This is a genomic window from Neorhizobium alkalisoli (assembly GCF_007829835.1).
Lineage (GTDB): Bacteria > Pseudomonadota > Alphaproteobacteria > Rhizobiales > Rhizobiaceae > Neorhizobium.
This window is the reverse complement of the sequence record NZ_VIWP01000005.1, coordinates 230687-342832: the sequence shown is the minus strand read 5'-3', so window position 1 is coordinate 342832 and position 112146 is coordinate 230687. Positions and strand designations below refer to the sequence as shown.

Genomic DNA, 112146 nt, shown 5'->3' with positions numbered 1-112146 from the left:
CGGCCCGAAGGATTTTGAAGACCTGCTTCTCACCCCCGGCGTCGGCGCCCGCACGGTGAGCGCGCTTGCCATGGTGGCCGAGGTGGTGCACGGCGCGCCCTGCCGCTTTTCCGACCCCGCGCGCTTCTCGCTCGCCCATGGCGGCAAGGACCGGCATCCGTTTCCGGTGCCGCTAAAAGTCTATGACGAGACGATCCGGGTGATGAAATCGGCCGTGGGCAAGGCGCGGCTCGGGCGAGATGAGGAATTGCAGGCGCTACGGCGGCTGGACGATCAGGCGCGGCAGCTGGAAAAATATGTGACCGGGCCGGATCTGAAGGAGATCGTGGCGGGGGAGTTTTTGCGGTCGCATGAATGGGGAGGGCGGAGTGTTTTTGGATGGGAGCCGGAGGTTGGGGATTTGGGGGAGAGGGGGCGGAGGCGTTAAGGTTGCCTTGCTCTATAAGGAATTTGGGAGTGCCGACGGCTGCTTTGCGCCAAGAGCGGACATTGTGACCGATATTAAGTTCTGCAATGCTGGGTCGGGGCATGAAGTGGGGAGATTGGATTCGGCATGGCCAGAAGGCGACAGTTCAAAGGGATTTGCCGGGACGTGCTCAATAACTTCGCCAGCAGGTATAACGATCTTAACGGCTACTGGGCAGTCGGCCAATTTGCGCAAATCGCTCATCTCGGTTCACACAATCTGAAATTCCAACTTCGTGAAGGGGTAACAGTGCCTCCGTATCCGGAGTTCACCCCAACTTCGTCCTATTACTGGCGTACCGTGCTTAGGTTGATGACCGCGAACAAGATGTCTGAAGGATGGCTTTCCCACGCAACCATTGTCTTCTCGATGGTGGGGCCCACCATCGCCTCGTGTTACATCGAGATCACGACCGATCTTGGCAAAATTTACAGTGACACGAAGACAATTGCGGTTAGGCCACATGACCAAATGAAAGAACACCGAAGGCTGGATCGGTTCGGGCCGTCAAATCAGAAAGGCATATAGCTTTTTCGTCCGCTTCGGGCCGGAAGCCATCTTCTGCTTTGCCCCATAAGCGGGTCTCAGCGCATTTTGACTTTTGGATATCTGGCCTTGAGATCCTCTTTCGTTCCCACGCCGGACAGGAAATCTGTAAATGTTTTGCCGACGAGAGCGACCTCGTCCCAACCATATCCTGACGTGCCGAAGGTCTTCTTTTTTAGGTCTCTTATAAAGTAGATCTGTCCGAAGCTTTCGTCGCGCAGATCAATCAGGAAGGTGCGATAGTTATCGATATTTGTCGCAATCATCCTTTCGGGTATGCGAGGTCCGACATTCTCGAGGGTCTTGTGCGGTTTCGAGAGAATTTTTGTGCTTTTGATTGTGTGTCGCGCACCGGAGACGAGGCCAAAATCGGCATCGATGGCTTCCTTGCCGGGATATTGGCAGTGGAAATAGCGCACCCCGGTTTCCACTGAGCCGCTGATATCGCCGTATTCAAGCAGGAAATCCTTGTAGTCCTGCGGAAGCCTCCCGCCCGCCAAGACCTCCAACTCCTGTACCGCGGCAGGATCCGGCCGCTCGTGAAACTCAGGCGGGGCGTCCTTGATGAGCAACCAGTTTTCGAAGAGACCCGGATTGACGGCTTTTAGATCGAACATGATACCTCAAAAACTCTGCCTTTTCGATTGAGCGATGCTATGTGGACGGAACTCTCCACGAATGCCAGCGACCCGTCATTGGCCCGGACCGGCCCGGCCCCTTTAAATTAGCAACTCGTCTGCGAGTGCGTCGGATATCGTGAGGCTCTTAGTCTCTCAAACTGTCGCCCCAACCGTTCCAGTCTGATGGATCTCGATCAGCGACGGTCCATCATGCCCGCGAAACGCCATAAGAGCCACCGCCAGCTCATCCACATGCGCCAGCCTTTTCGCCGGCAACCCGAACGCCTCCGCCACTTTCAAAAAATCCGGCGCCGAAGGCTTCACCCCCTCCGGCTCGATCCCGTTCTCGACCATATAGGTCTCGATTTCCTGATAACCGTCATTGTTCCAGACGAGGAAGATGACATTGGCGCCTACATCCTTGGCAGCCCCGATTTCGGCCAGCGTGAACTGAAAGCCGCCATCGCCGGTGATGCAGATGACGGGCGCATCCGGTTCGGCGATCGCCGCGCCGATGGCGGCCGGGGGGCCGTAGCCGAGGGCGCCGTAGCCGGTCGCGGCGTTGAACCAGCCATACGGGCGGCCGGCTTCGTAATAGAGATTGCCGGCATAGACCGCCTGGGTGGAATCGCCGACGATGATGGCGCCGGGAAGCGTGTCGCGGATTTTTTCGATTATGCCGATCTCGACCTGCATTTTGGGCGTCAGTTCCGCCCAGGCTGCCTGTCGTGTCGTTTCGGCCCGCTCCGCGCCGGAGGTCTGTGGCCGGTTGCCGGCGCCGGTGGCAGCCAGAAGATCGGTCACGGCGTTTTCGGCCGAGGAGAGGATCGATAGCGCCGCGTCGGGGCCGCGGGCGAGCTGGGCCGGGTCGATGTCGATGCGGATCAGGTTTTTCAGCGCCGGAAAGCCGTTATCGGCATACATGTCGTAATCGGTCTGGCCCATCTGGGTGCCGAAGGCGAGAACGAGGTCGGAAGCGGCGATCAGCTCTCTCACGGATTTCAAGCTGGGGCTGGCCGGCACGGAAAGCGGGCTTTTGGAAAAGGCGCCGCGGGCATTGGTGGTGGTCACCAGCGGCGCATCCAGCCTTTCGGCAAGCGCCAGGATTTTTTCGGACGCGTCGACTGCACCGCCGCCGACAAGGATGACCGGTTTTTGCGCGGCAAGGCAGCGGGTGGCGGCCTTTTCGATGGTATCGGCATCGGCGCGCGGGCGGGTTTTGGCGGCGGGTTTGAGATGCGGGGCGGAAATCTTCATCGCCATCACGTCGGTCGGGATTTCGATATGCACCGGGCCGGGGCGGCCGGAGCCGAGGATGGCGAAGGCGCGGTCCATGACGGCGGGGAGGTCTTCCGGGTTGTGCAGCGTGTGGCTCATCAGCGCCAGTGTCGCCATCATGCCGCGCTGGTCCGGCAGCTCATGCAGGCGGCCGCGGCCATGGCCGAGCGTTGCGCGGGCGTTGACGCCCGAAATCACCAGCATCGGCACGGAATCCTGAAAGGCCTGCGCCATCGGCGTGATGATATTGGTAAGGCCCGGTCCGGTGATGACGAGGCAGACGCCCGGTTTGCCGCTGACGCGGGCATAGCCGTCAGCCATGAAACCCGCGCCCTGTTCGTGGCGCGGGGTGATGTGGCGAATGTTCGAGCCGGCAAGGCCGCGATAAAGCTCCACAGTATGGACGCCGGGAATGCCGAACACGACCTCGACGCCGTTCGCTTCCAGCAGGTCGATCAGCGTCTCGCCGACGGTTTTTCGGCTGTCTGGCTTTTGGCTATCTGACATGCGGCGGCGCCTCCTCGCGCGACACGATGCGGCCGGCGAGATTGGCGATGCGGTTCATCGCGGTCTCGATCACGTCGTCCGGCATGGTCAGCGAAACGCGCAGGAAACCTGCCGCCTGGTCGCCGAAGGATGTGCCGGGCATGACGGCCACCTTCTCCTCGCGCAAAAGTTCCCAGGCGAATTCCTCGCCGCCGAGGCCGGTCGCCGTCACGTCTAGCAGGATGAACATGCCGCCTTCCGGCGGCATAGGCCGCACCAGATTGTTGCCGGCAAATGCCTTTTCGACGATTGCGGCGCGGCGGCGATAGTTGGCGCGCATCACGTCGGCGGTGTCGAAATCCTTGGAGAGCGCCATTGCCGTCATGTCGGAGATGAAGGGCTGGACGCCGAACAGCATGGTTTCGGAAACGGGGAGAAGCTTTTCGCAGAATTCTTCCGGACCTGCGGCCCAGCCGGAGCGGAAACCGGGTGCCGCATGGGATTTGGAAATCGAGGAGACGACGATCGTGCGCTCCGCCAGTTCGGCCATGTCGAAGGGCGAGGCGAATTTGGTGCCGTCGAAGATCAGCTGTTCATAAACCTCGTCGCAGACGATCCAGAGATCGTGGCGGCGGCAGATTTTTCCGATGGCCGCGATCTCGTCGGCGGTCAGCACGGCGCCAGTCGGGTTATGCGGCGTGTTGAGAAGCAACACACGTGCTTCCGGGGTGACGGCGCGTTCCAGATCCTCGGCCTGGAGGTGGAATTTCTTTTCCGGCCGAAGCGGCACGGGGATCATATGGGCGCCGGTCGAGGCGATGACGCCTTCATAGGTCGCATAAAGCGGATCGCCGACCAGAACGCCGTCTCCCGCCTCGACCAGGCCGGTCATGACGCCGTAAAGCGCCGTCTGGGTGCCGGGGAAGCAGAGGAAATTGCGTTCGGTCACACCGGGGCGGCGCTTTGCATATTTGTCGACCAGGGCCTTCAGGACCTGCGGCTCGCCGCGGCCGTTGGAATAACGGGTACGGCCGGCATACATCGCACGCGACGCCTCGTCGAGAAGCGCCTTGTCGGGGGCGATATCCGGCTCGCCGATCGTCAGCTCGATGATCTCCTCGCCCTCGGCCTTCATGCGCCTTGCGGTCAGGTGAAGCGCCCAGCGGCCGGAACCGAGATGGGCGAGGCGGTCGGTGATCGTGGCGTAACGCATGGCATTTCCTTTTATTGTCAGTCTGTTTGTTTCTGCCTTCACTCTCTTTGGTTCAGGCAGAAAGGTATCCCGGGTCGAGGCGGAGCAGCGCTTCCACGGAGGCGAGCGCGGTTTCCGCCAGTTCCTGTTCGCCGAACATGTCGTCGGCGAGCGTGCCTTCCAGCCACAGCCCGTCGACAAGCGCGTTCAGCGCAATCGCAAAGCTGCGGCATTGCGCCTTGCTGAGCGTGCGTTTTTCTTCGGAAAAGAAGTCGGTCAGCAGGCCTTCGAGCGCTTCCAGAAAGGCGACATAGTTGTCGCGATGGATGGCGGCGAATGTGGGGTCGGTCTGGATATGGCTGATGAAGGCCGCCCAGAGGGAAAGCGTGCGCGGATCGGTGACCGGCGGCGTGACATTGGCGATGACGAAACGGCGCAACCGCTCCTTCGCCGTCTGTCCTTCCGCCGCGGCGGCGACGGCCGTTTCCGTCATGCCGGTCATTACCTTGCGATAGGCGGCCTCCAGCATCTGGTCCTTGCCGGCGAAATAATGGCGGATCAGCCCGCCCGTCACCCCGGCGCGGGTGGCGATCTGGCGAACGGTGGCGCCCTGGATGCCGAATTCGGCAATACAGTCGAGCGTCGCGAGGATCAGATCCTCGCGACGCTCGGCTTCGGAGGCCCGCGTATAGGTGCGGCGGTTCGCGGTCATGGTTTTACGGTCATCGTCTCAGCATTGGGCGCGTCAGGCAGGTCGGGCCGCCTTCGCAGGCGATGCAGAGCGCATCCGCCTCAAAGGTCTCGACGGTGCAGCCATGCGCTTCCATCACCTCGCGGGTCACCGGAAAACCGTCGACCATGATGACATGGCCATGGGCGACCGGCAGGACATTGAGGTTGAGGCCATTGCTGGCGGCGAATTCCTGTTCCGGCGCGTGGATCAGCGTGTAATCGCGCTCCTTCAGCATCATGTAGAAGGCGGCGGGCATAAGCGGTGCGTGCACCAGCGCCAGCTTGTCGGCGAGCGGGCTGATGACGGACATCAGGTGCAGGCAGGCATCCGCGCCCTGCCAGAGCGGCAGGTCGAAACCGTGCACGGTGACGCCGATCGGTTTCAGGATGTCCGCCAGCTGCTCGATGCCGGCCTGGTTGGTGCGCACGCCGCGTCCGACCGCCAGCGTATGCTGGTCCACCCAGACGCAATCGCCGCCTTCGACCGTGCCGGGCGCTTCGATGCGGCCAAGAACCGGAATGCCGACCGAGGCATAGGCCTTTTCATGCAGGTCCGGCTCGGCCGAACGGAGCGGCTTGCCCATGCGCAGCAGAACCGCGCCGTGATCGGTCATCAGCGAGGGATCGTGGGTGAACATGGCATCGGCCAGACCATCGCCGTCATCCTCAAGCCAGAGGATTTCGGCGCCGGATTTTTCCACCAGCGCTACGAAACCGGCATGCTGGTCGATCGCCTTGTGGGCATCGAAACCGGGGCCGTAATGCCAGTCGTCGGCATTGGCTTCGCGCAGGCTGTTGCCCGGTTTGCGCATCAGCACGCGCAGCAGAGGCGCGGACATGGCCTGGGAACCATAAGCGTTCATGCGGACCCCCTGAAACGGAACAGGGCGCACCCCTGCGCCCCTCGAAACCGGTTGTTATTATACGCTTGAATAATTCGCGCACAAGTGCAAGACTTGATTGCAATGGGCCGCGAAAGCCAGCATCGCGAGCCTTAAAATCAAAGCTGGGGGAACAGTGCAATCAGCGGATCGGCCTGGCGACAGGCCGGCAGTGAAGGCGTGCATGGCGGATTCGGCGCAAGCCATCGAAGTCTCCAATCTCCACAAGCGTTTCGGCCCTCTTGAAGTGCTGAAAGGTGTTTCACTGACCGCCCGGCAGGGCGATGTCGTCGCCATTATCGGCGGCAGCGGCTCGGGAAAATCGACATTCCTGCGCTGCATCAACATGCTCGAACTTCCGACGGCGGGAACGGTCACCATTCATGGCGAGGAGATTGCCATGAAGAAGGATGGCCATGGCGGGCTGATGCCAGCCGACCGGCGGCAGGTGCAGCGGCTGCGTTCACAGCTCGGCATGGTGTTCCAAAGCTTTAATCTCTGGCAGCACATGACGGTTTTGCAGAACGTCATCGAAGTGCCGGTGCATGTGCTGAAAATCCCGAAAGACAAGGCGATCGCGACGGCCGAGACGCTGCTGAAGCGGGTTGGCCTATTCGAGAAACGCGATGCCTATCCGGCTTTTCTCTCCGGCGGCCAGCAGCAGCGGGCGGCGATTGCCCGGGCGCTTGCCATCCAGCCGCTGGTCATGCTGTTCGACGAGCCGACCTCGGCGCTCGACCCGGAACTGGTCGGCGAGGTCTTGTCCGTCATCGGCGATCTGGCGCGCGAAAAGCGCACGATGATCCTCGTCACCCACGAGATGAAGTTTGCCCGCGAAGTCTCCAATCACGTCGTCTTTCTGCATAACGGCATGATCGAGGAACAGGGCCCACCGGAGGCAATCTTCGGGGCGCCGAAATCCGAGCGGCTGAAGAAATTCATCAGCTCGATTCACTGACGAAAACGAAAACAGAAAAGGGGAAATCCATGAAGACCATTGCCCAGACAATTGGAAAGACTATTGCCCTTGCCTTTGTTATCGGGGCTGCCGCCTTCGGCGCGGCGAGCGCCCAGGAAATCAAGGTTGGCCTTGCCGCCGAGCCTTATCCGCCCTTCGCCTCGCCGGATGCGAACGGCAAATGGGTCGGCTGGGAGGTCGATTTCATGGAGGCGGTCTGCGCCGAGGCAAAGCTGAAATGCGTCATTACCCCGGTCGCCTGGGACGGTATCATCCCGGCGCTGACCACGAAGAAGATCGACGCCATCATCGCCTCGATGTCGATCACCGAAGAGCGGATGAAGACGATCGATTTCTCCGACAAGTATTACAACACGCCGACCGGTGTGATCGGTCCGAAGTCCGAAAAGTTCACCGCCACGCCGGAAGGTCTCAAGGGCAAGGTGATCGGTGTGCAGGTGTCGACCGTGCACCAGGAATATGTCACCAAATATTTCGCGCCCGTCGCCTCCGAGGTCAAGGAATACCAGACGCAGGACGAAGCCAACCAGGATCTGGCGGCCGGCCGTCTCGATGCCGTGCAGGCGGATTCGATTGCGCTTGATGCCTTCCTCACCTCCGATGCCGGCAAGTGCTGCGATCTCAAGGGTTATGTAAAGGACGATGTCGCGATTCTCGGACCGGGCGTCGGTGTCGGCCTGCGCAAGGACGAGACCGAGCTCAAGACCAAGATCAACGCCGCCATCAAGGCGATCCGCGCCAACGGCACCTATGACAAGTTCTCCAAGAAGTATTTCGCCTTCGACATCTATGGCGGCTGATTGATCACTCCGCCCGCAGCATCCTTCCCAAATCGGAATCGGTTTTGGGGTGGATGCTGCAGATTCGAAGAGCTAGCGCGTCCTCTGTGCGCCCTTCTGGACGCATGGCGCGCTAGCGGTCAGACCCGGCGTTTGGGGGCACCGGGTCTGACCTTCCACGTCGTTTCCGGATAGGCTTGATGGACGGATTGTTTCCCACTCTTCAGCTTTTGTCGCTGACGCCACCCGGTTGGGGCGGAGCGCTCATTGCAGGGCTTGTCGCCTCTCTGGAACTCGCCGTCGGGGGATATGTCCTCGGACTGGTGATCGGCATTGCCGCGGCCTTCGGCAAGCTTTACGGCGGGCCGATCCTGCGTGATCTGATGGAGATCTATACGACGCTTGTCAGGGCGGTGCCGGAACTGGTGCTGATCCTGCTCCTCTATTATGCGGGCACCGATGCGGTGAACCAGCTGCTCGCGCTCCTTTCCATGCCGGCAGTCGATATCAGCGGGCTTGCCGCCGGCATCTTCGTCATTGGCGTGGTGCAGGGCGCCTATTCGACGGAAGTTTTGCGCGGCGCCATTCTGGCCGTCTCTCCCGGTCAGATCGAGGCGGCGCGCGCCTATGGCATGTCGCCGTTTCAGGTGATGCGGCGTGTCACACTGCCGGCCATGCTGCCCCATGCCCTGCCGGGTCTTGCCAATCTCTGGATGATCGCCACCAAGGATACGGCACTTCTGGCCGTCGTCGGTTTCAGCGAGCTGACGCTGACCACCCGTCAGGCGGCCGGTACCACCAAGGCCTACATGACCTTCTATCTCGCCGCCGGTGTGCTTTATCTCGCCGTGACGCTTGTCTCCAATCTGGTGATCGCTGTGATCGAGCGCCGCGCCAAGCGCGGCACGCCGCCGCTCGGAGCCACGTCATGACCGGCGGCGGAGTGGACCTCAAGCCCGCCCAGGCGGATGCCGAAGGCGGATCTCTGATCCTCGGCGATGAGGCCCTGATCCTGCCGGCCTATGTGCCGCCGAAGGCGCGCAGCCTGCTTGAGCCGCACCGGCTGTTCCTGATGGCGGTGTTCGCGCTTCTCGTGTTCTGCGCCATCTGGTTTATGCGCTGGGACTGGCTGCCGAAATATGCGCTGCGGCTTGTCGCGGGTATCTGGCAGACGCTTCTTATGTTGTTTTCGACGGCAATCGTCGGTTTTCTGTTCGCCGTGCCGATCGGGCTGGTGCAGGTCACCGGGCCGCGGCTGCTTGCTTGGCCTGCGAAGATCTTTTGCACCGTCATCCGCGGTACGCCGCTGCTCCTGCAGCTCTGGCTTCTCTATTACGGGCTCGGTTCCATCTTCGCCCAATATCCGGAAATCCGTTCCTCGTTTTTATGGCCTTATCTGCGGCAAGCGTGGCCTTATGGTTTTGCGGCGCTGACGATCTCCTTTGCCGCCTATGAGGCGGAGGTGATGCGGGGCGCCTTTGCCGGCGTGCCGCGTGGCGAACTGGAGGCAGCGCGCGCCTTTGGCATGGGCCGTTTCACGATGTTCCGGCGTATCTGGCTGCCACGCGCCATCCATCGGGCGCTGCCGACGCTGAATGGCGAAACGGTGCTGCAGTTGAAATCGACGCCGCTGGTCGCGACGATTACCGTGATCGACGTCTATGCCGTCGTCTCGCGGATCCGGCAGGATACCTATCTCACCTACGAGCCGCTGTTATTGCTGGCGCTGATCTATATCTGCCTGACGGGGGGGCTCGTGGCCGCCTTCCGCTTTTTCGAGCGCCGCATCCCGACCCGCCGCGCCTGACGGCCGGCGGGTTTGCCGCTATCAGTTCTGGGGCACACGCTTAACCCTTCCTATACCCTGTTACCTCAAAATCTGAGTCATAAACATGTTTTGCGTGGGGAACGGCGGGGGCCAATGTCTCAGGTGGAAGATCATAGAGATCTGCAAAAGCGGCTGGATTTCATCGGCATTGACGGGGATGTGCGCACGACATTGCGCAGCCTCGCGCCGTCTCTCGGCCCCAAGCTCGACGCGGCGCTGACGGCCTTTTATGCCAAGCTCAAGGCGACGCCCGAGACGGCAAAGTTCTTCGCTAATGATGCGCATATGGCCACGGCCAAGCAGCGCCAGATGAGCCATTGGGCGGTTCTGGCCGAGGCCAGTTTCGACGCACAGTATGTCGAAAAGGTCCGCGCCGTCGGCACCACGCATGCGCGTATCGGGCTTGATCCGCAGCTTTATATCGGCGGTTATGCGCTGGTGATGGAGCATCTCATCCATGCCATCATCACCGAAAAGTCCTCGCGCTTCGGCACCAAAAAGCCGGCAGCGCTTGCCAAGGAAATCGGCTCGCTGGTCAAGGCGGCGATGCTCGACATGGATTATTCGATCTCCGTCTATCTGACGATCATGGAGGACGAGCGCCGTCGCGTCGAAGCCGAGAAACTGGCCGCCGAAGCCCAACAGCATGATGCGCTCGAGGCGCTGGACGATGTCCTGAAGGGGCTTGCCTCGGGCGATTTCGAAGCACGGCTTTCCGCCGACCTGCCGGCGAATTTCACCCGCATGGTGGAAGACTATAATGACAGCGCCGAAAAGCTGCGCGGCAAGCTTGCGACCGTGCGCAATGCCGGCGAGGGCATTCTCGTTACCACCAATGCCATCACCCAGGCGTCGCAGGATCTTGCCCGCCGCACGGAAGACCAGGCACAAGGGCTGGAGGAGAGCTCGGCAACCCTGCATCAGCTGACCGCCAGCGTTTCAGGCACGGCCGAGGGCGCTAGCCGGGCGGCATCAGCCGTCGAGGTGGCGCTTTCGGAAGCGCATGCGTCTCGTCCCGTGGTCAGCCAAGCCGTGGCGGCAATGGGCGAGATCGAGAAGTCTTCGACGGAAATTTCCAAGATCATCGGCGTGATCGACGAGATCGCCTTCCAGACCAATCTTCTGGCGCTCAATGCCGGCGTCGAGGCGGCAAGGGCAGGCGAGGCGGGGCGCGGTTTTGCCGTCGTGGCGCAGGAAGTGCGCGCGCTCGCCCAGCGTTGCGCCAGTGCGGCGCGTGAGATCAAGGACCTGATTTCCGCGAGCTCGCGTCAGGTTCAGTCCGGTGCCGATCTCGTCAACAATGCCGGTGTGGCGATCGGCCAGATCACCCAGCGTATCGACGATATCAACGAGATCGTCACGACGATCGCAACCGATGCGGCGAGCCAGTCAAGCGGCCTGACCGAGGTCAGCGGTGCGCTGGCAAGGCTCGATGCGATCACGCAGCAGAATTCCTCGATGGTGCAGGAAACCTCGACGCAGACGACAGAGCTGCGCGATGCCGTCGAGCGGCTGGTAACGGCACTTCGCGGTTTCAGGACCCGTAGCGCCGAACGGCTTGAAAAGGATCGGCTGGCGCGACTGGCCGGAACTGCATCGAAGGCAGCCTGATCCCCCAGGCTGCCTTCGATGAAAAATCAGCGGCGCCCTTGCGCCAGCTTCTGAGCCTGCGGTCGCCGCCGCAGGCTCAGCATTGCCCAGGTACCGAAGGCGGGGCCGATGGCGAGAATGGTAAAACTCCAGCGCCAGCCGCCGAGAAAAGCGGCCAGATGTGGCATCAGCCAGATCATCAGGATCGTCAGCGCAAAGCCGAGCCCCATCTGCAGCGACAGGGCCGTGCCGACATAGTTGCGGTCGGCCAGTTCGGTGACGGCGGCGGAAAACTGGGCAGAATCGCCGATGATCGATATGCCCCAGAGGATGATGACGCAGGCGAGTAGCCAGGTCGGCCCGTGGAAGACAAAGCCGATCGATAGCGCGCAGAGGGCCGAGACAATCATCATGCCCGCCGTCGTCGCGGTGCGCCCGAAACGATCCGACAGAAGTCCGCCGATGAAACAGCCGGCGACACCGGAGATGACGGCGAGAAAGGTCAGTGTCGAGGCGGTGGCGCTGACGGTCGGACCACCCTTGTCGAGAGCGGCCGAAAGATAGGCGAGCAGCCAGGCCCACATGGCATAGAGCTCCCACATATGCCCGAAATAGCCTGCATTGACGAGCAAGAGGTCGCGATCCTTCAGCACCTGGCCGATCTGGCGCGGGTTGAAGATCGCCCGGCCGAAAGGGTAGGGGCCTTCGCGGGTAAACAGAGCGAAGCCGAGAGCGGCGATCAGGCTGGCCGCGCTCGAGAGAAGGATGACGTTTTCCCAGGCGAAGGACGAGGACAGGCCGCGGAAGAGATGCGGCAGGGAGGAACCCGCCGTGATCGCGCCGATGACGCCGGCCAGCGCCAGCCCGCGGCGGGCCATGAACCATGTCGAGACGAGCTTTAGCGCGGGCGGATAAACGCCGGCCAGCGCAAAGCCGGTGATGCCGCGGGCAATCACCGCTGCGACCGGGCCGGGTTCGAGGAGCAGTATCGCATTCGAGATCGCAGCCAGCACTGCGGAGGCGGCCATCAGCCGGTTCATGCGGATGATGTCCGGCAGGTTGAGAAAGCTTGCGGCGATGGCGCCAATGACGAAGCCGATCTGCACGCCGTTTGTCAGCCAGCCGGCCGTGCTTTCGCTCAGGGCCCAGGCACGTCTGAGTTCGGGTGCGATAGCGGCGGCGGAAAACCAGGTGGAGAAGGAGAGGACGACGGCGAGGCAGAGCAGGGCGAGCATGGTCCAGCGGCCGGTGGGTGCGGATGGGCTGTCATTGACGTCAGTGCTCATGTTTTCTCCCCCATTTGTCCGTATTGTTGCTTCGTGCCCGAGACACCCCCCTCTGCCCTGCCGGGCATCTCCCCCACAAGGGGGGAGATCCAATAGTGGCGGCCTCTCGCCTCTCTCAGCGGTTAAGGTCTGGGCGATATGATGGCGCCCAGCCGATCTCCCCACCTGTGGGGGAGATGCCCGGCAGGGCAGAGGGGGGCGCACAGGCACAATGCCGATAATTTACCCCGCAACCCGATACCGTCCCCCGACATGCCGCGCGCTCAACCTCGGCTCCCCGAACAGCTTTTGCCGCAATGGCCCCTCAGCATAACTCGTCTTATACACCCCGCGCTCCTGCAGGATCGGGATCACCAGTTCTATCACGTCGTCAAAACATTCCGGCACCACCGTCCGCGACAGGTTGAACCCGTCGACATCCGCCTGCTCCACCCATTGCTGCAACCGGTCGGCAATCTCCTCGGCCGAAACGACCATCGGCGCCTGGCGGCTGCCGAGCACCATCTGTTCCAAAAGTTTGCGTTTCGTCCATTGCGGCCCGGCCGAGCGGGTAATGGCTTCGACATTGGAGACGATCGCCGCACTCTTGCCGGTCTGGATCGGTTCGTCGAGATCGTATTTCGAAAAGTCGATGCCGAGTGAAGCCGCCGCATGTACCAGCGCCCCTTCGGAACTGGCATAAGCACGATAATCCTCTAATTTTTCCCGCGCTTCCTTCTCCGTCCGGCCGGTGACGATCGTGGCGCCGACGAACACTTTTATATCGTCACGGTGCCGCCCCTGTGCCTCGGCGCGGTTACGGATGTCGTCGACGATATCACGAACGCCGTCGATCTTCTGGCCGTTGACGAAGACACATTCGGCATGGGTGGCGGCGAACTGGCGGCCGCGGGTCGAGGATCCGGCCTGATAGAGGACCGGCGTGCGCTGCGGCGAGGGTTCGCAGAGATGGATGGCGTCGAGCCGGTATTGTTTTCCGGCATGGTGGATGGTGTGGACTTTTGCGGGGTCGGCATAGATGCCGGCCTTGCGGTCGAAGACGACGGCATCGTCCTGCCAGCTTTCCTCGAACAGCCGGTACATGATTTCCATATATTCGTCAGCCAGATCATAACGGTCGTCATGGGCGGTCTGGCCGTCGAGGCCGATCGCTTTGGCGGCGCTGTCGAGATAACCGGTGACGATGTTCCAGCCGATCCTGCCGCCGGTCAGGTGATCGAGCGTCGACATGCGGCGGGCAAACAGGAAAGGCGGCTCATAGGTCAGGTTGGCAGTGATGCCGAAGCCGAGATGCTCCGTTACCGCGGCCATGGCCGGCACGAGCAGCATCGGATCGTTGACCGGGACCTGCACGGCGCCTTTCAGCGCTGCCGCATTGCTGCCGCCATAGACGTCGTTGACACCGACGACATCGGCCAGGAAGATGCCGTCGAACAGGCCGGCCTCCAGCCGTTTCGCGTAATCCGTCCAGTAGCGCAGCTCGGCGTAACGGTGCGACTGGTCGCGCGGATGGGTCCACAGGCCTTGCTGGATATGGCCGACGCAGTTCATGTCGAAAGCATTGAAACGGATTTCGCGCGCCAAAATCTGATCCTTACGGTTGCGGAAAAGGGTCGTCTCTTATAGGCTGATAATGTCCACTATAAGAGACGATTGCGGAAAGGCAAGCAGGTTGCAAAAAGACCCCGGCGGCGCGATCTCCCGGCGCATCAGGATCGAACGAGAAAGCCGCGGCTGGTCGCTGAGCGATCTTGCCGAACAATCCGGCGTGTCGAAGGCGATGATCAGCAAGATCGAGCGGGCCGAGGCAAGCCCGACCGCAACCGTGCTCGGCCGTCTCTCCGGTGCTTTCGGCCTGCCGCTGTCGGTGCTCCTGGCGTTGGCGGAGCGCGAGGAGGAGTGCTTAAGTCTTCACGACGCCCAGCCGCTCTGGGCCGATCCGGAAACGGGGTATACGCGCCGCGCCGTTTCGCCGCCCGGCGCCAAGGTGGAACTGATCGAGGTGTTTTTGCCGGCCGGCGTCCGGATCCCTTATCCTGCGGCGGCCTTCGCCTTCCAGCACCAGCAGATCTGGGTAATTTCTGGCGCACTCGATTTCACCGAGGGCTCGACACTGCATCAGTTGCAGGAGGGTGATTGCCTGATGCTCGGCCCGCCGGCCGATTGCGTCTTTTCCAACCCGCATAACGCAGCCGCCCGTTATCTCGTGGCGCTGACACGTCGATAAGGGCGGCCCCCGAAAAAAGAACGGCGCTTCCATGAGGAAGCGCCAGTCGGGGAAGGTTCTTATGTCAATGCCGGCCGCCTGGAGGTCAATCGGCCGGCGGCAGAGGAACACGTGACGCGGGCAATTGTTCCCGGTCTGCTTGCATTGCAGCATCATTCTTTCCTGCAGGGCGAAGGAACCATTTTCGCGCGCGGCAGTTGCGACCGGAGCACTATGCGCTTGGGAGGGCGTCATGACACAGCAAAACCCGGAATTTGCCGATCGTTCCGCGGCTGGCCGCCAGCTGGCGGAGGTCCTGCAGGACAGGCTGCTGTCGGAGCCGCTCATCGTGGCCCTGCCGCGTGGCGGTGTGCCGGTCGCTTTCGAAATGGCGCAGCGCCTCGGCCTGCCGCTTGATCTGCTCATCGTCCGCAAGATCGGTGCGCCCGGTCATCCGGAATTCGGCATCGGCGCCGTTGCCGACGGGCCGGAGCCGCATGTGGTGATCGACGAGAAGGCGGCGCGGCGGTTTCCCTTGCCGCCCGGTTATCTCGATACGGAAATGCGCCACCAGCTGGCCGAGGTCGAGCGCCGCCATCGCATGTATTTTGGCGAGGATCAGGCGGAGGACCATGATTTTCGTGGGCGCGATATCATTCTCGTCGATGATGGCATTGCCAATGGCGGTTCGATCTTTGCCGGCATTCAGGCGCTGAAACATATGGGGGCAGGGCGGATCGTCGTTGCCGTTCCCGTTGCAAGCCGTCTGCTGGTCGAAGAGTTGCGCCATGCGGTGGCTGAGGTCATATGCCTTTCCGCGCCGGAAAACCTGCAGGCCGTCAGTCTGCATTACGGCGATTTTGCCCAGACCACGGATCAGGAAGTCGTCGCACTTCTGAAACAGGCGAAGAACCTCGATCGCCGGCTTCACTAAAATCTAGAATTCGATCGTCACCACCAGCGGCAGGTGATCGGAAGCGGCGCGCGTCAGCGGTGTCGAGACGACCGCGGCATCGATCACCTTGACCGTTTCGGACACAAAAACATGGTCGAGCCGCAGCAGCGGAAAACGGGATGGGAAGGTCGCGCGTGCCCTGCCGCCGAGCGCCAGCTGAGAATCGCGCAGCAGGCCGGCCGCGGTCTTGTAGGTGCGGGTCATCGGCGTCGAATTGAGGTCGCCAATCAGGATACGCGGCGCATGGCGGTAATCGGGCGCGCCGAGCCAGTCCGGGCCGAGCAGGATGGCCATCTGCGCCATGCGGTCGATGCCGCGCAGGCCGAGATGGGTGTTGAAGACCTGCAATGTCTGCCCGCCGATCTCGATCTCCACCCAGAGCGCGCCGCGCTGTTCGCCGACCGAGGGCAGGGTGCCGGCCTTGACCATACGGGTCGGCAAGGCGGTCAGGATGGCGTCGCCATACCGCTCTTCCTCGACATGAAGTGCCGCGTGAAAGTGATATTCCATGGCCAGGAACGAGGCGATCGTATGGGCCTGGTCGGTGCCGCCGGTGCGCCGTCTTCCGACATCCAGCTCCTGCAGGCCGATAATGTCCGGCTTCAATACGGAGATCACTTCGGCGATGCGTTCCGGATCGAGCCGCCGGTCGGTGCCGATGCAGCTATGGACATTGTAGGTCAGGATTTTCAGCCGCTGCGGCGGCATGTCGGGAAGGCGATCATTCATAGCGCGGGGAACACGCGAGGCTGTCTTTTCGTTCCACCATGACAGCAGGCATGGAGAGAAAATGAATATCAGGCGGCACCTTGTGAAAATCCTGATCGGTGCGGCACTCATTTTCGCCGCCGTGCTCGTCTATAACAGCTTTCGGCGTTACACCTGGGGCGAGATCGAGCAGTCGGTTTTCTCGATCCAGGGCTTTCGGCTGATCGCCGCCTTCGGCTTCGTCATCCTCTCCTATGTCTGTCTCAGCCTGTTCGATACGCTGGCCGTGCGTTATGCCGGCAAGCCGCTCGCCTATCGCCGCACGGCGCTCGCTTCCTTCACCAGCCTGTCGATAGGCCACAATATCGGCATGGCGGCGCTCAGCAGCGGCACGGTGCGGTATCGTTTCTACTCCCGCTGGGGGCTGACGGGCGAGGATGTCGCCAAGGTCATCCTGTTTTGCGGCGTCACGGTGGGCTTGGGCCTCGCGACTCTCGGCGGGCTGGCTCTGCTTCTCGATCTGCGCGGCGGAGACGATCTTCTCGGTCTGGATCAGGGCCAGCGCATGACGATCGGCATCGTCTGCCTCGGCGTGCCGATTTTTTATCTCGGCCTCTGCGCTTTCGTGCGGCGGCCGCTGCCGATCCGGTCCTGGCGTTTCGTGCCGCCGTCACTGCCGCTGGCGGCCGGCCAGATCGCGGTCGGGACGCTGAACTTCGTCTGTGTTTCCGCCGCGCTTTACGAGCTTCTGGCGGCTTTCACGGAAGCGGGCTTTCTCGACGTCGCGACCGCTTATGTCACGGCCAATCTCGGCGCGCTGATCAGCCATGTCCCGGGCGGTCTCGGCGTGCTGGAGGCCGTCATGCTGAACGTTCTGCCGGTCGCGGACAATGTTTCGGGTATGGATAGTGTTGCCGCAACCGGCACTGCGGCCATCGGTGCGCTGATCGCGTTTCGTGTCCTCTATTTCCTGATCCCGCTGGCGATCGGCCTGCCGACGCTTCTGGTCAGCGAGGCCTATTACCGCCGCCGTCGCCAGCTGCGGGATTTTTCAGGACATGCGACGGGATGACAGGCGGGCGATGATGCGCCGGCCAAAGCCGACGATTTCCGGGATCGGCCAGAATGGCTGTTTCGGGTCGATGATGCCGGTGCCGACCAAAGAGCCGATTTCGCCGCGATGGATATCGACATCGAAGGTTCTGAGACCCCGCGGCTTGGTGTTGAGCGCATCGATCGTCTTCAGCATCGAACCAGTCTCGGCGATCATGCGTGCGACATCGGCCGGTTCGGCGTCGAGATGTTCGGCGATCAGGTCGTTGCGCAGGGCAATGATCGATTGACGCGCATCTGCATCGTCCGTCTCGACGGCAAGGTCACATTCGGTATCGAGACCCTCGGAACGGTTGTTGAGGTTGGAGGAACCGACCCGCACCATCCGGTCATCGACGATGATCAGCTTGGAATGGACGATGATTTCCCGGTCCTTGCCTTCTGCATCCGGCGTTACCGCGTAATAGACCCTCAGCCTGTTGTGCCTGTCCGCCCGCTTCAGGCGCCGGATCAGGCGCGTGCGATTGTTGCCCATCATCAGTTTTTCGAGAAAGCCGTGGGATTCGCGGGTGACGATGATGACGATTTCCGGTCCGTCCGCCTTGCGCAGCTGCCGCGTCAAGGTGCGGCCGACACCGAAGGAGGCGAGATACTGGGTCTCGACATAGAGATGGCGTTCGGCGGCTTTCAGCGCATCGTGTGTCAGGCGGATCGCCTCGCGGTGGCCGCGGCGTCCCTTCCATTTCCAGGGTTCGGTGAGGGCAAGGCCTGCTCTGACCCCGGCAAGATTCGGCTCGAGCGCTGCCGGCCATGGATTGGCACCGGGCACAGAAACCGGCTCCAGCTTTTCGCCCGTCGCCTTTTTCCAGCGCCTGCGGACGACGTCGCCAAGCATCTGCGCCGCCTCGCCGGAGACGATCGTCTGCATGTCGTGAACCGGGCCATAGGTCGTGCCGTCGGGTGAACGGCGGTCGGGGTTTTCCGCCAGATGCCGGCGGTCGTCCCAGCGTCGCGCGGTCAGGTCTATGCCGCCGACGAAAGCGGTCTTGTCGTCGACGACCACGACCTTCTGGTGGTGGCTGGCGCGCAGCGGATGGCGGAAATCGAGCTGGAGGTTGATGCGTGGATGGTCGTTCCACTGCATCTTGCCGAACATGCGAAAGCTTTTGCCAGAGTAGACCGGGCCCATGCCCCAGACGAGGAGGCGCACCTCAAGCTCGGGGCGTTCCTCGACGAGCGAACGCAGGATCTCGCCGATGGTGCGGCTGGATGGATCGCGCGGGCGCAGCCTGATATCGGGGTTGAAATCCCAGCCGAGAATGAGGATCGACCGGCGGGCCTGGAGAAGAACCTCTTCCAGATGCCGGTAATAATCCTCGCCGTCGATCAGGAAGCCGAGCTTTTCCGCATTGGCGCTGCGCCAGAGATTGCGCCCCGGCTTCAGGATCAGGTTCCTTTGCGCCGCCGCATATGGTCCGGAGAAATTCGTAACGTCCACCTGTCTGCCCCTGACTCTAGTCCTCGGGCGGGTGAACGTGTCAATTCGGGTATTTGTTCCGGCGCTTGCTTTTCAGGCATCTGGCCCGGTCGGACGAGCCGGCCGAGCCTTATGCGAAAGCGGCATTCCGCCGGATCAGTGGGTGGTTGCGTGCGGGGCAGGCAGCAGCGTTACGCCGCCCTGTTCCGTATCTTCGAAGACTTCCATGACAACCACCAGCATGACCAGGATCACTGCGGCAGCGGCAAGCAACTTCCAGAGGCCTGGATTGCACGGGCGTTCTTGGGTGTTGCTGCTGTCGAGATTAGCGTGGTTTGCCTGGATATTGGTTCTGCTCACCATGTTCACCTTATGAGGTTACGCTGGTCTTGTTACACTGTCTCGCTTGCGCGAAGCGCTTCTTCCGGGGCCTGTCTCGGCTGTCCGGATTTATGGGCGCTTGCGCTACCCTATCCCTTACCCGCTCGTCAAGCATCTGACATATTCGACCTTAGGCGGAACGGCACAGGGTGCAAGAGACCTGCGTTGCACCAATATATAGGGATAATGGAAACAAGTTCCAAATGTTCCGGCACCTTGGCTCAACTTCTTCTACGCGTATCGGAACCTCGTCCTGCCGTCAGGGGTTGAGAGCCTTGCATATCTCTTATGTGCCGACGAAGGATCTGGAGGCGAGCCGATGACCCATGCGAGAGACAATTTCATCGCCTGGCTGCGCAATGCCCATGCCATGGAAGAGCAGGCGGTGACGACGCTTTCCGCGCAGGCGCGGCGGATCGAGAGTTATCCCGATCTCAGGGAGCGCATCAGCGCACATCTGGAGGAGACCAGAAACCATGCCGAGGAACTGAAGCTGCTTCTGGACCGGCTGTCCGGCGGCACGCCCGTGCTGAAGGATATCACCGCCAAAATTGCCGCCACCGCGCAGGGTGTCGGCGGCATGCTGACCAGCGACGAGGTGATCAAGGGAATGGTGGCGAGCTATGCTTTCGAGCATACGGAAATCGCCACCTATCGGGTGCTGATCGCCGCCGCCGATGAACTCGGTGAGACCGAGGCGGCGGTGCTGTTCGAGCGAATTCTCGCCGAAGAAGTGGCGATGGCCGAATGGCTCGGCGACAATCTGGACGGCATTACCCGCGTCTTCCTGATGCGTGACGAACGCGATCTGCTGGCGAAGCGATAAGAAGCAGGCGGAAGGCCTCAGTTGCGGCCGAGCATGTTCTTCTGCAGTTTGGTCTGCAGGTCCTTTTCGTCCCGCACGCCGTTCTGGTAAAGCGCGATGATCTCGGCGGCGAGATTGCTTGCCGCCGTGCTGCCATCCGACAGACCGCGCTCGGCGCAGGCGGCATGGAAAAACTGCTGCAGAAATGCGAGATCCCGCGGCTCAAGGGTATTCGTGTTCAACGGATTCATGTCTTTTCCCCCATGGGGGCGAAAGCGCTTTGTCTCCCAGTCGTCGGCGCCCTGTTTCATAACCGACGATGGCTGGAGACTACGCCCTCCCACCCTGTTTGCAAAGGCGGGAGAGCATTACAATGCGGTAATGCCGGCGTAGATGACACGATTGTCAACGCCGCCGGTCAGGCCGTGAACGCGGTGCCGGTCAGTCCAGATGGTTGGCCTGATGGTCGTGGAACTGCTCGGTCTTCACCGCCTTGCCATCCAGCCCCCGCTCACGCGAATGCTGGGCCTTGTCACGGTTGGACAGGACCATGTTTTCGGGGATTTTCTGCTTGTCGATGTCGGTCATCGCGCCATTGCCGCTGCTCTTGCCATGGGACCCTGCACCCATATGCTTCGAATTGGCTTTGGCCATGACTGCCTCCTTCAAGGTGGTTGCTCCTTAAGGCAAAACCCTCAAAGGCGGTTTTTGATCCGCAATCGCTGGTTCAAGCCGGCTGCATCGACAGGATCACCGTCGGCCAGAGTTCCGATACGGTCGGATGCACGGGCACGGCCCAGCGCAGCACGTCGTAATCCGCCTTGGCATTCATCATGTCGAGGACGCCGTGGATGGATTCGTCGCCGCCGGTGCCGAGAATGGCGGCGCCGAGGATTTCCTTCGTATCGGCATCGGCGATGATCTTCATGAAGCCGAGTGTCTCGCCCTTTTCGACGGCGCGGCCGACACGGGTCATCGGTCGCGTGCCGACGAGGATCTTTCGGCCGGTCTTTTTCGCTTCCGCTTCGCCCATGCCGACGCGGCCAAGTGGCGGGTCGATGTAAAGCGCGTAACCGAGCAGACGGTCGGAAACCTTGCGGTCCTCGCCATCAAACAGGTTGGCGGCGACGATCTCGAAATCGTTATAGGCGGTGTGGGTGAAGGCGCCCTTGCCGTTGCAATCGCCGAGCGCCCAGATACCCTCGGCCGTGGTGGCAAGCCGGTCGTCGACCTTGATATAGCCGCGCTCGTCCAGTTCGACGCCGGCCTTGTCTAGGCCAAGGTCACGGGTGTTGGGCGTGCGGCCGACCGCGAGCAACACGTCGGTGCCGATCACTTCCGGATCACCCTCGGTGCAGTTGACGCCGACGGCGACGCCGGTTTCATGTTTGCGGAAACGGATGCATTCGGCGCCGGTGCGGATATGGATGCCTTCGGCCTCGAGGATCTTTCGCACGGCGTCGGAGATTTCTTCGTCCTCGCGGCCGATCAGGCGCGGGCCTTTTTCGACGATGGTCACCTCTGCGCCAAAACGGCGATACATTTGCGCGAATTCCAGACCGATATAGCTGCCGCCGACCACGACCAGATGTTTTGGCACCCGGTCGAGCATGACGATATCGCTATTGGTCATGAACGGCACGTCCTTGACGCCCGGAAAGTCGGGAATGCTGGCGCGGCCGCCGACATTGATGAAGATCTGCGGTGCTGTCAGCAGCTCTTCGTCGACGCGGATCGTGTTGGGGCTTTCGAACTGCGCATGGCCGCGGATCAGCGTGCAGTTCGGCATACCTTCCAGCCATGTCTCGTTGCTGTGGCGGCTGTCGAGCGTCACCTTGTGGGACCGCTTCATGACCGTCGGCATGTCGATCTTCACTGCGCCATCGAGAACGACGCCATATTCGGCGCCGCGGCGGGCGAGATGGGCGGCATAGGCGCTGGCCACCAGCGTCTTGGTCGGCTTGCAGCCGGTGTTGACGCAGGTGCCGCCCACATGCTTGCGCTCGATGATGGCAACCTTCTTGCCTTCATCGTTGAAGCGGCCGGCCAGCGATGGGCCGGCCTGGCCGGCGCCGATGATGATCGCATCGAATTCCCGCATCAGGCCGTCTCCCGGAACTGTTCTTATTGAGGTGTCGGCACCACGCCCGGCACGGCGGGCAGGAGCAGGATGACGAGGAGGGCAGCGACAACCGCGACCGCATCCTCGATGAAGGCGGCCGGCATGTCCTTGCCAAAATATTCCGCCAGCTTGGCGCGGGCGGCGGCACCGCCATAGGTGCCGATCACGGCGCCGATAATGCCGGACACCATGCCAGCCATCCAGTAGCCATAGGGCATGCCGAGTGCGGCACCCGAAAGCGCGCCGGTGAAGATGCGGGCGCCGAACTGCTGCGGAACCTTGCGGCTCGGCGTCGTCGGCAGCTGGTCGGTGATCATCTCGACGACTGCGAGCAGCAGCAGCACGAAAACCGCCCATTTCGACGACAGGAACACCAGGTAGCTGCCGGAAAGATCGAGCCAGCCGGAAGCTGCGGCGATTGAGATCATCGCGGGGGCGGTCATGGCGCGAAGGCCGGCGACCGCGCCGATCACGAGTGCAAGCATGTAACTCATCAAAAACCCCTCAAAAGCCACTCGTTTCGACGCCAGGATAACGAAAAAACGCCCTTTCCGAAGAATATTCGATGAAAGGACGTCCTGCCATGACAGTCTTGCAGGATTCGGTGGAAATCACCATTCCTAGATTCTACTGTAGGCGACCGATAACGGATGGGGGAGGAGGAGCCCGGCATCTGGTGAGGCATCAGGTTCTGTTCGCAACAGCGGCAGCGGCAATTCTCGGTCTGGTTTTCGCCTTCCAGGGCGCGGGTCTTGTCGCGCGCGGTTATATGGACGAAGCGGAAGCGCAGGCGAAGACGACCCTGCGGCTGGCCGTCTCTGCGCTCGACGGGCACCTGAAGCGATACGAGGCGCTGCCGGCCCTGATCGCCGACCAGCCGAATATCGAGGCGCTGATCCTCGATCCGGAAAACCGCACCCTGCAGGCCGCCGCGAACCTCTATCTCAAGGATATCAATGCGCTGCTGAAATCCTCCGACATCTATGTGATGACAACGGATGGCGAGACGATCGCGGCCAGCAATTATGACAGCCCGGTCAGCTTCGTCGGCGAGAATTTCAGCTACCGTCCGTATTTCCGCGAGGCGGCGGAAGGATATCAGTCACGGTTCTATGCGCTCGGCACGACATCGCTGAAGCGCGGTTATTATTTCGGTTCACCGATCGAGATCGGCGGCAAGATCCTCGGCGTGATCGTCTTCAAGGTCGATATCGACAGTGTCGAGGACAGCTGGGGCGGCGGCGACGACCGGATTTTTGTGGCCGATCCGGAAGGCATTATCTTCATGACCAGCGAGCCGGAATGGCTCTATGCAACCATCCTGCCGCTGACGCCGGAACGTCTCGCCCGCACGCAAGGCTCGCGGCGTTATGCGGATGCGAAACTGCGCGAACTGCCGGTGCGCTGGGGCGCGCAATCCGGCCATGACGTGATGACGGTGACGGAGGGCGGGCTGGAGCGCGAATATCTGGTCGCCTCGCAGCCCATGCCGGATGTCGGCTGGACCGTCAACGTGCTGATGGATACCGGCTCGGTGCATGCCCGCACGAAAACCACGGTTGCCGCCGTGCTTCTGACGCTCTGCCTTGCCGTCTTCGGCCTTGCGATCATCCTGCAGCGGCGGGCGCGGCTGACCGAGCGCATGCAGATGCAGGCGGATGCGCAGGTCGAGCTGGAGCGGCGCGTGGCGGAGCGCACGGCCGATCTCGAGCGGGTCAACGTCCAGATCGAGGCGGAGGTGGCCGAGCGGCGGGCAACCGAACAACGGCTGCGCCAGACGCAGGCCGATCTCATCCAGGCGGGAAAACTTGCCGGTCTCGGCCAGATGTCGGCCGCACTCTCGCACGAGCTCAACCAGCCGCTCACGGCCGCAAAAACCTATGCGGAGACGACCGGCGTGCTGATCGGTCTTGGCCGGATCGAGGAGGCGAGCGACAATGTGCGGCGGATCTCGGCGCTGATCGACCGCATGGCCTCGATCGGCCGGCACCTGCGCAACTTTGCCCGCAAGCCGAACGAAAAACTCGGGCCGGTCTCGATCGAGGAGGTGATGCGCGACACGCTGGAAATCGTCGATGCACGGCTGAAGGCCGCCAATGCCGTTCTGGAACTCGACCTTTCCCCCGACCTGCCGAAGGTGAAGGCCGGCGGGGTGCGGCTGCAGCAGGTTCTGGTCAATATCATCACCAATGCCGCCGATGCCGTCGAGGGGCTGGAGGATCGGCGGATTACTGTTTCGGTCGGGCGATGGGGGACCAAGTCCCCCTCTGCCTGCCGGCATCTCCCCCACAAGGGGGGAGAGGTTTTGCGGCCCGCACGCCGCCCCATTCTCGACATTCGCGAGGGAGCGGCGGAAGCCCCTCCCCCTTGTGGGGAGGGGTTGGGGAGGGGACTTGCCGCAACCGCTGCGGGGACGGCTGGCACCCCCAAACTCATCATCTCGATCCGCGACCGCGGCCCCGGCGTTCCGGCTGCGATCCGCGAGCGCATCTTCGATCCGTTCTTCACCACCAAAGGCGTTGGCAAGGGGCTGGGGCTCGGGCTTTCGATCTCCTACAATATCGTCAAGGATTTCGGCGGCAGCCTTGGCATCACCGACCATCCTGAAGGTGGTGCGGTGTTTTCGATCGAGCTTGAGATTGCGCCAGAAAACATGCTGGAGGCGGCTGAGTGAGCGCACAAAGAGTGCTTCTGATCGACGATGAGGAGGAGCTGCGCCGCTCCACCGCGCAGGCGCTGGAACTGTTCGGGCTCACGGTGCAGACCTTTTCCAATGCCGAACACGTGCTTGAACTGACGAGTTTCGGTTTCGACGGCGTCGTGGTCAGCGATATCCGCATGCCCGGCATGGACGGGATGACATTGCTGCACCGGGTGCGCGAGCTCGATGCGGAAATCCCGGTCATCCTGGTCACCGGCCATGGCGACGTGCAGCTTGCCGTCAAGGCGATGCGCGAGGGCGCCTATGATTTCATCGAAAAACCGTTCACGCCGCAGCATCTCGCCGGTGTCATCCGCCGTGCGCTCGATCGCCGGGCGCTGGTCGTCGAAAACCGGCGGCTGAAGGCGGTGGCCGGCAAGCGCGATGATCTCGAAACCCGGCTGCCCGGCCGCACACAGGCCATGGTCGACCTGCGCTATCGCATCCGGGCAATCGGGGCCGCGGATGCGGATACGCTGATCATCGGCGAGACCGGTGTCGGCAAGGAGGTCGTGGCGCGGGCGCTGCACGATATCGGCCCGCGCGCCAACCGGCCGTTCATCGCCATCAATTGCGCGGCGCTGCCGGAAACGCTGATCGAAAGCGAGCTTTTCGGCCACGAGGCCGGCGCCTTTCCCGGCGCGCTTCGGCCGCGTTACGGAAAATTCGAACACGGGCGCGGCGGCACGATCCTGCTCGACGAGATCGGATCCATGCCCTTCGACCTGCAGGCGAAATTCCTGCGCGTGCTGCAGGAGCGGGTGATCACGCGGCTCGGGTCGAACGAGATGGTTGCGCTCGACGTGCGTTTCATCGCCACAAGCAAGGTCGATCTGGAGGCGGAAGTGGTGGCCGGGCGGTTCCGCGCCGATCTTCTCTACCGGCTCAATGTCGCGACGATCCGGGTGCCGGCTTTGGCGCAGAGGCGGGCCGACATTCCGCTTCTTTTCCTGCAGCTCGTCCGCGAGGCCTCGGCCCGTTACGGTCGCGACGACATGGATGTGCCGGCCGAGATCATGGCGCTGATTGCCGAACAGGCCTGGCCCGGAAACGTGCGCGAGCTGCGCAATGCCGCCGACCGTCTGGTGCTCGGTCTCGATGCCCGGCCGGGCGGTGAGGTGGCAGCCTCCACCGAGACGGCCGGCCGGCTGTCCGATAAGGTCGCCGCCTTCGAGCGCAATCTGATCGCCGGCGAGATTTCCGCCCATGGCGGGGCGTTGAAGCCGGTCTATGAGGCGCTCGGCATTTCCCGCAAGACGCTTTACGAGAAGATGCAGAAATACGGGCTGGATAAACGGCTGGCGTTGATCGACGAGCCGGTCGAAGAGGGCAGGCGGGAGCGGTCGTGAGGCGGACGGGTTTTGGGTCCGCCGACCGTCACTTCTCTTTCGTCAAAAGATTTGCCGTTTCGATGACGAGCGAGCGCAGCCAGCGATGGGCCGGATCGTTGCGGTAGCGGACATGCCATGCCATCTCGACTGGGAACGTGCCAAGATCGACAGGGGCCGGCAAAACTTTCAGCCGCGGGTCCCGTTCCAGGCCGCGGCAGATTAGGCTTGGCAATGTGGCGCAATAATCCGTGGCGGCGATCATTTCCGGCACTGCCAGGAAATGCGTGACGGAAATCGCCACGTCGCGTCGAAGATTCTGCTGGCCCAGTGCCTGAAACAGGCCGACGCGCAGGCGGCCGGGCGGCAGCACGTTGACGTGTTTGAGGCTTTCATACTGTTCTCGTGACAGACTGCCGCCGATCTGCGGATGCCCGGCGCGCACGACACAGGCCAGTCCGTCATCCATCAAATGCTGCACGACGAGATTATCCGGCGGATCGACGACGCGGCCGAGCACCATGGCCGTCGTGCCGGAAACGACGCCGGTTTCGTGGAGATCATTGCCGAAAGCCGTCATGCGCAGTTTGATGCCCGGTGCCAGTTCTCCCAGCTTTGCGACAAGCGCCGGCATCAGGGTCAGTTCGACATAGCTGTTAGGCGCCAGCGTGAAGGAACGTTCGGCCTTGGCCGGGTCGAATTCCTGCTGGGTGACGATCAGCTCGTCCAGCCGCGCCAGCGCCGCCTCGATGGTCGGGGCGATTTCCTCGGCAAGCTGCGTCGGCCGAATCCCGTAGCGTTCGCGGATGAAGAGCGGATCGCGCAACGTGTCGCGCAGCCGGGCGAGGGAATTGGAAAGCGCCGGCTGGGTGATGCCCAGTCGGGTGGCGGCGCGGGTCACGCTGCGCTCTTCCATCAGGGCCACGAAGACGGGAAGCAGGTTCAGGTCGTATTTCATTCAGTTATGCTGTCATGTGAATATCTGAAATCAAAGAAGTAAATTTCTTAAATATGTGAGCCGGTGCGATGATCCGGGTGTCGAAGAGGCCGTGACGGTGTCGACGACAATGGATTTCAAAAATGACCCATACCGCAGCTCTCCTGAAAGGATCGAAGCGATGAAAATTTTGATGGTACTCACCTCCCACGACGCCCTTGGCAATACCGGCAAGAAGACCGGTTTCTGGCTCGAGGAACTGGCGGCGCCCTATTACGTGTTCAAGGATGCCGGCGCCGAGATCACGCTCGCCTCGCCGAAGGGCGGCCAGCCGCCGCTCGATCCGAAAAGCGATGAACCGGCCAACCAGACGGACATGACGCATCGCTTCAATGCCGATGCTGACGCCAAGGCGCAGCTTGCCAATACGGTGCGTCTCGACAGTGTCGACCAGAAAGATTTCGACACCGTGTTTTACCCCGGTGGCCATGGCCCGCTCTGGGATCTGGCGGAAGACAGGAATTCGATCGGCTTGATCGAAGCCTTCATCGCTGCCGGCAAGAGCGTCGCTCTCGTCTGCCATGCGCCGGGTGTCCTGCGGCATGTCAAGAATGCCGATGGCACGCCGCTGGTCGCGAGGCGCAAGGTGACCGGCTTCACCAATAGCGAAGAGGAAGCCGTCGGCCTCACTCAGGTCGTGCCCTTCCTGGTGGAAGACGAGCTGATCGGCCTCGGCGGCGTGTTTTCCAAGGTTCAGGATTGGGGTGTGCATACCGTCATCGACGGCCAACTGATCACCGGCCAGAACCCCGGATCTTCGACCGAGGCTGCCAAGGCCCTGATCGCGGCCGTCAAGGCCTGACGGGTTTCACGTCTTGAATGCGCTGCCGGCGAAAATTCCGCCGGCAGTTTTTCTGTCGCAAAAGGTCGCGTCCTGCCTCACATCGGCGGGACGACGCCATTGGTGCCGACGACGACGCGGCCGCTCGAAAGCGAACCGTCCGCTGCCTTTTCCGACGGGATGAACACGGTGGCGCCGCTCTTCAGGTCGGCCTCGACGGCCGGTGCGAAGGTGACGACCGGCGTGCCGTCCTTGATGGTGATCTTCTTCTGGCCGCCCTTATAGGTGACGGTGATTGTCTGGCCATCGACCGACTTGACCGCATTGGCGACCGTCGCGTTGGTCATCGAGCTGTTCGGCTTCAGGTCCCAGGCATAGCTGCCTTCACCGGTGCCCTTCATGGCGGCCGGGAAGATCAGAACCTCCAGCGCGCCGTCGCCGCCATCGGCGGTCGGCAGCGAGGCAACGCCGACGAAATCGCCTTCCTTGATATCGTCGATCGAAGCCTTGGCGACGCTCGAAACCTTCCAGCCGTCCTTCAGCATGATTTTTGCATCGGTGCCTTCACGTGTCTTCACCGACAGCGTGTTGCCGCTCAGGCTTTCGACCGTGCCGCGGACGCGGACCGTATCGGCGGCATGGGCGGAAAAACCGAGCGTTGCGGCGATCAGGGCGCCCGCAAGCACCGAAAAACCGGTTTTGGAGATAGAGGACATCTGCTTTTCCTTCTTTGAAAACCGTCGTTTGATTGTCGGCGGATGCGGGTTGCTTCCACCGGTTCTTTCGCCGGCCCCTGACGCGGGTGCCGGCAAAACTTTCAGATCCCGGCGTACCATTCGTAGCCGCGATCCTCCCAGAAACCGCCATTGCCGCCATAAAGCTGCGACAGGTCGGCGACCGCTTCGATGCGCATCAGGTATTTCGCCTGTTTGTAACCGAGCTGCCGCTCGACCCTCAGCCTCAGCGGTGCGCCATGCGCCACTTCCAGGTCATGGCCGTTCATCGAATGGGCAAGGATGGTCTGGGGATGAAAAGCATCGACGAGGTCGATGCTCTCGTAATACCAGCCGCTGCCGTCGAGCGTCTTTTCAAACTCGTCGGCGCAGTGGAAGACGATATAGCGAGCCTCCGGCTTGAGGCCGACCGAATGGAGCAGGTTGCCAAGCGGCACGCCGGTCCATTGGCCGATGGCGCTCCAGCCTTCCACACAGTCATGGCGGGTGATCTGGGTGCGCGCCGGCATGGCTTTCAGGGCCGCAAGCGAGAGTTTCGTCGGGCGCTCGACAAGGCCGCCGATTTCCAGCTGCCATTGCGAAAACTGCTTGCTCAGCAGTTCCTGATATTGCGCGCCGTCCGGCATGCTCGTGCCATTGGCGCGGAAGACCGGCGAGATATCGGCTGCGGTGAATTCGCGGGCGAGCGCATTGTCGCCGAGCAGAAGACGCTGGGTGCGCATGGTCAGGCCTTCGGCCATGCGCAGGGCCTGCTGGACGCTTGGATTTTCGACCAGAACGTCGCAGCCGGACAGGCCGAGTGCCGAGGCGGTGAGCGTCGAGCCGATCAGGAAACGGCGGCGGGTGATGAGGCGGCTCATGGCGTCAATTCTCCCTGATGGCCGACAGAAGAAGGCTCGGTCTCGATCGCGTAGCGGCCGGTGATCATCGAGCGCATGTTGTTGAAGAGGCCGGAGGCGATCACCATCACCACATGCACGAGGACGAAGGCGATCAGCGCGGTGGCGGTGACGAAATGCAGGGTTCTGGCCGATTGCCGGCCGCCGAAGAGATCGAGCAGCCAGGGCGCGACGGCATCGAAACCGGGCGACATGGTGAGGCCTGTCGCAATCATCACCGGCAGGAGGATGAAGATCACCAAGAGATAGGTGAGTTTCTGCAGGGCATTATAATTCCGGGCTTTTTCGCCTTTTGGAAACCGCAGCCGCGCATGCTCGGTGATTTCGTGGCCGAGATTGGCAGGTTTCAGCTCGTCTGCGGTCGGCAGGAGATCGCGGCGAAAATGCCGGGCGAAAAAGCCGTACGCCATGTAGATGACGCCGTTGATGACGAACAGCCAGGCGAAGAAGAAATGCCAGCGCCGGCCGGTCGCCAGATCCTGATAGCTCGGCAGGGTAATCCAGGCCGGAAAACCGCGGGCCGCCGGTTCGCCGTCGACGGTCGAGACGCCGAGTATGCCGGTCGTATCGAAGGTGAGGCTGCCGATCTTCGTGACGCCCTTGACGGTATCGCCATTCTCGACCGCTTCCATGGACAGGATCGAGGGGTCGTTATCGGCGCCATACATGCCCCAATAGAGGCTCGGATGGGCGTTGAAGATCTGTAGGCCGCTGAACAGGAGCACGGTCATGCACAGTACGTTCAGCCAGTGCGACAGGCGCACGGTCAGGCTGTGGCGGCGGATCAGCGTTTTTGCGCCGCGTTCGGGCTTGATCCCGGTCGGAGTGACGGTGGAGTCCATAGGGCTTCCTTGGGGTGCTTCCTCGATAGGCATTGTCGAAGTTACGGCGGTGCCCCCACAAAAGTTGCAAGGTCAGGTGGGGGCACCGTCAGATCACTTCATCGCGTCGCAATGCTTCATCATGTCGGACTTCTTCATCGCGTCCTTTTCCATGCCGGCCTTGTGCAGACAGTCGGCCTTGGTGCCGCCCATCTTCATGTCATTGGCCTTCATGCTGTTGGTGCTCATATTGTCGGTCTTCATGCTGTCCATCTTCATGGCGTCCGGCTTCTTCATGGAATCCATGCTGCTCTGCGCCTGGGCGCTGCCGGCAATGAGGCCGAGGCCAAGAAGGGCTGCGCTGATGGCGAGGCCGAAAGGACGGATTGTCATTGTGCTTCTCCCGATTGGTAAGGCGCCACCTCATGCGGCGCCGTTCACACCGGTTCATTCGGGAGGAACGGAAAACCGGTTACAGTCATCACGGCCAAGTGATCGGGACCGGGTGAGCGGAGCGCCCCCATTCAAAATTTCCGGCTTTCTCGATTTTCTTGTTGCAGCCGTGTAACCATTTGCCGAGCGTGCCGTATGAGCCTTTGACGACATGACACAGTTGAGCGAGCCAGAGCTGAAAGCGCTGATGCTCTCGTCCCTTGACGGGAACGAGAAGGCATATCGCTGCCTGCTGAACGTGCTTCGGCTTCTGCTTGCGAGCTATTACGGGCGCAGGCTCGGCCGTTCCCACGCGGCGGATGTGGATGATCTGGTGCAGGAGACGCTGCTTGCGCTCCATCAGCGCCGGATCACCTATGACCGGACGCGGCCGTTCACGGCATGGTTCTACACGATCGCGCGTCACAAGCTGGTGGATCATCACCGGCGCGGCGGCGGGCGGTCCATGGTGGGGCTGGAGGCGATCGAGGACATGGCGGACGATTATACCGAGGATGCCATTTCGGCGCCGGCGGATCTCGAACGGCTGCTTGCCGCGCTGCCGCAATGGCAGAGCGAGATGATACGGCAGATGCGGCTCGAAGGACAGTCGGTCGCCGATACGGCGGCATCTTCCGGGCGGTCCGAGGCGATGGTCAAGGTCAGCATTCACCGGGGTATCAAGGCAATGGCCGCGAAATTGAGAGGCGAACGTGGCGAAGACGGATGATCTGATAGACAGGCTGGTGGGCGAGCTGAAGCCCGTGCCGCGCGGTGCGCTCGGCCGCATGCTGTCGCTTGCGATCCTGCCCGGCTTCGTGGTCTCGGCTGTCCTGCTTTTCCTCGCCCACGGTTTTCGTCCCGATGTCGCCCAGGCGCTCTACCAGCCGGCCTTCTGGGCGAAAGGCATCTATCCGCTGGCGCTGGCAATCACCGGGCTCGTGGCGATGATGGTCGTCGCGCGGCCGGGTGGCGTTCCGAAGATGAGCGGCCTGACGTCGCTTGGCATCTATCTTCTTCTCGTCGGTCTCGGCCTGTGGCAGCTGCATGTCGCGGCCTCGGCGGATTATCCGCGCATGATCTTCGGCCGTTCCGCCTGGTTCTGCCCGTTCATCATCACCGCAACGGCGCTACCGGTCTTTGCCGGCAATATCTGGTTCCTGCGTCGGGCTGCACCGACCGCGCCGCGGCTGGCCGGTTTCGTGGCCGGCATGTCGGCCGGCGCCGTCGGCGCCTGGATCTATTCCTGGGGCTGTATCGAAAACGGGCTGACCTTCGTCGCCCTGTGGTACACGCTCGGCATCGTGCTGATGGGCGTTATCGGCACCCTGTGCGGCCGCCGTTTTCTCAGCTGGTAAGCTGCCGCCTCAGTTGATCCGTACGCCCTGCCGCACCAGTTCCTGCTGGACCGCGACGATATCGACGCCGTTGAGCGGGCGGCCCGAACGGATGGCGATTGCCGCGGCCACGCCGGCACCCTGGCCGGCGACGGCGCAGCAGGCCATGTTGCGGGTCGCGGCATGGGCGATGCGGTCACCGCCGATCGCGCGGCCGGTGACGAGCAGGTTGTCGATCCTCTTCGGCAGCATGGCGCGATAGGGGACCTGCATGTAACGGCCGGTGGTCGGCAGGATGAGGACGCCGTAACCGTCGATGAATTCGGGATAGATGCCGATCGTATCCTCGAAACGGCCTTCGTGGCGCACATCATCCTCGGTCATGTTGTAGACGGCATCCAGCTTGCGGGTATCGCGGATGCCGATCGTCATGCCGAAATTGCGCAGTCTTGCGCCCTCGCAGCCCGGCGTATAACGGCGCAGCGCCTCGATCGCCAGCATCGCCTGCCGCCGGCCCTCGATCTCGAAACGGGTCATGCTGGTAGGATCGGTGCCGTCACAGCCGGCAAGGTGCACGAGGTTCATATAGGTGAGTTCGCCGGTATCGTGCATGGCGCCCCAGGTGCCGGCGATCGTATTGAGATGCGCCGGGATGACGCCCTCGCGGATCGCCTGGGAAAAGGGTTTGGCCAGGAAAGGCGAAAACATCTTGTCCTCCTTGCCGGAGGTCTCGATCTGCCATTCGCCGGTCGACCAGTCGGCATAGGTCTGCGGATCGGCACGCACGCCGTCGAGAAAGGCGCGCTTGTCGACGCCGGCGAGATGAAACATGACGGAGGCGGCCTGCATTGCCTCGACCGGGGTTTTGGCGACCGGTGCACCGGCTGCGGTCGCGACATCGGCATCGCCGGTGGCATCGATAACGCATTTTGCCAGGATCGCCTCGCGGCCGGCCTTGGATTCGGTGATGATGCCGGTGATGCGGTTGCCTTCCATGATCGGCGCTGCGAACTGCCGGTGCAGCATGGGCGTGATGCCGCTCTCTTCCACCAGCCGGTCGGCGACCAGTTTGAACCCTTCCGAATCCAGCTCGTAGCTCAGCGACTGGCTTTCCGGCACAGCGGCGCCCATCACCTTGGCGCGTTCCTCGAATTCACGTCCGATTCCGCCCGCCTCCACCGTCTTTTCATGCCGATACCAGGCAAAACCCTCGACCCCGACGACGGTGATATTGCCGCCGAAACAGCCGAAACGCTCGATCAGCGTCACCTGCGCACCGGCGCGGGCGGCCGCAATCGCGGCGGCAAGTCCGCCCGGTCCGGATCCGACGACCAGAACATCCGTCTGGTGGATGACATCGATGCGGCGGGCGGGCTCGGTAATATGGGCCTGCGTCATCCGGCTCTCCTGAAGGCGAGGGTGCGTCACAAAAGTTTAGCATAACCGTCGCGCAAACCGCCGCCGCCTTTGCTGCGGCATGAGCTGTCGCATCGCCACCAATCCTTGCCGCAGAAACCTGCTGATCGATGCCGGTTGAGTGCCATGGGTGGATTTCCACCCATAGGGGCGTGCGGATGTTTCGGAATCCACCCGCCGGGCAGGCCGGAGCTGCGGAAAGCGCGCGCGCAGCGCAACGGGCAATTGCGCGGCCTTCCCGGCGCAGAAACAAAGGACGTCAGGGGCGCCGGCGGGGAGGAGACCTGTACCCGGCGCCTGGTTCATCGATGGGAGGAAGATGATGAAAATTGCAAAAATGCTTGCCGGGCTGACGGCGCTTGCAGCTATTTCGCTTGGCGCAACTGTCGCCAATGCCGCCGGTTATCCCGAGCGGCAGATCACCATGGTCGTGCCGTTTGCGGCCGGCGGGCCGACTGATACGGTGGCGCGCCTCGTCGCCGAATCCATGTCGAAAAACCTTGGCCAGCAGATCGTCGTCGAAAATGTCGGCGGCGCCGGCGGCACGCTGGGTGCCGGCCGCGTCGCCTCGTCCAAGCCGGATGGCTATACGATCCTGCTGCATCATATCGGCATGGCGACCAGCGCCACGCTCTATCGCAAGCTTGCCTATGACACGCTGAACGCCTTCGAATATGTCGGCCTCGTCACCGATGTGCCGATGACGATCGTCGCCCGCAAGGACATGGCCGCTACCGATCTCAAGGGTCTGGTAGAATACGCCAAGGCCAACAAGGACAAGGTGACGGTTGCCAATGCCGGCATCGGCGCTGCCTCGCATCTTTGCGGCATGCTGTTCATGAGCTCGATCCAGACGCCGCTCGTCACCGTGCCCTACAAGGGAACCGGCCCCGCCATGACCGACCTACTGGGCGGCCAGGTGGATATCATGTGCGACCAGACCACCAATACGACCAAGCAGATCCAGGGCGGCACGATCAAGGCCTATGCCGTGACCTCGCCGGAACGGCTTTCCGTCCTGAAGGACCTGCCGACCGTCAAGGAAGCCGGCCTGCCGCAGATGGAAGTCGGTATCTGGCACGGCGTCTATGCGCCGAAGGGAACGCCGAAGGAAGCAATCGACAAGCTGGATGCGGCCTTGAAGGTTGCGCTCAAGGACCAGAATGTTGCGGCCCGTTTCGCCGAACTCGGCACCGTGCCGTCGTCCGACGCAGATGCGACGCCGGCTGCGCTGAAGGCCAAGCTGGAAAGCGAGATCGCGCGGTGGAAGCCGGTGATCGAGGCTGCCGGGCAGTATGCGGACTGAGGAGTGGGCGGGCTGATGGTCAGCTCTGCTTATCGGCCTCGCGTTGGCATTTGCCCCTCACCCTAACCCTCTCCCCGTTTTGACGGGGAGAGGGGACGTGCCTCGCTCGGCATTGGAGAGGGACGGAGGCATCGCGGCGAGCGTCCTTCTCCCCGCTTGCGGGGAGAAGGTGGCGGCAGCCGGATGAGGGGCTACGGGCGGCCGAAGGCCGATGGGGGACACAGGCAAGATTGCCGGAAGCCTCTGACGATGCCTCGAACCGCTGACTGCGCAAATCCCCCGCTGCCGACCTCCACGCCCGCACACCCGAAAAATCTCCTTCCATTCACGGAGACATCATGAATTCCCTGAAATTCGACAGTACCAATGTCATCTGCGGCCTGCTCTTCGTCCTGGCCGGCCTGTTCTTCGCCTATCAGTCGATGGAACTCGCGCTCGGCACGGCCTTCCGCATGGGGCCGGGTTATTTTCCCTTCATCCTCGCCTGCGCCCTCATGGTCTTCGGGGCGATCATCATCGTCCAGTCGGCACGGGTGAAGGGCGAGCCGATCGGGGCGCTTGCCTTTCGCGGCATGGCTTTCATCCTGCCAGCGCCGATCATTTTCGGGTTGACGGTACAGGGTCTCGGTTTCGTGCCGGCGCTGTTCATCTCGGCGCTCGTCGCATCGTTTGCCTCGCACAAGATGAAGCCAGTCACCGCCGTCATTCTCTCCGTGCTGCTGACGATCTTCTCGGTCCTCGTCTTCAGCTACGGGCTTGGCCTGCCATTCCAGCGTTTCGGGCAGTGGCTCGGTTATTGAGGATTTTTGACCCATGGAACTCTTCAACAACCTCGCGCTTGGCTTTGCCACCGCATCCTCGATCGAAAACCTGTTCTTCTGCCTGATCGGCGTTCTGCTCGGCACGCTGATCGGCGTCCTGCCCGGTATCGGCGCCACGGCGACGATTGCCATGCTTCTGCCGATCACGTTCCAGCTCGAACCGGTCTCGTCGCTGATCATGCTCGCCGGCATCTATTACGGGGCGCAATATGGCGGCTCGACCACGGCGATCCTGATCAACATGCCGGGTGAATCCTCGTCGGCCGTGACCGCGATCGACGGTTACCAGATGGCCCGCAAGGGCAAGGCGGGGGCGGCGCTGGCGATTGCGGCGCTCGGCTCATTCTTTGCCGGCACGGTATCGACCTTTCTCGTCGCCATCTTCGCGCCACCGCTCACCGAGGTTGCGTTGAAATTCGGCGCAGCCGAATATTTTTCGCTGATGGTCGTCGGCCTCGTCTCGTCGATCGCGCTGGCGCATGGGTCGATCATCAAGGCGCTGGCCATGGTCGTGCTCGGCCTTTTGCTCGGGCTGGTTGGCACCGATATCTATACCGGCACGCCGCGCTTCACGCTCGGCATCAGTGAATATGCCGACGGCCTGAATTTCGTGGCGGTTGCCGTCGGCGTGTTCGGCGTTGCAGAAATCCTGCGCAATCTCGAGGACGAAAAGACCCGCACCGTGCTGATGGCCAAAGTGTCCGGCCTGATGCCGACCCGCGAGGATTTTAGGGCCATGGTGGCGCCGGTGCTGCGCGGCACGGCGATCGGCTCCATTCTCGGCATCCTGCCGGGCGGCGGGGCGATCCTTGCCTCGTTTGCCTCCTATACGGTGGAAAAGAAGGTTTCAAAGCATCCGGAAGAATTCGGCCATGGCGCGGTTGCCGGGGTGGCGGGTCCGGAATCAGCCAACAATGCCGGCGCCCAGACCTCGTTCATTCCGCTTCTGACGCTCGGCATTCCGGCCAATCCGGTCATGGCGCTGATGGTCGGCGCGATGATCATCCAGGGGATCGTGCCCGGCCCGAATGTCGCGACCGAACAGCCGGCTCTGTTCTGGGGCATCATCGCATCGATGTGGATCGGCAACCTGATGCTCGTGGTCCTCAATCTGCCGCTGATCGGGCTGTGGGTGAAACTGCTCACCATCCCGTACTATGTGCTCTTCCCGATCATCATGGCCTTCTGTGCCATCGGGGTCTACAGCGTCAATTCCAACACCTACGACCTCTATGCCGTCGCGTTTTTCGGCCTCATTGGTTACGTGCTGACGAAACTGCGCTGCGAGCCGGCGCCGCTTCTGCTCGGCTTCGTGCTGGGGCCGCTTCTGGAGGAAAACCTACGGCGCGCGATGATCCTTTCCCGCGGTGATCCGTCCACCTTCGTGACGCGGCCGATCAGTGCGGTGCTGCTGCTGATTGCTGCGATCGTGCTGGTCGTGGTGTTCTTGCCGAGCGTAAAGAAGAAGCGCGAGGAGGTGTTTGTCGAGGAGGATTGAGGGTGTTTGTCTGACGTTCTTGTCGGGGAAATACCCCCCTCTTCCCTGCCGGGCATCTCCCCCACAAGGGGGGAGATCGACTCGCGGCTAGCTCTCGCTCATCTCGCCAGTTATGTTGAAGCAATGCCGGCGCGCCCAGCAGATCTCCCCACCTGTGGGGGAGATGCCCGGCAGGGCAGAGGGGGGCTGCCACCCACCAGTCGGCATCTTCACACCGTCTGCAACGCCTGCAATTCTCCCGGCGCCGCCCCACCGATCCGCCGCACCAAAAGTTCCCCCATCAGCCGCCCTGCCTCCGACAGATCCTCATAAATCGTCTCGATCCGCGGCCTCACCTGATCGAAAAGTCCGGATGTCTGCTTGGCAACAAGCCGCAGGTCGCGGCCGATCTGTAAGCCCAGGTCATGCGCGGCCGACATGACCGCCATGGCGGAAACTTCGCCGCCGCAGATAAAACCGTCCGGTGGATCGGATTGACCAAGTCGAGCGGCGACGTGGTCGCAGATGGCGCCGGATTTGCTGTCGAGTGTGATGCCCTCGGCGATCTCGTAGGCGACACCTTCTTCCCGCACAGCCTTGAGAAAACCCTGGCGCATGTGATGGGCGAAGGTGAACCGTTCCGGCGGCAGGATGATGAAGAGTTTTCGACAGCCGGCGCGGATCAGCGTCATCGCGGCATTATAGACGAAGAGATGGTTGTCGTAGTCGACATAAGGATGCGGCGTCGCGAGTTCGGTTCGCCCGTGACAGACGAAGGGAAAGTCGTGTTCCAGCAGGAACTTGACCCGCTCGTCGGAGGGTTCGGTGCGGCTGAACAGGATGCCGTCTGCCATGCGGTTGCGGACGATGTGCATGACCGGGTCGAGCGGCGGTGTGTCGGAGAAATGCGGGGTGATGACCAGGTGATAGGCGGTGCCGCGCAGCGAGGCCGTCAGGCCGCGGATCATCGATGTGCCGTAGCCCAGAATTTCCTCGTGCGGGTCCAAGACCAGGCTAATAACGTTGGTGCGGCCGGTGCGCAGGCGCTGGGCGGCGCGGTCGGGCAGATAGCCGAGTTCGGCAGCCGCCTGACGCACCCGGATACGGGTGTCGAGCGCGATCTGCGGATCGTCGGCCAGCGCCCGCGAAACGGTCGTCACGGCAAGCTCGGTCCGTTCGGCAACGGTTTTCAGCGTCGGCTTGCCGGCATTGACGGTACGCCTTCCCCTGCGACCCGTCGTGGCCCGGCGACCCTTTTCCTCAAGGTCGTCCAGCGGCATGTTTCTTAGTCCTCCCCACACCGCTCGGGTGCTTCTATTTATATCGTTGCAAATCGGCAGAAAGTCACTCCACCGCAGAAGAAATTTTTTGCAGATAAATCGATTTAATCGAGTTTATCAAATAAATTCCGTTGCTTGTCTGATTTTTCGATTTCCCGGTAAAGCGGATTTCACGGGTTGACACTTCCCCGACTTATATCGTTATAAATCGTTGTCCGGTGAGGAGACCGGGTTTTGGGAGGTTTCAATGACTATTCGAATGATGGGTCGGCTTGCGGCCGGCATCGCCATGATTGCCATGACTGCTGGCGCCGCAAAGGCTGCCGAGCAGGTGGAAGTTCTGCACTGGTGGACGTCCGGCGGCGAGGCTGCGGCGCTCAACGTCCTGAAGGAAAATCTTCAGAAAGAGGGTGTTTCCTGGAAGGACATGCCGGTTGCCGGTGGCGCCGGTTCGGCGGCCATGACGGCGTTGCGTGCCCGCGTGACGGCCGGCGATCCGCCGACTGCCGTGCAGCTGCTCGGTTTCGACCTGCGCGACTGGTCGGAAATGGGCGTCGCCGCCAATCTCGACGATCTCGCCAAGAAGGAAGGCTGGGACAAGGTCATTCCGGCCGCCCTGCAGGCTTTCTCCAAATATGACGGCCACTGGGTTGCAGCGCCCGTCAACATCCACTCCACCAACTGGCTGTGGCTGAACAAGGCCGCCCTCGACAAGGCTGGTGGCAAAGCCCCGACCAATATGGACGAGCTGTTTGCGCTGCTCGACAAGTTCAAGGCGCAAGGCATCACGGCACTCGCCCATGGCGGCGTTCCGTGGCAGGACGGCACGCTCTGGGAAGCCGTCGTGCTTTCGGTCGGTGGTCCGGACTTCTACAAGAAGGCCGTTCTCGACGCCGATCCGGCCGCGCTTTCGAGCGACACGATGAAAAAGGTGTTCGACGACATGTCGAAGCTGCGCACCTATTTCGACCCCAATTTCTCCGGCCGCGAATGGAACCTGTCGACCGCCCTCGTCATCGAAGGCAAGGCCGGCGCGCAGGAAATGGGCGACTGGTCGAAGGGCGAATGGCTGCGCGCCAAGAAGGAACCGGGCAAGGATTTCGTCTGCATCCGTTTCCCCGGCACGCAGGGCTCGGTCCTGTTCAACGCCGACCAGTTCATGATGTTCGACGTGGGTGAAAAGCAGCGCGACGCGCAGCTGAAGATGGCGTCCGCCGTCGAAAACCCGGCCTTCCAGATCGCCTTCAACACGGTCAAGGGTTCGGTCCCGGCCCGCACCGACATCTCGGACGAAAAGTTTGACGATTGCGCCAAGAAGGGCATGAAGGATCTGGCAGAAGCTTCGTCCAAGGGCACGCTGATGGGCTCGCTCGCCCATGGTTACGCCCAGCCGGCCGCCGTCAAGGAAGCCATGCTGGATGTCATCACCCAGCACCTCAATGGCCAGCTCACCACCGAGGCAGCGCTGAAGCGGCTGCCGGAAGCGGTTGCTGCGGCGAAGTGATGTAATGGGCGGGGTTTTGCCCCGCTTCTGAAAAAGTGCCCCTCACCCTAACCCTCTCCCCCGCAGGCGGGGAGAGGGGACGTGGCCCAAGCGGGGCAGGGAGAGTGCGGCATGTTTCCTTCTCCCCGCATGCGGGGAGAAGGTGCCCGGCAGGGCGGATGAGGGGCGGGTCGCCGACGATGCCGGCCTGCAAACCTTCACTATCTTCTCAGAAAGACTACCGGAGATCCCCATGACGACAATCGAACCGGTCCCGGTTGTTTCGCCCGAAAGGCCGCGGCGTTCCTTTGCCGATGGTCTGCGCAACGGCCTGCCAAAACTCGTCCTGGCGCCGTCCTTCGCGATCATTCTCGTCTTCGTCTACGGCTTCATTCTCTGGACGGTCTACCTGTCGTTCACGACGTCGAAAATGATGCCGATCTACAGATGGGGCGGGTTTGATGCCTATTTTCGGCTCTGGTCGCAGCCCAACTGGTATGTGGCGATGCAGAACCTCGCTATTTTTGGCGTACTTTATATCGGCATCTGCATCGCGATCGGCCTGTTCATCGCCATCCTGATGGACCAGCGGATCCGCGCCGAGGGCGTGCTTCGGCCGATCTTTCTTTATCCGATGGCGCTGTCCTTCGTCGTGACCGGTACGGCTTGGAAATGGTTTTTGAATCCCGGCCTCGGGCTTGAAAACACCATGCACAATCTCGGCTGGGCGAGTTTCAAGTTCGACTGGCTGGTGAACCCGAACATGGCGATCTACACCGTCGTCATCGCCGGTGTCTGGCAGGCTTCCGGTTTCGTCATGGCGATGTTTCTGGCGGGCCTGCGCGGGATCGACGGCGAGATGATCAAGGCGGCGCAGATCGATGGTGCCTCCACGGTCGCCATCTACCGCCGCATCATCATTCCGCTCTTACGCCCCGTCTTTCTTTCCGCCTTCATCGTGCTCGCGCATATGGCGATCAAGTCCTATGACCTGGTCATCGCGCTGACCGGCGGCGGGCCGGGCAATGCCACCGAGCTGCCCTCCACCTTCATGTATTCCTACACGTTCAACCGCAACCAGATGGCGGTCGGCTCGGCCAGTGCCGTGATGATGCTGATGGGGATCACCGCGATCATCGTGCCCTATCTCTATTCCGAGCTCAGGGAGAAGAACCAATGAGCGGCGCCACCGAAACAGTCTCCGCCGGTTCGGCGCGGACCGCCCGTTATTTCATCTATGCGGCGCTGATCGTGCTGGCGCTGGTCTACTTGCTGCCGCTCTATGTGATGCTGACTACCTCGCTCAAATCGCTCGACGAGATCCGCGGCGGCGACATGCTGGCGCTGCCGAAGGATCCGTCCGTTGCCGCCTGGGTCAAAGCCTGGGGCGAGGCCTGTATCGGCGTCTCCTGCGTCGGCATCAAAGGCTATTTCTGGAATTCGCTGAAAATGGTCGTGCCGGCGGTCGCCATCTCGACGCTGTTGGGCGCGCTGAACGGATACGTGCTGACCAAATGGCGGTTTCCCGGCCACAAGATCGTGTTCGGCATGATGCTGTTTGCCTGCTTCATCCCGTTTCAGGCGGTGCTGATCCCGATGGCGCGGCTCTTGGGCGCGGCCGGCCTTTCCAATTCCACCGCAGGCCTCGTCTTCGTCCATGTCGTTTACGGCCTCGGCTTCACGACACTGTTCTTCCGCAATTATTACGAGGCTTTTCCGGATGAGCTGGTGAAGGCCGCGATGATCGACGGGGCGGGGTTCTTCCGCATCTTCTGGCGCATCATGCTACCGACCTCGGGGCCGATCATCGTCGTCACCGTCATCTACCAGTTCACCAATATCTGGAACGATTTTCTGTTCGGCGTGTCCTTCTCGTCCGGCGAAGCCTCGCCGATGACGGTGGCGCTCAACAACCTCGTTTCCTCCTCCACCGGCGTCAAGGAATACAATGTCGACATGGCGGCTGCCGTGTTCGCAGCCCTTCCGACGCTCTTCGTCTACGTCGTCGCCGGACGCTATTTCGTGCGTGGCCTGATGGCCGGCGCCGTGAAGGGATAATTTTCATGAGCTTTCTCGAAATCAAGAACCTGCGCAAGAAGATCGGCAGCGTCGAGATCCTCAAGGGCATTGATATCAGCCTGGAAAAGGGCGGCTTCCTCGTTCTCGTCGGTCCCTCCGGCTGCGGCAAGTCCACGCTTCTGAACGCCATTGCCGGCCTTTTGCCGCCAAGCTCGGGCGATATCGTCATCGACGGGCAGGTGGTGACCGACCTGCATCCGTCGAAGCGCGATATTGCCATGGTTTTTCAGTCCTATGCGCTTTATCCGAACATGACGGTGGAAGAGAATATCGCTTTTGCGTTGGAAATGCGCGGCGTGGACAAGGCGGCGCGCGCCACTGCCGTCGCGCAGGTGGCGAAGACCTTGCAGATCGAACACCTTTTGAAGCGCCGCCCGAGCCAGCTTTCCGGCGGTCAGCGGCAGCGTGTCGCCATGGGACGGGCGCTGGTGCGCCAGCCGCGCGTCTTCCTGTTCGACGAACCGCTTTCCAATCTCGATGCGAAACTGCGTGTCGAAGTGCGGGCCGAGATCAAGTCGCTGCACCAGAACACAAATGCCACGATCGTCTACGTCACCCATGACCAGATCGAGGCGATGACGCTGGCGACCAAAATCGTCGTCCTGAAGGAAGGCGTGGTGCAGCAGGTCGGCACGCCGGCGGAAATCTACAATCGTCCGGCCAATCTCTTCGTTGCCGATTTCATGGGCTCGCCAGCGATGAACATGCTGAAGGGCAGGGCGGTTGTCGGCGGCATTGCGCTGTTCGGCAAGGACGGCGTCATCGTGCCGATCCCGCCTTCGGTCACCGGCAGCCTTACGGAAGGCAAGGAAGTCATTCTCGGCCTGCGCCCCGAGGCGATCACCGACGAAAGCCTTGCGGACCAGACGGCCCGTTCCGTCGCCCGCATCGAGGCGGCGGTGACGATGATCGAACCGACCGGATCCGACACGTTCGTGACCGGCAAGATCGACGGCGCAAGTTTTACCGCCCGCACCCGTGCCGATGTGCCGGTCGAGCTTGGCCAGAATTTCCGTTTTGCCTTCAATCTGGACAAGGCGGTGGTGTTTGATCCGGAGAGCGGCAGGCGGCTCGATTGAGCTGCAACCTGCATGAGTGTTGCATTTTTATCCGTTTCTTTTCAGATGGTTAGGTGATTATAGGGAACTATTCCTGTCCTAATCCCATTCCCTTGGCGAGATGAAACCAAGGGAGGCGTCATGACTCTGACCCGTGATTTCACGCCCTACGACTCGCGTAGCGGCAATGTTTCCAACCCTGTGCGCAGGGCTTTCGCCAAATCCTGGGGCGCCGAATATGTCGGCGACGACCGGGTTCTGTTCCGGCTCTGGGCGCCCGATCTGGAGCGACTGCGCCTGCGCATCGATGGCCGCAATCGCGAAATGCTGCCGGCCGGCAATGGCTGGTTCACGCTCACCGTCGAGGGTGCCGGCCCGGGCACGCGCTACAATTTCGTCATGCCGGACGGCAAGGTGATGGCCGACCCGGCATCGCGTGCCCAGGATGGCGGTATCAACGCTGCCTCGCTGGTGGTCGACCCGACCACCTATCGCTGGATCGCTGCCGACTGGCAGGGCCATTCCTGGGATGAGGCGGTGCTGCATGAGCTGAATATCGGCACCTTCACCCCGGAGGGCACGTTTCGCGCCGCCATTGCACGGCTGCCGGAGCTTGCTGCGCGCGGGATCACCATGCTGCAGCTGATGCCGGTCAACCGGTTTTCGGGTGGCGCGGATGAGCATGTCCCGCCCTATGCGCCACACCATGCCTATGGTTCGCCGGACGATATGAAGGCGTTTGTCGATGCCGCGCACCGGCATGGCCTATCGGTCATGCTCGACGTCGTCTATACCAATGCCGGCCTGAACGGCCTGCTGTTCGAGCCCTATCTGCCGTCCTTCTTCGAACAGGGCAGGGAGGCGCTGCAGGAGGGTGTCAAAAAGCCTGCGATCGATTATGGCCAGAGCGCCGTGCGCAGCTTCTTCGTTGAGAATGCCCTCTATTGGCTCGAGGAATTCAATCTCGATGGCCTGCGGTTGGATGCGGTCGAGTGGATCGCAGATGCGACATCGCCGGTGCATTTTCTGGCCGAGCTTTCGGAACGGGTACGGGAAAACATGCCCGGCCGCGCGCGCCATCTCGTCACGGCAGATCATGGTGATCTCGCGTCCTATCTCGAGCAACGCATTCCCGATGCAGCTCGAAAAGATGGTAGTTGAGGCGGGGTTTTTCTCTTCCGTCGGCCATCCGTCTCGCAAGGGAGGCCATGCGGTACGCTTCTGTGCCGTATGGCCGAGTGGGCTCGAAAGTCTGTGGCATTGCCAATCAAATCCTTGGCCCGTCCGCCAAAAATGGGTAGAACCGGATTGTTGCTTGTAGAGGCAAGAGGGCGGGATATTGAATGATGAACGGTCGCAGGTAAAAGCTTACCTGCCGGATCCTTCATGCTGCGAACACGCGTGATGACCAGATTTTCGCGCCTGTTCCCGACGGCGTCGATCGGTGCCTATCTCATTGCGCTTGCAGTGGGAGTGGCATTGCCGTTGCTGGTTTTCGTCGGCTTCCTGATGTACCAGCTGGAAAATCACGAACGCGAGCGCCTTTCCGCAGACACGGCCGAGGATGCGCAGCTGATCGCCCGTTCGGTCGATCGCGAATTGCAGGACATGGCAACGACGCTGCGCCTGCTCGTTGCCTCTCCCGAGCTTGCCTCGCGCGATCTGCGTGCCTTTCATAACCGCACCCAGAACAGTCTTCGCTCCAATTCCCTGTTCGTTATCCTGGTGGACAAGGACGGCCAGCTGAAACTCAATACCCGAGTGCCCTTCGATACGCCGCTCGGCAAGGCTGGCAATGTTCCATCCGTGCTGTCCGTCGTAAAGTCGGGCGTGACGGAAGTGTCGAACGTGTTTGTCGGCACGACCAGCGGCAAATGGGTTTTCAACGTTGCCGCTCCGGTGCCGAAGGAAGTCTCGCCCAGCGGCGACGTGATGATCATCACCCAGAATGCCGAGGATCTGAAGAAGCTGATCTCGACGGAAGGCCTGCCCAGCGGCTGGTCGGCGGCGGTGCTGGATGGTTCTGGCCACGTGGTCACCTCTGCCGGTGCGGAAAAGATGGCGGAGGGCAGCCAGTTTCCAGTCGATACGCTGCATCTTATGACCGGCTTCAAGGGCACGATCGAGGATGTCGGCGGCAACGGCAAGCAGATGTATGGTTATGCGCAGATCACCGGCTGGACCTGGAAGGCGGTGGTCTGGGGTCCGATCGCCTCTGCCCAGGAAGGTATCAACACGACCTGGCGGCAGCTGATTTCCGGCGGTGTCATCTTTATCGCGATTGCGGCACTCTCCGCCTATATGGTGGCGCGGCAGCTGCGCCAGCCGATCCGCCAGATCGCCCATATGGCCGAGCGCATGGGCGCGGGCGAGATCGTTTCGCCGGTACAGACCAGGATCACCGAAGCCAATCAGGTGGCGATTGCACTCTCAAACGCCTCCTTCGACCGTAGCCAGGCGGAAGACCGCACCCATCTCGTCCTGCATGAACTCGTGCACCGGACGAAGAATATTCTGACCCTAGTGCAGGCGATGATGCGCCAGCTCGCGCGTCAGGACACCAGCATGGAAGAATTCCAGAAGGCGATCGGCAACCGTCTTCAGGGCTTGGGCAAATCTGTCGAGGCGCTGGCGCGGGCGCAATGGACCGGTGTCGCCATGCGCCGTGTCATCGAAATCCACATGAGCACGTTTGCGGAGGTTGCCGACCGCGTCGATATCGGCGGCGAGGATTTCGTGCTGACGGCGGAAGCGGTGCAGAATCTTGGCCTGATCCTGCACGAGCTCGCCACCAATTCGATCAAATACGGAGCGCTTTCCGTTCCGCAGGGCAAGGTCCGCATCTTCTGGATGGATATCAAGGAAGAGGGTGCCGAAAGCCCGAAAATGGCGCTGACCTGGGAAGAGACGGGCGGCCCGCTCGTGACCGAGCCGAAACGCAAGGGTTTTGGCACGACGATCATTCAGCGGCATGCAACAGCGGCGTTTTCGGCGGTGGTGGAGGTCGATTTCCGGCCGGAGGGTCTTGTCTGGACACTGCTTGGTCCGCGCGCAAAATTCGAGCGGCGCGAGGGCGGCGACACAATCCAGTCCATCGCCATATAAGGAAACCGCCCGAAGTTTTGCCCGGGCGGTCTCGTTTTCATCCGTTATGCGGCGCGCCGGTTATGCAGGCCTTCGCGCACTTCCTCGATGATCTTCGCCACGAATTGCGGCAGGTCCTTCGGTGAGCGTGAGGTGACGATGCCGTTGTCGACGACGACAGCCTCATCCTTCCAGGCGGCGCCGGCATTGCGCAGGTCGGTGCGGATCGAGTGATAGGAAGTCGCGTTGCGGCCCCGCAGCGCATCCGCCTCGACCAGCAGCCAGGGGCCGTGGCAGATCGCGGCGACTGTCTTGCCGCTCTTCACGAAATCGCGCACGACGCGGATCGCTTCTTCGTTACCGCGCAGGATGTCCGGGTTGATCTGGCCGCCGGGCAGGACAAGCGCATCGAAATCGGCAGCGCGGACATTTTTGGCTTCGAGATCCACCGTCACGGTATCGCCCCAGTCCTTCTCGTCCCAGCTCTTGATTTCGCCGGTCTTGATCGAGGCGATCTTCACATCGGCGCCCTGCTTTTTCAGCTTGTCGAGCGGCACGCGCAGCTCCGAACGTTCATAGCCGTCAGTTGCCAGGATCAGGATCGAAGCGGATTCTATCTCTGTCATCTTATACTCCTTGTTTTCTTTGTTTTTTGGTTTCTTGGACGGCCGTCAGAGGCGGCCTGTCGACAGGTCCCGGCCATTGATCGAGGCCGGCACGCTGATCTCTTCACGCGGTGATTTCGGCAGCGGCAGGATCACCGCATCCGGAACGACGACCTGAAGTTCTTCCGGCCGTGCGCTTGCAAACGTCTTGTTGGGCCCACCAATCGCGAACCGGCTTTTCAGCATTCTGAATAGATGTTGCATGGTCATCTCCCGTCGTGAGTGCGGGCGATCTGCCCGAGCACATGGAGACAAACCCGGGGAATAGGCAAACGTTCCAATTGTTTTCAGCCTGTCGCATAACGTGAAAAACGCCCGGGAACGCTTTTCCTGCGCCGGGCGTTTCATCCTGTTTGCTTTTGATTGTGTTGCGAAAAAATATGCCAGCAGGCGCCGTAGCGCACCTGCTGGCCAGCTGGTCAGGCTTTCAGGCAAGGCGCCCGAGCGACCACGCTCTCCTCCTCTGGAGAGGCTGATATCAGATCGGTACGATCATCATGTAGCAGGCAGCGATCACCAAAACGAAGCCTGCGGCCTCCACCCATTCCCTGACCATAGATGCCTCCGTAATCTCATGACCATGAACGATAAAAAGGCATTTTTGTTCCGCGAAAAAGCCATAAACGTGGCAGGTTCGCCATAAATATGAAATTTCACTGAATTGTCATGTTGGGAGCGGCAAAAGGCGCGGTTTCAGCTGCGTCCGGATCGCGCGCGGGCTGCCTCGAGAATGGTGCGCATCTCGCGTGCCATCTCGTTTTCGATCGCGAAGGCGGGTTCAGGATCGGCGCCGGGATCTTCTTCGCCATCCTTGAAGGTCGCGTCGTCGCGCAGCTTCTGCACGAAGCCGGTGATCGTGACCTCGCCGCCAATCATCGCCGCCAGCAATTCGATCATCAGCTCGCGATAGGCATTCAGCCGGCCCTCCAGCTCTTCGATCGTCGGGGTGCTCATCCTGTCTCTCCCATTCCGGTCTGGTGGTCTTTTGAGAGGAGATAGCGGACGAGCGTGAGGGAGCAATGCCGGCAGGACAAGCAGCGTGCCCGGACTTTCTATCCGCCGGGCCGAAGACCTTATTTTTCAGCACATCGGAACGAAATGCCGTGCTGCACCATTATGCGGGCGATCTTCAAGAAAGTCCGGCCAAAGGGGTGTTGAATGGATACCAAGTCGAACCATTTCGTCGTCGAGCAGGGCAACTGGCAGCAGCTGGGCGCCAATTACGACGGCGAGGGCGTCAATTTCGCGATCTTCTCCGCCCATGCCGAGCGCGTCGAGCTCTGCCTTTACGACAATAGCGGGAAGATCGAGATCGCCCGGCTCGACCTGCCGGAATATACCAATGAGGTCTGGCACGGTTATGTCCCGGGCCTGAAGCCCGGCGCGCTTTACGGTTTTCGCGTGCACGGCCCCTATGATCCGGAAAACGGCCATCGCTTCAATCCGAACAAGCTGCTGATCGATCCTTATGCCCGCGAGCTGGTCGGGGATGTGGAATGGAACGAGGCGCATTTCGCCTATGACCTTCTACACCAGGACAAGGACCTGACCTTCGATACCCGCGACAGCGCTCCTTTCATGCCGAAATGCCGGGTGATCGATCCCAACGAGTTCGACTGGCAGGACAAGAATCGCCCAAACATTTCCTGGGGCAGGACCAGCGTCTACGAAACGCATGTCAAAGGTTTTACCCAGCTCAATCCCGGCCTGCCGAAGGAGCTGCGCGGCACGTTCGAAGGCATGGGTCACAAGGCTTCCGTCGATTACATCAAGAGCCTCGGTATCACCTCGGTCGAGCTGATGCCGGTCCACTGGTTCCCCGACGACCAGCACCTGCTCGACAGGGGCCTCAAGAACTTTTGGGGTTACAATACGCTCGGTTTCTTCGCGCCGGCCTCGCGTTATTACGGGCCGAAGGGCATCCAGGGTTTTCGCGACATGGTGCGTGGTTTCCACGATGCCGGGATCGAGGTCATTCTCGACGTGGTCTACAACCACACGGCCGAAGGCAACGAGCTCGGGCCGACGCTCTCCTTCAAGGGCATCGACAATTTTTCCTATTACCGGACGATGCCGGACCAGCATCGTTATTACATCAACGACACCGGCACCGGGAACACGGTCAACACCTCGCATCCGCGGGTGCTGCAGATGGTGATGGACAGTCTGCGCTACTGGGCCGAGTCCATGCATATCGACGGGTTCCGTTTCGATCTCGGCACCATTCTCGGCCGCGAGCCGGAAGGGTTCGACCAGCGCGGCGGCTTCTTCGATGCGGTGACGCAGGATCCGGTTCTGTCAAAACTCAAGCTGATCGGCGAGCCCTGGGATATCGGCCCCGGGGGGTATCAGGTCGGCAGTTTTCCGCCGGGCTGGGCGGAATGGAACGACAAGTATCGCGATACTCTGCGCGAATACTGGAAGGGCGACAATGTCTCGACCGATTTCGCCGCCCGCCTGCTGGGTTCCGGCGATCTTTATGACCAGCGCGGCCGCCGGCCCTGGGCTTCGGTCAATTTCATCACCGCCCATGACGGCTTCACCCTCAACGACCTCGTCTCCTATAACGAGAAGCATAACGAGGATAATGGCGAGGACAATAACGACGGGCATAACGACAACCGGTCCTACAATTACGGTGCCGAAGGCCCGACCGAGGACGAGGGCATCAATGCGGTGCGCGAGCGCCAGAAGCGCAATTTTCTCGCCACGCTGTTCTTCTCGCACGGTACGCCGATGCTGCTGGCCGGCGACGAGTTCGGCCGCAGCCAGATGGGCAATAACAATGGCTATTGCCAGGACAGCGAGATCTCCTGGGTGCATTGGGAAAACCTGCCCGAAAGCTGCGAGGAACTGCGCGAATTCACCCGCGAGATCATCAAGCTGCGCAAGGAACAGCCGCTTCTGCGGCGGGAAAACTGGCGCGACGGCATGGACATCAAGTGGTTCAATGCCGGTGGCGGTTTCCAGCAGCCGGAACAGTGGGACGAAGGCTCGACGCTCGGCGTTTATATCGGCCGTGGCGACCTGAAGCAGGAAGAGGGCATCTGGCACGACGTGCTGATGCTGTTCAATCCGTTCGAAGGCAATGTGCCCTTCCGCATTCCGCAGTTCGGCGAGGGTGGCTGGGTGCTGGAACTGACGACCTCCGACGTCGCCAAGCGCGGGCTCGTCATCACCAAGGAAAAGGATTTCGAGCTCGAAGGCCGCAGCCTGGCGCTGTTCCGCCGGCCGTAAACGGTCACATACCAAATCCATCAGGAGGCCGGCCGATGTGTCGGCCTTTTTGGTGTTCTAGGGGAATGTTGCCTCCGTCATGCGGTTCGCGCTAGAGCCGAAGCATGGCGAAAGCATTCGAGGCGAACCGGATCATGCGGCAGGTGGCGGGCATTCAGTTTCTGGAGCTTTTGAGCACTGCGCCCGATCTCGCGCCGCTCGTCCTCCTGCATGGAAGCGGCCGACGGGAAGACGATCTTCTGGAATTTGCCGCGGCGATCGCGCCGGAGCGGTCCGTTTTTGCGCTGCGTGGCAGCGTGCCGCTCGACGGCGGTTTTGCCCTTTTCAACCGCAATCCGGATCGGTCTCTGGACCATGGGGAGATCGTACGGGCCATGGGGCCGCTTGCCGATTTCCTCGGTTGGCTAGGAGACGAGGGGCGGCCAGTGCCGGTTCTCGTCGGCTATTCCAATGGTGCGATCGCCGCGGCTGCTCTTCTGGCAAAGGCGCCGCTTCTCTCCTGCGGAGCGATCCTGATGCGACCGATGTCACCCTTTGCAAAGGCGATCGAAACTGATCTTGCCGGTTATCCCGTTCTGAGCCTCTCGGCCGCAAAGGACGAGCGCAGGACGCCTTCGGATGCGCCTGAACTCGAAAGCCAATTGAGACAGGCCGGTGCCTCGGTGGAGACCCATGTCCTTCCGGGTGGTCATGGGTGGGATGAGGAGGGGCGCGACATTTCTCTGTCGCGAAAATGGCTGGAGACGGCCCGTCTTTGATCGGGCCGTCATGCCCCTTAAAGACTAGAGCGCAAGGCTGGTGGATCTGACGGTGCGTCCCGCCTTGCGCAGGAGATCCGCATAAACCACGGCATATTGCTGCGCGCTGCGCTCCCAGGAAAATTTCGCCTTCATGCCCTGGTTCTGCAGGCGCGCCCACATTTTCGGGTCTTCGAAAGCGTGGATCGCGCGGCGAAGCGCCAGTCGCAGGCCGTCTGTCGTGACCGGGTGGAACTGAAAACCGGTTGCAACGCGCGCCGACATGGCCGCGTCATTGGCGTCGATGATGGTTTCAGACAGGCCGCCGGTGCGCGAGACAACCGGCACGGTGCCGTAGCGCAGGGCGTAGAGCTGCGTTAGCCCACAGGGCTCGAAACGCGACGGCTGGACGATCGCGTCCGAACCGGCATGGATCAGATGGGCGGTCGGTTCGTCATAACCGATATGGACGGCCATGCGGCCGGGATAACGCGCCGCAGTCGCAAGCAGCGCCTGTTCGATATCGCGGTCGCCCTGGCCGAAAACGATGACACGGCCGTCATTGTGGATGACCTCGTCCGCCGTGCTGGCGAACATGTCAAAACCCTTCTGCCAGGTCAGGCGGCTGACGGCCGAGACGACCGGGCCGCGGCCCGGCGCATCGAGCCCGAATTTTTCGAGCAGGATGCTGCGGTTCTCGCGCTTCCGGCGCAGTGCGTTGACGTCGTAATTGCGGGGAACATGCGGGTCGATCGCGGGATCCCAGATGTCGAGATCGATGCCGTTGACAATGCCTTTCAGGACCGAAACGCGTTCGTTCAGCACGCCGTCGAGACCCATGCCGAAGCGCGGTGTCAGCACTTCGCGCGCATAGGTGGGGCTGACCGTGGTGATTGCATCGGCCGTCTGCAGCCCGCCCTTGAGGAAGCTGATATCGCCGAAATATTCCAGGCTGGATGTGGAATAAAGCGAAGGCGGCAGGCCGAGCGCCGGCAGAAGGTCTGCCGAGAACTGGCCCTGGAAGGCGATGTTGTGAATGGTGATGACGACCGGCGTCCTGCAGCCCATTTCGCGCATGTAGACGGAGGTCATGGCGGATTGCCAGTCATGGGTATGGACGATATCCGGCGTCCAGCCCGGCAAAAGGCCCATGGCGATTTCGGCGCCGGCCCGGGAGAGAGCTGCGAAACGGCGCCAGTTGTCGTGGTGGTCGCGGCCCGTTCCATCGACATAGGGACCGCCCGGCCGGTTATAGAGTTCCGGCGCATCGAGGACGAAAAGGTTGAGGCCGTCGATACGTGCATGGATCAGCGAGGCGCGGACGCCGAGCAGGTCTTCGAAGACCGCCAGCGGCGTGGCATTGCCGAGCATGTCCATCACTTTCGGATAGCCGGGAATGAGGGATGTCGTCTCGACGCCAAAACTTTCCATCGCCTTGGGCAGGGAGCCGGTGACGTCGGCCAGACCACCTGTCTTCACCAGCGGGAAGATTTCCGAGGTGACGGACAGGATTTTCATTGCGGCAGCTTCTCCATTCCCGCGTTCAACGACTGGCGCCCGGTTGACCCTGGCGCCGGAACCCAATTTGCGGCAGATCCTTGGGCCGCCTTTGGGATCCATGGCAGGATCCATGTCCGGAATGGAGATGAATGCGTTCATCGTGCCTGCCTCCATCTCAATTCCCCTCCCGACCCCGGCATCGCGGCAACCGCATGCCGGTCAGGACCCGCATCATATCGGCGGGGCAGAAAGTTCAGGGAATGATGGAACGCAAAAGCCATTTCAAACTATCCAGCTTAACGGAAAGAGCTCCCGCGGCGAATGTCGCCGCGGCTTGTTACGCGATACTCTGGTGGCTGCTCCGAGCCGGCCGGTCAGGGACTGGCAGTGGCCTTTTTGGCTCGTTTCTTCGGAAGCGTCTCGGCGGTGACCGCCGGGGAAGTTTTTGCGGCGGCAGGCTTGGAATTTGCAGGCTTTGGGCTTGCGGCCTTGGCAGGTTTTTCGGTCTTGGTCTTTGCCGGCTTTGCAGCGGCAGGCTTTGCGGCTTCTTCGGCATGTTTGCCGTTGGCCGACTTGCCGTTCGCGGCCTTACCATTGGCCGCCGGTTTTGCCGCGGCTTTTGCTGCCGTCGCGCTCTTCCGCTTGGAAGAACCGGCAGACTCGGCGATCGGTTTCAGGGTGATGAATTCGAGCCGGGCTCTTTCCCAGTGCTCGGTATCCTTGCCTGTGGGATAACCCTCTTCCTCCCACATGCGGTAGGCACGGGTCTTGATCCAGTCTTCTTCGGAATCCGCCATCTTCGTCTCCATTCGCCCGAAGTCAGAGAACCGTCCGGGAGCGAAAAAGTTCCAAGAAAAGTCACAATCTGCATCGGCTGAAGCAAATCGTGTTGGCTAAAAAATCCGACCGGGCGGAACTAATTGGTGTGGAAGGCGTTACGCCGCCGGGAAGGAGACACTGCAATGCAAAAATACTGCGATATCATTCCAGATGCAACCGGCTGGATCTATGTAATTGATGGTGTTCAATCCGCATCCGGTTACCATACATGTGAGCTGGCGATGCGGGCCGCGGAAGTTCATCTCAGTAAAAATGACCGCTTGAAAAGCAAAATTTTTCGCCGTCAATCATCGAATGGCGAAATGGTCGTTGTGAGCGCGGAGAGATCCGGTATCTCCCGGCACATGTTGAACAGCTGAGTTTTCGCTATGTTTATCAGCTTGTAAAAAGCCCGAGATGATCGGGCTTTTTTTATTTAATTCTCACGATATTTTTCTAATTTGTATTGCCTGCGAAGATATGTTTCGCTGCAGTGCAATCGCAGCATTCGCGATGATCTTATGCATTCTTTAAGTTGCATAATGCCGATGCCCGCAGGCATTTCATTAGCTGATTCGAATGCAGTATCGCGGCGGCGCCGGAAGATTACTGCTTCGCTGCCAGTTCTTTCTGCAGCTGCTGCGCCAGTTCGAGCAGGCGGTCCGGAACCTCTTCCTTTTCGATCTCGGTGAGAAGAACTGAAACCTTGCGGTTTACCCGGCGCCCCATTCTCATGTCATCTTCCGCAACCGGATTGCTCTGCTTCGCCATTCCGACCCCTGACATAAAAGCCGACATACGCATGTCGGAACCATCGATGTTTCAAGCCCGGTCTTCTTACCTCAATAAGGTTAAGCTCCGATATCCCGAAAAAGTCACATAGCAGAATTGAAGCGATGACCGCGGGAAACAGGATGCCGGAACGAAGCCGGGGCAACCTCCTATTCCGGAAGCCACCCCGTTTGTTCCAATTTTTGCCGCGCTTCTGATCCGAGCCGATTTAATGGCGCGGTGGTTTCGGTGTGCCTGACGGGATGGAGGTCACGGTCGCCGACACGGGATCGCTGGCCGGAAAGGTATCTTCCAGGCCTTCGTCGAGTTGTTCTTCGAGATCGGCGGCATCGCCCTTGTCGCGGGCCGAACGTTCCGTCGTCTTCGGATCCATCCTGTTCCGGCTGCCATCTCGCGCCGGACTGTTCGGAGTGCTTTTTGTCGGAGTGCTGTTGGCGCCCATCTTGGCCTCCTCTTGGTTGCGTCCACGAAAACGGATGGCCTCACGGCTTTGTTCCGCCGGCTTGATGACTGGGCTCGTCAGGTTTGCGGAACCAAATCGGCGGAGCATGCGTTTGCCACCGTCATTCCAGCCCTCTGGCCAGCCCTTAGGCCAGCCTTCAGGTCCCAGAGTGCAGGGCTCATACCTTTAATAATGGTGCTTTCGATAAAGGGGAGAGGTAGGCAACGTGTCTGAATCACAATCGAAAAGTGATCCTGCACGCGCAGACATCGTGAGGCTCATACCGGCTCTTCGTGCATTTGCCCGCACCTTCTGCCGTACACCGTCGGATGCAGATGATCTGGTCCAGGAAACACTGATGAAGGCTCTCGCCAATCTCGACAAGTTCGAGCCCGGCACCAAGCTGAAATCCTGGCTTTTCACGATCATGCGCAACACGTTTTACACGCGCGCCAAGGTTTTGGGCCGCGAGGCGCCGGGGCTGGAGGAGAATGTTTCCGGCGATACGCCGATCGCGGCAACGCAGGAAACCGTGGCCCGGGCACGGGAAGTGCAGCGGGCACTCGAAAAGCTGCCGGCGCATTACCGCGAAGTTCTGACGCTCGTCGCCATTTTGGGCGAAAGTTACGAAGCAACCGCCGAGATCTGCGACTGCGCAGTCGGCACCGTCAAGAGCCGGCTCAACCGGGCACGGCACCAGATCCTTCAGGAATTGGGCGAAGAGGCAGGATGAGCCTCATGCAGCAGGAGTGCAAGGACATGAGGTTCATTTCGATCGACATCAAGTTCACGGTGGTTGCCACCGCCATTCTGGCGGTGACCGTCGCGCCGGTATTCTTCTTCACCTGATCGCGTCTGCGGAAGGGTCGGGGCCGGATATCAGACCGGATCCTGATCCAGTTCCGGATAGTGGCGGAAAATGCCGTTTTCATTGAAATCCAGCCGCCTGTCGGAGCGCAGGTAGGATGCGATGCGCGGCCGTTTGCGGATGCTTTCGCCAAGTTTTGCAACGTTGGGATAATCCGCGTCGAAATTGGCCATGGCCCGCGGGAAAGCATATTTGAGGCCTTCCCTGATCTGGAAAAGCGAGAGGTCGACATAGGTGACTGCCTCGCCCCAGATATGCCCCTTGCCGGCCGGATTGGCGGCGATCAGCTTGTCGAAATAGCCGAGGAATTTCGGAACGCGGTGTTTCAGGAAGGCGGCGCTGCGCGCCTTGGCTTCTTGCCTCTGATCCTCGTAATAATCGGCTGTGCTGATCGGATGATGGGTGTCGTGCACCTCGGCGACGAAATCGGTGATCGTCAGCTGCAGGCCGTTGAGGAAAGTGGCCGACTTTACGTCTTCCGGCGACAATTTCAGTTTTGGCCCGAGATAGGAAAGAATATTGGCGACATGCGAGACAAGGATGTCGCCATCCTTCAGGAAGGGTGGGGCGAACGGTAGTTCGGCATAACCGTGCTTGCCCTTCAGATATTCCATCATCTTCTGCGAGCCGACGCCGGTGCGCGCCACGTCGAGATAGTCAGCGCCCGCATCTTCCAGCGCCAGCCGAATGAATTCGCCGCGACCCTGAAGGCCATCCCAGTAATAAAGCTCGTATGCCATACCTGCTCCAATGATTTTAAAGAGACCATGCTTGAGCCGAGACTTGAGCAGAATATTGGCCGTCCTGCCGAGATAACCAGTCTCGTCTGGACAGATTGCTGCACTGCATGTGCGGGAATGAGAACCTTGAGAAAATTGTTTCGTACAATCCGCCAGCTGCCGATCCGTTCAGACTTGAACATCTCGCACTTGCGCTAAATTACCGCGGGAACGATGCCGGGTATTTGGGCATCGCGCAGCCGGTCGGGGCGTTTCGGTTCGGGTAAACGGCCGAAATGTCCATTTCTCTCCGAAACGGGATTTTCCAGAATGGCTCTCAAGATCACGGCGGTCCTCTTCGTCCTTATCGGCCTGGCGCTCTCGATTGGCGGCGGACAGCTGCTGATGCTGGGCGGCAGTGCCTATTACCTTCTTTGCGGGCTCGCTTTCGTGCTGACCGCCATTCTGCTGTTCCTGAAGAATCGCGCCGCCCTGCATGTCTATGCCGCGATCATCATCGTTTCGCTCGTCTGGGCGATCTGGGAAGTCGGGCTCGACTGGTGGCAGTTGGGACCGCGCGGTGGCGTCGTCATCCTGCTCGGCATCTGGCTGCTGACACCGTGGATCCGCAACCCGCTCGGTTTTATCAGCCCGACCGGCAACCGCTACGGCGCGACCGCCGTGCCGCTGGCCATCTCCGTCGTTCTTGCCATCGCGGTTGCGGTGTTCTCGACCTTCTTTGACCCTTACGACCAGAGCGGCGATCTTCCGGAAGACAAGGTTGCGGCCGCACCCGCGCTCGGTGGCAATGTGCCGGATGGCGAATGGCATCAATATGGCCGCACGCCCTATGGCCAGCGTTATTCGCCGCTCGACCAGGTCAATGTGAAGAATGTCGCCGACCTCAAGGAAGTCTGGCGTTACCAGACCGGAGACGTCAAGCGCCCCGATGACGTCGGCGAGACGACCTATCAGGTGACGCCGCTGAAGATCGGTTCCTCGCTCTATCTCTGCACGCCGCATAATCTGGCGATTGCGCTCGATGCGACGACCGGCAAGGAAAAATGGAAGTTCGACGCCAATTCCGGCATGAACCCGGACCGTCAGCACCAGACCTGCCGCGGCGTTTCCTATTACAAGGATCAGGCCGCCGCCGCTGGCAGCCCCTGCGCCGAACGCGTCTACCTGCCGACCTCGGATGCGCGGCTGATCGCGCTCGATGCTGCAAACGGTCAGGTCTGCCCGTCCTTTGCCGACAAGGGCACGCTGCATCTGCAGACCGGCATGAAATACAATCCGGCCGGTTATTATTATTCCACCTCGCCGCCGGCCATTGTCGGCAACAAGATCATCATCGGCGGGGCGGTGAACGACAATTATTCGACTGAGGAACAGTCCGGTGTCATCCGCGCCTTCGACGTCAATTCCGGTCAGCTGATCTGGAACTGGGATTCGGGCAATCCGAGCCAGACCCAGCCACTGCCGGAAGGCCAGACCTATACGACCAATTCGCCGAATAGCTGGTCGGTCTTCTCCGTCGATGAAGATCTCGGTCTCGTCTATATCCCGCTCGGAAACCAGGTGCCGGACCAGCTCGGCATGGGCCGCTCGGAAAATGTCGAAAAGTATTCCTCGTCCATCGTTGCGCTGGACATCAATACCGGTGCCGACAAATGGGTGCGCCAGACGGTGCATCACGATCTCTGGGACATGGACGTACCGGCCCAGCCGGTTCTGCTGAACATCACCAAGCCGGACAATTCCGTCGTGCCGGCGCTGGTCGGGCCGACCAAGCAGGGTGATATCTATGTCCTCGACCGCCGCACCGGTGAGCCGATCCTGCCCGTGACCGAAGAGCCGGCACCGGGCGGCACCATTCCGGAAGATCATTCCGCCCCGACGCAGCCGACCTCGGCACTCTCCTTCAAGCCGCCGAAGCTGAAGGAAAGCGACATGTGGGGTGTGACCATGTTTGACCAGATGGTCTGCCGTATCTGGTATCACCAGTATAATTATGATGGCCGTTACACGCCGCCGTCGCTGAATGGCACGATCGTCTATCCTGGCAATTTCGGCACGTTCAACTGGGGTTCGGTCGCGGTCGATCCGGAGCGTCAGGTGATGTTCGGCATGCCGACCTATCTCGCCTTCACCTCGAAACTGGTCCCACGCGCCGACATTCCGGCCAAGGGCCAGGGTGAGAAGGGCAGCGAACAGGGTCTCAACCGCAATGACGGCGCACCTTACGGCGTCTATATGGGGCCGTTCCTCGGCCCGCTTAAAATCCCCTGCCAGGCACCGCCCTGGGGTTATGTCGCCGGCGCCGATCTGCGCACCGGCAAGATCGCCTACAAGCATCGCAACGGCACGGTCTACGACATGACGCCGCTGCCCTTACCCTTCAAGGTCGGCGTGCCCGGCATTGGCGGCCCGATGATCACCAAGGGTGGCATCGCCTTCCTCGGTGCCGCGGTCGACGACTTTTTGCGGGCCTATGACTTGAAGAACGGCAAGCAGCTCTGGGAAGCCCGTCTGCCTGCCGGTGGCCAGGCGACGCCGATGACCTATGCGGTGGATGATGGTCGCCAGTTCGTGGTGATGGTTGTCGGCGGCCATGGCTCGGTCGGGACCAAGCCGGGCGATTATGTCATCGCTTATGCGCTGCCGCGGTGAGCGTTATAGCTCTTCGCGCTTGAGGAATGCCCCTCACCCTAACCCTCTCCCCGTTTTGACGGGGAGAGGGGACTTGCCCCAAGCGGGGCAGGGAGAGTGCCGCAAGTGTCCTTCTCCCCGTCAGAACGGGGAGAAGGTGCCCGGCAGGGCGGATGAGGGGCCGTTATCGTCTGGCTACAGAAATAGTAGGAGCGGCCCTCACATCGTCCGCGGCTGCGAAAAATCCGAGCGGGCCTGGATGGCGTTGCGCACCGCGGTGACCCCGGCGACGCTCAGCGCCACTTCTTCGGCCCGGTTGATTTCCTCCACCTGAAAGACCGAGCCGGCGAGCGCCACTTCAGAACCCTCGGCAATCACCGTCACGTCGCTGGCATCGAGCCCTCCGGCGGAGGCCAGCGCGTCGGACACGGCGCTTTCCAGCACTGCCCTGTTCGGAAACTCGATCTCGATTTCCGGCTTTGTCTCATAAAAATTCGGATGCTTGAACACCATTGTCCTTCTCCCTTTGGTTGGTGCCTCATCTCGGGGGCAACAACGCGTGAGCCGGGCGATTGGTTCAGGAACGGCCGGAAATGACCGACGAGACGATGTCGGCGAGCTGGTTCTGGGAAAAGGGTTTTGGCAGGCGCGGCAGGCGTTCGTCGGCGCCCGACGGCAATTCCGCATAACCGGTGGCGAGGATGACGGGCAGGCCCGGCCAGCCCTCGCGGACACGCAGCGCCAGTTCCGATCCGGTCATTTTCGGCATGGAATGGTCGGTGATGACGAGGTCGAACGGGCCGGCATTTTTCAGCATGTCCAGCGCTTCGGGGCCGCCATAGGCCTCGGTCACGGCATGGCCCATGTCTTCCAGCATCAGAACCGTGTTCATCAGCACCAGCGCATCGTCATCAACGGCGAGAACGGTCAGTTTCCGATCGGCTACAGCCGGCGACGCCTGTGTCGTGAGCGCTGCCTTCTGCTTCGGGCAGTCTTCCAGATTGGCGGTCGGCAGCAGGAGCGAGATTTTCGTACCCTTGCCTTTGGTGCTTTCGATCGAAAGCCGGCCGCCGGATTGTTCGGTCAGGCCCTGGACCATGGAAAGGCCAAGTCCCGTGCCCTTGCCGACGCCCTTGGTGGTGAAGAAAGGCGTGGTGGCGCGCTCGAGCGTTCCCTCATCCATGCCTTCGCCCGTGTCGGTCACGGTGAGGCAGACGTAACGGCCGGGTTTCAACTTGTCCGGCAGGCCGCTGATCTCTTCCTCCCTGGCACCGATCGTGATCGTGCCTCCGGCGGGCATGGCGTCGCGGGCGTTGACGACGAGATTGAGAAGGGCGGTTTCCAGCTGCACCGGGTCAGTCAGTGCGAGGGCAAGTTCTGGCGGCATATCCATTTCGATGCGGGCGGTGGAGCCGATCGAGCGCTGCAAAAAGTCCATCATGCCGTCGGCCAGCTGTTTCAGATCGACGGGTTTCATGTCGAGATCCTGCCGGCGCGAAAAGGCGAGGATGCGCTGTGTCACCGCGGCGCCGCGCTCGGCGCCCTGTATCGCGTTTTGCAGGAGCGGCATCAGAGCCGGATCCTCGGGCATGCGTTTGCGCAGCATTTCGAGACTGCCGAGGATCGCCATCAAGAGGTTGTTGAAATCATGGGCGATGCCGCCGGAAAGCTGGCCGATCGCCTCCAGCTTTTGCGACTGGAACAGTTCCTCGCGGGTCTGGGCCAGCGCCTTCTGGGCGGCGGTCTTTTCCGTTACGTCGCGGGTGATCTTGGCAAAGCCCAAAAGTTCGCCGCGCTCGTCGCGGATCGCATCGATCACGACATTGGCGAGAAAGCGCGTGCCGTCCTTGCGCACCCGCCAGCCTTCCCGCTCGGCGCGGCCTTCGAAACGGGCGGCGGCCAAGAATTTTTCCGGCTCGCCATCGCGGCGATCTTCCTCGGTATAAAACTCCGAAAAATGCCGGCCGACGATTTCTTCGGCGCGATAGCCCTTAATCCGCTCGGCGCCGGAATTCCAGTTGCTGACATAACCGTCCGGGTCCAACATATAGAGCGCATAATCGGTGACGCTCTGGACCAGCATCTGGAATTTCTGCTCGCTGCGCTTCAGTTCCGCCTCGGCATTGCGCCGCTCGGTGAGGTCGCGCGTTACCTTTGCAAAGCCCAGAAGCGTGCCGTCGCGGTCGCGGATCGTGTCGATGATCACATGGGCCCAGAAACGGGTGCCGTCCTTGCGGATGCGCCAGCCCTGGTTCTCGAAACGGCCTTCGCGCTCGGCAGTGGCAAGCGCATATTCCGGCAGCCGGGCAAGCTTGTCTTCATCGGTGTAAAAGCGGGAAAAATGCTCGCCGAGGATTTCCCAGGTTTCGTAACCTTTGAAGCGCTGGGCGCCGGCATTCCAGCTGGCGACACGACCTTCGGGGTCGAGCATGTAGATGGCGTAATCGGTAATCGAATCGACCAGATAACGGTAACGTTCGTCGTCCAGCAAAGATACACGATGGCCTTCACCCGCTGTCACTGATGTTCCCCTGCCGCATCGACACGCATTACAACGCGACGTTAAGCGCATGAGGCGTCAATTTGTTCCATCCCTGCGGTATTATTTTGCCGCTGGAAAGACGGGGCGAAGACGAAAGTGGGTTGCGATCAGGGTGACCTGCGCGGGTGACAATGGCGGGGAAGGCGAGCTCCGGTATCGAAGCCCGCCGTCTTCTTCAAATCAGCCTGCCTTCGGCACCGGCGTGTTCAGAAGCTGCTGCTCCCAAAGATAGGCAATGCCGCTGCCGCCGGCATGCTGGATGATGACATCCGTCAGCCTGGCGGCCTGATCGAGCCTTGCCCAGTCGCGCTGCCATTCGGCGGCGATTGCCAGCCAGGTCAGCATGTTGGCGCCGGCGGCGATCATCCGCTTGATGGCGACCTCGTGGGCCTCGGTCGAGACACCGCCGGAGGCATCGGTGATGACGGTCACATCCCAGCCTTCGCCAAGCGCCTGGATCGTCGGCATGGCGACGCAGACTTCGGTCCAGAGGCCGGCAATGACCAGCTGCTTGCGGCCGGTCGCCTTAACCGCGTCGACCACTTTCGGGTCCTGCCAGGTGTTGATGAAGGTGCGGTCGATCACTTCCTGGCCGGGGAAGACGTCGGTGATCTGCGGAAACAGCAGGCCGCCGCGCTCGGCAATGACGGTGGTGAGGATGGTCGGAACGTTGAAAGCCTTGGCGGCCTTGGCCAGCGCGACCGTATTGTTGACCACCATTTGCGGCTCGTGGCTGTTCACATTGGCGAGCTGATAGGGCTGGTGGTCGATCAGGACGAGAACTGAATCCTCCGGGCGAAGAAGCGAGGAAAGGCCGTTACGAAAGGTCATGAGTATATCCTCTTGCTGTCGTTTTGTGTGGGTTTGCAGTGTCGAGAGGCATGCGCTGACAGCGGTTACGCTGCCTTCGGCGCGGAAACTGGCATTCCGGTTTTCGATACGGTAGCCTCACCAGCTGCCAAGCTGTGTCGCATGATGGGGAACGCCGGATGGATATCGAGGAATTGCGGACCTTCGTGGAAGTCGCAGATGCCGGTGGCGTTTCGCCTGCGGCAAGGCGGCTCGGGATCTCCAAATCCATGGTCAGCCGGCGCCTCGTCCGGCTGGAAGCGGATCTCGGCGTCCAGCTTCTGGCGCGCACCACGCGGGGTGCGGCGCTGACCGAGGCCGGGATCACCTTTCGCGACCATGCGGCAAGGGTCTGTGCGGAAATCGATCAGGCGCGCGAAACGATCCTGCCTGCGGGTGATCTCTGCGGCCGCTTACGGGTAGCGGCACCGCTTTCCTTCGGGCCGACGCATTTCGCTGCCGTGCTGGCGCAGATGGCGCAACGCCATCCGCAGCTTCACATCCACACAGCCTATAGCGACCGTTTCGTTGATCTGATCTCGGAAGGGTTCGATTGCGCCATCCGGGTCGGTTATCTGCCGGATTCCAACATGGTTGCAAGGCGTGTCGGGCCGATCTACGGCAAGCTGGTCGCGAGCCCCGATTACGTCAAAACCTATGGGGCGCCGCAGACGCCCGACGACCTTGTCGGTCATCAAGCTCTGACGCAGGGTACCGAGGCATGGCAGTTTCTGGATGGCGAAGACGTCATCACGGTCTATCCGCGCGGACGGTTCAAGGCCGACAATGCGACAGCTCTCGCTGCAGCCGCGCTCGCGGGTGTCGGCATTGCCTGGATCCCGGATGGCATCACTCATGACCATATCGTCTCGGGTGCGCTCGTCCCGGTCATGACGGATTATCCGCCGCCGCCGGCCGGCATTTATGTCATCCGTCCGCCGGGGCCGCATCCGTCGAGAAAGGTCCGTGTCCTCACCGAGATGCTGATCGAGTGTTTTGATCAGGCGCCCAAGCCCGCTGGCGTCAGCCGTTAAGGGGCGGGCTGCCGGCCTGAAATTTCCCAGCCACGCATCGTTCGGAAGCCCACCCATGGTTGACAGATGCCGGGTTTCGTTTTACGACTGACGAAAAATGAAAATCGTCATACGTCAAACGAAAGCCGTCATCGTCATGGATACGACCACCAGCTTCGACGAAGTCCGCCAGGAAAACATCACCCGCATCCTCGATGCGGCGGAGCGGCTGTTCAAGCACTATGGCTATACGAAGACGAATGTCGCCGACATTGCCCGCGATCTCGGCATGTCGCCGGCCAATATCTACCGCTTCTTTTCCTCCAAGGCCGATATCCATCAGGCGCTGTGCCGCCGGATGCTGGCCGCCAGCCAGCAGGTTGCCGCGGAGATCGCCGCGCGCAAGGACAGCGCCTGCGTACGCCTGAGGGATTTCATTCTCGCCCAGTTCAGGATCACCGCCGAAACCATGCTCGACGACAAGAAAGTCCATGAAATGGTCGTCGTCGCCATGGAAGAGAACTGGCCCGTCATCGAGGAGCATATCGAACGGATCCGCGTCGTGATCGAACGCATCATCACCGAAGGCATCGCGGCCGGCGAGTTCCGTGACCAGAATGCCGCCCTTGCCGCCGAGAGCTTCATGTCGGCGACAGTCCTCCTCTGTCATCCGCAGCTGGTTGCCAAATGCCTTGCCGAAACCCGTATCGGCAAGCCGGAAGACCTGATCGATTTCGCCCTCCGGGGCCTGAAATAATCCTTATCCAAGAGCCGGCGTCTCCCGCGCCACCCGTCATCATTCCATGGAGTGGGGCCATGTCCTCGTTTCGTTTTGTTACAGCCACGACAGTTCTGAAAATCGCCGTAGTCGCAGGAGCCATTTCGCTTCTTGCCGCCTGCTCGGAAGAGAAAAAGGCGGAGGCGCCGGAAGTGGTGCGCCCCGTCAAGGTCGCCGAGATCGGCGCGCCGGATGAAGGCCGCAAGCTGATCTATTCCGGTGCGGTCAAGGCCCGCACGGAGATGAACCTCGGCTTCCGCGTTTCCGGCAAGATCACCGAGCGGCTCGTCAATGTCGGTGACCGCGTCAGCCCCGGTGCCGTGCTCGCGCGCCTTGATCCGGTCGATTACAAGCTGGCCGTCACCCGCGCCGAAGCTGATCTTTCCTCGGCCCAGAAACAGGTCGAAATCACCGATCTCGCCTATCGCCGCGCCCAGACGCTGGCCGCCCAGAACGTGACGTCGCAATCGGCCCTCGAACAGGCGACGCTCTCACGCGATCAGGCCGTGTCCTCCCGCCAATCGGCCGAGTCGGCACTTGAACAGGCCCGCAATCAGGTTGCCTATTCCGACCTGACATCCGACCAGAAGGGCATCGTTACCACTGTTAGCGCCGATGTCGGCCAGGTCGTGTCGGCCGGCACGCCTGTCGTCACGGTCGCCGTCGATGGCGAAAAGGAAGTGCAGATCGCCGTGCCGGAAATGGATGTCTCGCATTTCCAGCCGGGCAAGCAGGTTTCCGCCAGCTTCTGGTCTGCCAACACGACCGTACTGACCGGCAAGGTTCGTGAAGTCGCCCAGAGTGCCGATGCCCAGTCGCGCACCTTCTCTGTCCGCGTCAGCCTGCCCGAAGATCAGCGCGTCCTGCTCGGCATGACCGCAACGATCGAGGCAAAGGCCGACAATGCGGTTCCCGCCTTTTCCGTGCCGCTCGCCGCACTTGGCGAAAAGGACGGCAAGAAGGTCGTCTGGGTCGTCGATCGCCAGAAGGGCACGGTGAGCTCGCGGCCTGTCGAAGTGGTCGATTTTTCCGATGACGGCGCCCGCATCTCCAAGGGTCTCGCAACCGGTGATCTGGTCGTTTCGGCCGGCACGCAGTTCATGCGCGAAGACATGAAGGTGAGGCTGCCGGAAACGGTGACCTCGCGCTTCGGCAGCGTCAACAGCCTCACCACGGCTTCGGTCGCACCCTGACTCTTGAGGATCGAAGGACCACGCTCATGACTTCGCACAACGCGCCTTCTTCGCCGGAAGAGAAGCAGAAATTCAACCTCTCCCGCTGGGCGATCTCGCATCCCAGCATCGCCCGTTTCCTGTTCGGCCTGATCATCGTCATGGGTGCCCTCGGCGTCATGAACATGGGCCAGAAGGAAGATCCGGATTTCACCTTCCGCGTGATGGTCGTGCAGTCGGTCTGGCCGGGTGCGTCGATCGACGACATGCAGAACCAGGTCGTCAACAAGATCGAGCGCAAGCTGCAGGAAACCCCGCATCTCGACTGGGTCAAATCCTATACCCGCGCCGGTGTTGCGATCACCACGATCCAGATCAAGGGTGATACCAACGGCGCCGATGTGGCGGACGCCTTTTATCAGGTGCGCAAGAAGGTCGGCGATATCAAACAGGATCTGCCGTCCGGTCTGCTCGGTCCCTATTTCAACGATGAGTTCGGCGATACCTACATCACCCTGCACGCGATCAGCGGCGACGGTTATTCCTATCCGGAGCTGAAGAAGTTCGCGATCCAGGCACGCGACATGCTGATCGCCACGCCCGGCGTTGAAAAGGCCGTCATCCTCGGCGACCAGCCGCAGAAGATCTTTATCGACGTCTCGTCCAAGGCGCTGGCCGAACGCGGCCTGACCGTGGTCGATATCCAGAATGCCCTGCAGGGCCAGAACGATGTCGATCCGGCCGGCAGTGTCGAAACCGCCGACCGTTCCGTGCGCATCTCCGTCGAAGGCGATGTCACGACGCCGGCCGAAATCCGCGAGCTACGGCTCAAGGCTGGCGATCAGGTGATCCGCCTCGGCGATATCGCCACCGTCAAGGACGGGCTCGAAGATCCCTTCCAGAGAAAATTCCGCGTCAATGGCCATGATACCGTGGAGCTCGGCGTGGTGATGGCCAAGGGCTTCAAGGTCACCGATGTCGGCAAGGGCGTCGAGGAAACCTACAAGCGCTTCGAAGACACGCTGCCGGTCGGTGTCGAGGTGACGCAGATCTCCAACCAGCCGGAAGTCGTCACCGAAGCGGTCGGCGAATTCACCCAGGCGCTGATGGAAGCTCTGGTCATCGTGCTGATCGTCTCGCTGATCTCGATCGGCTGGCGTTCGGGCATCGTCATCGCAGTCGCCATTCCGCTCGTTCTCGCCGCGACGCTTGCCATCATGTTCTACATGGGCATCGAGCTGCAGCGCATCTCGCTCGGCGCGCTGATCATCGCCCTCGGCCTTCTGGTCGATGACGCCATGATCGTTGTCGAGATGATGGAGCGTAAGCTGGAAGAGGGGCTGAACCGCCTGGATGCGGCGAGCTTCGCCTATTCCTCGACCGCCTTCCCGATGCTGACCGGCACGCTGATCACCACGGCCGGCTTCATCCCGGTCGGTTTTGCCGCCTCGACGGCGGGTGAATATGTCCGCTCGCTGTTTTTCGTGGTCGGCATAGCGCTCGTCACCTCGTGGTTCGTCGCCGTCTATTTCACCCCCTGGCTCGGCTATATGATCCTGAAGCAGCGGGCGCATGCCGGCACGCATCACGATGCCTATGACACCCGTTTTTATCGCGGCGTCGGCCACACGGTCGGCTGGGCGGTGCGTCACAAGGCGATCGTGCTTCTCCTGACGCTCGGTGCCTTTGTCGGCAGCCTCTGGTCCTTCCAGTTCATTCCGCAGAGCTTCTTCCCGCAATCGTCGCGGCCGGAAATCCTCGTCGACATGTGGTTGCCGGAAGGCACCGCGATCAAGGAAGTCGAACGCCAGGCCAAGGCGCTGGAAGCCAAGATCATGGACGATCCGGACAAGAAGTTCGTCGCCACCTTCATCGGCGAAGGCGCGCCGCGCTTCTTCCTTCCGCTCGACCAGCAGCTGCGCAACCCGAACTATGCCCAGCTTCTGGTCATGTCGAACGGGCTCGAAGAGCGCGAGCGGATGATCGTCAAGCTGCGCAAGATTCTTGCAGACGACTTCCCGACCGTGCGCGGAAAAGTCGACCGCCTCTTCCTCGGCCCGCCGGTCGGCTGGGCCGTGCAGATGCGCGTTGTCGGTCCCGACCGTGCGGAAGTGCGCAGCATTGCCGATCAGGTGAAGCAGCGTTTTGAACAGCAGCCGAACTTTGGCGCCGTTCATAACGACTGGATGGAACCGGTGCCGGCGATGAAACTGGTGATCGACCAGGATCGTGCCCGTGCCCTCGGCGTCTCCTCGCAGCGCGTGCGGCAGATGCTGCAGGCTGCGACCAACGGCGCGCCGATCAGCGATTTCCGCGATGGCGAAGAAACCGTCTCCATCGTTGTGCGCGAGCCGGATGCGACCCGCAGCCTGCTCTCTGCCGTCAACTCGGTCTATATCCCGACCGACAATGGCGGCTTCGTGCCGGCATCGCAGATCGCCAAGGTCGTGCCGCTGCTCGAACAGGGCATCGAATGGCGCCGCGACCGCCTGCCGACCATCACTGTCAAGGCAACCCTGCCGGATGGCGTCGAGCCGACACAGGTGACGATGAACCTCTATAACAGCATGGCCGATCTGCGCGCCAAGCTGCCGGCGGGGTACAAGGTCGAGATCCAGGGCGGTGCCGAGGATGCGGCCGAAAGCCAGCAGTCGATCGCCGCCAAGGCGCCGATCATGCTGCTTGTCATCCTCGTTCTCCTGATGATCCAGCTGCAGCATTTCGGCAAGGCGATGCTGGTGCTGGCAACTGGTCCGCTCGGCATCATCGGCGCGGCCATGGCGCTTCTGATCACCGGTGCGCCCTTCGGCTTCGTCGCCATTCTCGGCGTCATCGCCCTGCTCGGCATCATCATGCGCAACTCGATCATCCTCGTCGACCAGATCGATCAGGATATCGCCGCCGGCCATCCGCGGATGGAAGCGATCGTCGGGGCGGCGGTCCGCCGTTTCCGGCCGATCATGCTGACGGCGCTCACCGCCGTGCTGGCGCTGATCCCGATCTCGCGCGGTCTGTTCTGGGGCCCGATGGCTTATGCGATGATGGGCGGCATTCTGGTTGCAACCGTGCTGACCATCCTCGTCCTGCCGGCAGCCTACGCGCTGTTCTTCGGCCGCGAGCCGAAGGCGAAGAAAGAGGACGAAAAGCCCGCCAACCAGGGCGAGCATTTCGAGGAGCATCGCGACATGCCGATGGCTGCCGAATAACGCTATAACGAACCACCGCCGAGCACGCCGGTCCCTGAATTTTCAGGGGCCGGCGAGAATATTTGTCGCCAAGCCGGCGAACATGCCCAATATTGCCTTCGGGAACATTTGAATTTGCGCATCGTCTTTCCGGGATCGGATGTCGGTTTCGGGTCGATGCGCCGACCGGAGGTGCGGATGCCTGAAAAGACCATGCAGAGTGACGAAGTGCTGATCGACCGGATCGGCTCGGCCGGAATGATCCGGCTCAACCGGCCGAAAGCGCTGAACAGTCTCAATCTCGGCATGGTGCGGATCATCAAGACGGCGATGGCTGATTTCGCCGCCGACCCGGATATTTCCTGCGTGGTGATGACGGGCGAGGGCGAGCGCGGGCTTTGCGCCGGCGGCGATATTCGCGCGATCTACCAGACCGGTCGCGCCGACGATCCCGATGTGACGCAGTTCTGGCGCGAAGAATTTCCGCTCAATTATACCATCGCCCATTATCCCAAACCCTATGTGGCGCTGATGGACGGCATCGTCATGGGTGGCGGTGTCGGCATTTCGGCGCATGGGAAATTCCGGGTCGTAACCGAGCGCACGCGGCTTGCCATGCCGGAAACGGGTATCGGCTATTTTCCCGATGTGGGGGCCACCTGGCTTCTTCCGCGCGCACCCGGAGAAGCGGGGACATGGATGGGCCTGACGGGGTTGGAGATCGGTGCCGCGGATGCGATCCAGGTCCGGTTTGCGGATGTCTGCCTGCCGTCCGAAAAACTTCCCGAGTTCGTTGCAGCACTTGGCGGGCTTGCCGGAGACGCGGGCGATGCCGGTGTGCAGGCGGTGATCGACGGCTTTGCCGTACCGGCTGGTGAAAGCCCGCTGAAGCTCAATGCCGATCTGAGCAACCGCGCTTTCCGCTTCGATACGGTCGAGGCGATCATGGAGGCATTGGCGGCCGAGGAGGGCGCGTTTGCCGAGATGACGCGCGATACGATCGCTCGCCGCTCTCCGACCAGCCTGAAGCTGACCCTGCGGCTGTTGCGTTTGGGGCGCGACAGTTCGAGCCTCGTGCAATGCCTGGAGCGGGAATTCACCGCCGGTGTCGAAGTCTTGCGCAACCATGATTTCTACGAGGGCGTGCGGGCCGCGATCATCGACAAGGACCGCAATCCGCAATGGATGCCGGCGGCGCTGGCCGAGGTCACCGATGCGGATATCGACCGCTATTTCATGCCGAAACATGCGGTCCTGTTTCCCGATCATCGTCTTTGACGAACACCGATAACCACGCCGGCGAAACCGGCATGGGGAGGGAATGGGGCAGGCAGCTGCGATGCGGGTATAAGGGATAGGTTTTCTGCCTGCCCCGGCCGTTTTCCGATCTTTTCGGGACGTGTCAGTTCCCGTCCGACCAGTTTTCGACCATCACCGGAACCAGGCGCAAACCCGAGGAGGATGCCGGCTCGCGAACCCGGTTCCCATCCGATGACGATGATGATTATGCGCCCGGTTTTGGGGAGGGGGAAAACGGGATGGGCCGATTTCTATCAAGCGATTGATAAAGCTGCGAAGTTTTTTCGATCGCCAGAAAAGCGGCGGGATTCCTTCGAGGAGGCCAGAATTTATGCTTTGGCGTTGTTGTAGGAGAATAGTATTGAAGACAGGAAAATCGCTCCATCGACGACTATTGCGTGCGAAGAGCTGAAGGGGAGAGCAGCATGGCGCTTGCCGAAATCACAGGATTGCCCAAGCAGATCGTCGAGCATTATGACGCAGGAGGCGAGGTCGCCTACCTGTACGTGTCAGGCTACAAGTTGGCGGACCTTGTCTTCGATTTGAGCATGTACGCGCTGGTTGATTATGGCGGTACAATAGGCGAGCGGCAGAAGGCAGATTCCACCTTCGAGATGGATGGTTATCGCTTGGTGACGACGAAGGAAGTTCTCTACCAGGCCTATGGCGTGCGCGACTTTTCCTACGTGTTGAACATTACCGCGCATGACAAGGCCGGCAATCTCGTCGCCGAGGTCCACGATTACAAATTTGCCGTCACCGATTACATGGACATTGTCGACAGTGCGGTGAAAAACGCGACGATCAAAGGCGATCGGGGCATGAACCTCCTGCTCGGCGGTGACGGCAACGACCGGCTTTACGGCATGCGCGGCGACGACAGGCTGGAGGGTGGTTCCGGTCGGGATGTGCTGTCCGGCGGTCTCGGCGAAGATACGTTCCACTTCCTCTTTCTCAAGGACAGCACCGTCAAGGCGCCCGACGTCATCACCGACTGGCAGCATGAGCCGGGCAAGAACGGCACGCGCGACCTGATCGAACTCGACGGCATCGACGCCAACAGCAAGCTTGCCGGCCATCAAGAATTCGACTGGATCGGAGCGAAGAAATTCAGCGGCCATGCCGGTGAGCTACGTTACGAGAAGACGAAATCGTACACCTATGTCTATGCTGACGTGACTGGCGACGGGAAAGCGGATTTCAAGATCGCTCTGGTTGGTTCGTTCAAGATGTATTCGGACGATTTTCTGATTTAAGAGCGTCTGGGACCGGACTGCTATCAGGACAGAGCCCCGGACGATCCCAGGGCTCCGTCGCTCCATTCGTCAGCCATCACACCTTTGCCGGTATCCGCGCGATCACCTTGATTTCGAAGTCGAAACCGGCAAGCCAGTTGACGCCGACGGCCGTCCAGTTCGGATAGGGTTTTTCCGCAAAATAACGCTGCTTGACCGGCATGATCGTCGCGAACTGGTTTTGCGGGTCGGTGTGGAAGGTCGTGACATCGACAATGTCGTCCAGCGTGCCGCCGGCGGCGGCGAGCACGGCCTTCAGGTTTTCAAAGGCCAGTTCCACCTGTTTTTCGAAATCCGGTTCCGGGCTTCCGTCCTTGCGGCTGCCGACCTGGCCGGAGACGAAAAGCAAGTCTCCAGAGCGGATGGCGGCGGAATAACCGTGTTCTTCGTAAAGGGCGTGCCGGTCGGCGGGGAAAACTGCGTCACGTTTGCTCATGGTCATCTTCTCCTGTTTTTCTGGTCGCATCGCGCGGTGCCCCAAGGGTTCACAGGCCGCGGCGATTGAGATACGTTGCGTATGTGAAAATATCCAGATACGCGCCGTATGTCAAATTGATATACGCGACGTATGTGAATTTGGTGCGAGATGGCGAACAAGCGTCTGGAAATGATGGAAGAAAATCGCGGCAAGCTGATCGCTGCTGCGCGCAAGGCCTTTGCCGAAAAGGGTTTTGCAGGGGCCTCGATGGACGAGCTGACGGCCGATGTCGGCCTGACGCGCGGCGCGCTCTACCATAATTTCGGCGACAAGCGCGGCCTGCTGGCGGCAGTCGTCAACCAGATCGATTCAGAAATGGCGGCAAGGGCGCAGGAGATCGGCGCTGCGGCGGGCGAGGGGTGGCCGGCTCTGCTTGCCGAAGGGGCTGCCTATATCGAGATGGCGCTCGACCCCGAAGTGCAGCGGATCGTGCTGCTCGATGGACCGGCCGTGCTCGGAGATCCGTCCCTCTGGCCGAGCCAGAACAGCTGTCTGCAGGTGACACGGCGGGCGGTGGAGGGGCTGATCGCCGAAGGGGTGATGAAACCCGTCGATGCCGAGGCGGCGGCGCGACTGCTGAGCGGTGCTGCTCTCAACGCTGCTCTCTGGGTTGCGGCGAGCGACAACGCAAAGGATGTGTTGCCGAAGGCCGTTGAGGCTTTTCAGGTGATGGCAACGGGGCTTTTGGCAAAACCGCAATAGGTTGTAACGGCGCCCACACCCCCTGATCGTTTTTCCGTATTCGGCTCCATGGCATCTGCCGCTTGCTTCGTGATAGGCAGGCTGCGTTTCGTTCTACGAAAACATCAGGAGCAAGCCGTGATGAAGTGCCTGCGCATCTATGCCACGCCGGATGGCGAATCCCATTTCGACGAGATCGAACTGCCGACGACCGAGAGACGGGTGCATCCCGACGCCACTCCCTTCGATGTCACGGCCAGTTATCCGGCCTCCCGTGTTCGTATCTCCCATATTCCGGCTGTCATGCGCGAAGTGGCCTGGCATGGGGTGCCCGAGCCGGTGCTGACCGTGCGGCTGGATGGATCGGTGGACTACGAGACGAGCGACGGCGAGGTCCGCCACGTGCCGGCGGGCAGTTTCGTGCTGGTGGCGGATACGCATGGCAAGGGGCATCTGTCGCGGCATTCGCCGGAAGCGCAGACGGTGATCTGGATCTCTTTGCCGAACGGTCTTGATCTGCCGCCGGTCTGATGGCCGGTTCTCCGTTCGCACGGGCAAAACCACCGCGGAATGTGGCGGAAAATAGGCGAAAATTCTAAGCGTTCTCCCGAGTTGGGTCTCGGGTTTCTCGTGATTTCCGGTCCTTGCCGGTAATTTCCGGTCAAATCGAAACACCGGAGATCCGCATGAATCGCCTGCTTATTCTCGGCACTGCCATTGCCGCTCTGCTCGTCCAGCCCGCGATGGCTGAGGATGCCAAGAAGCTGCTCAACGCTTCCTATGACGTGTCGCGCGAGCTTTTCGTCGCCGAGAACGAGGCCTTCATCAAGACGCATCCGGGCGTCACCATCGACCAGTCGCATGCCGGCACGTCGAAACAGGCCCGGTCGATCGTCGAGGGGCTGGAGGCAGATGTCGTCACCTTCAACCAGTCGACCGATATCGATTTCCTCGCCAAGCAGGGTTTTGTCGCCAAGGACTGGACCAAGGCATTCCCGAACAATGCCTCGCCCTTCTATTCCTTCCCGTCCTTCCTGGTGCGCGCCGGCAATCCGAAGAACATCAAGGACTGGGGTGATCTGGCGCGTGACGATGTGCATGCCGTCTTCCCTAACCCGAAAACCTCGGGCAATGCGCGCTACACCTATCTCGCCGCCTACGCCTGGGCCAAGGAAGAGTACAAGGGCGACGAGGAAAAGATCGAAGCCTATATCAAGAAGATCTTCGACAATGTCCCGGTCTTCGACACCGGCGGCCGTGCTGCAACGACCACTTTCGTCGAGCGTGGCCAGGGCGATGTGCTGATCACCTTCGAGGCTGAAACCCGCGGCATCGAAAAGCAGTATGGCAAGGACAAGGTGGCAAGCGTCATCCCGTCCGTCAGCCTGCTTGCCGAATTCCCGGTCGCCGTGGTCGACAAGGTCGCCAAGAAACACGGCACGGAAGCGCTGGCAAAATCCTATCTCGACTTCCTCTACACGGAAGAAGGCCAGCGTATCGCAGCGGCGTTCGGCCATCGTGTCAACAACGAGAAGGTTGCTGCCGAGGTAAAGGCCGATTTTCCGGCGATCCGCCTCGTCAAGGTCGATGACGTGTTCGGCGGCTGGGACAAGATCCAGAAGGATCATTTTGCCTCCGGCGGCACACTCGACAAGCTTTACGGCAGCCGATAGGCCTTTCACGGGTAGCGGTTCACGTTTAGGCTGCCATCTCCACAACCTCATTCCTGTGCTTGTCACAGGAATCCAGTGACCCGACGTCTGTCGGGTCGAAGGACTCCCTCAGCCCAAGGACTTGGGCTGGCTGGATCCCTGTGACAAGCACAGGGATGAGGAGAACCAAAAGCTGCGACACCCGACCGGCGGATTTCCATCCGCCGGCTTTGCTTTGATAAGGAACCGATCGTTTGAGACGCAATGTCCTGCCCGGATTACGCCTGTCGCTTGGCGTGACCCTGTTTTATGTCGGGCTGATCGTGGTCCTGCCGCTGGCGGCCCTCGTATTCAAGGCGGCGAGCCTCGGGCCGGAGGATTACTGGCGGATCGTCTCGTCCTCCCGTGCGCTGGCAAGCTACCGCGTCACGGCGCTTTCGGCGCTCGGCGCCACCATTTTCAACCTGTTCTTCGGCCTCGCGCTCGCCTGGGTATTGACCCGTTACCGCTTTCCCGGCCGGCGGCTTGTGGATGCCATGGTCGACCTGCCCTTTGCCTTGCCGACGGCGGTGGCCGGTATCGCGCTGACGGCGCTGTTCACCCCCAATGGCTGGTTCGGCTCGATCCTCAACGATTTTGGCATCAAGGTGGCCTATACGCCGCTCGGCATCATGATCGCCATGTGCTTTACCTCGCTGCCCTTCATCGTGCGCACCGTGCAGCCGGTTCTAGAGGATCTCGACCCGGCGCTGGAGGAGGCGGCGCAATCGCTCGGCGGGCCCGACTGGGCAATCTTTCGCAAGGTCATCCTGCCGCTCTTGACCCCGGCGCTCTTGGCCGGCGTATCGCTCTCCTTTGCCCGTTCGCTCGGTGAATTCGGCGCGATCATCTTCATCGCCGGCAATCAGCCGATGTCGACGGAGATTACCGCACTTCTCGTCTTCATCCGGCTCGAGGAATACGATTATCAGGCCGCTGCCGCGGTCGCCTCCGTCCTGCTGCTGACCGCGTTTGCGATGCTGGCGCTCACCAACTGGATGCAGGCGCGAGCACTGCGTTACACGGTGAGGAACTGACCATGAGCGGCATTTCAAGAGGCAAAAAGCCGCCGCGCGTCGGCGATGGCAAGATTTTTCGCCGCATGCTGATCGGTATCGTGCTGCTGTTCGTGGCGCTCCTGATCGTGGCACCGCTTCTCGTCATCGGCGTCGAGGCCTTTGCCAAAGGTTTTGCCGTCTACCGCGATACGATCGCCAATCCCGATACGCTGCATGCGATCGGGCTCACCGTCTTCACCGCGCTGATCGCCGTACCGGTCAATACCGCCTTCGGGATCGCGGCGGCATGGTCGATCACGAAATTCGACTTTTGGGGCAAGCGGTTCCTGCTGGTCGTTATAGAAATCCCGTTTTCTGTCTCGCCGATCGTCGCCGGTGTCGCCTATCTCTTCGTCTACGGCCTGCAGGGTGTGTTCGGGCCGACGCTGGATGATTGGGGTGTGAAAATCCTGTTCGCCATTCCCGGCATCGTTCTCGCCTCGATGTTTGTCACGGCACCCTTCGTCGCCCGCGAACTGATCCCCTTGATGCAGGCGCAGGGACGTGATCTGGAAGAGGCGTCCACCTCGCTCGGTGCTTCCGGCTGGCGGACGTTCTTTTCGGTAACGCTGCCGAATGTGAAATGGGCGCTGCTCTACGGCGTCGTGCTCTGCAATGCCCGTGTGATGGGTGAGTTCGGCGCCGTCTCGGTCGTCTCGGGCAATATTCGCGGGCAGACCAATACGCTGCCCTTGCATATCGAACTTCTCTATCACGACTATCAGGCGACCGGTGCCTTTGCCGCCGCCTCCATCCTGGCGCTCATCGCCGTCTTCACCATCATCGCCAAGGTGGCGCTGGAAAGACAGGGGGCCGGCCGCGTGCGCCGTTCCGCCCTTATTGCCCAGCCCGCGGAGAAAACCCCATGAAGATCCGTCTCGAAAACGTCGTGAAGACTTTTGACACCTTTCGGGCCGTGCGCGGCGTCTCGCTCGATATCGAAAGCGGCGAGCTTCTGGCGCTGCTCGGCCCTTCAGGCTCGGGCAAGACGACAATCCTGCGCATGGTCGCGGGGCTGGAATATGCCGATGGCGGCGCCATCCATTTCGGCGATCAGGATGCGACCGACATTCCGGTGCGCGACCGCGGCGTCGGTTTCGTCTTCCAGCATTACGCGCTTTTCCCGCACATGACCGTCGCCGAAAATATCGCCTTCGGCATGAAAGTATCGAAGGTGAAGCGCGAGAAGGCGGCGATCGAGGCGCGTGTCGCCGAGCTGCTGCGGCTGGTGCGGCTGGAAAATCTCGGCGACCGTTTTCCGGCCCAGATCTCCGGTGGTCAAAGGCAGCGCGTGGCGCTGGCCCGCGCGCTGTCGGTCGATCCGAAGGTGCTTCTGCTCGACGAACCTTTTGGCGCGCTCGATGCAAACGTTCGGCACGACCTGCGCCGCTGGCTGCGTGAAATCCACCGGGAGCTCGGCATTACGACGATCTTCGTCACCCATGACCAGGAAGAGGCGCTCGACCTCGCCGACCGTGTCGTCATCCTGAAGGACGGCCAGATCGTGCAGCAGGGCACGGCGCAGGAAGTCTGCCGCAACCCGCAATCCGCCTTCGTGATGAAGTTTCTAGGGGATGCCAACGTGCTTTCCGCAGACGTCCGCGACGGCCGCGCCTATGCGGGCGGCGCTGAGGTGGATGCGGCGGGTATCGCCGATGGCAAGGCCGAGCTTTATGCCCGCCCGGCCGATCTCGACTGGCAGGCCAACGGGCCGGGCATTGCCGCGCGGATCACCCGTGTCATGGACCGCCCGGACAGCCGCCGTGTGCTGGCTGAGACGGAAAGCGGGGAGCAGCTGGAATTCGATGTCGAGCCGGAGCAGGCTGTCGAGGCCGGTGATGGCGGGTTTGTGACGCTGCGGCGGGCGAAGGTGTTTGCGGTTTAGGGTCGATTGTTGGCATTCTTGAATGTGGTGCCCAATTGGGCTACACTTTCTCCTCATCGAGAGGAGTGCCGCCATGGCTGAAAATGCTTATGTGAGAGTGCGCATCGACCCGGTCCTCAAGGACGAGGCGGCTCTTGTGCTGGATAGTCTTGGCCTCACCATATCGGATGTGATGCGCATGACCCTCACCAGAATTGCCCGCGAGAAGGCTCTGCCGCTGGAACTGGCTCGCCCGAACCCGCAAACGCTGGCAGCGATGGAAGAGGCGAGGGCCATCAAGGCATCGCGTCGTGAGGGATTTGCGACCGGAGACGCGCTTCTCGATGCGTTGAAGGCCAAGAAAAGTGCCGCATAAACGCGGCGGCCAGACCCCTGCACATTCCAAGCAGGCTTCACTTCCACGGAAGTCCGATTTCACGAAGGCGTTCGAAAAAGACTGGCACAGGCTCGACAGGACGGGCCGCTACAACATGGTTGAACTCAAGCAGGTCATGCTGCTGATCATTGCCAATGCCGCACCTCTGCCCCCGGAATGGAAGGATCATGAATTGGCGGGAAATTGGGCAGATCACCGCGAATGCCATGTGGGCGGCGATTTTCTTCTGATCTATACCCTCGACGAAAAGGCCAATCTCGTGGTGTTTACACGCGCCGGGACACATGCCGAACTGTTTGAATAAGCGCCTCACTCCAAAAGCTCGAACGCTCCCTCGGCCAAAACCTCGCCATTGACGATCAGTTCGACCGGATGGTTTCCCGCGTAATGCACTCGCGTCGTAAAATCGCGTATGGCGCGGCTGATGGAAAGTTCGGCGCTGGCGCCGGGGGCAAGGGTCAGCTCCTTCCACTTGAACACCTTTTTCGAGGTGCCGCCGGCCTTCTTCACGTAGTGGACGGCATAGTCGATCAGGAGCTTTTGCGGGCCTGTCGCGGTGGAGCGCAGGCTTGCCGCGATCTTCACCGCACCGCCGAGTTTCAGCGATGACGGGGTAACCGAAAAGGCCTCGACCGCGACATCCGGTTTGTGGCCGGCGCCGAACAGGTGGAGGGCGCGGGTATCACCCTTCTTGATCAGGGTGCGTAGCGCCTGTTTCATGATCCAGGCGGTGTGGGCATCCTCCTGGTCCCAGTCGGCGATCTTTTCGAACACCCAGGCCGGATGGTCCTTGGTGATGTCGTTCAGGTGGTTTGCGACGGATTTGCGGACATAGAGGCTCGGGTCGCTTTTCAGGTTTTCCAGAATGGTAGCGACCGGGGAGGGATCGGCGATCAATGCCTTCAGCTGGAAGGACCATGGCAGGCGCGGGCGGCAGCCTTCGCTGGCGAGGCGGCGAACATGTTCGTTGTCGTCCAGCGACCACACCTCCATCACCTTGAGAGTGCGGGCGAGATCGTCCTGAAGGAAATGCCGGATCGCGAATTCGGAGGAGCCGAAGCGGGTGAAATAGGCTAGTGCCTGCATCGACAGGTCAAAATGGTCCTTGCCGTGTAGCGCCACATATTCCGGCAGAGTGATCGAGGCAAAGCCGTGGCCGATGCGCGGTGCAAGCGCCCATAGGATTTCGATATTCTTCTCGAACCCGCCGGGCAGGACGGCGTGATAGGCGAGCGCAATCTGGCGCAGCCGCTGCATGATGCTGAGCGCGTTGAGGTTCTGCGAGGTGAGGGCCAGAAAACGCTCGCCATCGAAAGCCGGATAGACCGTCGTCGTTTCCCGCGCGAAATGCTCGAGGCGGGCGCGGTTGAAGATTTCTTTTAGCAGCGGCGCGGATTCGGTTTCAGCCATGATGCCATCCATATGTTCCCGTTTTGTTTTGGTATTCGAGTTGATGGGTAACAGCAAGAGGGCAAAACAAAACCGGCCGGAGCTTTCACTCCGGCCGGTTCAAAGATCATCGCAAAACCCATGGGTCTCAGTTCATCTGCGAAACATACTTGGTTTCGAGATAGGCCTGAACGGCTTCCGAACCGCCTTCCGTGCCATAGCCCGAATCCTTCATGCCGCCGAACGGTACTTCCGGCAGGGCAAGGCCGTTGTGGTTGATGGTCAGCATGCCGGCTTCGACCTGGCGGCCGAGCATGTGGGCGGTCTTGACCGAGCCGGTGAAGGCATAAGATGCGAGGCCGAAGGGCAGGCGGTTGGCTTCTTCGATCGCTTCTTCATAGGTCGAGAAGCGGTTGACGATCGCGACCGGGCCAAAGGGCTCGTCGTTCATGATCTTGGCCGAGGTCGGAACGTTGGCAAGAACGGTCGGCTCGAAGAAATTGCCCTTGTTGCCGATGCGGTTGCCGCCGGTCTTCAGGTCTGCGCCGCTCTTCACGGCGTCCTGGATCAGCGCTTCCATGGCCGGGATACGGCGCTCGTTGGCGAGCGGGCCCATGGTCGTGTCGGCATCGAGACCGTTGCCGACCTTGATTGCCTTCGCAGCCTTGACGAAACCTTCCATGAACTGGTCGGCAACGCCGTCCTGGATCAGGAAGCGGGTCGGGGCAACGCAGACCTGGCCGGCATTGCGGAATTTCGACATGGCGGTGACTTCGATCGCCTTTTCGAGATCGGCATCATTGAAGATCATGACTGGTGCATGGCCGCCGAGTTCCATCGTGGCGCGCTTCATGTGCTTGCCGGCGAGGGCTGCGAGATGCTTGCCGATCGGCGTCGAGCCGGTGAAGGAAATCTTGCGGATGACCGGATGCGGGATCAGGTATTCCGAAATTTCGGCCGGGATGCCGTAGATCAGGTTGACGACGCCAGCCGGAATGCCGGCATCGGCGAAGGCGCGGATCAGTTCAGCAGGTGAAGCCGGGGTTTCTTCCGGGGCCTTGACGATGATCGAGCAGCCGGTGGAAACGGCGGCGGACAGCTTGCGGACGATCTGGTTGATCGGGAAATTCCACGGCGTGAAGGCGGCGACCGGGCCGACCGGCAGCTTGATCGTCATCTGGTTGACGCCGGAAAAACGGGCCGGGATGATCTGGCCGTAGGTGCGACGGGCTTCTTCGGCGAACCAGTCGATCGTATCGGCGGCGCCCATGATTTCCATCTTCGACTGGGCCAGCGGCTTGCCCTGTTCGCGGGTCATCATGTAGGCGATCGCATCGGCACGCTCGCGCAGAATGTCGGCGGCCTTGCGCATCAGCTTGGAACGGTCGAAGGGCGAGGTGTCGCGCCAGACCTTAAAACCCTTGTCGGCGGCTTCGAGCGCCAGATCCATGTCGGCCTTGCGGGCATGGGCAATCTTGCCGATCACTTCATCGGTCGCCGGATCGGTGACTTCGATGGTCTCGCCGGCCAGCGCATCGCGCCATTCGCCGTTGATGAAAAGTTTGACGTCGGGATAGGTCTGCATGGTGTCCACTTTCGGTTTTTAAATCGCGGAAGGCGGCCCGATCCATGGTCCGGTGCCGCCGGCAGAGGCGTGAAATGTTCCGGTTGCTGAGTTAAGACATAGACTGCCGACAATCAACGCCGTGGCGGCAATAAAGTCATACTAATATCGATTAGATTTTTGGGCGCTTCCGGTCCTGAGGATGGTTCGTCAGAGATAGGGCGGAGTGACTGCGCTGACCACCTCGCAGCGCTCGGTTCCGACATTGCGAAAACGGTGCGGCAGGCGGCTGTCGAACAGAAAAGCATCGCCGCGTCTGAGGATGCGGGTCTGGTTACCGACCGTCAGTTCCAGCTCGCCGGCGACCACGACGCCACCCTCTTCGGCCTCATGGGCCAGCATGGTCTCACCGGTATCGGCGCCGGGTTCGTAGAATTCGTGAAACACCTGGACGCTGTGGGATTTGGCATCACCGACCTGCAGAAGGGTGACCCCGTTTGCCGAAAGCGGCGTCAGCTCGTCGGCGCGGTAAAAGATCTGGTCGACCGGAGGCAGGGTGAGAGCGAAGAAATCGGTGAGCGGATAGGCGATCGCTTCGAGGATTTTTTTGAGCGAGGCGACGGAGGGGCTGACCTTGTTCTTTTCGATCAGCGAGATCAGCGAATGGGTAACGCCGGCCTTGACCGCCAGACCGCGCTGCGAAAGGCCATGGTTTTCGCGCACCATGCGCAGGCGTTCGCCGACATCAAAGCCGCCTTCGGCCGTTTCCGCCGTATTTTCCATGCCACGCGTTCTTTCGACAGTCGGTCTTGTCGCCGCGCCGCCCGATCGGGCCGCGGCGCCCATGTGATACACCGAAGCCGGAAAATTCTCCAATGACGAAAAGCGGCGTTGGAGAAGGAGGGGGTGGGTTTCGCGGTTCTGCTTGTCTGGCAGGCCGCGTGGCTTAAGGATCGTCATCCTCGGGCTTGTCCCGAGGATCTAACCACGTCGGATATATCAGGCACCTGCAGATCCTCGGGACAAGCCCGAGGATGACGGAGGGGATAGAGGCATTTTTTTAGAGGAAGAAATAGCTCTTCTGCAAGGCGACGGCGTCGTCGAGATGGATCGAGAAATCGGCCTTTTTGTCGCCGTTCAGGTCGCCATAGATGACGGTGTCGGAGGCCATCTTCTTGTAGCGCAGTTCGCCGGCATCACCGGAAAAGGCGGAGGTTCCGATGAAGTCGAATTTCTGGTTGCCGGCATGGGTCGTGTCTGCATCAATGCCGACCAGATGGATCTTGTCGCCGATCTCAAAATCGAAGATCGTGTCGCGGCCGGCGGCGGAAACCGTGGAATCCTTGTCTGACGTGAAATAGAAGATGTCGTTGCCGGTGCCGCCGTAAAGGTCGTCTGCACCGAGCCCGCCATAAAGCTTGTCATTGCCGGTTCCACCATAAAGGCGGTCATTGCCATTGCCACCATAAAGGCTGTCGTTTCCGGCCGCACCCTGAAGAACGTCATTGCCGGCATCGCCCTTCAGCACGTTCTTGCCGGCATCGCCGAACAGGCGGTCGGTGAATTTCGAGCCTTCGAGGTTTTCGATCGAGCTGTAGGTGTCGCCCTTCGCATCGCCCTTGTTGGACGAGGGTTTTGTCAGGTCGGCGGTGACGCCGCTGGCGGCGGTGATATAGGAGGCGGTGTCGGAGCCCGTGCCGCCCACCAGCTTGTCTGCGCCTGCGCCACCGATCAGCTTGTCATTGCCCGCACCGCCATTCAGCATGTCGCGGCCATTGTCGCCGACCAGACGGTCTGCGCCGCCCTTGCCGGTATAGGCAAAACCGAGCTGGACCGAAAGCACGGCATTCGGCTTGTAAATATGTCCCGAAAGGTCGATGTCGAGCTTGTTGCCGGAGGCCGTTACATCATCTGCTGCAAAGCTCATGTCGTTGGTCAGGATATCGGCGCTGTAAAACGTCTTGCCGGACGTGCCGCCGAGACTGTCGAAGGTCAGGACATAGTCATTGGCGGCCGTGCTGGAATCGAAAAACCAGCTGGTGTTGGCCATGATCGTGAATGTGTAGATCGAGCCGGTAATATCGTGCTGGACTGCGACCGGATCGCGGCCCGTCGGATGAAGATCGTCCTTGGTAAACTCGATCTCGCTGTCGCTGAGCGGTTTGGTGACGGGGTAAATCGCTGCCTGATCGACTGTCGGATAGAGCAGTTCGAGCTTTACATTTCCACTGATCATCGAATTCATTACCTTTTATCGTTCATGAAACATGCATTAAAACGCATACAAGTTAGCGCCTCGCGCCCAGGTTGGAAGCGCCTGGTCTTGATTTTTATCAATTGCATTCGTTGAGCTGACGATCCCGGCCGCGACGGACTTGAATCCAATCCAGTCACAGCATCCGCGCTACCGGTGTTTTCGGGCTTCGATCTGTCAGTGATTTTGCCTTTCACCGAAGCGTGTTTTCTTCGGCCAGAGATACCGAGCGGCCCTTCTGCATTGAAAAACCTCGCTATTTCGCCCGTTTGCAGGCGCATGATCAACGCATAGCAAGGTATCTTGCATAACAAGGTATCTTGCGTTATATAAAATGCAGATCTGGAGGCATGATGGCTGACTCAATCCAAATTCAATTGCGGAAGGGCGTTCTCGATCTCTGCGTGCTGGCCGTGCTGTCGCGCGGCGAAAGTTACGGTTACGAGATCGCCAGCACGCTCGTCTCGGCCGTCGGCATGGGCGAAGGCACGATCTATCCGCTGATGCGGCGCATGCAGACGGATGGACTGGTTGCCACCCGCATCGTCGAGTCGAGCAGCGGTCCGCCGCGAAAATATTACCGGCTGACGGAACTCGGGCAGACGGTTTTCGAAACGCATCGCAGCGACTGGCGTGCCTTCACGGTTGCCGTCGATACACTTCTGGAGGATTTGTCATGACGAAGGATGCCTTTCTAGATGGCCTCAGGCGCTCTCTTGCCGGTCTTCCGGCCGCAGAGATTGCCGAGATCGTCGCCGATTATGCAGCGCATTTCGAGGAATCGCAGGCGCATGGGCGCAGCGAGGCGGAGGTTGCCGCAGCGCTCGGCGATCCTGCCCGCATTGCCCGCGAATTGCGTGCCGATATCGGGCTGCGGCGGTTCGAAAGCGACCGGAGCCTTTCCAATCTCGCTGCGGCTGCGATGGCGCTTGCCGCACTCGCCTTCGTCGACATTTTTTTCCTGTTGCCGCTGCTGATTGTCGCAACGCTGGTCACAGCGGGTTTCGGGATCGGGCTTTTTGCCGTCGGCGCGGTCGGTGTGAAGATCATCCTCTCCGCCCTGTTCCACGCCGATGGCACGGTGATGGAAATTCTGGCCCGCCTCTGCGTCGGTGCCGGGCTTTTGAGCGCCTTTATCGGATTTGGCGCCCTGCTTCTGATCGGATTTGGGGCCGGCATTCGCACGCTCGGCCATTACGCAAGACTGCATTTCCGTCTGGCCCAGCCGGCCCGACATGAAGCCTGAGAATTCAAGACATCTGAAAATTCAAACTCTTTTCAAACCGTTTTTCTGGAGGGAATGGGCATGACACGGACATTGGGGCATGTGGCAATTGCAGGCTTGATGGGGGCCGTCGGTTTCCTGACGCTCGGCGCCCTGCTTTCCGGCGCGGACTGGGCCGATGCGGCGCATCTGTGGAATGTAGGCCGGACATGCGAGGCGACGGGTTCTACCCAGAAACAGGTGACGCTGCCCTTCGAGGCCGGTGATCGTTTCGCGATCGACCTGCCGGCCTCGGTCTATTATCTGCCGGGCGATACGGCGGAAGCGATCGTCAGCGGCGATCCCGACCTGCTCGGCCATGTCAGGATCGAGGCCGGGCGGCTGGAGCTGGATTGCGATCCCGGCTGGTTCGCGACCCGGCTTGAGGTCAAACTTTCAGGACCGGCAATCACCCGCTGGGACATGCTCGGCAATGGCGAACTGACGCTTGCGCAGCTCGATCAGCCGCAGCTGGAACTGAACATCCGGGGCAGCGGCAAATCCACGGCTAGCGGGACAGTCGATATCGTCGGCCTCAACATTTCCGGCTCCGGCGCCGTGCAATTCAAGGACCTGACCGCGCAATCGGCGCAGGTGGACATTCGCGGAAACGGCGACGCGAAAATGACCGCTAGGGTCGATGCGGATGTGGTGATTTCCGGAAACGGCAATGTCGAACTGTTCGGCAATCCGGTTCTGCGGCGCTCGGATATCCGGGGCAACGGCCGCATCGTGCGGATGCCTTGAGATCGCGCTTTTGACGCAAAAGCCCGGCTAGGTTCATCCGGACCGGGCTTTTGATGATGGGGCGGCGGACAGGCGACACATCACCAAAGCCGAGGCCTATTTCTCGCGGCTTGCGAGTTTATCGCTCCTCTCAAAAAAAACTTGATTTCACGCGACGGAAAGGGCGGCGAGTTCCGCGCAACGAATATGCCCAGCTTTAAAAGCACCGGGCTGTTCGAAAGTTCGTTACTGGCATCACGACGGCCTGGTTCGAAGACCAGGCTGTTTCACAGTCTCAAGTAAGGAAATGACATGATGAAACCATTGAGCCGGATGCGTTCTCTCGGTTTGTGCGCCGGATCTGCCGCCGCCCTTCTGCTGATCGCAACACAGGGTTCCTTCGCAGCGAACGCGCAGACACCGAAGGACATGACCCTTGCCCAGTTCGAAGCCCGGCAGCAGGCGATCTTCTTCAAGGCAGACAAGGATGGCAATCATCTCGTCAGCCGAGCGGAATTCATGGCCGCGCGCCCGACAGGTGATGCGACTACGCTGGGCAAACGATTCGACCATATCGATGCGAATCATGACGGATCGATTGATGCCGCCGAACTTAAGAAGATAGTCGATCTTCGGTTCAAGCGGCTCGACAAGGATGGCAACGGCACTCTCTCGGCTGATGAGAGACCCGGCGGGAAAAAGCAGGCACAATAATCGACTTAACGGCCGACGCCACGCATTGTCCGAACGTGGCCTCCCTTAAGTGATCTCGATCCGGACTTTATCCGACATAAGGCTCGCGCCCCGATGGACCGGCGCGAGCCTCACTTGAGAGATGATGGGGTGGTGGGTGTCAGCCTTCGGCCCGGAGCGGACGAAATCAGAAGAGGAAAATCATTGCTTCACCGCGTAGGGGAGAACGAACAGATAAAGGCCGCTGCCGAGCAACAGGAACAGCGGCAATAGCGGCGAATAAACGACCCAAGCGGGCGGCTGACCGAAAGCCATCGTCACAAAATTGGCGATGACTGTCAGGGTGAATACTATCGATATCCACCGGTGAGCTTGCCGTAAACATCTGCTCCAATTCATAAATATGCCTCCAGATTGTGTATAGAATAACCGCCGCCATAGGAGATAGGGCGCGGCGTCAGGGCCCGTTCTCCCGTCTTCACTTCGCGCAGGCAGTATGGGAGATGATCGGGTGCACTGGTCAGCCGAGGCTGGCCGCAAGGCCATCCAGCTTTTCCAGGAAGCCTTGCCATCCGTGATGGGCCCCATGAAAAGCCTGCTTTTGATCGGGCAGAAAGCCGGTTTGCTCCATACAGAGATGCGTGCCCTTTGCGGTCGGCGTCAACGTCAGCGTTACCACGCTCCTGAGGTCATAAGCCCTGTCCTCGTGGACATGATTCCAGGTGTAGGACAGCTGCTTGTTTGGCTCGACAACCAGGACTTCACAATCCAACACCCCACCCCATTCGCCACGGAGATTAAAACGGTGGCCGACGACTGCAGCGAAGTCGTTCTTCATCAACCACTCCGCGATCAGGTGAGGCTGCGTCAGTGCACGCCAGAGCTTTTCTGGCGGATGCAACATCTCTCGCTCGATGCGAACGGTGCTTGTGTCGGTCATTGGTCCATCCTTTGAAGCAAATCTTCGAGTGCGTCGAACTTCTTTTCCCACAAACCGGTCATCTCATGTGTCCAGTCGACGAGAGGAGCCAGCGCGGCATATTCTGCCCTGTAGTGGGTTTGACGTCCTTGATGGCGGTCGCTTACGAGGCCTGCCCGTTTAAGTGTAGCCAGATGTTTAGAGACGACCGGTTGAGAAACGCCCGCTCCCGATGTCAGCATGCTGACGGTCCTCTCTCCTTCACGGCATAAACGTTCGAAGATCGCCCGCCTGGTGGGATCGGCAAGTGCCTTGAAGACTTCATCCCTCGCGTATGTCACGTTAACTCATACCTATTCAGCTATGAGTTAACGTATAGCTACACAGCTATGGATTCGTCAAGCGGGCATACAGTTTCGAATAGTTGCGTGATGGGGGGCTTTAAAAGCAAGCATTCCAGATGTCCGCTTCTGGCGCAAACGAGACCTAGTCATACCCCACCGCCCTGGTTTGCGATGACAGCGCCAATATATCGCGAAGCCCCCCAAAAAAACAAAAAAGCCCGGCGCGCATAAGCGGGCCGGGCAGGCTGGGAAAGCCGGGATTTTTGGGGATCAGAAGAAGGCCTGGATGCCGGTCTGGGCGCGGCCGAGGATCAGCGCATGGACGTCATGCGTGCCTTCATAGGTGTTGACCGTCTCCAGGTTCTGCGCGTGGCGCATGACGTGGTATTCGATCTGGATGCCGTTGCCGCCATGCATGTCGCGGGCCTGGCGGGCGATATCCAGCGCCTTGCCGCAATTGTTGCGCTTGACGATGGAGATCATTTCCGGCGCCATCTTGTGGGCGTCCATCAGCTGGCCGACGCGGAGCGAACCCTGCAGGCCGAGCGTGATCTCGGTCATCATGTCGGCGAGCTTCTTCTGGTAAAGCTGCATGCCGGCAAGCGGCTTGCCGAACTGCTTGCGATCGAGGCCATACTGGCGGGCGCGGAACCAGCAGTCTTCGGCAGCTCCCATCACACCCCAGGAAATGCCGTAGCGAGCGCGGTTGAGACAGCCGAACGGTCCCTTGAGGCCCGAGACGTTGGGCAGAAGCGCATCTTCGCCAACTTCGACGCCGTCGAGCACGATCTCGCCGGTGATCGAGGCGCGCAGCGACAGTTTTCCGCCGATCTTGGGCGCCGAAAGTCCCTTCATGCCTTTTTCCAGCACGAAGCCACGGATCTCGTTGTTATGGGCTTCCGACTTCGCCCAGACGACAAAAACGTCGGCGATCGGCGCGTTGGAAATCCACATTTTTGCGCCGCGCAGGCGATAACCGCCTTCGATCTTTTCGGCGCGGGTCTTCATGCCGCCCGGATCGGAGCCGGCATCCGGCTCGGTCAGGCCGAAACAGCCGATCAGATCGCCGGAAACCAGGCCCGGCAGATACTTCTTCTTCTGTTCGTCGGAGCCATAGGCATAGATCGGGTAGATGACCAGCGAGGACTGGACGCTCATCATCGAGCGGTAGCCACTATCGATCCGTTCCACTTCGCGGGCCACGAGGCCGTAGGCAACGTAGGAGGCGTTGGCGGCGCCGTATTCTTCCGGAAGGGTGACGCCAAGCAGACCGGCATCGCCCATCAGCTTGAACAGGCCCTTGTCGGTTGTCTCATCGAGATAGGCTTCGCTGACACGCGGCAGAAGCTCGGACTTGGAGAAGGCGGCTGCCGCATCGCGGATCATCCGCTCTTCTTCGGTCAGCTGGTCGTCGAGCAGAAAGGGGTCGTTCCAGGCAAAGGCCATGATGTCCTCCAGATTTTGTATGGCCGGGATTATCGCCGAGCCGGGTCCAAGGGCAAGGGCCGTTTACTCAAAGCAGCATGAACTATAGTAATAGGTCATGACCAGCCTTTCGCGAAAACTCCTGCCTTCGACCTCGGCGCTTGCCGCCTTCGATTCCGTCGCCCGGCTCGGCAGTTTTTCGGCTGCGGCCGATGAATTATCGCTGACGCAAGGAGCGATCAGCCGCCAGGTTTCCGGGCTGGAAGAACAGCTTGGCGTGATGTTGTTCGATCGGACTGGTCGCGGCGTGCTTCTGACGCCGGTCGGTGCGGACTATGCGAAGGCGATCAGCGGAGCGCTTGCCGAAATCCGTTCGGCCTCGCTGGCGGCCATGACCAAACGGCATAGTGACCAGTTGAACCTTGCCATCCTGCCGACCTTCGGCACGCGCTGGCTGATGCCGCGCATTCCGCAATTCGTCGCCCGCCATCCGCAGATCACGCTCAATTTCGCCACCCGCATCGGCGCCTTCGATCTCGATCGCGAGGGGATCGACATGGCGATCCATGTCGGCCAGCCGGACTGGCCGGGCGGCGAATGCACCTTCCTGATGGAGGAAAAGGTGGCGCCGGTCTGCTCGCCTGCCTTCCTTGCCGCGCATCCGATCAGCAAGGCCGAAGACCTGATGCGCCTGCCGCTGCTGCATATGGCGTCGCGGCCCGGCGCCTGGAGCTACTGGTTCGAAAGTCTCGGTCTTTCCGGCACGCCCGGGCAGGCGATGCGGTTCGAACAGTTCGGCAATGTCGCGCAGGCGGCGATGGCCGGGCTGGGCGTCGCGCTGATGCCGCTTTTCCTGATCGATACGGAACTGGCCGGGCGCCAGCTGGTGGAAGCTTTTCCGCACGAGATCGTCAGCCCCAGCGCCTATTATGTCGTGGCGCCGGCCAGCAAGCGGGATTTTCGGCCCGTCGTGGCGTTCCGGGCCTGGCTGCTCGAGGAGGTCGGGCGTTACGGACAGGAAGTTGTCGGCTGGTAGCCATTTCCTGCACTTGCCTTGTCTCATGGAGCCATTAAGTCACCCCGCGAGACGGACGGTTACGGGGTGAAAAATGTTCGATACGCCGGCGCAAGCGCATCAGGTGATCGAGGAGCGTTTTGCTCCCGATCTGGTCGAGATGGTGACGGGCCAGTTGCGCCCGGCCATCGTCTTTTCGACGAAGGACGCTGACCGCAAGGGCGGCAGCCGGATCGGTGGCACGCCGGACCTGCCGAAGGAGATCGAATGGCCGCGCCGGACGATCCCCGCCAATGTCGACGAGATCGCCGGACGCGCAGGCGAACCCTATGACGGAGAGCTGAAAACCCATCTTGCCGCGGGCCTGCCTTACGCTTTCTTCGCACAGGTCGATTTGGGTGAGGCGGCGGGTCTTGGCGAGGCCGCAAAGCTTCTGCCGAACGAAGGTCGGCTGCTGTTCTTCTACGACATGGTCGCCGGTCCCTTCGATACCGGCACGGAATCGGCCAGGGTGATCTGGGACCGCAGCCCGGCCGATGCGCTTTCGCATGCGGCAATTCCGACAGATCTCGCCAGCGCGGCGGTCGCCTATCGCAAGATGGTCGAGGACGCGAACAAGCAATATGGGCTGCAGCCGGAGGCCCGTCTGGCCGGCGCGCCGGAACCGGGCACGCCCTATGGCGGCTCGGCAAGGCCGATGGCGCTCAAGGCCGCGCTGCAGCTTCCGTCTTATTCCAGCATCGAATTCCAGGCATCCGGCCGCTTGGAAAAAACGTATTCCGCCGATCAGGCCGTCGTCGGCGGGGCGCAGGCCTTTTCCCAGGCATATAGTGAGCTTTCGGACGATACCGAACCGCAGACCCAGCTCCTCGGCGCGCCACAACCGGTGCAGGATGATCCGCGTTATGACGCGGTCGTCAGCAGCGAGTTCAAGACGCAGTTCCTCTCCGGCGACGACTGGGCGAAGAACAGGGACATGATCATGGAAAAGGCAAAGGACTGGCGGCTTCTGCTGCAGGTCGAGGTGCCGGACTGGATGCAGGAAAATTCGGAAGGCACGGTCTATTTCCTGATCCGCGAGAAGGATCTTGAAGAGCGCGCCTTCGACCGCGTCGTTGCCGTTTATCAGCAGACGTAAGGATCAGGCATGCGCAGGTTTCCGGTCTTTGCTCTTATCTTGTCGCTGTTTTCCACCAGTGCCTTGGCGATGAGCCCGCAGGATATCGAAAAATTTCATCAGGCCGTGCAGGTCGGCGATGCCGCGAAGGTTTCGGTGATGCTGAAGGCGGAGCCGCAGCTTGCCACTTCCGTCGGGGAGTTCGGTTTCCAGCCGATGAACCTGCAGGACCTCTATTTCGATCCCGCCATTTTCAAGATGCTCATTGCTAATGGCGCGAACGTCAATGCCGCCAATGACGAGGGCATAACGCTCCTGCACATCATCGCCGATCCGGAGCCGGTTGCCGAGATTATTGCCGCCGGCGGCAATATCGAGGCGCGCGACAAGCAAGGGCGCACGCCTCTGCTCGTCAATCTGACGGAGCCGGAGCGGGAAGATGTGATCGAGGCGCTGATCGATGCCGGCGCCGACGTCAATGCCCGTGGAAATGACGGCAAGACGGCGCTGTCCCTGGCGCGGGAACGGGAGGACAGCGCGCTTGTGGATCTGCTGGTCGAGGCCGGTGCCCGGGAGTGAGGTCAGGCCGCGGCCTGTTCTATGGTTTCGGGCCGCTTGAGGCGCAGGCCGAGCACGAGCGGAATGCCGAGCGCATAAACGACGGCGACCGATAGCCAGATCGCGCCCGGCCACTGGTCCCTGACAACGAAGTAGAAGCTCGAAAAGCCGAGCGGCCCGATGATCGAAGCAAGGCTGACGGTGGAAGCCAATACGCCCTGGAACTGGCCCTGACGGTCTTCATCGACCTGCCGTGTGGCAAGCGATTGCAGGGCCGGCGCGCCGATGCCGCCGAGCGCGAAGATCGGCATGATGGCAAAGATCATCCAGCCTTCGCCGGCAAAGGCCATGACGGTCAGCGCAAGGCAACCGCTGGCGACACCGGTCAGGATTGCGCCACGCTCTCCGAGCAATCTTGCGGCGGGGCCTGGCAGAAAGGCTTGCGAGAGCGTCTGGCAGATGCCGAATGCGCCGAGCGAAAGGCCGATCCAAAGACCGTTCCAGTGAAACGTATCGGCACCCCAGAGCGACCAGCAGGTGCCATAGGCCTCGCCGGATGCGCTGAAAACGAAGAAGATGAAGACGACCGGCCAGAGGCTTTTGAGCGAAAAGACCCAGCGCAGCGGCCGCAGCGGGTTGAGCGCCGCAAGATCGATCTTCTCTCGGCTGGGCTTGCGCGATTCCGGCAGGATGACGAGGGCCAGAAGCAGGTTGCAGGTGTTGAGCGCGGCCGCGGCAATGAAGGGCAGGCGCAGCCAGTAATCGCCGAGCGCGCCGCCCAGCACCGGGCCGATGATGAAGCCCATGCCGAACATGGCGTTCAGAAGCCCGAAGCGGCGGGCACGGGTGTCCTCGCTGGAAACGTCGGTAATATAGGCGGAAGCCACCGCGACATTGGCGCTGGTGAGGCCGGCAATGGCGCGGCCGATCAAGAGCAGCCAGATGTTTCCGGCAAAGGCGAGTAGCAGATAGTTGATCGCGGCGCCGGCCAGCGAGACGATCAGCACCGGCCGGCGGCCGAGCCGGTCGCTGAGCGAACCGAGCACCGGCGCGAAGACGAATTGCATGGCCGCATAAAGCGCGGTCATGACGCCGATATAGGAGGCGACGTTTTCGGTCTGGGTGACATCCTTCAGAAGTGCGGGGAGGATGGGAAAAACGAGCCCGATGCCGGCGGCATCGAGCATGATGGTGGTGAATATGACGACAAGTGGTCTGTTCATGACGCGTTCCGATCAACGCAAGCGCCACGGCGCGTTTCGGCGCCGATTGCTTGCCTTGGCCTGGCAATGCCAGGTCTATGGTTTTCAGGGAAACGCTGGCCGAACCATGCTTCAAACTGCAGGGCTGGCGTGTATTCGACGGCCTGAACGACAATTCGTCCACCTGCTTACTCGCGCCCATCCGGCGGATCAAGGAAAGCAGTCGCTTTTCGCGTTACTTGGCCTTTACACCCGCAAGGCCCTCTTCAACAAGTTCTTTCTCGATCGGGCAAGCTTATCGGCTGCAGGACTCGACAAGGCGGCCATCCTCGCTTATGCATGATTAAACGATTAATCAGATCCTGCTTATGGCCTCGAACCGACAAACACCGAACATGAGTGTGATTGCCGATGCGCTTGGCGTATCGGCCGCGACCGTGTCGAATGCGCTGTCGGGCAAGGGCCGGGTGTCGCCGGAGCTGATCGAGCGGGTGCGAGCCAAGGCGGAAGAGCTGGGTTACGTGCCGAGCGTCACCGCCCGGGCATTGCGCACCGGGCGCAGCGGCGTGATCGGCCTCGTTCTTCCAAACATCTCCAATCCGCTGTTTCCGCAGATTGCCCAGGCGATCGAGAACGCTGCGGCGGATGCCGGTTATGGCGTGCTGATTGCCGACAGCAGCGGCGACAATGCCAAGCAGACGCTGGCGATCCAGCGGCTGATCGAGCGTCAGGTCGATGGCATCGTCATCGTGCCGCGGCTCGGCACGCGGATCGCCGAGCTTGCCTGTCCGGTCGCCGTGATCGACAGCCCTTCGACGCCGAACAATACGGTCTCCGCGGATCACTGGCAGGGCGGCCAGCTGGTGGCCGAGCATCTCGTCGATCTCGGGCATCGCGATTTCGTGCTGATCGGCGCCAATCCGCTTTCCAACGTGCAGAACGACCGCATCGGCGGCATGAAATCGCGCATTCCGAAGGATGGCCGTGTCGATGTCATCTGGATCGAGCGCAACGAGATGGTTTTGGGAGCCGGCTGTCCGCTGGGCTTGAAGGAAAAGGTCGAGAACGGCTTTACCGCCTTTGCCGCCAGCAGCGACCTGCATGCGCTGAGGGCGCTCACGGAATTGCAGCGGGCGGGGATCCGCGTGCCAAACGAGGCAAGTGTCGTCGGTTTCGACGATCTCGTCTGGTCTTCGGTCGTCAGCCCGAGCATCACCACGGTCCGGCAGGATGCCGTGGCGATTGCCGATATCGCGATCGGCGCGCTGCTTGCGACGATCGAGCGCGAGCCGTCGCCCGAGGCCAGCAATATTGCGGTTGCCCAGTGCAACCGGGTGCCGATGGCACTGGTGCCGCGGCAAACAACCGCTAGGCTGGCGACTGCCGATGCTTCTGCTTCCGACAATTCATCCTTCGCAAATTCCTCATCCTCTCCTCCCGAAAGGAATGCCCCATGAAGACAGTGCTGATGGCTTCGGCCGCAATTCTCCTCGCAGGCACGGGCCTCGCCCGGGCGGAAGACAAGACGCTGACGATTTCCGTCTATGCGCTGGCGCAGGACGAGTACAAGCAGATCGTCTACGATCCCTTCGAAAAGATCTGCGGCTGCAAGCTGGTGGTCGAGACCGGCAACAGCGTCGAGCGTCTGGCCAAGATGGAAGCCAACAAGGCAAATCCGGTCGTCGATATGGCCGTGGTTTCGATGGCCGACGGTCTCAACGCTGCCCGCAAGGGCCTGATCGACAAGATCGATACGTCGAAGATCAAGAGCTTCAATTCCCTCTATGACATCGCCAAGGATCCGAACGGCGACGGCATGAGCGTCGGTTACACATTCTACGCCACCTCGATCGCCTACCGTTCCGACAAGATGAAGATCGACAGCTGGGCCGACCTTTTGAAGCCGGAATATGCGAGCCACATCGCCTGGCCGAATGTCACTACCAATCAGGGCCCGCCGGCGCTCTACATGCTCGGTCAGGCGCTCGGCAAGGACACGCCGGATCTCGCAGCGCCGATCGAAGCGGTCGGGGAAAAGAAGGACGAGATCGTCACCTTCTACGAAAAGTCGTCGCAGCTGGTGCAGCTGATGCAGCAGGAAGAGATCTGGGCCGCCCCGATCGGCCGCTTCTCCTGGGCGCCGTTCACAAAACTTTCCATGCCGATCGCCTGGGCGACGCCTAAGGAAGGCCAGACCGGCGGCATGAACGTCATGATCGTTACCAAGGGTTCGAAGAACCAGGATCTGGCGCTGCAGTTCATGGATTTCTGGCTCTCCACCGACATCCAGACCAAGCTCGCTGAAAAGCTGGTCGACAGCCCGGCCAACAAGGACGTGAAGCTCTCGGATGCTGTTGCCAATAACCTGACCTATGGCGAGGACACGGCGAAGAGCCTGAAGCTCATTCCATCGGCTGTCGCGCTCGACAATCGCGCCGGCTGGGTGAAGAGCTGGAATGCCAAGGTGGGGCAGTAAGCGGCCTCGCAATTGGGCTTGGCGCTAGAAATTGCCCCTCACCCTAACCCTCTCCCCGCAGGCGGGGAGAGGGGACTTGCCCTGACTAAGGCATGGAGGGTGCGGCACATCCCTTCTCCCCGTCAGAACGGGGAGAAGGTGGCGGCAGCCGGATGAGGGGCAATCGCCGACAGAAATAAAGGCTGCCATTCTTCTCGGCAGCCCTAACGACACTGGAGTAAAGCAGACATGTTTCAGAACCGGGCCGAGGCGCTTGCGCTTGTACTGCCTGCCGCGTTGTTTGCGGCGGCGGTGTTTCTCGTGCCGGTCGTCATCCTGCTCTCCGACGGCTTTCGCGATCCCACCGGCGGCTTTTCGCTTGCCGCCTATATCGAGTTCTTTTCCAGCCCGCTGAACCAGGCCGTTTTCCTGCGCACGCTGAAGCTCGGGGCGATGGTGACGGTCGTTTCCGCGGTCATCGGTTATGCGGCGGCCTTTGCAATCGTCGGCCTGACGCCGACCATGAAGGGGCGGATGACTGGCCTGGTCGTGTTGCCGCTGATGATCTCGCCGGTGGCGCGCACCTATGCCTGGATCGTCATTCTCGGCCGCACCGGCATCGTCAACCAGGCCTTTCAGGCACTCGGCATTTCCGACGCGCCGCTGCGCATTCTGTTTTCCGAAACGGCGATCTTCATCGGTCTGTTGCAGCTCTTCCTGCCGCTGATGGTGATCTCGCTGATCTCGGCGCTGGAAAACATGCCGAAGGATGCGGTGCCGGCCGCCCGCGTGCTCGGTGCCAACTGGTTCCAGGTCTTTTGGAAGGTGATCCTGCCGCTCACCCGCGAAGGCCTTGTCATCGGCGGCACGCTGGTCTTCACCGGCTCGCTCACCGCCTATATCACGCCGGCCATTCTCGGCGGCTCCAAGGTGCTGATGCTGGAGACGTTGATGTATCAGCAGGTGTCCGTCGCCAATAATTTCGTCGCGGCCAGCGTCATCGCCTTCATCCTGATCGTCATGAGCTTTGCCGCCAATATTCTCCTGAAACGGGTGGCGACGGCCCGTAACAAGGTGAGGAGCGCCAAGTGAACGCCCGCAGCCTCTTCATTCCCGCGACGCTGTTTCTCGTGCTTGCCTTCCTGATCGGGCCGTTCCTGATCATCGTCGCGGCCTCGTTTTCGGCCGGCGAAACGCTGGCCTTCCCGCCGCAGGGCTTTTCGCTCCGCTGGATTGCCAAGGTTTTTACCGTCGACAGTTTTCGCGCCTCTTTCGCCATGTCGATGTTTCTGGCCGTCGGCGGCACGGCGGCGGCACTCGTGCTCGGCATCCCCGCGTCTTACGCACTCTCGCGTTACCGGCTGCCGGGGGCGGAGATCGTGCGGACCATCGTCTCGCTGCCGATCATCGTGCCGGGTATCATCGTCGGTCTGGCGCTGTTGCGTTATGTCGTCGTGCCTTTCGGCGTCGGCATCACGCCCGCGCTTTTCCTCGCCCATACGGCGCTGATCCTGCCCTATGCGGTGCGCGTCGTCTCCGCCAGTCTCGACAATCTGCGCTCGGATATCGAGGAGGCCGCGGTTCTGCTCGGTTCGTCGCGGATGGGCGCGTTTTTCCGGGTGGTGATGCCGAATATCAAGGGTGGCATCCTGTCCGCCTTCATCCTCGGCTTCGTGACGAGTTTCAACCAGGTGCCGGTCTCTCTGTTTCTCTCCGGCCCGGGCGTGCGCACCCTGCCGGTCGATATGATCGCCTATATGGAAATCGTCTTCGATCCATCCGTGGCGGCGCTCTCTTCGCTGCTCGCCTTCCTGTCCATCGGCATCGTGTTTGCCGCAGAACGTTTCCTCGGATTTTCCCGCTATGTCTGATGCCTATCTTTCGCTCGAAAAGCTGACGCTCGCCTATGGTGACACGGTTGCCGTCGGCAATCTCGATCTTGATATCGGCAAGGGCGAGCTGATCGCATTGCTCGGCCCTTCCGGCTGCGGCAAGACGACGACCATGCGGGCGATCGCCGGGCTCTTGCCGGTCAAAAGCGGCCATATCCGTCTCGACGGCACCGACATGACCCGGACGCCGCCGAACAAGCGGGCGGTCGGCCTCGTCTTCCAGTCCTATGCGCTGTTTCCGCATCTTTCCGTCTATGAAAACGTCGCCTTCGGCCTGAAGCTCAAGGGGATGCGCGGTTCGGAACTCGATCAGAAGGTGCGCGGCGGCCTGACATCGGTCGGCCTTTCCTCCTTTGCGGATCGCAAGCCAGCCGAACTTTCCGGCGGCCAGCAGCAGCGCGTGGCGCTGGCCCGCTCCATGGTGATGGAGCCGAAAGTACTCCTCCTCGACGAGCCGCTCTCCAATCTCGATGCGCGGCTGCGGCTCGAAATGCGCACCGAGTTGCAGCGCGTCCAGAAGGAGACGGGCGTGACGATGATCTTCGTCACCCATGACCAGACGGAAGCGCTTTCGCTGGCCGACCGCATTGTTGTCATGAAAAACGGTGCGATCGAACAGATCGGCACGCCGGAAGACATCTATAACCGGCCGGCCTCCGCCTTCGTGGCGGATTTCGTCGGCTTCGAAAACATTTTTGCGCTCGATCAGGGCAAGCTCAAGACTGAGCATGGCCTGGCGGACCCTTCGGGCGCTTTACCCGGCGAGGCGCTTTCAGCGGCGGGCCTCGCCTGGCGGCCGCGTATGGTGACGCTCGGATCTGGTCCGTTCCGCGGCACCGTGCGCGGCACATCCTTTGCCGGCGACCGCCGGGAATATCTGCTGGCAAGCGATCTCGGGCCGATCAAGGCGGAGGTCGATGCGAGCGAGCCTGTGCATGCGCCGGATGCCGAGATCGCCTTCGACCTGCCGGCCGCAAAGGCTGCCCCTCTCAAGCGTTTTGCGTAAGGAATTCTGGCAATGGGCGTGTGGATCGACACCGACATGGGCTTTGACGACATCGCGGCGATCATGGTCGTTGCGCATGCGGGGCTGACGATCGATGGCGTTTCGCTGTCCTTCGGCAATGCGCCGCTGGAGCGCGTCAGGCGCAATGCCGCCTCGGCTGCTGCCGCCTTCGTCTGGCCGTTTCCGATCCATGCTGGTCGTGCCGCACCTGTGCTCGGCGAGATGGTGACGGCCGGCAATGTGCTGGGTGAGGCGGGCATGCCCTCCACCGGCCTGCATCTACCTGAAGCTGCCGACACGTTCGAAAGCGATGCGTTTCAGGCGCTCTGCGACTGGCTCGAAAAGAGCGAGGGCGACCGGCGTATCCTGGCGCTCGGGCCGCTCACCAATATCGCAGCCATCGCACTGGCGCGGCCGGATCTCGCCGCAAAAATCACCGATCTCACCTGGATGGGTGGTGGTGTGACGGCCGGCAATCATACCGCCTCTGCCGAGTTCAACGCCTTTGCCGATCCGGAAGCGCTGGCGATCGTCCTTTCTCACAACATTCCGCTGCGCATGGTCGATCTCGATCTTTGCCGCAAGGTGGTCTGCTTCCCCGCCGATGTCGCGCCGGTCAGGGCCGGCGGTGGGCGCAATGCGGAATTGCTGGCCGATCTGCTGGCCGGTTTCGTCGAGATCGCCACCAGCCGCGGCCGGCCGGCCATGGCGCTTTACGATGCGGTTGCCGGTTTTGCCTTTGTCGAGCCAGAACATGTCACCTGGCGCGAGGCGCGGCTCGATGTCGAACTTGCCGGGACGGTGACGCGCGGGCGCACCGTGATCGAGACGCGGCCGGGGCGTGGCACCTTCAACGTGATCTATGCGGTGGACGTCGCGGTGGAAGAGGCGCGAACGGCCATTCTGGAAACCCTGCGGGCGGAGGCTACCTGGTGAAAACGATCATTTGGGACGTCAACAGGTTCAACGACCAGGTCTTGCGCGACCGGGCGGTGGCGGCCGCCCGTGGCGATGCGCCTTTCGACATCCTGATTTCCGGCGGCACGCTGGTCGATATGGTGACCGGCGAGCAGAGGCCGGCCGATATCGGCCTTGTTGGACCGCTGATCGCTAGCGTCCATGAGTGCGGTAGCCGCAGCGATGCGGGACAGGTGATCGATGCGACGGGCGCTTTCATCTCGCCCGGCCTCATCGACACCCATATGCACATCGAAAGCTCGATGGTGACGCCGGCGACCTATGCGGCCGAGGTTCTGGCGCGCGGTGTCACGACCATCGTCTGGGATCCGCATGAATTCGGCAATGTGCATGGCGTCGACGGTGTCTGCTGGGCGGCCGAAGCGGTCAAGCATCTGCCGCTCAGGACTATCGTGCTCGTTCCCTCCAGCGTGCCTTCGGCGCCGGGGCTCGAAGTCGCGGGTGCCGATTTCGACGCCGAAAAGGTCGAGGAAATGCTGCTCTGGCCGAAAGTCGGCGGGCTGGCGGAAGTGATGGACATGCGCGGCATCATCAACCGCGATCCGCGCATGAGCGCCATCATGCAGGTGGCGCTGACCTCGGAAAAGCTGATCTGCGGCCATGCCCGCGGTCTTGCCGGTGCCGATCTCAACGCCTTCATGACGGCCGGCGTCACATCGGACCACGAGCTGACTTCGGGCGACGACCTGATGCAGAAACTGCGCGCGGGGCTGACGATCGAGTTGCGGGGTAGCCATGACCATCTGCTTCCGGAATTCGTCGAGGCGCTGAATGCGCTCGGCCATCTGCCTCAGACGGTGACGCTCTGCACCGATGACGTGTTTCCCGACGATCTCGTCAATGGCGGCGGGCTGGACGATGTCGTCCGCCGGCTGGTGCGTTACGGCATGAAGCCCGAATGGGCGCTGCGGGCGGCGACGCTGAATGCGGCGGGCAGGCTCGGTCGCGCCGATCTCGGGCTCATCGCCGCCGGACGCCGCGCCGATATCGCCATATTCGAGGATCTTTCCGATTTCCGCGCCCGGCATGTGCTGGTGAGCGGCATGCCGGTTGCCCGGCAGGGCGAGATCCTGATCGAAATTCCCAGAGAGGATGCCGGCCCGCTCACGGGGTCGATAAAGCTTCAGCCGCTGATGCCTGCCGATTTCCGGCTGGTTTCGGAGGCGAAGAAGGTGCGGATCGCGACCATAGACAGGCCGCGGTTCACACAATGGGGAGAAACGGATGCGGATGTCGTCGATGGTTTTGTGGTACCCCCGGGTGGGACGGCGCTGATCGCCGTCACTCACCGCCACGGCCGCGCCGACAGCCGCACCCGCCTCGGTTTCCTCACCGGCTGGGGCACCTGGCGCGGCGCATTCGCGACCTCGCTTGCCCATGACAGTCACAACCTCACCGTCTTCGGCGGCAATCCGGAAGACATGGCCGTTGCCGCCAATGCGGTGATTGCGGCCGGCGGCGGCATGGCGGTTGCGATCGACGGCAAGGTTGCGGAAATGCTGCCTCTCCCCCTGTCCGGCCTCGTTTCGGATGCGCCGCTCAGGCAAGTCGCGGAGGGTTTTCAAAAGATCCGAGCGGCGATGGACAGGGTTGCCGACTGGCAGCCGCCCTATCTGATCTTCAAGGCCTGTTTCGGTGCGACGCTGGCCTGCAATGCCGGCCCGCATCAGACCGACCGGGGGATTGCCGATGTATCCACCGGCACGCTCCTGGAAACGCCGATCTTGAAGATTCTCGCATAGGATTTTTGCATGAAGCCGCATGATTTCTGGCAGGAAATCCACCAGTCCGGCAGCTTTGATCGCGCCGGTCCCTTTTCCGGTTTCTTTCCGGTCGAGCTTCAGGACGGCCGCCAGATCCGCCTGCCGATCCGGCCGTTGGCCGACGGACAACATGCGCTCGCCTCTCTCATCATCAACCAGGCGAGCTTTGACTTGCAGGATGCGCTCGCTGCCGACCTTGCGCCAAAAATCGCCGCGTTCCGCCCGGAAGTGATCGTCGGCCTGCCGACGCTTGGCCTGACATTGGCCGCCGCCGTTGCCCGCGCGCTCGGCTTTCCCCGCTACGTGCCGCTCGGGACGTCGAAAAAGTTCTGGTATGACGAGGCACTGTCCGTGCCGCTGTCGTCCATCACAACGCCGGAACAGCAGAAGCGTCTCTATGTCGATCCGCGCATGCTGCCGCTGATGGCGGGCAAGCGGGTGGCGTTGATCGACGATGTGATCTCGTCGGGCACTTCCATCGTCTCCGGGCTGTCGCTGATGGCCTCGCTGGGGATAGAGCCGGTCGTGATCGGTGCCGCCATGCTGCAATCGACGCGGTGGCATGAGAGGCTCGATGGGGCCGGGGCGCGCGAGCGGGTCGTAGGTGTGTTCGAGACGCCGATGCTGGTGAAGGCGGGCGAGGGGATTTGGTCGAGGTAATAGGCCTCGCCAAGATCGTCAGACCGGACGGATTGCGTCCAGTTGGACCCAGACCCAATCGGGATTTTGGGCATCGTCGGCCCAGATATTGATCCCGAGTGGCCCTTCCGGCACCGGGATATTCAGGTAACCGAACAGGCTACTGTCCATCAAAGTGACGATGCCGCTCAGGGCGGCAATTGATCCGCTGAACAGCTTTGGCGAGCTGGATGTGCAGGCCTCGTCGGTAACGGTAACGAGCGTCGCGCCATCGACAAAAGACAGGACTGCAAAAGCGACACAACCCTTGCTCGCCACGGCAAAACTCATTCCGATTTCGGCTGGAAACGCGGTATCCGGCGTTGAATCGGCGAGGAAAAGAAGCGGATGTGCGGTTTCGATCTGCATCGCAAATTTGGCCATGGTCCGTGTCGTTCCTCGTCGCCTCTGTCATTGCGTGTCTTTTCTGGCATTGCGCGGCCAGCGGTTCAATGCCGTTGCGCAATATGACCTTCGCAGAGCTGCTGATCTTGCAGACCTGTAGAACCTTCACATTCCCATCTTGCGAAACCCATCCGTCCGGCTAGGATCGCCCTTGCCCACCCAAACTGTTTCAACAAAATCGGGAATGAATTCATGGAACTGGTGTTCGACGGCCATAACGACGTGTTGCTGCGACTGTGGCGGAACATGAAGGCGGGCGGCGATCCGGTGGCGGAATTCAAGCATGGGACGCCGGCCGGGCATATCGATGCGCCGCGGGCGAAAAAGGGTGGGCTCGCGGGCGGTCTCTGCGCGATCTATATCCCGTCGGGCGATCTCGTGCTCAAGGAGCCGGATGCCAACGGGCATTATGTGACGCCGCTGGCAGCCCCGCTCGATTATGCGCCGTCGCTGGATATCGCCCTTGAAAAGGCCTCGATCGCGCTGCGCCTCGACCGTGCCGGCGCGTGGAAACTCTGCCGCTCGATTGCCGATATCCGCAAGGCGATGGCGGACGGGATTTTTGCAGCCGTCATGCATATGGAAGGCTGCGAGGCGATCGATGCCGATCTTGCCAATCTCGACGTGTTTCATGCCGCCGGCCTGCGCTCGCTCGGGCCGGTCTGGAGCCGCCACAACATCTTCGGGCATGGCGTGCCCTTTGCCTATCCGATGACGACGGATACCGGTCCCGGCCTCACCGAGCTCGGTTTTGAGCTGGTCAAGGCCTGCAACCGGCTCGGCATGCTGATCGATCTTTCTCACATTACCGAAAAAGGTTTCTGGGACGTCGCAAAGACTTCCGACCAGCCGCTGATCGCCAGCCATTCCAACGCGCATGCGTTGACGCCGGTCGCCCGCAACCTCACCGACAAACAGATGGATGCGGTGAAGGAGAGCGGCGGTCTCGTCGGGCTCAACTATGCGGTCACCATGCTGCGCGATGATGCGCGCGACGACGCGGCGACGCCGCTTTCCGACATGGTACGCCACATCAACTATATGGTCGAGCGTATGGGTATCGATCACGTGGCGCTTGGATCGGACTTCGATGGCGCCACCGTTCCGCGCGAGATTGCGGATGCGGCCGGCAACCAAAATCTGGTTGCGGCCCTTAAATCGGATGGATACGCTGACGACGAACTCGCAAAGCTGTGCAGGGAAAACTGGTTGAGGGTGCTTGGCCAGGCATGGGGCGAGTAAGAGCGTCAAAACAACGACTACCAACGAACGATACAAACAATACAGGGGACTTCAGAACCATGATCCATTTGCGCTCCAAGAACCTGCGCGCGCTTTCTGCCGGCGTTGCGCTTTCGCTGATCGCGCTTGCCGCGCCGCAGGCCTTTGCCGCGACGCCTGCCGACACGCTGGTCGAAGGTTTTGCGATCGACGACATCATCACGCTCGATCCGGGCGAGGCATTCGAGCTGTCCACGGCCGAAGTAACGGCCAATACCTATAGCAAGCTCGTCACGCTCGACCCGGCCGATACGTCGAAGGTCATCGGCGACCTCGCCGCCAGCTGGACGATTTCCGACGACGGCATGACCTATACGTTCAAGCTCAAGCCGGGCCTGAAATTCGCGTCGGGCAACCCGATCACGGCCGAGGATGTCGCCTATTCGTTCGAGCGCGCCGTCAAGCTCGACAAGTCGCCGGCCTTCCTGCTGACCCAGTTCGGCCTGAAGGGCGACAATGTCACGGAAAAGGCCAAGGCGACTGCGCCGGATACGTTCGTCTTCAACGTCGACAAGGCCTATGCGCCGAGCTTCGTGCTCAACGTTCTGACCGCCACCGTCGCTTCCGTTGTCGACAAGAAGGTCGCCGTCGAGCATTCTAAGAAGGTGACGCCGTCGGCCGATTACAAATACGAGACCGATTTCGCCAATGAATGGCTGAAGACCGGTTTTGCCGGCTCGGGTCCGTTCAAGGCCGTCACCTGGCGCGCCAACGAGGCTGTCGTTCTCGAAGCCAACCCGAATTATTACGGCGAAAAGCCGAAGCTGAAGCGCGTCATCTATCGCTACATGAAGGAAAGCGCCGGCCAGCGTCTGGCGCTCGAAAATGGCGATATCGACGTTGCCCGCAATCTCGAGCCGGGTGATCTGGAAGCCGTTGCCAAGAAGGGTCTTGCCACGACTTCGGCACCGAAGGGCACCGTCTATTATTTCAGCCTCAACCAGAAGAACAAGAACCTCGCCAAGCCTGAGGTCATCGAAGCCTTCAAGTATCTCGTCGATTACGACGCGATCGGCGCGACCCTGATCAAGGGCATCGGCGAGATCCACCAGACTTTTCTGCCGAAGGGCCAGCTCGGCGCGCTCGACAGCAATCCTTACAAGCTCGACGTCGCCAAGGCGAAGGAACTGCTTGCCAAGGCCGGCCTGAAGGACGGGTTCACCGTCACCATGGATGTGCGCAATACGCAGCCGGTCACCGGCATTGCCGAAAGCGTGCAGCAGACGCTGGCCCAGGCCGGCATCAAGCTCGAAATCATCCCAGGCGACGGCAAGCAGACGCTGACCAAGTTCCGCGCCCGTACGCATGACATCTATATCGGCCAGTGGGGTTCGGACTATTTCGACCCGAACTCGAATGCCGAAACCTTCACGATCAACTACGACAATTCCGACGAAGGCAAGAACAAGACGCTTGCCTGGCGTAATGCCTGGGACGTGCCGAAGGATCTGGAAGACGAAGCACAGGGCGCGCTTCTGGAAAAGGATGCCGCCAAGCGTGCGGCCATCTACGAGGACCTGCAGAAGAAGGTTCTCGCCCAGAGCCCGTTCGTGGTGATCTTCCAGCAGACGGAAGTTGCCGGTTATTCGTCGAAGCTGAAGGGTTTCAAGCTCGGCCCGAGCTTTGACACCAACTTCGTCAATACCGTCTCCAAGGACTGAGGTCGGTCCACACGCCGGCATCATCGTCGCCTGCTTGACGTCATCCTCGGGTTTGTCCCGAGTATGACCACATGAATGGCATAGATGTTCGCAGGGCTGTGGCACGCGGAGCGAAGACCCCTCCCCACCCTCCCCACAAGGGGGAGGGCTTAACTTGACTGCACCGCTGCGGTTCAATCAAGGCAGGCGGTCGCGGCAGGTTTTCTCCCCCCTTGTGGGGGAGATGGCCGGCAGGCCAGAGAGGGTCTTTTCCATCTGTCATAGCCCTGTGGACGCTCGGGCATGACGCCGGCTCGATGGCCGTATTTATCGATCTTATGCGGAGAATTTCTTGGTTCTGACCGAAACGACAGTCGCGACGCGGCGCAATCGGCGCCGTGCTTCGTCCTATGTCAAAGCCGTGCTGCGGTTTCTCGTGACCGCTGCCACGACCTTTCTCGGCCTTCTGGCCGTCACCTTCTTCATCGGCCGCGTCGTGCCGATCGATCCGGCACTGGCCATCGTCGGCGACCGGGCGCCTGCGCATGTCGTGGAACGGGTGCGCGAGCAGCTCGGCCTCAACCTGCCGCTCTACCAGCAGTTCTGGATCTATCTGAAACAGGCGTTTTCCGGTGATTTCGGCACGTCTGTGCTGACCACCAATCCGGTCATGACCGATATCGCCCGCGTCTTTCCGGCAACGATCGAGCTTGCGGCGGTCGGCACGATCATCGGGGCGCTGATCGGCGTACCGCTCGGCGTGCTGGCCGCCGTCAAGCGCGGGTCTATCGCCGACCAGATCGTCCGCATCATCGGGCTGGTCGGTTATTCCGTGCCGATCTTCTGGCTCGGGCTGATCGCGCTCGTTCTCTTTTATGCGCGGCTCGGCTGGGTCGCCTATCCCGGCCGTATCGACGTCGTCTACGAATATACTTTCACGCCGATCACGGGCTTCTTCCTGCTCGATGCCATCTGGCAGGCGCAATGGGATGTCGCCTGGGACCTGTTCCGCCACATCATCCTGCCCGGCGGCCTGCTCGGTTATTTCTCGCTTGCCTATATCAGCCGCATGACGCGGAGCTTCATGCTGAATGAGCTTTCTCAAGAATATGTCGTCGCGGCACGAGCCAAGGGGCTTTCGGAAAGCCGGATCATCTGGCGGCATGCGCTGCGCAATGCCGCGGTGCCGATGGTGACCGTGATTGCGCTCTCCTATGCCGGCCTGCTCGAAGGTTCGGTGCTGACCGAGACGATTTTTTCCTGGCCGGGGCTCGGGTTCTACATCACCAGTTCGCTGCAGAATGCCGATATGAACGCCGTTCTCGGCGGCACGATCGCCATCGGCGTCGTGTTCGTCTCGATCAATCTTTTCTCCGATGTCCTCTACCGGACGCTCGATCCCAGAACGAGGAGCCGGTAATGGCCATTGTGACGAATACCGCGACGGCACCGAAACCCTATAGCCGGGCATGGCTGCTTTCCGACCGGCCGGAATCCCGGCATCAGGCGCGGCTTGGTCGCGCCTATGTGATCTGGCGGCAGTTTTCCGCCAACCGGCTGGCGCTGATCGGGCTTGGCATCATCCTGGCACTGGTATTGGTGGCGATTTTTGCCGATGTGCTTGCGCCGCATAATCCGGTGCAGGGCGACCTGCGCAATTCACGGCTTTTGCCACCCGGTTCGCCCGGTTTTCTGCTCGGCACGGATGATCAGGGCCGCGATATCCTTTCGCGCCTGCTTTACGGCTCGCGGCTGACGCTGTTCGTCGTCTGCCTCGTCGCCGTCATCGCCGCGCCGATCGGGCTGATCGTCGGCACCGCCGCCGGTTATGCCGGCGGTTGGGTGGATGCGGTGCTGATGCGCATCACCGATATCTTTCTCGCCTTTCCGAAGCTCGTGCTAGCGCTGGCGCTGGTGGCAGCACTCGGACCGGGCATCGAGAACGCCGTTCTTGCCATCGCCGTCACCTCCTGGCCGCCTTATGCGCGTATCGCCCGCGCCGAAACGCTGACGTTTCGCAATTCGGAATTCATTTCGGCGGTCAAACTGATGGGCGCGTCGCCGATGCGCATCGTCATCCGCCATGTCATGCCGCTCTGCCTGTCCTCGCTGATCGTGCGCGTGACGCTCGACATGGCTGGCATCATTCTCACGGCCGCCGGTCTCGGCTTCCTCGGCCTCGGTGCGCAGCCGCCGCTGCCGGAATGGGGTGCGATGATCGCGTCCGGCCGTCGTTTCATTCTTGATCAGTGGTGGGTTGCCGGCATGCCGGGTGTCGCCATCCTGATCGTCAGCCTCGGCTTCAACCTCCTCGGCGATGGTCTTCGCGATGCGCTCGATCCGAAGGAGGCCGGCCAATGAAGATGGGGAATGTGCACCCGCAAAAGAGCGGGCCGCTTCTGACGGTCGAAGACCTGCGCGTCACCTTTCCGACCCGCACCGGCGAGGTGAATGCCGTGCGGGGCGTCTCGTTCACGCTCGGCCGCGAAAGGCTCGGTATTGTCGGCGAAAGCGGGTCCGGCAAGTCACAGACGGGCAGGGCGATCATGGGCCTGACGCCCGGCCATGCGAAGATCACCGCGAAGAAACTTGCCTTCCACGATCGTGATCTCCTCACCATGTCAGCGCGTGAAAGACGCGACCTGCGCGGCAAGAAGGTTGCCATGATCCTGCAGGACCCAAAGTATTCGCTGAACCCGGTCATGACCATCGGAAGGCAGATCGTCGAGACGTTGCAGAGCCATGAGAGCGTATCCGGCTCCGAGGCGAAGAAGCGTGCGCTTGCCATGCTGGAGGCAGTGCAGATCCGCGATCCGGAGCGCGTTTACGGGCTTTATCCGCATGAGGTTTCCGGCGGCATGGGCCAGCGCGTGATGATCGCGATGATGCTGATCTGCGGCCCGGAGCTGCTGATCGCCGACGAACCGACGTCGGCGCTGGATGTGACGGTGCAGCTTGAAGTGCTCGCCATTCTCGACAAGCTGGTGGCCGAGCGCGGCATGGGGCTGATCTTCGTCAGCCACGACCTGCGGCTCGTCTCCTCCTTCTGCGACCGGGTTCTCGTTATGTATGCCGGTAAGGTGGTCGAGGAACTGCCTTCGGCGGATCTTTCCAGCGCCAAACACCCCTATACGCAAGGGCTGCTGAACTGCCTGCCGAAGATCGGCTCCGACCGGCATCCGCTGCCGGTTCTGGAGCGGAAGCCGGAGTGGTCGCTATGACATCGGCACTTTCCATCCGCGACATGGTCGTCACCTATGACGATTTCGCAGCACTCGACCATGTCAGTTTCGATATCGGCACGGGCGAAAGCTTTGGCATTGTCGGTGAATCCGGCTCGGGCAAATCGACGCTGTTGCGCGCCGTCGCAGGCCTTGCGGCCTTCGACAAGGGCTCGCTTTCCGTCAATGGCCGCGCCTATTCCGGCCGCCATCGCGACCGGAATTTTTACCGCACCGTGCAGATGGTGTTTCAGGATCCTTACGGCTCGCTGCATCCGCGCCAGACGGTGGACCGGCTTTTGTTCGAGCCGCTGGCGATCCATGGGCTCGACAATGTCGATGCCCGTATTGCCCGTGCGCTGGACGAAGTGGGCTTGGGCGCCGGTTTCCGCTTCCGTTATTCGCACCAGCTTTCAGGCGGCCAGCGGCAGCGCGTGGCGATTGCCCGTGCGCTGATCCTTGAGCCAAAGATCCTGCTCTTGGACGAGCCGACCTCGGCGCTCGATGCCTCGATCCAGGCGGAAATCCTCAACCTGCTCGAACAGGCGCGAAAAGACCGCAATCTGACCTTCGTGATGGTCAGCCACGATCTCGGCGTCATCAGCCATATGTGCGAGCGGCTGGCGGTGATGCGTGGCGGCAAGGTGGTCGAGACCGTGCCGGCGCAAGCGCTGGAAAAACGCGAGTTCTCGGCGGATTATACCCGCAAGCTGATGGCCGCCAGCGAGGGTTTTAGGCGAAGCTAATCCTTTGTCCGGGCTTTGGATTTGCCCGCAAGGGGCATTGTGCATCTGCGAAATGCCCTTAAGGTGTCAGGTCATCATCAGTCGATATCGCGAAAAAACAGGGGAGCGTGGGCTATGAGATCAACCGGGATTTTGGGCGCGCTTTCGCGCCGGATGCTGATCGGCGGAGCTGTGGTGCTCGGCATGGCCGCATCGTTTTCGACGAATGCGCTCGCTGCGCCAAAAACCGGTGCCGTCATCGGCATGGCGGTGGAGCCGGGCGGGCTCGATCCGACGATCGGCGCACAGGTGATGATCGGCCAGGTGACCTGGCAGAACATTTTTGAAGGCCTGACGACGATCGACAAGGCCGGCAAGGTTCAGCCGCAGCTCGCCGAAAGCTGGACGATTTCGCCCGATGGTCTGACCTATACGTTCAAGCTGCGCCAGGGCGTGACGTTCCACAATGGCGTCGCCTTCGATTCATCGGTCGCCAAATTCACCATCGATCGCGCCCGTGGCGCCGACAGTGCCAATCCGCAAAAACGCTATTTCGCCTCGATCGCTTCGGTCGAGACGCCTGACCCGGCAACGTTGATCCTGACACTCAGCCGCCCGACCGGCAGCCTTCTCTATTGGCTCGGCTGGCCGGCCTCCGTCATGGTTGAGCCGAAATCGGCGGCCGACAACAAGGTGACGCCGGTTGGCACCGGGCCGTTCAAGTTCGTCAACTGGGCGAAGGGGTCCAAGGTCGATCTGGCCAAAAACCCGGATTACTGGAACAAGGCTGTTTCGGTAAAACTGGATACGGCATCCTTCCGCTTCATCGGCGATCCGCAGGCGCAGGCCGCGGCTTTGAAGGCCGGTGATGTCGATGCCTTTCCGGAATTCGGCGCGCCGGAACTGGTGAAATCCTTCGAGGGCGACAAGAAGCTTTCGACCGTGATCGGCAATACCGAGCTCAAGGTCGTTGCCGGCATGAACAATACCCGCAAACCGTTTTCCGACAAGAAGGTGCGTCAGGCGCTGATGATGGCGGTCGATCGCGCCACTGTCGTCGAGGGTGCATGGTCCGGTTACGGCACGCCGATCGGCAGCCATTACACGCCGAACGACCGCGGCTACAAGGACCTGACCGGGACCTGGCCTTATGATGCGGCCAAGGCGAAGGCGCTGCTGGCGGAAGCCGGGTATCCGAACGGCTTTTCCTTCACCATGAAGGCGCCGCAGATGGCCTATGCGCAGCGCTCGTCGCAGATCCTGCAGGCGATGTTTGCCGAGATCGGCGTGACGATGAATATCGAAACCACCGAATTTCCGGCGAAATGGGTGGCGGACGTGCTGAAGGCCGCCGATTACGACATGACCATCGTTGCCCATGCGGAGCCGATGGACATCGATATCTATGCCCGCGATCCTTACTACTTCAATTACAAGAACCCCGCGTTCAACGATCTCCTCGCCAAGGTCGAGGCGACGTCGGATGCGGCCGAACAGGACAAGCTTTACGGCGAGGCGCAGACCATTCTTGCGAATGACGTGCCGGCGCTGTTTCTGTTCGTCATGCCGAAGCTCGGCATTTGGGATGCGAAGCTGAAGGGCCTGTGGGAGAATGAGCCGATCCCGTCGAATGTGCTGACTGAGGTGCATTGGGAAGAGTGATGTTCGCAGTCTTCGAACTGAGTGGGGCCGCCCCTCACCCTAACCCTCTCCCCGCAAGCGGGGCGAGGGGACGTGCCCTGATTGGGGCAGGGAGTGCGCCGCAAGTGCCCTTCTCCCCGCGAGCGGGGAGAAGGTGGCGGCAGCCGGATGAGGGGCAAAGCGCCAAACTCAAACCGATGACGGATATCTAGCGCACCCATGATCGCCATCCTCATCCGCCGCATCGCAAGCCTGATCATCACGCTCCTCGTGGTCTCGCTGCTCATCTTCGTCGTCATGGACCTTCTCCCCGGCGATCCGGCTTCCGTCATGCTCGGCACCTCCGCCAGCCCGGAAACGCTGGCGGCGCTGCAAAAGCAGCTCGGGCTCGATCAGCCTCTGCCGGTGCGATATCTCGCCTGGCTGGCCGGCGTCTTTCGTGGAGATCTCGGGCAGTCCTATACCTATGGCGTTCCGGTTGCAGGCCTGATGGCGGAGCGCCTTGCGGTGACCCTGCCGTTGGCGCTGATGGCGGTCGTCATGTCCGTCGGGCTTGCCATCCCGCTCGGCGTGGCGGCAGCGCGGCGGCGGAATGGGGTGGTGGATCATCTGATCGGGCTCGTTTCCTATATCGGCATCGCGGTGCCGGCCTTCTGGGTGGGGTTGCTTCTGATCATCGCCTTTTCGACCATGCTCGGCTGGATGCCGGCAGGCGGGTTTCCTGGTTGGGATGCTGGTGTCTTCGAGGGGCTGAAGGCGCTTGTTTTGCCGGCGGTGGCGCTGGCTTTGCCGCAGGCGGGCGTGTTGACGCGGGTCGCGCGCACGGCGGTGATCGAGGTGATGGGCGAGGATTTTGTCCGCACCGCCCGCGCCAAAGGCTTGAGCGAAAGCCTTGCCGTCTGGCGGCATGCGGTGCCGAATGCGCTGGTGCCGGTCGTCACCATGCTCGGCATGCAGTTCACCTTTCTTATTGCCGGCGCGGTTCTGGTCGAAAACGTCTTCAACCTGCCGGGGCTGGGGCGGCTTGCCTATCAGGCGCTGTCGCAGCGTGACCTGATCGTCATGCAGGATGTCGTGCTGTTTTTCGCGGCGCTGGTGATTGTCGTCAATTTTCTCGTCGATCTCGCCTATCTGGCGATCGATCCGCGATTGAGGACGGCGGTATGAAAAAGCTTTTTAGTCGTCCCGTTCTGATCATCGGGTTTCTGGTGACGCTGGCGCTGGTCGCTGTGGCGCTTGCCTCGCTCGTCTGGACGCCGTTGCCGCCGGCCAAGATGAACATTCTGCACAAGCTGCAGCCGCCGCTGGGTTTCGGGCTGTTGGGGACCGATCAGTTCGGCCGTGACGTCGCTTCGATGCTGATGGTCGGGGCCTGGAATTCGCTGTCGACGGCAGTGCTGGCGGTGGCGCTCGGTGCGAGTGCGGGCACGGCGGTCGGGGTGATCGTCGCGATGCGGCGCGGCTGGCTGGAACTGGTCACGATGCGTTTCTGCGACATCATCTTTGCCGTGCCGCCGATCCTGTCGGCGATGATGCTCGGCGCCTTTATCGGCTCCGGCAGGCTGACGGCGGTGGCGGCGATCGCAGTCTTCATGGTGCCGGTGTTTGCCCGCCTCACACTCAGCGCCGCGCGACAAATCTGGACGCGTGACTATGTGATGGCGGCGATCGGCATGGGGCGCTCGAAGGCGACCATTACCCTTGTCCACATCCTGCCGAATATTTCCGGCCAGATCATCGTGCAGGTGACGATCCAGCTCGGGCTTGCCATCCTGACCGAAGCGGGTCTCTCCTTCCTCGGTCTCGGCATGCCGCCGCCGGCGCCGACCTGGGGGCGGATGCTGGCGGATGCGCAGACATTTCTCGGTCAGGCGCCGTGGCTGGCGCTTTTGCCGGGGCTTGCCATCGCGCTTGCCGTGCTCGGTTTCAACATGCTGGGCGACGGCCTTCGCGACCTGCTCGATCCGAAATCTCAAGCCTGATTTTACCTCGCCATATTCCGGAAGATTGCCATGAACGCCCTTTTGAAACTGACGATCCGCGACATTCTCGATCTCTATCAGCAGAAGAAGCTTTCCCCGCTCGAATATTGGGATGCGGTGGAAAAGCGGGTGGCGGATTACGAGCCGCATGTTCAGGCGCTTTATCTCTATGACCCGGAAAGCGCCCGTGCCCAGGCGAAAGCCTCGACCGAGCGCTGGATGAAGGGCGAGACGCTCGGTGTGCTCGACGGCATCCCCGTCACGATCAAGGAACTGATCGCCACCAAGGGCGATCCGGTGCCATTAGGCACGGCGGCGGTCGAGCTGAAGCCGGCGGAGGCCGATGCGCCGGCTGCGGCGCGGCTGCGCGAGGATGGCGCCGTCATCTTCGCAAAGACGACCTGCCCGGATTACGGCATGCTGTCCTCGGGCCTATCCAGCTTCCATCATCTCAGCCGCAATCCCTGGGATCTGTCGCAGAACCCCGGCGGGTCGAGCGCCGGTGCCGCTTCGGCGGGGGCGGCGAGTTTCGGACCTTTGCATGTCGGCACGGATATCGGCGGTTCGGTGCGCCTGCCGGCCGGCTGGACGGGCTTGTTCGGCTTCAAGCCGAGCCATGGCCGTATTCCGGTCGATCCCTATTTCGTCGGCCGCTGCGCCGGGCCGATGACGCGCAATGTCGAGGATTCGGCGATCTCGATGGCGACCCTGTCGCGGCCCGACTGGCGCGACGGAACCTCGCTGCCGCCGAACGATTTCGACTGGCTGGATTTCGATATCGATGTGAAAGGCCTGAAGATCGGGCTGATGCTGGATGCCGGGATCGGCTTGCCGGCGGAAGACGAGGTTCAGGCGGCGGTCATCGCGGCGGC

The 112146-nt window shown here is 61.3% G+C and carries 112 protein-coding genes (2 of these 112 only partly in view); 69 read left to right on the top strand and 43 right to left on the bottom strand.

All coding sequences use genetic code 11. The features are described from left to right. Positions 1–427: the final stretch of a DUF763 domain-containing protein gene (locus tag FHW37_RS20790; RefSeq protein WP_145639847.1), read on the top strand. 836 nt of this gene lie to the left of the window's left edge; only the last 427 of its 1263 coding nucleotides appear in the window; its start codon lies beyond the left edge, outside the window; its stop codon occupies positions 425–427. 623 nt (positions 428–1050) lie between these two features. On the opposite strand, the gene FHW37_RS20785 is transcribed toward FHW37_RS20790, so the two are convergent. The 5 genes from FHW37_RS20785 to FHW37_RS20765 form a co-directional block, all read right to left on the bottom strand. Beyond that, the gene (locus FHW37_RS20785) at positions 1051–1629 is read right to left on the bottom strand and encodes an SMI1/KNR4 family protein (protein ID WP_145639845.1); all 579 of its coding nucleotides are present in this window, start codon (positions 1627–1629) and stop codon (positions 1051–1053) included. Positions 1630–1785: 156 nt separating this feature from the next. Then, a complete protein-coding gene (locus FHW37_RS20780; protein WP_145639843.1) occupies positions 1786–3417 on the bottom strand; it encodes a 5-guanidino-2-oxopentanoate decarboxylase in 1632 nt (543 codons plus the stop codon). Then, on the bottom strand, positions 3407–4609 hold the full coding sequence (locus tag FHW37_RS20775) for a pyridoxal phosphate-dependent aminotransferase (RefSeq protein WP_145639841.1): 1203 nt from the start codon (positions 4607–4609) through the stop codon (positions 3407–3409). The genes FHW37_RS20780 and FHW37_RS20775 overlap by 11 nt, the downstream gene beginning before the upstream one ends. Positions 4610–4661: 52 nt before the next feature. Beyond that, on the bottom strand, positions 4662–5300 hold the full coding sequence (locus FHW37_RS20770) for a TetR family transcriptional regulator C-terminal domain-containing protein (RefSeq protein WP_145639839.1): 639 nt from the start codon (positions 5298–5300) through the stop codon (positions 4662–4664). 10 nt (positions 5301–5310) lie between these two features. After that, positions 5311–6183, bottom strand: a complete 873-nt coding sequence (locus FHW37_RS20765; protein WP_145639837.1) for a dimethylarginine dimethylaminohydrolase family protein — start codon at positions 6181–6183, stop codon at positions 5311–5313. A gap of 202 nt (positions 6184–6385) precedes the next feature. Between FHW37_RS20765 and FHW37_RS20760 the strand changes: the two genes are divergently transcribed. The 5 genes from FHW37_RS20760 to FHW37_RS20740 all read left to right on the top strand — a co-directional run bounded on the left by FHW37_RS20760 (position 6386) and on the right by FHW37_RS20740 (position 11398). Continuing rightward, positions 6386–7159, top strand: a complete 774-nt coding sequence (locus FHW37_RS20760) for an ABC transporter ATP-binding protein (RefSeq protein WP_145639835.1) — start codon at positions 6386–6388, stop codon at positions 7157–7159. A gap of 29 nt (positions 7160–7188) precedes the next feature. Further along, on the top strand, positions 7189–7980 hold the full coding sequence (locus FHW37_RS20755) for a transporter substrate-binding domain-containing protein (RefSeq protein WP_145639833.1): 792 nt from the start codon (positions 7189–7191) through the stop codon (positions 7978–7980). Positions 7981–8159: 179 nt separating this feature from the next. Continuing rightward, entirely contained in the window at positions 8160–8891 is a 732-nt protein-coding gene (locus tag FHW37_RS20750; protein WP_145639831.1) for an ABC transporter permease, read from the top strand. A 140-nt stretch (positions 8892–9031) separates the two neighbouring features. Beyond that, positions 9032–9766, top strand: a complete 735-nt coding sequence (locus tag FHW37_RS20745) for an ABC transporter permease (protein WP_246690865.1) — start codon at positions 9032–9034, stop codon at positions 9764–9766. A gap of 114 nt (positions 9767–9880) precedes the next feature. After that, positions 9881–11398 (top strand): globin-coupled sensor protein, encoded by a 1518-nt coding sequence (locus tag FHW37_RS20740; RefSeq protein WP_145639827.1) that lies wholly within the window; start codon positions 9881–9883, stop codon positions 11396–11398. A 26-nt stretch (positions 11399–11424) separates the two neighbouring features. Here the strand turns inward: FHW37_RS20740 and FHW37_RS20735 are convergent, their stop codons facing one another. Further along, the gene (locus FHW37_RS20735; protein ID WP_145639826.1) at positions 11425–12663 is read right to left on the bottom strand and encodes an MFS transporter; all 1239 of its coding nucleotides are present in this window, start codon (positions 12661–12663) and stop codon (positions 11425–11427) included. 222 nt (positions 12664–12885) lie between these two features. Then, entirely contained in the window at positions 12886–14247 is a 1362-nt protein-coding gene (locus tag FHW37_RS20725) for an LLM class flavin-dependent oxidoreductase (protein WP_145639824.1), read from the bottom strand. Positions 14248–14335: 88 nt separating this feature from the next. On the opposite strand from FHW37_RS20725, the gene FHW37_RS20720 reads away from it, so the two are divergent. Both FHW37_RS20720 and FHW37_RS20715 read left to right on the top strand, forming a co-directional pair. Beyond that, entirely contained in the window at positions 14336–14890 is a 555-nt protein-coding gene (locus FHW37_RS20720; RefSeq protein WP_246690847.1) for a helix-turn-helix domain-containing protein, read from the top strand. A 232-nt stretch (positions 14891–15122) separates the two neighbouring features. Further along, positions 15123–15803, top strand: coding sequence for a phosphoribosyltransferase (locus FHW37_RS20715; RefSeq protein ID WP_145639821.1), 681 nt, complete (start codon positions 15123–15125; stop codon positions 15801–15803). 3 nt (positions 15804–15806) lie between these two features. On the opposite strand, the gene FHW37_RS20710 is transcribed toward FHW37_RS20715, so the two are convergent. After that, positions 15807–16532: an endonuclease/exonuclease/phosphatase family protein gene (locus tag FHW37_RS20710; RefSeq protein WP_145640169.1), complete on the bottom strand. Its 726-nt coding sequence runs from the start codon at positions 16530–16532 to the stop codon at positions 15807–15809. 82 nt (positions 16533–16614) lie between these two features. Between FHW37_RS20710 and FHW37_RS20705 the strand changes: the two genes are divergently transcribed. After that, the gene (locus FHW37_RS20705; RefSeq protein WP_145639819.1) at positions 16615–17604 is read left to right on the top strand and encodes a lysylphosphatidylglycerol synthase domain-containing protein; all 990 of its coding nucleotides are present in this window, start codon (positions 16615–16617) and stop codon (positions 17602–17604) included. Here FHW37_RS20705 and FHW37_RS20700 read toward each other — a convergent pair. Further along, complete coding sequence (locus tag FHW37_RS20700; protein ID WP_145639818.1) at positions 17584–19083, bottom strand: phospholipase D-like domain-containing protein; 1500 nt, start codon at positions 19081–19083, stop codon at positions 17584–17586. The two genes, FHW37_RS20705 and FHW37_RS20700, sit on opposite strands and share 21 nt — an antisense overlap. 135 nt (positions 19084–19218) lie before the next feature. Continuing rightward, on the bottom strand, positions 19219–19422 hold the full coding sequence (locus FHW37_RS20695) for a hypothetical protein (RefSeq protein ID WP_210249311.1): 204 nt from the start codon (positions 19420–19422) through the stop codon (positions 19219–19221). A 340-nt stretch (positions 19423–19762) separates the two neighbouring features. Here FHW37_RS20695 and FHW37_RS20690 point away from each other — a divergent pair, with 340 nt between their 5' ends. Further along, positions 19763–20269, top strand: a complete 507-nt coding sequence (locus FHW37_RS20690; protein WP_145639815.1) for a ferritin-like domain-containing protein — start codon at positions 19763–19765, stop codon at positions 20267–20269. 17 nt (positions 20270–20286) lie between these two features. Here the strand turns inward: FHW37_RS20690 and FHW37_RS20685 are convergent, their stop codons facing one another. The 4 genes from FHW37_RS20685 to FHW37_RS20670 all read right to left on the bottom strand — a co-directional run bounded on the left by FHW37_RS20685 (position 20287) and on the right by FHW37_RS20670 (position 22864). Then, positions 20287–20499, bottom strand: a complete 213-nt coding sequence (locus tag FHW37_RS20685) for a hypothetical protein (RefSeq protein WP_145639813.1) — start codon at positions 20497–20499, stop codon at positions 20287–20289. A 190-nt stretch (positions 20500–20689) separates the two neighbouring features. Next, the gene (locus tag FHW37_RS20680) at positions 20690–20902 is read right to left on the bottom strand and encodes a hypothetical protein (RefSeq protein ID WP_145639812.1); all 213 of its coding nucleotides are present in this window, start codon (positions 20900–20902) and stop codon (positions 20690–20692) included. Between the two features lie 73 nt (positions 20903–20975). After that, the gene (locus FHW37_RS20675; RefSeq protein WP_210249313.1) at positions 20976–22352 is read right to left on the bottom strand and encodes an FAD-containing oxidoreductase; all 1377 of its coding nucleotides are present in this window, start codon (positions 22350–22352) and stop codon (positions 20976–20978) included. Positions 22353–22372: 20 nt separating this feature from the next. Further along, complete coding sequence (locus tag FHW37_RS20670) at positions 22373–22864, bottom strand: DUF4126 family protein (protein ID WP_145639810.1); 492 nt, start codon at positions 22862–22864, stop codon at positions 22373–22375. A 182-nt stretch (positions 22865–23046) separates the two neighbouring features. Here FHW37_RS20670 and FHW37_RS20665 point away from each other — a divergent pair, with 182 nt between their 5' ends. After that, positions 23047–25044, top strand: a complete 1998-nt coding sequence (locus tag FHW37_RS20665) for a sensor histidine kinase (protein WP_432442881.1) — start codon at positions 23047–23049, stop codon at positions 25042–25044. After that, positions 25041–26420 carry a sigma-54-dependent transcriptional regulator gene (locus FHW37_RS20660; RefSeq protein ID WP_145639809.1) on the top strand — a complete coding sequence of 460 codons (1380 nt, stop codon included), beginning with the start codon at positions 25041–25043 and terminating at the stop codon, positions 26418–26420. The genes FHW37_RS20665 and FHW37_RS20660 overlap by 4 nt, the downstream gene beginning before the upstream one ends. Positions 26421–26448: 28 nt before the next feature. Here FHW37_RS20660 and FHW37_RS20655 read toward each other — a convergent pair whose 3' ends face one another. Beyond that, complete coding sequence (locus FHW37_RS20655; RefSeq protein WP_145639808.1) at positions 26449–27357, bottom strand: LysR family transcriptional regulator; 909 nt, start codon at positions 27355–27357, stop codon at positions 26449–26451. A gap of 160 nt (positions 27358–27517) precedes the next feature. Between FHW37_RS20655 and FHW37_RS20650 the strand changes: the two genes are divergently transcribed. Next, on the top strand, positions 27518–28198 hold the full coding sequence (locus tag FHW37_RS20650; RefSeq protein WP_145639807.1) for a type 1 glutamine amidotransferase domain-containing protein: 681 nt from the start codon (positions 27518–27520) through the stop codon (positions 28196–28198). A gap of 77 nt (positions 28199–28275) precedes the next feature. Here FHW37_RS20650 and FHW37_RS20645 read toward each other — a convergent pair whose 3' ends face one another. The 4 genes from FHW37_RS20645 to FHW37_RS20630 all read right to left on the bottom strand — a co-directional run bounded on the left by FHW37_RS20645 (position 28276) and on the right by FHW37_RS20630 (position 31024). Continuing rightward, positions 28276–28893, bottom strand: coding sequence for a hypothetical protein (locus FHW37_RS20645; protein ID WP_145639805.1), 618 nt, complete (start codon positions 28891–28893; stop codon positions 28276–28278). Between the two features lie 101 nt (positions 28894–28994). After that, a complete protein-coding gene (locus tag FHW37_RS20640; protein WP_145639803.1) occupies positions 28995–29771 on the bottom strand; it encodes a molybdopterin-binding protein in 777 nt (258 codons plus the stop codon). Continuing rightward, positions 29768–30652 carry a cytochrome b/b6 domain-containing protein gene (locus tag FHW37_RS20635; protein ID WP_145639801.1) on the bottom strand — a complete coding sequence of 295 codons (885 nt, stop codon included), beginning with the start codon at positions 30650–30652 and terminating at the stop codon, positions 29768–29770. The genes FHW37_RS20640 and FHW37_RS20635 overlap by 4 nt, the downstream gene beginning before the upstream one ends. A gap of 93 nt (positions 30653–30745) precedes the next feature. Further along, the gene (locus FHW37_RS20630) at positions 30746–31024 is read right to left on the bottom strand and encodes a pentapeptide MXKDX repeat protein (protein WP_145639800.1); all 279 of its coding nucleotides are present in this window, start codon (positions 31022–31024) and stop codon (positions 30746–30748) included. Between the two features lie 211 nt (positions 31025–31235). On the opposite strand from FHW37_RS20630, the gene FHW37_RS20625 reads away from it, so the two are divergent. After that, complete coding sequence (locus tag FHW37_RS20625; RefSeq protein WP_145639798.1) at positions 31236–31793, top strand: sigma-70 family RNA polymerase sigma factor; 558 nt, start codon at positions 31236–31238, stop codon at positions 31791–31793. Further along, a complete protein-coding gene (locus tag FHW37_RS20620; RefSeq protein WP_145639796.1) occupies positions 31777–32421 on the top strand; it encodes an NrsF family protein in 645 nt (214 codons plus the stop codon). The genes FHW37_RS20625 and FHW37_RS20620 overlap by 17 nt, the downstream gene beginning before the upstream one ends. Positions 32422–32430: 9 nt before the next feature. Here the strand turns inward: FHW37_RS20620 and FHW37_RS20615 are convergent, their stop codons facing one another. Next, positions 32431–33798, bottom strand: a complete 1368-nt coding sequence (locus FHW37_RS20615) for an FAD-dependent oxidoreductase (RefSeq protein ID WP_145639795.1) — start codon at positions 33796–33798, stop codon at positions 32431–32433. 340 nt (positions 33799–34138) lie between these two features. On the opposite strand from FHW37_RS20615, the gene FHW37_RS20610 reads away from it, so the two are divergent. The 3 genes from FHW37_RS20610 (at position 34139) to FHW37_RS20595 (ending at position 37441) form a co-directional block, all read left to right on the top strand. After that, positions 34139–35122: a tripartite tricarboxylate transporter substrate-binding protein gene (locus tag FHW37_RS20610; protein WP_145640166.1), complete on the top strand. Its 984-nt coding sequence runs from the start codon at positions 34139–34141 to the stop codon at positions 35120–35122. A gap of 338 nt (positions 35123–35460) precedes the next feature. Then, positions 35461–35922: a tripartite tricarboxylate transporter TctB family protein gene (locus tag FHW37_RS20600; protein WP_145639793.1), complete on the top strand. Its 462-nt coding sequence runs from the start codon at positions 35461–35463 to the stop codon at positions 35920–35922. A gap of 13 nt (positions 35923–35935) precedes the next feature. Continuing rightward, the gene (locus FHW37_RS20595; RefSeq protein ID WP_145639792.1) at positions 35936–37441 is read left to right on the top strand and encodes a tripartite tricarboxylate transporter permease; all 1506 of its coding nucleotides are present in this window, start codon (positions 35936–35938) and stop codon (positions 37439–37441) included. A 209-nt stretch (positions 37442–37650) separates the two neighbouring features. Here the strand turns inward: FHW37_RS20595 and FHW37_RS20585 are convergent, their stop codons facing one another. Beyond that, positions 37651–38700 (bottom strand): LacI family transcriptional regulator, encoded by a 1050-nt coding sequence (locus FHW37_RS20585; RefSeq protein WP_145639790.1) that lies wholly within the window; start codon positions 38698–38700, stop codon positions 37651–37653. A 247-nt stretch (positions 38701–38947) separates the two neighbouring features. On the opposite strand from FHW37_RS20585, the gene FHW37_RS20580 reads away from it, so the two are divergent. The 6 genes from FHW37_RS20580 (at position 38948) to FHW37_RS20555 (ending at position 46425) form a co-directional block, all read left to right on the top strand. Then, positions 38948–40204, top strand: a complete 1257-nt coding sequence (locus FHW37_RS20580) for an ABC transporter substrate-binding protein (protein ID WP_145639789.1) — start codon at positions 38948–38950, stop codon at positions 40202–40204. Between the two features lie 232 nt (positions 40205–40436). Further along, positions 40437–41363 carry a carbohydrate ABC transporter permease gene (locus tag FHW37_RS20575; RefSeq protein ID WP_186458340.1) on the top strand — a complete coding sequence of 309 codons (927 nt, stop codon included), beginning with the start codon at positions 40437–40439 and terminating at the stop codon, positions 41361–41363. Next, the gene (locus FHW37_RS20570; RefSeq protein ID WP_145639788.1) at positions 41360–42241 is read left to right on the top strand and encodes a carbohydrate ABC transporter permease; all 882 of its coding nucleotides are present in this window, start codon (positions 41360–41362) and stop codon (positions 42239–42241) included. Before FHW37_RS20575 ends, FHW37_RS20570 begins: the two co-directional genes overlap by 4 nt. Before the next feature lie 5 nt (positions 42242–42246). Then, the gene (locus FHW37_RS20565; RefSeq protein WP_145639786.1) at positions 42247–43341 is read left to right on the top strand and encodes an ABC transporter ATP-binding protein; all 1095 of its coding nucleotides are present in this window, start codon (positions 42247–42249) and stop codon (positions 43339–43341) included. Positions 43342–43461: 120 nt separating this feature from the next. Continuing rightward, positions 43462–44481, top strand: coding sequence for a hypothetical protein (locus tag FHW37_RS20560; RefSeq protein ID WP_145639784.1), 1020 nt, complete (start codon positions 43462–43464; stop codon positions 44479–44481). A 243-nt stretch (positions 44482–44724) separates the two neighbouring features. After that, the gene (locus FHW37_RS20555) at positions 44725–46425 is read left to right on the top strand and encodes a sensor histidine kinase (RefSeq protein ID WP_186458339.1); all 1701 of its coding nucleotides are present in this window, start codon (positions 44725–44727) and stop codon (positions 46423–46425) included. A gap of 44 nt (positions 46426–46469) precedes the next feature. On the opposite strand, the gene FHW37_RS20550 is transcribed toward FHW37_RS20555, so the two are convergent. From FHW37_RS20550 to FHW37_RS20540, 3 genes are all read right to left on the bottom strand, one after another. Continuing rightward, entirely contained in the window at positions 46470–47030 is a 561-nt protein-coding gene (locus FHW37_RS20550; RefSeq protein ID WP_145639783.1) for a type 1 glutamine amidotransferase domain-containing protein, read from the bottom strand. A 45-nt stretch (positions 47031–47075) separates the two neighbouring features. Beyond that, on the bottom strand, positions 47076–47273 hold the full coding sequence (locus FHW37_RS20545; protein WP_145639782.1) for a hypothetical protein: 198 nt from the start codon (positions 47271–47273) through the stop codon (positions 47076–47078). 489 nt (positions 47274–47762) lie between these two features. Then, positions 47763–48023, bottom strand: a complete 261-nt coding sequence (locus FHW37_RS20540) for a hypothetical protein (RefSeq protein ID WP_145639780.1) — start codon at positions 48021–48023, stop codon at positions 47763–47765. Positions 48024–48227: 204 nt separating this feature from the next. Here FHW37_RS20540 and glgX point away from each other — a divergent pair, with 204 nt between their 5' ends. Both glgX and FHW37_RS20530 read left to right on the top strand, forming a co-directional pair. Further along, positions 48228–50306 carry a glycogen debranching protein GlgX gene (gene glgX, locus FHW37_RS20535; protein WP_145639779.1) on the top strand — a complete coding sequence of 693 codons (2079 nt, stop codon included), beginning with the start codon at positions 48228–48230 and terminating at the stop codon, positions 50304–50306. A 104-nt stretch (positions 50307–50410) separates the two neighbouring features. Beyond that, on the top strand, positions 50411–51064 hold the full coding sequence (locus FHW37_RS20530; RefSeq protein WP_186458338.1) for an alpha/beta hydrolase: 654 nt from the start codon (positions 50411–50413) through the stop codon (positions 51062–51064). A gap of 24 nt (positions 51065–51088) precedes the next feature. Here the strand turns inward: FHW37_RS20530 and glgA are convergent, their stop codons facing one another. Both glgA and FHW37_RS20520 read right to left on the bottom strand, forming a co-directional pair. After that, positions 51089–52561 (bottom strand): glycogen synthase GlgA, encoded by a 1473-nt coding sequence (gene glgA, locus FHW37_RS20525; protein ID WP_145639777.1) that lies wholly within the window; start codon positions 52559–52561, stop codon positions 51089–51091. A gap of 356 nt (positions 52562–52917) precedes the next feature. Next, a complete protein-coding gene (locus FHW37_RS20520) occupies positions 52918–53340 on the bottom strand; it encodes a DUF2934 domain-containing protein (RefSeq protein WP_145639776.1) in 423 nt (140 codons plus the stop codon). Between the two features lie 165 nt (positions 53341–53505). On the opposite strand from FHW37_RS20520, the gene FHW37_RS20515 reads away from it, so the two are divergent. Next, positions 53506–53742, top strand: a complete 237-nt coding sequence (locus FHW37_RS20515; protein WP_145639774.1) for a hypothetical protein — start codon at positions 53506–53508, stop codon at positions 53740–53742. 226 nt (positions 53743–53968) lie between these two features. Here the strand turns inward: FHW37_RS20515 and FHW37_RS33670 are convergent, their stop codons facing one another. Then, positions 53969–54133, bottom strand: coding sequence for a hypothetical protein (locus FHW37_RS33670; protein ID WP_186458352.1), 165 nt, complete (start codon positions 54131–54133; stop codon positions 53969–53971). Between the two features lie 229 nt (positions 54134–54362). Then, positions 54363–54596 (bottom strand): hypothetical protein, encoded by a 234-nt coding sequence (locus tag FHW37_RS20510; protein WP_145639773.1) that lies wholly within the window; start codon positions 54594–54596, stop codon positions 54363–54365. Positions 54597–54822: 226 nt separating this feature from the next. Here FHW37_RS20510 and FHW37_RS20505 point away from each other — a divergent pair, with 226 nt between their 5' ends. Further along, positions 54823–55329: a sigma-70 family RNA polymerase sigma factor gene (locus FHW37_RS20505; protein ID WP_246690846.1), complete on the top strand. Its 507-nt coding sequence runs from the start codon at positions 54823–54825 to the stop codon at positions 55327–55329. 146 nt (positions 55330–55475) lie between these two features. Here FHW37_RS20505 and FHW37_RS20500 read toward each other — a convergent pair whose 3' ends face one another. Continuing rightward, on the bottom strand, positions 55476–56204 hold the full coding sequence (locus tag FHW37_RS20500) for a glutathione S-transferase (RefSeq protein WP_145639769.1): 729 nt from the start codon (positions 56202–56204) through the stop codon (positions 55476–55478). Between the two features lie 309 nt (positions 56205–56513). Here FHW37_RS20500 and FHW37_RS20495 point away from each other — a divergent pair, with 309 nt between their 5' ends. After that, positions 56514–58856, top strand: a complete 2343-nt coding sequence (locus tag FHW37_RS20495; protein ID WP_145639767.1) for a glucose/quinate/shikimate family membrane-bound PQQ-dependent dehydrogenase — start codon at positions 56514–56516, stop codon at positions 58854–58856. 198 nt (positions 58857–59054) lie between these two features. Here the strand turns inward: FHW37_RS20495 and FHW37_RS20490 are convergent, their stop codons facing one another. From FHW37_RS20490 to FHW37_RS20480, 3 genes are all read right to left on the bottom strand, one after another. Next, positions 59055–59348, bottom strand: coding sequence for a BON domain-containing protein (locus tag FHW37_RS20490; protein WP_145639765.1), 294 nt, complete (start codon positions 59346–59348; stop codon positions 59055–59057). Positions 59349–59412: 64 nt separating this feature from the next. Beyond that, positions 59413–61356 (bottom strand): hybrid sensor histidine kinase/response regulator, encoded by a 1944-nt coding sequence (locus tag FHW37_RS20485; protein WP_246690845.1) that lies wholly within the window; start codon positions 61354–61356, stop codon positions 59413–59415. A gap of 201 nt (positions 61357–61557) precedes the next feature. After that, the gene (locus FHW37_RS20480) at positions 61558–62208 is read right to left on the bottom strand and encodes a hydrolase (RefSeq protein ID WP_145639762.1); all 651 of its coding nucleotides are present in this window, start codon (positions 62206–62208) and stop codon (positions 61558–61560) included. A gap of 158 nt (positions 62209–62366) precedes the next feature. On the opposite strand from FHW37_RS20480, the gene FHW37_RS20475 reads away from it, so the two are divergent. From FHW37_RS20475 to FHW37_RS20450, 6 genes are all read left to right on the top strand, one after another. Next, the gene (locus FHW37_RS20475) at positions 62367–63260 is read left to right on the top strand and encodes a LysR family transcriptional regulator (protein ID WP_145639760.1); all 894 of its coding nucleotides are present in this window, start codon (positions 62367–62369) and stop codon (positions 63258–63260) included. A 97-nt stretch (positions 63261–63357) separates the two neighbouring features. Beyond that, entirely contained in the window at positions 63358–63996 is a 639-nt protein-coding gene (locus FHW37_RS20470) for a TetR/AcrR family transcriptional regulator (RefSeq protein WP_432442880.1), read from the top strand. Between the two features lie 59 nt (positions 63997–64055). Beyond that, complete coding sequence (locus tag FHW37_RS20465) at positions 64056–65210, top strand: efflux RND transporter periplasmic adaptor subunit (protein ID WP_145639758.1); 1155 nt, start codon at positions 64056–64058, stop codon at positions 65208–65210. Between the two features lie 26 nt (positions 65211–65236). Next, positions 65237–68395 (top strand): efflux RND transporter permease subunit, encoded by a 3159-nt coding sequence (locus tag FHW37_RS20460; protein ID WP_145639756.1) that lies wholly within the window; start codon positions 65237–65239, stop codon positions 68393–68395. Between the two features lie 177 nt (positions 68396–68572). Beyond that, positions 68573–69652, top strand: coding sequence for an enoyl-CoA hydratase/isomerase family protein (locus tag FHW37_RS20455; protein WP_145639755.1), 1080 nt, complete (start codon positions 68573–68575; stop codon positions 69650–69652). A gap of 446 nt (positions 69653–70098) precedes the next feature. Then, positions 70099–70929 (top strand): M10 family metallopeptidase C-terminal domain-containing protein, encoded by an 831-nt coding sequence (locus FHW37_RS20450; RefSeq protein ID WP_145639753.1) that lies wholly within the window; start codon positions 70099–70101, stop codon positions 70927–70929. 76 nt (positions 70930–71005) lie between these two features. On the opposite strand, the gene FHW37_RS20445 is transcribed toward FHW37_RS20450, so the two are convergent. Then, positions 71006–71404 carry a RidA family protein gene (locus tag FHW37_RS20445; RefSeq protein ID WP_145639752.1) on the bottom strand — a complete coding sequence of 133 codons (399 nt, stop codon included), beginning with the start codon at positions 71402–71404 and terminating at the stop codon, positions 71006–71008. 150 nt (positions 71405–71554) lie between these two features. Here FHW37_RS20445 and FHW37_RS20440 point away from each other — a divergent pair, with 150 nt between their 5' ends. The 8 genes from FHW37_RS20440 to FHW37_RS20400 all read left to right on the top strand — a co-directional run bounded on the left by FHW37_RS20440 (position 71555) and on the right by FHW37_RS20400 (position 77441). After that, the gene (locus FHW37_RS20440; protein WP_145639750.1) at positions 71555–72148 is read left to right on the top strand and encodes a TetR/AcrR family transcriptional regulator; all 594 of its coding nucleotides are present in this window, start codon (positions 71555–71557) and stop codon (positions 72146–72148) included. Positions 72149–72268: 120 nt separating this feature from the next. Beyond that, on the top strand, positions 72269–72658 hold the full coding sequence (locus FHW37_RS20435; protein WP_145640160.1) for a hypothetical protein: 390 nt from the start codon (positions 72269–72271) through the stop codon (positions 72656–72658). A 155-nt stretch (positions 72659–72813) separates the two neighbouring features. After that, entirely contained in the window at positions 72814–73800 is a 987-nt protein-coding gene (gene cysP, locus FHW37_RS20430) for a thiosulfate ABC transporter substrate-binding protein CysP (protein ID WP_145639749.1), read from the top strand. A gap of 233 nt (positions 73801–74033) precedes the next feature. Continuing rightward, the gene (gene cysT, locus FHW37_RS20420) at positions 74034–74855 is read left to right on the top strand and encodes a sulfate ABC transporter permease subunit CysT (protein ID WP_145639748.1); all 822 of its coding nucleotides are present in this window, start codon (positions 74034–74036) and stop codon (positions 74853–74855) included. A gap of 2 nt (positions 74856–74857) precedes the next feature. Next, the gene (gene cysW / locus FHW37_RS20415) at positions 74858–75745 is read left to right on the top strand and encodes a sulfate ABC transporter permease subunit CysW (RefSeq protein ID WP_145639746.1); all 888 of its coding nucleotides are present in this window, start codon (positions 74858–74860) and stop codon (positions 75743–75745) included. Further along, positions 75742–76761, top strand: a complete 1020-nt coding sequence (locus FHW37_RS20410) for a sulfate/molybdate ABC transporter ATP-binding protein (protein WP_145639745.1) — start codon at positions 75742–75744, stop codon at positions 76759–76761. The genes cysW and FHW37_RS20410 overlap by 4 nt, the downstream gene beginning before the upstream one ends. A 73-nt stretch (positions 76762–76834) precedes the next feature. After that, positions 76835–77116: a type II toxin-antitoxin system RelB/DinJ family antitoxin gene (locus FHW37_RS20405; RefSeq protein WP_145639744.1), complete on the top strand. Its 282-nt coding sequence runs from the start codon at positions 76835–76837 to the stop codon at positions 77114–77116. Further along, a complete protein-coding gene (locus FHW37_RS20400; protein ID WP_145639742.1) occupies positions 77106–77441 on the top strand; it encodes a type II toxin-antitoxin system YafQ family toxin in 336 nt (111 codons plus the stop codon). Before FHW37_RS20405 ends, FHW37_RS20400 begins: the two co-directional genes overlap by 11 nt. 5 nt (positions 77442–77446) lie before the next feature. On the opposite strand, the gene FHW37_RS20395 is transcribed toward FHW37_RS20400, so the two are convergent. The 4 genes from FHW37_RS20395 to FHW37_RS33665 form a co-directional block, all read right to left on the bottom strand. After that, positions 77447–78547, bottom strand: coding sequence for a DNA alkylation repair protein (locus FHW37_RS20395; protein WP_145639741.1), 1101 nt, complete (start codon positions 78545–78547; stop codon positions 77447–77449). A gap of 127 nt (positions 78548–78674) precedes the next feature. Further along, positions 78675–80111, bottom strand: a complete 1437-nt coding sequence (locus FHW37_RS20390; protein WP_145639739.1) for an NAD-dependent succinate-semialdehyde dehydrogenase — start codon at positions 80109–80111, stop codon at positions 78675–78677. Between the two features lie 189 nt (positions 80112–80300). Beyond that, the gene (locus tag FHW37_RS20385; RefSeq protein WP_145639738.1) at positions 80301–80873 is read right to left on the bottom strand and encodes a cupin domain-containing protein; all 573 of its coding nucleotides are present in this window, start codon (positions 80871–80873) and stop codon (positions 80301–80303) included. Between the two features lie 277 nt (positions 80874–81150). Beyond that, positions 81151–82326, bottom strand: a complete 1176-nt coding sequence (locus FHW37_RS33665) for a calcium-binding protein (protein WP_246690844.1) — start codon at positions 82324–82326, stop codon at positions 81151–81153. Positions 82327–82697: 371 nt separating this feature from the next. On the opposite strand from FHW37_RS33665, the gene FHW37_RS20375 reads away from it, so the two are divergent. From FHW37_RS20375 to FHW37_RS20360, 4 genes are all read left to right on the top strand, one after another. Continuing rightward, on the top strand, positions 82698–83024 hold the full coding sequence (locus FHW37_RS20375) for a PadR family transcriptional regulator (protein WP_145639736.1): 327 nt from the start codon (positions 82698–82700) through the stop codon (positions 83022–83024). Continuing rightward, positions 83021–83590, top strand: a complete 570-nt coding sequence (locus FHW37_RS20370) for a DUF1700 domain-containing protein (RefSeq protein ID WP_145639735.1) — start codon at positions 83021–83023, stop codon at positions 83588–83590. The genes FHW37_RS20375 and FHW37_RS20370 overlap by 4 nt, the downstream gene beginning before the upstream one ends. Positions 83591–83650: 60 nt before the next feature. Then, entirely contained in the window at positions 83651–84355 is a 705-nt protein-coding gene (locus FHW37_RS20365) for a GIN domain-containing protein (protein WP_145639733.1), read from the top strand. Between the two features lie 408 nt (positions 84356–84763). Next, positions 84764–85048: an EF-hand domain-containing protein gene (locus FHW37_RS20360; protein ID WP_186458336.1), complete on the top strand. Its 285-nt coding sequence runs from the start codon at positions 84764–84766 to the stop codon at positions 85046–85048. 180 nt (positions 85049–85228) lie between these two features. Here FHW37_RS20360 and FHW37_RS34160 read toward each other — a convergent pair whose 3' ends face one another. From FHW37_RS34160 to FHW37_RS20340, 4 genes are all read right to left on the bottom strand, one after another. Beyond that, the gene (locus tag FHW37_RS34160) at positions 85229–85426 is read right to left on the bottom strand and encodes a hypothetical protein (RefSeq protein ID WP_145639732.1); all 198 of its coding nucleotides are present in this window, start codon (positions 85424–85426) and stop codon (positions 85229–85231) included. 121 nt (positions 85427–85547) lie between these two features. Beyond that, entirely contained in the window at positions 85548–85967 is a 420-nt protein-coding gene (locus FHW37_RS20350; protein ID WP_145639730.1) for an SRPBCC family protein, read from the bottom strand. Further along, positions 85964–86287: an ArsR/SmtB family transcription factor gene (locus FHW37_RS20345; protein ID WP_145639729.1), complete on the bottom strand. Its 324-nt coding sequence runs from the start codon at positions 86285–86287 to the stop codon at positions 85964–85966. The genes FHW37_RS20350 and FHW37_RS20345 overlap by 4 nt, the downstream gene beginning before the upstream one ends. A 273-nt stretch (positions 86288–86560) precedes the next feature. Beyond that, complete coding sequence (locus tag FHW37_RS20340; protein WP_186458335.1) at positions 86561–87736, bottom strand: acyl-CoA dehydrogenase; 1176 nt, start codon at positions 87734–87736, stop codon at positions 86561–86563. Between the two features lie 97 nt (positions 87737–87833). Here FHW37_RS20340 and FHW37_RS20335 point away from each other — a divergent pair, with 97 nt between their 5' ends. The 3 genes from FHW37_RS20335 (at position 87834) to FHW37_RS20325 (ending at position 90426) form a co-directional block, all read left to right on the top strand. After that, positions 87834–88751, top strand: coding sequence for a LysR family transcriptional regulator (locus FHW37_RS20335; RefSeq protein ID WP_145639725.1), 918 nt, complete (start codon positions 87834–87836; stop codon positions 88749–88751). Positions 88752–88824: 73 nt separating this feature from the next. Then, the gene (locus tag FHW37_RS20330) at positions 88825–89868 is read left to right on the top strand and encodes a DUF1963 domain-containing protein (RefSeq protein ID WP_145639723.1); all 1044 of its coding nucleotides are present in this window, start codon (positions 88825–88827) and stop codon (positions 89866–89868) included. A 9-nt stretch (positions 89869–89877) separates the two neighbouring features. Further along, entirely contained in the window at positions 89878–90426 is a 549-nt protein-coding gene (locus FHW37_RS20325; RefSeq protein ID WP_145639721.1) for an ankyrin repeat domain-containing protein, read from the top strand. Between the two features lie 2 nt (positions 90427–90428). Here FHW37_RS20325 and FHW37_RS20320 read toward each other — a convergent pair whose 3' ends face one another. After that, positions 90429–91628 (bottom strand): TCR/Tet family MFS transporter, encoded by a 1200-nt coding sequence (locus tag FHW37_RS20320; protein WP_145639719.1) that lies wholly within the window; start codon positions 91626–91628, stop codon positions 90429–90431. On the opposite strand from FHW37_RS20320, the gene FHW37_RS20315 reads away from it, so the two are divergent. The 9 genes from FHW37_RS20315 to FHW37_RS20275 all read left to right on the top strand — a co-directional run bounded on the left by FHW37_RS20315 (position 91627) and on the right by FHW37_RS20275 (position 100361). Then, positions 91627–91950, top strand: a complete 324-nt coding sequence (locus tag FHW37_RS20315; protein WP_145639717.1) for a hypothetical protein — start codon at positions 91627–91629, stop codon at positions 91948–91950. The genes FHW37_RS20320 and FHW37_RS20315 overlap by 2 nt on opposite strands. 25 nt (positions 91951–91975) lie before the next feature. Beyond that, positions 91976–93064, top strand: a complete 1089-nt coding sequence (locus FHW37_RS20310; protein WP_145639715.1) for a LacI family DNA-binding transcriptional regulator — start codon at positions 91976–91978, stop codon at positions 93062–93064. Next, positions 93061–94083, top strand: coding sequence for an ABC transporter substrate-binding protein (locus FHW37_RS20305; RefSeq protein WP_145639713.1), 1023 nt, complete (start codon positions 93061–93063; stop codon positions 94081–94083). Before FHW37_RS20310 ends, FHW37_RS20305 begins: the two co-directional genes overlap by 4 nt. A gap of 228 nt (positions 94084–94311) precedes the next feature. Beyond that, positions 94312–95154 (top strand): ABC transporter permease, encoded by an 843-nt coding sequence (locus tag FHW37_RS20300; RefSeq protein ID WP_145639711.1) that lies wholly within the window; start codon positions 94312–94314, stop codon positions 95152–95154. Further along, positions 95151–95933: an ABC transporter permease gene (locus FHW37_RS20295; RefSeq protein WP_145639709.1), complete on the top strand. Its 783-nt coding sequence runs from the start codon at positions 95151–95153 to the stop codon at positions 95931–95933. The genes FHW37_RS20300 and FHW37_RS20295 overlap by 4 nt, the downstream gene beginning before the upstream one ends. Beyond that, positions 95926–96960: an ABC transporter ATP-binding protein gene (locus FHW37_RS20290; protein WP_145639707.1), complete on the top strand. Its 1035-nt coding sequence runs from the start codon at positions 95926–95928 to the stop codon at positions 96958–96960. The genes FHW37_RS20295 and FHW37_RS20290 overlap by 8 nt, the downstream gene beginning before the upstream one ends. Before the next feature lie 12 nt (positions 96961–96972). Beyond that, positions 96973–97896 (top strand): nucleoside hydrolase, encoded by a 924-nt coding sequence (locus tag FHW37_RS20285; protein WP_145639706.1) that lies wholly within the window; start codon positions 96973–96975, stop codon positions 97894–97896. Further along, positions 97893–99680, top strand: coding sequence for an adenine deaminase (locus tag FHW37_RS20280; protein ID WP_246690843.1), 1788 nt, complete (start codon positions 97893–97895; stop codon positions 99678–99680). The genes FHW37_RS20285 and FHW37_RS20280 overlap by 4 nt, the downstream gene beginning before the upstream one ends. Positions 99681–99689: 9 nt before the next feature. Next, the gene (locus FHW37_RS20275) at positions 99690–100361 is read left to right on the top strand and encodes a phosphoribosyltransferase (RefSeq protein WP_145639704.1); all 672 of its coding nucleotides are present in this window, start codon (positions 99690–99692) and stop codon (positions 100359–100361) included. An 18-nt stretch (positions 100362–100379) separates the two neighbouring features. Here the strand turns inward: FHW37_RS20275 and FHW37_RS20270 are convergent, their stop codons facing one another. Next, positions 100380–100763 carry a hypothetical protein gene (locus FHW37_RS20270; protein WP_145639702.1) on the bottom strand — a complete coding sequence of 128 codons (384 nt, stop codon included), beginning with the start codon at positions 100761–100763 and terminating at the stop codon, positions 100380–100382. Positions 100764–100976: 213 nt separating this feature from the next. Between FHW37_RS20270 and FHW37_RS20265 the strand changes: the two genes are divergently transcribed. The 10 genes from FHW37_RS20265 to FHW37_RS20220 form a co-directional block, all read left to right on the top strand. After that, positions 100977–102026 carry a dipeptidase gene (locus FHW37_RS20265; RefSeq protein ID WP_145639700.1) on the top strand — a complete coding sequence of 350 codons (1050 nt, stop codon included), beginning with the start codon at positions 100977–100979 and terminating at the stop codon, positions 102024–102026. Positions 102027–102085: 59 nt separating this feature from the next. Continuing rightward, on the top strand, positions 102086–103726 hold the full coding sequence (locus FHW37_RS20260; RefSeq protein WP_145639698.1) for an ABC transporter substrate-binding protein: 1641 nt from the start codon (positions 102086–102088) through the stop codon (positions 103724–103726). A gap of 331 nt (positions 103727–104057) precedes the next feature. Further along, a complete protein-coding gene (locus FHW37_RS20255; RefSeq protein ID WP_432442879.1) occupies positions 104058–105125 on the top strand; it encodes an ABC transporter permease in 1068 nt (355 codons plus the stop codon). Further along, a complete protein-coding gene (locus FHW37_RS20250; RefSeq protein WP_145639697.1) occupies positions 105125–106066 on the top strand; it encodes an ABC transporter permease in 942 nt (313 codons plus the stop codon). Before FHW37_RS20255 ends, FHW37_RS20250 begins: the two co-directional genes overlap by 1 nt. Before the next feature lie 2 nt (positions 106067–106068). Then, a complete protein-coding gene (locus FHW37_RS20245; RefSeq protein ID WP_145640154.1) occupies positions 106069–106926 on the top strand; it encodes an ABC transporter ATP-binding protein in 858 nt (285 codons plus the stop codon). Continuing rightward, complete coding sequence (locus FHW37_RS20240; RefSeq protein WP_145639696.1) at positions 106923–107672, top strand: ABC transporter ATP-binding protein; 750 nt, start codon at positions 106923–106925, stop codon at positions 107670–107672. The genes FHW37_RS20245 and FHW37_RS20240 overlap by 4 nt, the downstream gene beginning before the upstream one ends. A 153-nt stretch (positions 107673–107825) precedes the next feature. Then, positions 107826–109313, top strand: coding sequence for an ABC transporter substrate-binding protein (locus FHW37_RS20235; RefSeq protein ID WP_246690864.1), 1488 nt, complete (start codon positions 107826–107828; stop codon positions 109311–109313). Between the two features lie 198 nt (positions 109314–109511). Next, on the top strand, positions 109512–110459 hold the full coding sequence (locus FHW37_RS20230; RefSeq protein ID WP_145639693.1) for an ABC transporter permease: 948 nt from the start codon (positions 109512–109514) through the stop codon (positions 110457–110459). Next, entirely contained in the window at positions 110456–111274 is an 819-nt protein-coding gene (locus tag FHW37_RS20225; RefSeq protein ID WP_145639692.1) for an ABC transporter permease, read from the top strand. Before FHW37_RS20230 ends, FHW37_RS20225 begins: the two co-directional genes overlap by 4 nt. Before the next feature lie 30 nt (positions 111275–111304). Then, positions 111305–112146: the 5' portion of an amidase gene (locus tag FHW37_RS20220; protein WP_145639691.1), read on the top strand. Its footprint extends 553 nt past the window's final position; 842 of the gene's 1395 nt are visible here — the first part of the coding sequence; it begins with the start codon at positions 111305–111307; its stop codon lies off the right edge, out of view.

Excerpts from the sequence above, each read along its gene's own strand:
- FHW37_RS20785 (WP_145639845.1), bottom strand. The coding sequence starts at position 1,629 with ATGTTCGATCTAAAAGCCGTCAATCCGGGTCTCTTCGAAAACTGGTTG.
- FHW37_RS20780 (WP_145639843.1), bottom strand. The coding sequence starts at position 3,417 with ATGTCAGATAGCCAAAAGCCAGACAGCCGAAAAACCGTCGGCGAGACG.
- FHW37_RS20775 (WP_145639841.1), bottom strand. The coding sequence starts at position 4,609 with ATGCGTTACGCCACGATCACCGACCGCCTCGCCCATCTCGGTTCCGGC.
- FHW37_RS20770 (WP_145639839.1), bottom strand. The coding sequence starts at position 5,300 with ATGACCGCGAACCGCCGCACCTATACGCGGGCCTCCGAAGCCGAGCGT.
- FHW37_RS20765 (WP_145639837.1), bottom strand. The coding sequence starts at position 6,183 with ATGAACGCTTATGGTTCCCAGGCCATGTCCGCGCCTCTGCTGCGCGTG.
- FHW37_RS20760 (WP_145639835.1), top strand. The coding sequence starts at position 6,386 with ATGGCGGATTCGGCGCAAGCCATCGAAGTCTCCAATCTCCACAAGCGT.
- FHW37_RS20755 (WP_145639833.1), top strand. The coding sequence starts at position 7,189 with ATGAAGACCATTGCCCAGACAATTGGAAAGACTATTGCCCTTGCCTTT.
- FHW37_RS20750 (WP_145639831.1), top strand. The coding sequence starts at position 8,160 with ATGGACGGATTGTTTCCCACTCTTCAGCTTTTGTCGCTGACGCCACCC.
- FHW37_RS20745 (WP_246690865.1), top strand. The coding sequence starts at position 9,032 with ATGGCGGTGTTCGCGCTTCTCGTGTTCTGCGCCATCTGGTTTATGCGC.
- FHW37_RS20740 (WP_145639827.1), top strand. The coding sequence starts at position 9,881 with ATGTCTCAGGTGGAAGATCATAGAGATCTGCAAAAGCGGCTGGATTTC.
- FHW37_RS20735 (WP_145639826.1), bottom strand. The coding sequence starts at position 12,663 with ATGAGCACTGACGTCAATGACAGCCCATCCGCACCCACCGGCCGCTGG.
- FHW37_RS20715 (WP_145639821.1), top strand. The coding sequence starts at position 15,123 with ATGACACAGCAAAACCCGGAATTTGCCGATCGTTCCGCGGCTGGCCGC.
- FHW37_RS20710 (WP_145640169.1), bottom strand. The coding sequence starts at position 16,532 with ATGCCGCCGCAGCGGCTGAAAATCCTGACCTACAATGTCCATAGCTGC.
- FHW37_RS20705 (WP_145639819.1), top strand. The coding sequence starts at position 16,615 with ATGAATATCAGGCGGCACCTTGTGAAAATCCTGATCGGTGCGGCACTC.
- FHW37_RS20690 (WP_145639815.1), top strand. The coding sequence starts at position 19,763 with ATGACCCATGCGAGAGACAATTTCATCGCCTGGCTGCGCAATGCCCAT.
- FHW37_RS20685 (WP_145639813.1), bottom strand. The coding sequence starts at position 20,499 with ATGAATCCGTTGAACACGAATACCCTTGAGCCGCGGGATCTCGCATTT.
- FHW37_RS20680 (WP_145639812.1), bottom strand. The coding sequence starts at position 20,902 with ATGGCCAAAGCCAATTCGAAGCATATGGGTGCAGGGTCCCATGGCAAG.
- FHW37_RS20670 (WP_145639810.1), bottom strand. The coding sequence starts at position 22,864 with ATGAGTTACATGCTTGCACTCGTGATCGGCGCGGTCGCCGGCCTTCGC.
- FHW37_RS20655 (WP_145639808.1), bottom strand. The coding sequence starts at position 27,357 with ATGAAATACGACCTGAACCTGCTTCCCGTCTTCGTGGCCCTGATGGAA.
- FHW37_RS20650 (WP_145639807.1), top strand. The coding sequence starts at position 27,518 with ATGAAAATTTTGATGGTACTCACCTCCCACGACGCCCTTGGCAATACC.
- FHW37_RS20645 (WP_145639805.1), bottom strand. The coding sequence starts at position 28,893 with ATGTCCTCTATCTCCAAAACCGGTTTTTCGGTGCTTGCGGGCGCCCTG.
- FHW37_RS20640 (WP_145639803.1), bottom strand. The coding sequence starts at position 29,771 with ATGAGCCGCCTCATCACCCGCCGCCGTTTCCTGATCGGCTCGACGCTC.
- FHW37_RS20635 (WP_145639801.1), bottom strand. The coding sequence starts at position 30,652 with ATGGACTCCACCGTCACTCCGACCGGGATCAAGCCCGAACGCGGCGCA.
- FHW37_RS20630 (WP_145639800.1), bottom strand. The coding sequence starts at position 31,024 with ATGACAATCCGTCCTTTCGGCCTCGCCATCAGCGCAGCCCTTCTTGGC.
- FHW37_RS20625 (WP_145639798.1), top strand. The coding sequence starts at position 31,236 with ATGACACAGTTGAGCGAGCCAGAGCTGAAAGCGCTGATGCTCTCGTCC.
- FHW37_RS20615 (WP_145639795.1), bottom strand. The coding sequence starts at position 33,798 with ATGACGCAGGCCCATATTACCGAGCCCGCCCGCCGCATCGATGTCATC.
- FHW37_RS20610 (WP_145640166.1), top strand. The coding sequence starts at position 34,139 with ATGAAAATTGCAAAAATGCTTGCCGGGCTGACGGCGCTTGCAGCTATT.
- FHW37_RS20600 (WP_145639793.1), top strand. The coding sequence starts at position 35,461 with ATGAATTCCCTGAAATTCGACAGTACCAATGTCATCTGCGGCCTGCTC.
- FHW37_RS20595 (WP_145639792.1), top strand. The coding sequence starts at position 35,936 with ATGGAACTCTTCAACAACCTCGCGCTTGGCTTTGCCACCGCATCCTCG.
- FHW37_RS20585 (WP_145639790.1), bottom strand. The coding sequence starts at position 38,700 with ATGCCGCTGGACGACCTTGAGGAAAAGGGTCGCCGGGCCACGACGGGT.
- FHW37_RS20580 (WP_145639789.1), top strand. The coding sequence starts at position 38,948 with ATGACTATTCGAATGATGGGTCGGCTTGCGGCCGGCATCGCCATGATT.
- FHW37_RS20575 (WP_186458340.1), top strand. The coding sequence starts at position 40,437 with ATGACGACAATCGAACCGGTCCCGGTTGTTTCGCCCGAAAGGCCGCGG.
- FHW37_RS20570 (WP_145639788.1), top strand. The coding sequence starts at position 41,360 with ATGAGCGGCGCCACCGAAACAGTCTCCGCCGGTTCGGCGCGGACCGCC.
- FHW37_RS20565 (WP_145639786.1), top strand. The coding sequence starts at position 42,247 with ATGAGCTTTCTCGAAATCAAGAACCTGCGCAAGAAGATCGGCAGCGTC.
- FHW37_RS20560 (WP_145639784.1), top strand. The coding sequence starts at position 43,462 with ATGACTCTGACCCGTGATTTCACGCCCTACGACTCGCGTAGCGGCAAT.
- FHW37_RS20555 (WP_186458339.1), top strand. The coding sequence starts at position 44,725 with ATGACCAGATTTTCGCGCCTGTTCCCGACGGCGTCGATCGGTGCCTAT.
- FHW37_RS20550 (WP_145639783.1), bottom strand. The coding sequence starts at position 47,030 with ATGACAGAGATAGAATCCGCTTCGATCCTGATCCTGGCAACTGACGGC.
- FHW37_RS20545 (WP_145639782.1), bottom strand. The coding sequence starts at position 47,273 with ATGCAACATCTATTCAGAATGCTGAAAAGCCGGTTCGCGATTGGTGGG.
- FHW37_RS20540 (WP_145639780.1), bottom strand. The coding sequence starts at position 48,023 with ATGAGCACCCCGACGATCGAAGAGCTGGAGGGCCGGCTGAATGCCTAT.
- glgX (WP_145639779.1), top strand. The coding sequence starts at position 48,228 with ATGGATACCAAGTCGAACCATTTCGTCGTCGAGCAGGGCAACTGGCAG.
- FHW37_RS20530 (WP_186458338.1), top strand. The coding sequence starts at position 50,411 with ATGGCGAAAGCATTCGAGGCGAACCGGATCATGCGGCAGGTGGCGGGC.
- glgA (WP_145639777.1), bottom strand. The coding sequence starts at position 52,561 with ATGAAAATCCTGTCCGTCACCTCGGAAATCTTCCCGCTGGTGAAGACA.
- FHW37_RS20520 (WP_145639776.1), bottom strand. The coding sequence starts at position 53,340 with ATGGCGGATTCCGAAGAAGACTGGATCAAGACCCGTGCCTACCGCATG.
- FHW37_RS20515 (WP_145639774.1), top strand. The coding sequence starts at position 53,506 with ATGCAAAAATACTGCGATATCATTCCAGATGCAACCGGCTGGATCTAT.
- FHW37_RS33670 (WP_186458352.1), bottom strand. The coding sequence starts at position 54,133 with ATGGCGAAGCAGAGCAATCCGGTTGCGGAAGATGACATGAGAATGGGG.
- FHW37_RS20510 (WP_145639773.1), bottom strand. The coding sequence starts at position 54,596 with ATGGGCGCCAACAGCACTCCGACAAAAAGCACTCCGAACAGTCCGGCG.
- FHW37_RS20500 (WP_145639769.1), bottom strand. The coding sequence starts at position 56,204 with ATGGCATACGAGCTTTATTACTGGGATGGCCTTCAGGGTCGCGGCGAA.
- FHW37_RS20495 (WP_145639767.1), top strand. The coding sequence starts at position 56,514 with ATGGCTCTCAAGATCACGGCGGTCCTCTTCGTCCTTATCGGCCTGGCG.
- FHW37_RS20490 (WP_145639765.1), bottom strand. The coding sequence starts at position 59,348 with ATGGTGTTCAAGCATCCGAATTTTTATGAGACAAAGCCGGAAATCGAG.
- FHW37_RS20480 (WP_145639762.1), bottom strand. The coding sequence starts at position 62,208 with ATGACCTTTCGTAACGGCCTTTCCTCGCTTCTTCGCCCGGAGGATTCA.
- FHW37_RS20475 (WP_145639760.1), top strand. The coding sequence starts at position 62,367 with ATGGATATCGAGGAATTGCGGACCTTCGTGGAAGTCGCAGATGCCGGT.
- FHW37_RS20470 (WP_432442880.1), top strand. The coding sequence starts at position 63,358 with ATGAAAATCGTCATACGTCAAACGAAAGCCGTCATCGTCATGGATACG.
- FHW37_RS20465 (WP_145639758.1), top strand. The coding sequence starts at position 64,056 with ATGTCCTCGTTTCGTTTTGTTACAGCCACGACAGTTCTGAAAATCGCC.
- FHW37_RS20460 (WP_145639756.1), top strand. The coding sequence starts at position 65,237 with ATGACTTCGCACAACGCGCCTTCTTCGCCGGAAGAGAAGCAGAAATTC.
- FHW37_RS20455 (WP_145639755.1), top strand. The coding sequence starts at position 68,573 with ATGCCTGAAAAGACCATGCAGAGTGACGAAGTGCTGATCGACCGGATC.
- FHW37_RS20450 (WP_145639753.1), top strand. The coding sequence starts at position 70,099 with ATGGCGCTTGCCGAAATCACAGGATTGCCCAAGCAGATCGTCGAGCAT.
- FHW37_RS20445 (WP_145639752.1), bottom strand. The coding sequence starts at position 71,404 with ATGAGCAAACGTGACGCAGTTTTCCCCGCCGACCGGCACGCCCTTTAC.
- FHW37_RS20440 (WP_145639750.1), top strand. The coding sequence starts at position 71,555 with ATGGCGAACAAGCGTCTGGAAATGATGGAAGAAAATCGCGGCAAGCTG.
- FHW37_RS20435 (WP_145640160.1), top strand. The coding sequence starts at position 72,269 with ATGAAGTGCCTGCGCATCTATGCCACGCCGGATGGCGAATCCCATTTC.
- cysP (WP_145639749.1), top strand. The coding sequence starts at position 72,814 with ATGAATCGCCTGCTTATTCTCGGCACTGCCATTGCCGCTCTGCTCGTC.
- cysW (WP_145639746.1), top strand. The coding sequence starts at position 74,858 with ATGAGCGGCATTTCAAGAGGCAAAAAGCCGCCGCGCGTCGGCGATGGC.
- FHW37_RS20410 (WP_145639745.1), top strand. The coding sequence starts at position 75,742 with ATGAAGATCCGTCTCGAAAACGTCGTGAAGACTTTTGACACCTTTCGG.
- FHW37_RS20405 (WP_145639744.1), top strand. The coding sequence starts at position 76,835 with ATGGCTGAAAATGCTTATGTGAGAGTGCGCATCGACCCGGTCCTCAAG.
- FHW37_RS20395 (WP_145639741.1), bottom strand. The coding sequence starts at position 78,547 with ATGGCTGAAACCGAATCCGCGCCGCTGCTAAAAGAAATCTTCAACCGC.
- FHW37_RS20390 (WP_145639739.1), bottom strand. The coding sequence starts at position 80,111 with ATGCAGACCTATCCCGACGTCAAACTTTTCATCAACGGCGAATGGCGC.
- FHW37_RS20385 (WP_145639738.1), bottom strand. The coding sequence starts at position 80,873 with ATGGAAAATACGGCGGAAACGGCCGAAGGCGGCTTTGATGTCGGCGAA.
- FHW37_RS33665 (WP_246690844.1), bottom strand. The coding sequence starts at position 82,326 with ATGATCAGTGGAAATGTAAAGCTCGAACTGCTCTATCCGACAGTCGAT.
- FHW37_RS20375 (WP_145639736.1), top strand. The coding sequence starts at position 82,698 with ATGGCTGACTCAATCCAAATTCAATTGCGGAAGGGCGTTCTCGATCTC.
- FHW37_RS20370 (WP_145639735.1), top strand. The coding sequence starts at position 83,021 with ATGACGAAGGATGCCTTTCTAGATGGCCTCAGGCGCTCTCTTGCCGGT.
- FHW37_RS20365 (WP_145639733.1), top strand. The coding sequence starts at position 83,651 with ATGACACGGACATTGGGGCATGTGGCAATTGCAGGCTTGATGGGGGCC.
- FHW37_RS20360 (WP_186458336.1), top strand. The coding sequence starts at position 84,764 with ATGACCCTTGCCCAGTTCGAAGCCCGGCAGCAGGCGATCTTCTTCAAG.
- FHW37_RS34160 (WP_145639732.1), bottom strand. The coding sequence starts at position 85,426 with ATGAATTGGAGCAGATGTTTACGGCAAGCTCACCGGTGGATATCGATA.
- FHW37_RS20350 (WP_145639730.1), bottom strand. The coding sequence starts at position 85,967 with ATGACCGACACAAGCACCGTTCGCATCGAGCGAGAGATGTTGCATCCG.
- FHW37_RS20340 (WP_186458335.1), bottom strand. The coding sequence starts at position 87,736 with ATGGCCTTTGCCTGGAACGACCCCTTTCTGCTCGACGACCAGCTGACC.
- FHW37_RS20335 (WP_145639725.1), top strand. The coding sequence starts at position 87,834 with ATGACCAGCCTTTCGCGAAAACTCCTGCCTTCGACCTCGGCGCTTGCC.
- FHW37_RS20330 (WP_145639723.1), top strand. The coding sequence starts at position 88,825 with ATGTTCGATACGCCGGCGCAAGCGCATCAGGTGATCGAGGAGCGTTTT.
- FHW37_RS20325 (WP_145639721.1), top strand. The coding sequence starts at position 89,878 with ATGCGCAGGTTTCCGGTCTTTGCTCTTATCTTGTCGCTGTTTTCCACC.
- FHW37_RS20315 (WP_145639717.1), top strand. The coding sequence starts at position 91,627 with ATGACGCGTTCCGATCAACGCAAGCGCCACGGCGCGTTTCGGCGCCGA.
- FHW37_RS20320 (WP_145639719.1), bottom strand. The coding sequence starts at position 91,628 with ATGAACAGACCACTTGTCGTCATATTCACCACCATCATGCTCGATGCC.
- FHW37_RS20310 (WP_145639715.1), top strand. The coding sequence starts at position 91,976 with ATGGCCTCGAACCGACAAACACCGAACATGAGTGTGATTGCCGATGCG.
- FHW37_RS20305 (WP_145639713.1), top strand. The coding sequence starts at position 93,061 with ATGAAGACAGTGCTGATGGCTTCGGCCGCAATTCTCCTCGCAGGCACG.
- FHW37_RS20300 (WP_145639711.1), top strand. The coding sequence starts at position 94,312 with ATGTTTCAGAACCGGGCCGAGGCGCTTGCGCTTGTACTGCCTGCCGCG.
- FHW37_RS20290 (WP_145639707.1), top strand. The coding sequence starts at position 95,926 with ATGTCTGATGCCTATCTTTCGCTCGAAAAGCTGACGCTCGCCTATGGT.
- FHW37_RS20285 (WP_145639706.1), top strand. The coding sequence starts at position 96,973 with ATGGGCGTGTGGATCGACACCGACATGGGCTTTGACGACATCGCGGCG.
- FHW37_RS20275 (WP_145639704.1), top strand. The coding sequence starts at position 99,690 with ATGAAGCCGCATGATTTCTGGCAGGAAATCCACCAGTCCGGCAGCTTT.
- FHW37_RS20270 (WP_145639702.1), bottom strand. The coding sequence starts at position 100,763 with ATGGCCAAATTTGCGATGCAGATCGAAACCGCACATCCGCTTCTTTTC.
- FHW37_RS20265 (WP_145639700.1), top strand. The coding sequence starts at position 100,977 with ATGGAACTGGTGTTCGACGGCCATAACGACGTGTTGCTGCGACTGTGG.
- FHW37_RS20260 (WP_145639698.1), top strand. The coding sequence starts at position 102,086 with ATGATCCATTTGCGCTCCAAGAACCTGCGCGCGCTTTCTGCCGGCGTT.
- FHW37_RS20250 (WP_145639697.1), top strand. The coding sequence starts at position 105,125 with ATGGCCATTGTGACGAATACCGCGACGGCACCGAAACCCTATAGCCGG.
- FHW37_RS20245 (WP_145640154.1), top strand. The coding sequence starts at position 106,069 with ATGGGGAATGTGCACCCGCAAAAGAGCGGGCCGCTTCTGACGGTCGAA.
- FHW37_RS20240 (WP_145639696.1), top strand. The coding sequence starts at position 106,923 with ATGACATCGGCACTTTCCATCCGCGACATGGTCGTCACCTATGACGAT.
- FHW37_RS20235 (WP_246690864.1), top strand. The coding sequence starts at position 107,826 with ATGCTGATCGGCGGAGCTGTGGTGCTCGGCATGGCCGCATCGTTTTCG.
- FHW37_RS20230 (WP_145639693.1), top strand. The coding sequence starts at position 109,512 with ATGATCGCCATCCTCATCCGCCGCATCGCAAGCCTGATCATCACGCTC.
- FHW37_RS20225 (WP_145639692.1), top strand. The coding sequence starts at position 110,456 with ATGAAAAAGCTTTTTAGTCGTCCCGTTCTGATCATCGGGTTTCTGGTG.